At 58.5% G+C, this 112,819-nt stretch carries 108 protein-coding genes, 1 tRNA gene, 1 pseudogene and 1 riboswitch (2 of these 111 running past the window's edge); of the genes and pseudogenes, 58 read left to right on the plus strand and 52 right to left on the minus strand.

The features are described 5' to 3' along the window. Nucleotides 1–1,024 carry the 5' portion of an MFS transporter gene (locus AB6V08_RS00840; RefSeq protein ID WP_368540776.1) on the minus strand. The gene continues 275 nt to the left of window position 1, outside the view, so 1,024 of the gene's 1,299 nt are visible here — the first part of the coding sequence; the start codon lies at nt 1,022–1,024; its stop codon lies off the left edge, out of view. Between the two features lie 474 nt (nt 1,025–1,498). Here AB6V08_RS00840 and uxaC point away from each other — a divergent pair, with 474 nt between their 5' ends. From uxaC to AB6V08_RS00855, 3 genes are all read left to right on the plus strand, one after another. Beyond that, nucleotides 1,499–2,911, plus strand: a complete 1,413-nt coding sequence (uxaC, locus tag AB6V08_RS00845; RefSeq protein ID WP_368540777.1) for a glucuronate isomerase — start codon at nt 1,499–1,501, stop codon at nt 2,909–2,911. Between the two features lie 17 nt (nt 2,912–2,928). Continuing rightward, complete coding sequence (locus tag AB6V08_RS00850) at nt 2,929–4,416, plus strand: UxaA family hydrolase (RefSeq protein ID WP_368540778.1); 1,488 nt, start codon at nt 2,929–2,931, stop codon at nt 4,414–4,416. 78 nt (nt 4,417–4,494) lie between these two features. Continuing rightward, nucleotides 4,495–5,049 carry a YgjV family protein gene (locus AB6V08_RS00855; RefSeq protein WP_368540779.1) on the plus strand — a complete coding sequence of 185 codons (555 nt, stop codon included), beginning with the start codon at nt 4,495–4,497 and terminating at the stop codon, nt 5,047–5,049. Between the two features lie 17 nt (nt 5,050–5,066). Here AB6V08_RS00855 and sstT read toward each other — a convergent pair whose 3' ends face one another. The 4 genes from sstT to AB6V08_RS00875 form a co-directional block, all read right to left on the minus strand. Continuing rightward, a complete protein-coding gene (gene sstT / locus AB6V08_RS00860; protein ID WP_368540780.1) occupies nt 5,067–6,308 on the minus strand; it encodes a serine/threonine transporter SstT in 1,242 nt (413 codons plus the stop codon). A 227-nt stretch (nt 6,309–6,535) separates the two neighbouring features. After that, entirely contained in the window at nt 6,536–7,501 is a 966-nt protein-coding gene (locus tag AB6V08_RS00865; protein ID WP_368540781.1) for a TerC family protein, read from the minus strand. A gap of 257 nt (nt 7,502–7,758) precedes the next feature. Continuing rightward, the gene (locus tag AB6V08_RS00870) at nt 7,759–8,757 is read right to left on the minus strand and encodes a Gfo/Idh/MocA family protein (RefSeq protein WP_368540782.1); all 999 of its coding nucleotides are present in this window, start codon (nt 8,755–8,757) and stop codon (nt 7,759–7,761) included. A gap of 195 nt (nt 8,758–8,952) precedes the next feature. Continuing rightward, on the minus strand, nt 8,953–9,453 hold the full coding sequence (locus tag AB6V08_RS00875) for a YgjP-like metallopeptidase domain-containing protein (protein ID WP_368540783.1): 501 nt from the start codon (nt 9,451–9,453) through the stop codon (nt 8,953–8,955). A 106-nt stretch (nt 9,454–9,559) separates the two neighbouring features. Here AB6V08_RS00875 and rlmG point away from each other — a divergent pair, with 106 nt between their 5' ends. Beyond that, on the plus strand, nt 9,560–10,696 hold the full coding sequence (gene rlmG, locus AB6V08_RS00880; protein WP_368540784.1) for a 23S rRNA (guanine(1835)-N(2))-methyltransferase RlmG: 1,137 nt from the start codon (nt 9,560–9,562) through the stop codon (nt 10,694–10,696). Nucleotides 10,697–10,806: 110 nt separating this feature from the next. Here rlmG and AB6V08_RS00885 read toward each other — a convergent pair whose 3' ends face one another. The 3 genes from AB6V08_RS00885 to lsrR all read right to left on the minus strand — a co-directional run bounded on the left by AB6V08_RS00885 (nt 10,807) and on the right by lsrR (nt 15,604). After that, on the minus strand, nt 10,807–12,828 hold the full coding sequence (locus AB6V08_RS00885) for an oxidoreductase (RefSeq protein ID WP_368540785.1): 2,022 nt from the start codon (nt 12,826–12,828) through the stop codon (nt 10,807–10,809). Between the two features lie 178 nt (nt 12,829–13,006). Continuing rightward, nucleotides 13,007–14,599 carry an autoinducer-2 kinase gene (gene lsrK / locus AB6V08_RS00890; RefSeq protein ID WP_368540786.1) on the minus strand — a complete coding sequence of 531 codons (1,593 nt, stop codon included), beginning with the start codon at nt 14,597–14,599 and terminating at the stop codon, nt 13,007–13,009. Nucleotides 14,600–14,632: 33 nt separating this feature from the next. Continuing rightward, nucleotides 14,633–15,604, minus strand: a complete 972-nt coding sequence (gene lsrR / locus AB6V08_RS00895; protein WP_368540787.1) for a transcriptional regulator LsrR — start codon at nt 15,602–15,604, stop codon at nt 14,633–14,635. 216 nt (nt 15,605–15,820) lie between these two features. Here lsrR and lsrA point away from each other — a divergent pair, with 216 nt between their 5' ends. The 6 genes from lsrA to lsrG are packed head-to-tail and all read left to right on the plus strand — an operon-like array spanning nt 15,821 to nt 21,507. Then, the gene (lsrA, locus tag AB6V08_RS00900) at nt 15,821–17,308 is read left to right on the plus strand and encodes an autoinducer 2 ABC transporter ATP-binding protein LsrA (protein ID WP_368540789.1); all 1,488 of its coding nucleotides are present in this window, start codon (nt 15,821–15,823) and stop codon (nt 17,306–17,308) included. Then, a complete protein-coding gene (gene lsrC / locus AB6V08_RS00905) occupies nt 17,305–18,336 on the plus strand; it encodes an autoinducer 2 ABC transporter permease LsrC (protein WP_368540790.1) in 1,032 nt (343 codons plus the stop codon). The genes lsrA and lsrC overlap by 4 nt, the downstream gene beginning before the upstream one ends. Beyond that, nucleotides 18,337–19,320: an autoinducer 2 ABC transporter permease LsrD gene (gene lsrD, locus AB6V08_RS00910; protein ID WP_368540791.1), complete on the plus strand. Its 984-nt coding sequence runs from the start codon at nt 18,337–18,339 to the stop codon at nt 19,318–19,320. It abuts the gene before it with no gap. Next, nucleotides 19,317–20,318 carry an autoinducer 2 ABC transporter substrate-binding protein LsrB gene (gene lsrB / locus AB6V08_RS00915; protein WP_368540792.1) on the plus strand — a complete coding sequence of 334 codons (1,002 nt, stop codon included), beginning with the start codon at nt 19,317–19,319 and terminating at the stop codon, nt 20,316–20,318. Before lsrD ends, lsrB begins: the two co-directional genes overlap by 4 nt. 11 nt (nt 20,319–20,329) lie before the next feature. Then, entirely contained in the window at nt 20,330–21,217 is an 888-nt protein-coding gene (lsrF, locus tag AB6V08_RS00920) for a 3-hydroxy-5-phosphonooxypentane-2,4-dione thiolase (RefSeq protein WP_368540793.1), read from the plus strand. Continuing rightward, a complete protein-coding gene (gene lsrG / locus AB6V08_RS00925) occupies nt 21,214–21,507 on the plus strand; it encodes a (4S)-4-hydroxy-5-phosphonooxypentane-2,3-dione isomerase (protein WP_282494251.1) in 294 nt (97 codons plus the stop codon). The genes lsrF and lsrG overlap by 4 nt, the downstream gene beginning before the upstream one ends. Before the next feature lie 38 nt (nt 21,508–21,545). Here lsrG and AB6V08_RS00930 read toward each other — a convergent pair whose 3' ends face one another. From AB6V08_RS00930 to AB6V08_RS00940, 3 genes are all read right to left on the minus strand, one after another. Then, on the minus strand, nt 21,546–21,836 hold the full coding sequence (locus tag AB6V08_RS00930; protein WP_368540794.1) for a hypothetical protein: 291 nt from the start codon (nt 21,834–21,836) through the stop codon (nt 21,546–21,548). A gap of 151 nt (nt 21,837–21,987) precedes the next feature. Further along, nucleotides 21,988–22,836, minus strand: coding sequence for a dihydrodipicolinate synthase family protein (locus AB6V08_RS00935; RefSeq protein WP_368540795.1), 849 nt, complete (start codon nt 22,834–22,836; stop codon nt 21,988–21,990). 12 nt (nt 22,837–22,848) lie between these two features. Further along, a complete protein-coding gene (locus tag AB6V08_RS00940; RefSeq protein ID WP_368540796.1) occupies nt 22,849–23,535 on the minus strand; it encodes a B3/4 domain-containing protein in 687 nt (228 codons plus the stop codon). Nucleotides 23,536–23,577: 42 nt separating this feature from the next. On the opposite strand from AB6V08_RS00940, the gene AB6V08_RS00945 reads away from it, so the two are divergent. Then, nucleotides 23,578–24,183, plus strand: coding sequence for a helix-turn-helix domain-containing protein (locus AB6V08_RS00945; RefSeq protein ID WP_368540797.1), 606 nt, complete (start codon nt 23,578–23,580; stop codon nt 24,181–24,183). 1 nt (nt 24,184) lies between these two features. Here AB6V08_RS00945 and AB6V08_RS00950 read toward each other — a convergent pair whose 3' ends face one another. From AB6V08_RS00950 to ygjG, 11 genes are all read right to left on the minus strand, one after another. Beyond that, nucleotides 24,185–25,888, minus strand: a complete 1,704-nt coding sequence (locus tag AB6V08_RS00950) for a PglL family O-oligosaccharyltransferase (protein ID WP_368540798.1) — start codon at nt 25,886–25,888, stop codon at nt 24,185–24,187. Continuing rightward, complete coding sequence (locus AB6V08_RS00955) at nt 25,888–26,574, minus strand: molecular chaperone (protein WP_368540800.1); 687 nt, start codon at nt 26,572–26,574, stop codon at nt 25,888–25,890. Before AB6V08_RS00955 ends, AB6V08_RS00950 begins: the two co-directional genes overlap by 1 nt. 4 nt (nt 26,575–26,578) lie before the next feature. Beyond that, nucleotides 26,579–27,097 (minus strand): fimbrial protein, encoded by a 519-nt coding sequence (locus AB6V08_RS00960; protein ID WP_368540801.1) that lies wholly within the window; start codon nt 27,095–27,097, stop codon nt 26,579–26,581. Further along, nucleotides 27,097–27,627, minus strand: coding sequence for a fimbrial protein (locus tag AB6V08_RS00965; RefSeq protein WP_368540802.1), 531 nt, complete (start codon nt 27,625–27,627; stop codon nt 27,097–27,099). Before AB6V08_RS00965 ends, AB6V08_RS00960 begins: the two co-directional genes overlap by 1 nt. Nucleotides 27,628–27,641: 14 nt before the next feature. After that, entirely contained in the window at nt 27,642–28,646 is a 1,005-nt protein-coding gene (locus AB6V08_RS00970) for a fimbrial protein (RefSeq protein ID WP_368540803.1), read from the minus strand. Next, nucleotides 28,646–31,273: a fimbrial biogenesis usher protein gene (locus tag AB6V08_RS00975; protein ID WP_439649853.1), complete on the minus strand. Its 2,628-nt coding sequence runs from the start codon at nt 31,271–31,273 to the stop codon at nt 28,646–28,648. Before AB6V08_RS00975 ends, AB6V08_RS00970 begins: the two co-directional genes overlap by 1 nt. A 34-nt stretch (nt 31,274–31,307) precedes the next feature. Then, complete coding sequence (locus AB6V08_RS00980; RefSeq protein ID WP_368540806.1) at nt 31,308–32,006, minus strand: fimbria/pilus periplasmic chaperone; 699 nt, start codon at nt 32,004–32,006, stop codon at nt 31,308–31,310. A 42-nt stretch (nt 32,007–32,048) separates the two neighbouring features. Then, on the minus strand, nt 32,049–32,597 hold the full coding sequence (locus AB6V08_RS00985; protein ID WP_368540807.1) for a fimbrial protein: 549 nt from the start codon (nt 32,595–32,597) through the stop codon (nt 32,049–32,051). Between the two features lie 60 nt (nt 32,598–32,657). Then, complete coding sequence (locus AB6V08_RS00990) at nt 32,658–33,221, minus strand: fimbrial protein (protein WP_368540808.1); 564 nt, start codon at nt 33,219–33,221, stop codon at nt 32,658–32,660. A gap of 337 nt (nt 33,222–33,558) precedes the next feature. Then, nucleotides 33,559–34,257 carry a helix-turn-helix domain-containing protein gene (locus AB6V08_RS00995; protein WP_368540809.1) on the minus strand — a complete coding sequence of 233 codons (699 nt, stop codon included), beginning with the start codon at nt 34,255–34,257 and terminating at the stop codon, nt 33,559–33,561. A 257-nt stretch (nt 34,258–34,514) separates the two neighbouring features. Then, nucleotides 34,515–35,894 (minus strand): putrescine aminotransferase, encoded by a 1,380-nt coding sequence (gene ygjG / locus AB6V08_RS01000; RefSeq protein ID WP_368540810.1) that lies wholly within the window; start codon nt 35,892–35,894, stop codon nt 34,515–34,517. A gap of 435 nt (nt 35,895–36,329) precedes the next feature. Between ygjG and AB6V08_RS01005 the strand changes: the two genes are divergently transcribed. Continuing rightward, complete coding sequence (locus AB6V08_RS01005; protein ID WP_368540811.1) at nt 36,330–37,850, plus strand: methyl-accepting chemotaxis protein; 1,521 nt, start codon at nt 36,330–36,332, stop codon at nt 37,848–37,850. Nucleotides 37,851–38,188: 338 nt separating this feature from the next. Continuing rightward, nucleotides 38,189–39,748, plus strand: a complete 1,560-nt coding sequence (locus tag AB6V08_RS01010) for a methyl-accepting chemotaxis protein (RefSeq protein WP_368540812.1) — start codon at nt 38,189–38,191, stop codon at nt 39,746–39,748. Here the strand turns inward: AB6V08_RS01010 and AB6V08_RS01015 are convergent. Next, a complete protein-coding gene (locus AB6V08_RS01015; RefSeq protein WP_368540813.1) occupies nt 39,745–40,239 on the minus strand; it encodes a PadR family transcriptional regulator in 495 nt (164 codons plus the stop codon). The genes AB6V08_RS01010 and AB6V08_RS01015 overlap by 4 nt on opposite strands. A 147-nt stretch (nt 40,240–40,386) precedes the next feature. On the opposite strand from AB6V08_RS01015, the gene AB6V08_RS01020 reads away from it, so the two are divergent. Continuing rightward, nucleotides 40,387–41,151: a siderophore-interacting protein gene (locus AB6V08_RS01020; protein ID WP_368540814.1), complete on the plus strand. Its 765-nt coding sequence runs from the start codon at nt 40,387–40,389 to the stop codon at nt 41,149–41,151. Here AB6V08_RS01020 and AB6V08_RS01025 read toward each other — a convergent pair whose 3' ends face one another. Then, nucleotides 41,152–42,321: a DNA repair protein gene (locus AB6V08_RS01025; RefSeq protein WP_368540816.1), complete on the minus strand. Its 1,170-nt coding sequence runs from the start codon at nt 42,319–42,321 to the stop codon at nt 41,152–41,154. A 288-nt stretch (nt 42,322–42,609) separates the two neighbouring features. Here AB6V08_RS01025 and AB6V08_RS01030 point away from each other — a divergent pair, with 288 nt between their 5' ends. Genes AB6V08_RS01030 through AB6V08_RS01040 form a run of 3 tightly spaced genes read left to right on the plus strand, consistent with a single transcriptional unit; the run spans nt 42,610 to nt 54,383 of the window. Continuing rightward, nucleotides 42,610–44,259 carry a ShlB/FhaC/HecB family hemolysin secretion/activation protein gene (locus tag AB6V08_RS01030; RefSeq protein WP_439649854.1) on the plus strand — a complete coding sequence of 550 codons (1,650 nt, stop codon included), beginning with the start codon at nt 42,610–42,612 and terminating at the stop codon, nt 44,257–44,259. 12 nt (nt 44,260–44,271) lie between these two features. Beyond that, complete coding sequence (locus AB6V08_RS01035; RefSeq protein WP_368540970.1) at nt 44,272–54,114, plus strand: hemagglutinin repeat-containing protein; 9,843 nt, start codon at nt 44,272–44,274, stop codon at nt 54,112–54,114. Next, the gene (locus AB6V08_RS01040) at nt 54,111–54,383 is read left to right on the plus strand and encodes a colicin immunity domain-containing protein (RefSeq protein ID WP_368540818.1); all 273 of its coding nucleotides are present in this window, start codon (nt 54,111–54,113) and stop codon (nt 54,381–54,383) included. The genes AB6V08_RS01035 and AB6V08_RS01040 overlap by 4 nt, the downstream gene beginning before the upstream one ends. 41 nt (nt 54,384–54,424) lie before the next feature. Here the strand turns inward: AB6V08_RS01040 and AB6V08_RS01045 are convergent, their stop codons facing one another. Beyond that, nucleotides 54,425–54,562 (minus strand): SymE family type I addiction module toxin, encoded by a 138-nt coding sequence (locus AB6V08_RS01045; protein WP_368540819.1) that lies wholly within the window; start codon nt 54,560–54,562, stop codon nt 54,425–54,427. 297 nt (nt 54,563–54,859) lie between these two features. Between AB6V08_RS01045 and AB6V08_RS01050 the strand changes: the two genes are divergently transcribed. From AB6V08_RS01050 to AB6V08_RS01070, 5 genes and pseudogenes are all read left to right on the plus strand, one after another. Beyond that, a complete protein-coding gene (locus tag AB6V08_RS01050; protein ID WP_368540972.1) occupies nt 54,860–55,060 on the plus strand; it encodes a polymorphic toxin type 50 domain-containing protein in 201 nt (66 codons plus the stop codon). A 12-nt stretch (nt 55,061–55,072) separates the two neighbouring features. Then, entirely contained in the window at nt 55,073–55,372 is a 300-nt protein-coding gene (locus AB6V08_RS01055; protein ID WP_368540820.1) for a hypothetical protein, read from the plus strand. Between the two features lie 214 nt (nt 55,373–55,586). Further along, a pseudogene (locus AB6V08_RS01060) lies at nt 55,587–57,392 on the plus strand (VENN motif pre-toxin domain-containing protein); the annotation flags it as partial. Continuing rightward, nucleotides 57,389–57,775 (plus strand): contact-dependent growth inhibition system immunity protein, encoded by a 387-nt coding sequence (locus AB6V08_RS01065; protein WP_368540821.1) that lies wholly within the window; start codon nt 57,389–57,391, stop codon nt 57,773–57,775. The pseudogene AB6V08_RS01060 and the gene AB6V08_RS01065, both read left to right, overlap by 4 nt. 216 nt (nt 57,776–57,991) lie before the next feature. Beyond that, complete coding sequence (locus AB6V08_RS01070) at nt 57,992–58,669, plus strand: hypothetical protein (RefSeq protein ID WP_368540822.1); 678 nt, start codon at nt 57,992–57,994, stop codon at nt 58,667–58,669. 225 nt (nt 58,670–58,894) lie between these two features. Here AB6V08_RS01070 and AB6V08_RS01075 read toward each other — a convergent pair whose 3' ends face one another. Then, complete coding sequence (locus AB6V08_RS01075) at nt 58,895–59,467, minus strand: phage repressor protein CI (protein WP_368540823.1); 573 nt, start codon at nt 59,465–59,467, stop codon at nt 58,895–58,897. A gap of 242 nt (nt 59,468–59,709) precedes the next feature. On the opposite strand from AB6V08_RS01075, the gene AB6V08_RS01080 reads away from it, so the two are divergent. From AB6V08_RS01080 to AB6V08_RS01160, 17 genes are all read left to right on the plus strand, one after another. Then, nucleotides 59,710–60,048, plus strand: coding sequence for a DUF5347 domain-containing protein (locus tag AB6V08_RS01080; RefSeq protein ID WP_368540824.1), 339 nt, complete (start codon nt 59,710–59,712; stop codon nt 60,046–60,048). A gap of 68 nt (nt 60,049–60,116) precedes the next feature. Then, on the plus strand, nt 60,117–60,344 hold the full coding sequence (locus tag AB6V08_RS01085) for a DUF2732 family protein (RefSeq protein WP_368540826.1): 228 nt from the start codon (nt 60,117–60,119) through the stop codon (nt 60,342–60,344). Then, complete coding sequence (locus AB6V08_RS01090; RefSeq protein ID WP_368540827.1) at nt 60,344–60,565, plus strand: TraR/DksA family transcriptional regulator; 222 nt, start codon at nt 60,344–60,346, stop codon at nt 60,563–60,565. The genes AB6V08_RS01085 and AB6V08_RS01090 overlap by 1 nt, the downstream gene beginning before the upstream one ends. Nucleotide 60,566: 1 nt before the next feature. Beyond that, nucleotides 60,567–62,756, plus strand: a complete 2,190-nt coding sequence (locus tag AB6V08_RS01095) for a replication endonuclease (RefSeq protein ID WP_368540828.1) — start codon at nt 60,567–60,569, stop codon at nt 62,754–62,756. A 109-nt stretch (nt 62,757–62,865) separates the two neighbouring features. Continuing rightward, entirely contained in the window at nt 62,866–63,306 is a 441-nt protein-coding gene (locus AB6V08_RS01100) for a DinI-like family protein (protein WP_368540829.1), read from the plus strand. A gap of 163 nt (nt 63,307–63,469) precedes the next feature. Next, entirely contained in the window at nt 63,470–63,673 is a 204-nt protein-coding gene (locus AB6V08_RS01105) for a tail protein X (protein WP_368540830.1), read from the plus strand. Then, nucleotides 63,664–63,885: a primosomal protein gene (locus AB6V08_RS01110; RefSeq protein WP_368540831.1), complete on the plus strand. Its 222-nt coding sequence runs from the start codon at nt 63,664–63,666 to the stop codon at nt 63,883–63,885. The genes AB6V08_RS01105 and AB6V08_RS01110 overlap by 10 nt, the downstream gene beginning before the upstream one ends. Then, a complete protein-coding gene (locus tag AB6V08_RS01115) occupies nt 63,869–64,378 on the plus strand; it encodes a lysozyme (RefSeq protein ID WP_368540832.1) in 510 nt (169 codons plus the stop codon). Before AB6V08_RS01110 ends, AB6V08_RS01115 begins: the two co-directional genes overlap by 17 nt. Beyond that, nucleotides 64,375–64,800 carry an Rz-like lysis system protein LysB gene (gene lysB / locus AB6V08_RS01120; RefSeq protein ID WP_368540833.1) on the plus strand — a complete coding sequence of 142 codons (426 nt, stop codon included), beginning with the start codon at nt 64,375–64,377 and terminating at the stop codon, nt 64,798–64,800. The genes AB6V08_RS01115 and lysB overlap by 4 nt, the downstream gene beginning before the upstream one ends. Next, nucleotides 64,688–64,933, plus strand: coding sequence for an Rz1-like lysis system protein LysC (gene lysC / locus AB6V08_RS01125; protein WP_368540834.1), 246 nt, complete (start codon nt 64,688–64,690; stop codon nt 64,931–64,933). The genes lysB and lysC overlap by 113 nt, the downstream gene beginning before the upstream one ends. Further along, a complete protein-coding gene (locus AB6V08_RS01130) occupies nt 64,896–65,363 on the plus strand; it encodes a phage tail protein (RefSeq protein WP_368540835.1) in 468 nt (155 codons plus the stop codon). The genes lysC and AB6V08_RS01130 overlap by 38 nt, the downstream gene beginning before the upstream one ends. Nucleotides 65,364–65,475: 112 nt before the next feature. Then, nucleotides 65,476–66,117: a phage baseplate assembly protein V gene (locus AB6V08_RS01135; RefSeq protein ID WP_368540836.1), complete on the plus strand. Its 642-nt coding sequence runs from the start codon at nt 65,476–65,478 to the stop codon at nt 66,115–66,117. After that, nucleotides 66,114–66,464: a GPW/gp25 family protein gene (locus AB6V08_RS01140; protein WP_368540838.1), complete on the plus strand. Its 351-nt coding sequence runs from the start codon at nt 66,114–66,116 to the stop codon at nt 66,462–66,464. Before AB6V08_RS01135 ends, AB6V08_RS01140 begins: the two co-directional genes overlap by 4 nt. Nucleotides 66,465–66,469: 5 nt before the next feature. Then, nucleotides 66,470–67,378 carry a baseplate assembly protein gene (locus tag AB6V08_RS01145; RefSeq protein ID WP_368540839.1) on the plus strand — a complete coding sequence of 303 codons (909 nt, stop codon included), beginning with the start codon at nt 66,470–66,472 and terminating at the stop codon, nt 67,376–67,378. Next, nucleotides 67,371–67,979: a phage tail protein I gene (locus tag AB6V08_RS01150; protein WP_368540840.1), complete on the plus strand. Its 609-nt coding sequence runs from the start codon at nt 67,371–67,373 to the stop codon at nt 67,977–67,979. Before AB6V08_RS01145 ends, AB6V08_RS01150 begins: the two co-directional genes overlap by 8 nt. Next, nucleotides 67,976–68,926 (plus strand): phage tail protein, encoded by a 951-nt coding sequence (locus tag AB6V08_RS01155; protein ID WP_368540841.1) that lies wholly within the window; start codon nt 67,976–67,978, stop codon nt 68,924–68,926. The genes AB6V08_RS01150 and AB6V08_RS01155 overlap by 4 nt, the downstream gene beginning before the upstream one ends. Then, nucleotides 68,913–69,098 (plus strand): hypothetical protein, encoded by a 186-nt coding sequence (locus AB6V08_RS01160; protein ID WP_368540842.1) that lies wholly within the window; start codon nt 68,913–68,915, stop codon nt 69,096–69,098. The genes AB6V08_RS01155 and AB6V08_RS01160 overlap by 14 nt, the downstream gene beginning before the upstream one ends. On the opposite strand, the gene AB6V08_RS01165 is transcribed toward AB6V08_RS01160, so the two are convergent. Together AB6V08_RS01165 and AB6V08_RS01170 are read right to left on the minus strand one after the other, a co-directional pair. Beyond that, nucleotides 69,079–69,474 carry a tail fiber assembly protein gene (locus tag AB6V08_RS01165; protein WP_368540843.1) on the minus strand — a complete coding sequence of 132 codons (396 nt, stop codon included), beginning with the start codon at nt 69,472–69,474 and terminating at the stop codon, nt 69,079–69,081. The genes AB6V08_RS01160 and AB6V08_RS01165 overlap by 20 nt on opposite strands. 8 nt (nt 69,475–69,482) lie before the next feature. Beyond that, a complete protein-coding gene (locus tag AB6V08_RS01170; protein ID WP_368540844.1) occupies nt 69,483–69,887 on the minus strand; it encodes a gp53-like domain-containing protein in 405 nt (134 codons plus the stop codon). A gap of 29 nt (nt 69,888–69,916) precedes the next feature. Between AB6V08_RS01170 and AB6V08_RS01175 the strand changes: the two genes are divergently transcribed. The 9 genes from AB6V08_RS01175 to AB6V08_RS01215 all read left to right on the plus strand — a co-directional run bounded on the left by AB6V08_RS01175 (nt 69,917) and on the right by AB6V08_RS01215 (nt 77,142). Beyond that, nucleotides 69,917–70,489 carry a recombinase family protein gene (locus tag AB6V08_RS01175; RefSeq protein WP_368540846.1) on the plus strand — a complete coding sequence of 191 codons (573 nt, stop codon included), beginning with the start codon at nt 69,917–69,919 and terminating at the stop codon, nt 70,487–70,489. Between the two features lie 79 nt (nt 70,490–70,568). Beyond that, nucleotides 70,569–71,762, plus strand: a complete 1,194-nt coding sequence (locus AB6V08_RS01180; protein ID WP_368540847.1) for a phage tail sheath protein — start codon at nt 70,569–70,571, stop codon at nt 71,760–71,762. An 11-nt stretch (nt 71,763–71,773) separates the two neighbouring features. Further along, the gene (locus tag AB6V08_RS01185) at nt 71,774–72,292 is read left to right on the plus strand and encodes a phage major tail tube protein (RefSeq protein ID WP_047347797.1); all 519 of its coding nucleotides are present in this window, start codon (nt 71,774–71,776) and stop codon (nt 72,290–72,292) included. Between the two features lie 53 nt (nt 72,293–72,345). After that, a complete protein-coding gene (locus AB6V08_RS01190) occupies nt 72,346–72,654 on the plus strand; it encodes a phage tail assembly protein (RefSeq protein ID WP_368540848.1) in 309 nt (102 codons plus the stop codon). A 32-nt stretch (nt 72,655–72,686) separates the two neighbouring features. Beyond that, nucleotides 72,687–72,806 (plus strand): GpE family phage tail protein, encoded by a 120-nt coding sequence (locus AB6V08_RS01195; RefSeq protein ID WP_368540849.1) that lies wholly within the window; start codon nt 72,687–72,689, stop codon nt 72,804–72,806. Then, nucleotides 72,799–75,246, plus strand: coding sequence for a phage tail tape measure protein (locus AB6V08_RS01200; RefSeq protein WP_368540850.1), 2,448 nt, complete (start codon nt 72,799–72,801; stop codon nt 75,244–75,246). Before AB6V08_RS01195 ends, AB6V08_RS01200 begins: the two co-directional genes overlap by 8 nt. A gap of 11 nt (nt 75,247–75,257) precedes the next feature. After that, complete coding sequence (locus AB6V08_RS01205; protein ID WP_368540851.1) at nt 75,258–75,722, plus strand: phage tail protein; 465 nt, start codon at nt 75,258–75,260, stop codon at nt 75,720–75,722. Next, nucleotides 75,719–76,873, plus strand: coding sequence for a phage late control D family protein (locus tag AB6V08_RS01210; RefSeq protein WP_368540852.1), 1,155 nt, complete (start codon nt 75,719–75,721; stop codon nt 76,871–76,873). The genes AB6V08_RS01205 and AB6V08_RS01210 overlap by 4 nt, the downstream gene beginning before the upstream one ends. Nucleotides 76,874–76,941: 68 nt before the next feature. Beyond that, nucleotides 76,942–77,142: an ogr/Delta-like zinc finger family protein gene (locus tag AB6V08_RS01215; RefSeq protein WP_368540853.1), complete on the plus strand. Its 201-nt coding sequence runs from the start codon at nt 76,942–76,944 to the stop codon at nt 77,140–77,142. Between the two features lie 74 nt (nt 77,143–77,216). Here the strand turns inward: AB6V08_RS01215 and AB6V08_RS01220 are convergent. Further along, nucleotides 77,217–77,292: transfer RNA gene (locus tag AB6V08_RS01220), tRNA-Ile, on the minus strand. A gap of 124 nt (nt 77,293–77,416) precedes the next feature. Here AB6V08_RS01220 and mug point away from each other — a divergent pair. Next, complete coding sequence (gene mug / locus AB6V08_RS01225) at nt 77,417–77,923, plus strand: G/U mismatch-specific DNA glycosylase (protein WP_368540854.1); 507 nt, start codon at nt 77,417–77,419, stop codon at nt 77,921–77,923. Nucleotides 77,924–78,027: 104 nt separating this feature from the next. Here the strand turns inward: mug and rpoD are convergent, their stop codons facing one another. The 3 genes from rpoD to rpsU form a co-directional block, all read right to left on the minus strand. Further along, complete coding sequence (gene rpoD, locus AB6V08_RS01230; RefSeq protein ID WP_368540973.1) at nt 78,028–79,914, minus strand: RNA polymerase sigma factor RpoD; 1,887 nt, start codon at nt 79,912–79,914, stop codon at nt 78,028–78,030. A gap of 239 nt (nt 79,915–80,153) precedes the next feature. Continuing rightward, nucleotides 80,154–81,899 carry a DNA primase gene (dnaG, locus tag AB6V08_RS01235; protein ID WP_368540856.1) on the minus strand — a complete coding sequence of 582 codons (1,746 nt, stop codon included), beginning with the start codon at nt 81,897–81,899 and terminating at the stop codon, nt 80,154–80,156. Nucleotides 81,900–82,014: 115 nt separating this feature from the next. Further along, on the minus strand, nt 82,015–82,230 hold the full coding sequence (rpsU, locus tag AB6V08_RS01240) for a 30S ribosomal protein S21 (protein ID WP_001144069.1): 216 nt from the start codon (nt 82,228–82,230) through the stop codon (nt 82,015–82,017). A gap of 236 nt (nt 82,231–82,466) precedes the next feature. Here rpsU and tsaD point away from each other — a divergent pair, with 236 nt between their 5' ends. Then, nucleotides 82,467–83,480 (plus strand): tRNA (adenosine(37)-N6)-threonylcarbamoyltransferase complex transferase subunit TsaD, encoded by a 1,014-nt coding sequence (tsaD, locus tag AB6V08_RS01245; protein WP_368540858.1) that lies wholly within the window; start codon nt 82,467–82,469, stop codon nt 83,478–83,480. A 21-nt stretch (nt 83,481–83,501) separates the two neighbouring features. Here the strand turns inward: tsaD and AB6V08_RS01250 are convergent, their stop codons facing one another. After that, nucleotides 83,502–84,179, minus strand: coding sequence for a LuxR C-terminal-related transcriptional regulator (locus AB6V08_RS01250; RefSeq protein ID WP_368540859.1), 678 nt, complete (start codon nt 84,177–84,179; stop codon nt 83,502–83,504). A gap of 385 nt (nt 84,180–84,564) precedes the next feature. Between AB6V08_RS01250 and AB6V08_RS01255 the strand changes: the two genes are divergently transcribed. Next, a complete protein-coding gene (locus AB6V08_RS01255; protein WP_368540860.1) occupies nt 84,565–86,577 on the plus strand; it encodes a S8 family serine peptidase in 2,013 nt (670 codons plus the stop codon). A gap of 34 nt (nt 86,578–86,611) precedes the next feature. Here the strand turns inward: AB6V08_RS01255 and ureG are convergent, their stop codons facing one another. The 10 genes from ureG to plsY all read right to left on the minus strand — a co-directional run bounded on the left by ureG (nt 86,612) and on the right by plsY (nt 94,520). Beyond that, on the minus strand, nt 86,612–87,229 hold the full coding sequence (gene ureG / locus AB6V08_RS01260) for an urease accessory protein UreG (RefSeq protein ID WP_368540861.1): 618 nt from the start codon (nt 87,227–87,229) through the stop codon (nt 86,612–86,614). A gap of 9 nt (nt 87,230–87,238) precedes the next feature. Further along, nucleotides 87,239–87,913 (minus strand): urease accessory protein UreF, encoded by a 675-nt coding sequence (locus AB6V08_RS01265; RefSeq protein WP_368540863.1) that lies wholly within the window; start codon nt 87,911–87,913, stop codon nt 87,239–87,241. Further along, complete coding sequence (locus tag AB6V08_RS01270; RefSeq protein ID WP_368540864.1) at nt 87,913–88,452, minus strand: HupE/UreJ family protein; 540 nt, start codon at nt 88,450–88,452, stop codon at nt 87,913–87,915. The genes AB6V08_RS01265 and AB6V08_RS01270 overlap by 1 nt, the downstream gene beginning before the upstream one ends. Nucleotides 88,453–88,461: 9 nt before the next feature. Beyond that, on the minus strand, nt 88,462–88,944 hold the full coding sequence (gene ureE, locus AB6V08_RS01275) for an urease accessory protein UreE (RefSeq protein WP_368540865.1): 483 nt from the start codon (nt 88,942–88,944) through the stop codon (nt 88,462–88,464). A gap of 9 nt (nt 88,945–88,953) precedes the next feature. Beyond that, entirely contained in the window at nt 88,954–90,657 is a 1,704-nt protein-coding gene (gene ureC / locus AB6V08_RS01280) for an urease subunit alpha (protein ID WP_368540866.1), read from the minus strand. Further along, complete coding sequence (locus tag AB6V08_RS01285) at nt 90,650–90,964, minus strand: urease subunit beta (protein WP_368540867.1); 315 nt, start codon at nt 90,962–90,964, stop codon at nt 90,650–90,652. The genes ureC and AB6V08_RS01285 overlap by 8 nt, the downstream gene beginning before the upstream one ends. A gap of 10 nt (nt 90,965–90,974) precedes the next feature. Further along, a complete protein-coding gene (locus AB6V08_RS01290) occupies nt 90,975–91,277 on the minus strand; it encodes an urease subunit gamma (protein WP_181620843.1) in 303 nt (100 codons plus the stop codon). A 10-nt stretch (nt 91,278–91,287) separates the two neighbouring features. Then, nucleotides 91,288–92,115, minus strand: coding sequence for an urease accessory protein UreD (locus AB6V08_RS01295; RefSeq protein ID WP_368540868.1), 828 nt, complete (start codon nt 92,113–92,115; stop codon nt 91,288–91,290). Nucleotides 92,116–92,348: 233 nt separating this feature from the next. Further along, a complete protein-coding gene (locus AB6V08_RS01300) occupies nt 92,349–93,815 on the minus strand; it encodes an MFS transporter (RefSeq protein WP_368540869.1) in 1,467 nt (488 codons plus the stop codon). A gap of 90 nt (nt 93,816–93,905) precedes the next feature. Further along, the gene (gene plsY, locus AB6V08_RS01305; protein ID WP_368540871.1) at nt 93,906–94,520 is read right to left on the minus strand and encodes a glycerol-3-phosphate 1-O-acyltransferase PlsY; all 615 of its coding nucleotides are present in this window, start codon (nt 94,518–94,520) and stop codon (nt 93,906–93,908) included. A gap of 107 nt (nt 94,521–94,627) precedes the next feature. Between plsY and folB the strand changes: the two genes are divergently transcribed. Together folB and bacA are read left to right on the plus strand one after the other, a co-directional pair. Further along, complete coding sequence (gene folB / locus AB6V08_RS01310; protein WP_368540872.1) at nt 94,628–94,996, plus strand: bifunctional dihydroneopterin aldolase/7,8-dihydroneopterin epimerase; 369 nt, start codon at nt 94,628–94,630, stop codon at nt 94,994–94,996. A gap of 106 nt (nt 94,997–95,102) precedes the next feature. After that, nucleotides 95,103–95,924 carry an undecaprenyl-diphosphate phosphatase gene (bacA, locus tag AB6V08_RS01315; RefSeq protein ID WP_368540873.1) on the plus strand — a complete coding sequence of 274 codons (822 nt, stop codon included), beginning with the start codon at nt 95,103–95,105 and terminating at the stop codon, nt 95,922–95,924. 13 nt (nt 95,925–95,937) lie between these two features. Here bacA and AB6V08_RS01320 read toward each other — a convergent pair whose 3' ends face one another. Both AB6V08_RS01320 and AB6V08_RS01325 read right to left on the minus strand, forming a co-directional pair. Beyond that, nucleotides 95,938–97,179 carry a multifunctional CCA addition/repair protein gene (locus AB6V08_RS01320; protein WP_368540874.1) on the minus strand — a complete coding sequence of 414 codons (1,242 nt, stop codon included), beginning with the start codon at nt 97,177–97,179 and terminating at the stop codon, nt 95,938–95,940. A 61-nt stretch (nt 97,180–97,240) separates the two neighbouring features. Further along, nucleotides 97,241–97,861: a TIGR04211 family SH3 domain-containing protein gene (locus AB6V08_RS01325; RefSeq protein ID WP_368540875.1), complete on the minus strand. Its 621-nt coding sequence runs from the start codon at nt 97,859–97,861 to the stop codon at nt 97,241–97,243. A 237-nt stretch (nt 97,862–98,098) separates the two neighbouring features. Here AB6V08_RS01325 and AB6V08_RS01330 point away from each other — a divergent pair, with 237 nt between their 5' ends. Genes AB6V08_RS01330 through hldE form a run of 3 tightly spaced genes read left to right on the plus strand, consistent with a single transcriptional unit; the run spans nt 98,099 to nt 103,747 of the window. Further along, the gene (locus AB6V08_RS01330) at nt 98,099–99,400 is read left to right on the plus strand and encodes an inorganic triphosphatase (protein ID WP_368540876.1); all 1,302 of its coding nucleotides are present in this window, start codon (nt 98,099–98,101) and stop codon (nt 99,398–99,400) included. 20 nt (nt 99,401–99,420) lie between these two features. Beyond that, a complete protein-coding gene (glnE, locus tag AB6V08_RS01335) occupies nt 99,421–102,276 on the plus strand; it encodes a bifunctional [glutamate--ammonia ligase]-adenylyl-L-tyrosine phosphorylase/[glutamate--ammonia-ligase] adenylyltransferase (RefSeq protein ID WP_368540877.1) in 2,856 nt (951 codons plus the stop codon). 40 nt (nt 102,277–102,316) lie between these two features. Continuing rightward, the gene (gene hldE / locus AB6V08_RS01340) at nt 102,317–103,747 is read left to right on the plus strand and encodes a bifunctional D-glycero-beta-D-manno-heptose-7-phosphate kinase/D-glycero-beta-D-manno-heptose 1-phosphate adenylyltransferase HldE (protein WP_368540878.1); all 1,431 of its coding nucleotides are present in this window, start codon (nt 102,317–102,319) and stop codon (nt 103,745–103,747) included. A gap of 96 nt (nt 103,748–103,843) precedes the next feature. On the opposite strand, the gene ubiK is transcribed toward hldE, so the two are convergent. Continuing rightward, entirely contained in the window at nt 103,844–104,140 is a 297-nt protein-coding gene (gene ubiK / locus AB6V08_RS01345; RefSeq protein WP_368540879.1) for a ubiquinone biosynthesis accessory factor UbiK, read from the minus strand. 121 nt (nt 104,141–104,261) lie between these two features. Continuing rightward, nucleotides 104,262–104,412, plus strand: a riboswitch (FMN riboswitch). Between the two features lie 105 nt (nt 104,413–104,517). Here ubiK and ribB point away from each other — a divergent pair. After that, complete coding sequence (gene ribB, locus AB6V08_RS01350) at nt 104,518–105,171, plus strand: 3,4-dihydroxy-2-butanone-4-phosphate synthase (protein WP_368540881.1); 654 nt, start codon at nt 104,518–104,520, stop codon at nt 105,169–105,171. 56 nt (nt 105,172–105,227) lie between these two features. On the opposite strand, the gene AB6V08_RS01355 is transcribed toward ribB, so the two are convergent. From AB6V08_RS01355 to zupT, 5 genes are all read right to left on the minus strand, one after another. After that, complete coding sequence (locus AB6V08_RS01355; protein ID WP_368540882.1) at nt 105,228–106,280, minus strand: pilus assembly protein; 1,053 nt, start codon at nt 106,278–106,280, stop codon at nt 105,228–105,230. A gap of 2 nt (nt 106,281–106,282) precedes the next feature. Further along, nucleotides 106,283–107,017 carry a molecular chaperone gene (locus tag AB6V08_RS01360; protein ID WP_368540883.1) on the minus strand — a complete coding sequence of 245 codons (735 nt, stop codon included), beginning with the start codon at nt 107,015–107,017 and terminating at the stop codon, nt 106,283–106,285. 15 nt (nt 107,018–107,032) lie between these two features. Beyond that, nucleotides 107,033–109,561 (minus strand): fimbria/pilus outer membrane usher protein, encoded by a 2,529-nt coding sequence (locus tag AB6V08_RS01365; RefSeq protein ID WP_368540885.1) that lies wholly within the window; start codon nt 109,559–109,561, stop codon nt 107,033–107,035. 79 nt (nt 109,562–109,640) lie between these two features. Beyond that, nucleotides 109,641–110,216 carry a fimbrial-like protein gene (locus tag AB6V08_RS01370; RefSeq protein ID WP_368540886.1) on the minus strand — a complete coding sequence of 192 codons (576 nt, stop codon included), beginning with the start codon at nt 110,214–110,216 and terminating at the stop codon, nt 109,641–109,643. A 386-nt stretch (nt 110,217–110,602) separates the two neighbouring features. Continuing rightward, nucleotides 110,603–111,376, minus strand: coding sequence for a zinc transporter ZupT (zupT, locus tag AB6V08_RS01375; protein WP_368540887.1), 774 nt, complete (start codon nt 111,374–111,376; stop codon nt 110,603–110,605). 196 nt (nt 111,377–111,572) lie between these two features. Here zupT and ygiD point away from each other — a divergent pair, with 196 nt between their 5' ends. Next, complete coding sequence (ygiD, locus tag AB6V08_RS01380; RefSeq protein WP_368540888.1) at nt 111,573–112,361, plus strand: 4,5-DOPA dioxygenase extradiol; 789 nt, start codon at nt 111,573–111,575, stop codon at nt 112,359–112,361. Nucleotides 112,362–112,443: 82 nt separating this feature from the next. On the opposite strand, the gene AB6V08_RS01385 is transcribed toward ygiD, so the two are convergent. Continuing rightward, nucleotides 112,444–112,819, minus strand: partial view of a glutathionylspermidine synthase family protein gene (locus AB6V08_RS01385; RefSeq protein WP_368540889.1) — the final stretch only. Its footprint extends 785 nt past the window's final position; only the last 376 of its 1,161 coding nucleotides appear in the window; its start codon lies beyond the right edge, outside the window; it ends in the stop codon at nt 112,444–112,446.

Raw genomic sequence — 112,819 nt, forward strand, 5'->3', positions numbered from 1 at the left:
GGGACTGGTGAGCAAAACCACCGATGCACAGCAGGGCGATTGCCACGTAAGGGCTGGTGAACAGGCCGATCATGCCCGGGCCAATCATCAGCAGCGCGCCCATGGTTACTACCATTTTACGGGAAACAATCAGGTTCACGCCGAACCAGCGCTGGAACAGCGGTGGCAGGTAGCCGCCGACGATACAGCCGAGGTCAGCGAACAGCATTGGCATCCAGGCGAACATGGCGATCTCTTTCAGGTTAAAGCCGTAGACTTTAAACATGAACAGCGGGATCCAGGCGTTGAACGTCCCCCAGGCCGGTTCTGCCAGGAAGCGCGGCAGGGCGATACCCCAGAACTGACGGGTGCCCAGGATCTGCCAGACGCTCATTTTCTTGCCGTTGTCGGTCTGGTGCTGAGATTCCTGACCACCAATGATGTAGTCACGCTCTTCGTCAGACAGTTTTTTCTGATCGCGCGGGTGTTTGTAGAAAATCAGCCACGCCATTGCCCACGCAAAGCTCAGCACGCCGGAGATGATGAACGCCATCTGCCAGCTGTGCATCACGATAGCCCACACCACCAGCGGCGGCGCAATCATCGCACCAATAGAGGAACCCACGTTGAAGTAACCGACGGCGATTGAACGCTCTTTCGCCGGGAACCACTCGGAGCTGGCTTTCAGACCCGCAGGGATCATCGCCGCTTCTGCTGCACCAACGGCACCGCGCGCCAGCGCCAGGCCGCCCCAGCTGCCTGCCAGCGCGGTGGCGCCGCAGAAGACTGCCCAGGCGACGGCGAAGAAGGCATAACCGATTTTGGTGCCAAGGATATCAAGGACATAACCAGCAACAGGCTGCATTATGGTGTAAGCCGCGGAATAGGCAGCAATGATGTAGGAGTATTGCTGTGTGGAGATGTGTAATTCTTCCATCAGCGTTGGAGCCGCTGCTGCCACGGTGTTACGTGTCAGGTAGCCCAGCACGGTGCCCAGCGTCACCAGTGCAATCATGTACCAACGTAACCCTTTAATTTTACGCATGTAAAACCTCATCGTTATGTTATTTCCGCACCGGGGTGCGGCAACATCTCAACCGTTTCCGGGAGCTGTTCTGTAACGGGAGGGGCGTAACCGGGAGAATGTCCCGGAACGGCCCGAACCTTGCCATAAGTAATCGTGCATAAGTCGGTATCCGTACCGTTAAATCCGATGTTTTCCACCGGGAATGCATTCCGTCGGCTTAGTGTTTGCGACGGCGAAAAGATAACTTGTCATACAACTTTAAAAGGTGAGTGACATCACAAATGTGTGATTCTTTGTAGGGACATTATCAACGGCAGGGGAAGCCAGTACTGGCGCGGCCTGGACGAGGGTTTACTCCTTTGAGGATAATTTATTTGTCGGTGTTTATTGATCTAACTCACGAAAAAAACTTCGGCCTCTGGAAATTGGTGTGATAACTTTGCAGCATCTGAACATAAGCTTTCCGACGCTCTCGTTAAGAGGAAGACGATAATGACGCCGTTTATGACCGAAGATTTTCTGTTAGATACCGAATTTGCCCGCCGCCTGTACCACGACTACGCAAAAGACCAGCCAATTTTCGACTACCACTGCCACTTACCGCCGCAGCAGGTTGCCGAAAATTACCGTTTCAAAAACCTGTATGACATCTGGCTGAAGGGTGACCACTATAAATGGCGCGCGATGCGCACCAACGGCGTGGCCGAGCGCCTGTGCACCGGCGATGCGTCTGACCGCGAGAAGTTTGACGCCTGGGCGGCAACCGTGCCGCACACCATCGGCAACCCGTTATACCACTGGACGCACCTCGAACTGCGCCGTCCGTTCGGGATCACCGGTAAGCTGCTTTCTCCTTCTACCGCGGATGAAATCTGGAACCAGTGCAACGAGCTGCTGGCCCAGGAGCAGTTCTCTGCGCGCGGCATCATGAAGCAGATGAACGTGAAGATGGTTGGCACCACCGACGACCCAATTGATTCGCTCGAGCACCACGCGGTAGTCGCTAAAGACACCTCGTTTGACATCAAAGTGCTGCCAAGCTGGCGCCCGGATAAAGCGTTCAACATTGAGCAGGCCACCTTCAACGACTATATGACCAAGCTGGCGGAAGTGTCTGATACCGACATTCGTCGTTTCGCCGATCTGCAAACCGCGCTGACCAAACGTCTGGATCACTTCGCGGCGCACGGCTGTAAAGTCTCTGACCACGCGCTGGACGTGGTGCTGTTCGCGGAATCTAACGAAGCCGAGCTGGACAGCATTCTGGCGCGTCGCCTCTCCGGCGAATCTCTCAGTGAACACGAAGTCGCCCAGTTCAAAACGGCGGTGCTGGTGTTCCTGGGGGCGGAATACGCCCGTCGCGGATGGGTACAGCAGTACCACATCGGTGCGCTGCGCAATAACAACCAGCGTCAGTTCAAGCTGCTGGGCGCGGACGTCGGCTTCGACTCCATCAACGATCGCCCGCTGGCGGAAGAGCTGTCCAAACTGCTGAGCAAGCAGAACGAACAAAACCTGCTGCCTAAAACCATCCTGTACTGCCTGAACCCGCGCGATAACGAAGTGCTCGGCACCATGATCGGCAACTTCCAGGGCGAAGGGATGCCGGGCAAGATGCAGTTCGGCTCCGGCTGGTGGTTCAACGATCAGAAAGACGGCATGGAGCGTCAGATGACGCAGCTGGCGCAGCTGGGCCTGTTAAGCCGCTTTGTAGGGATGCTGACCGACAGCCGCAGCTTCTTGTCCTATACCCGCCACGAATACTTCCGCCGCATTCTGTGCCAGATGATCGGCCGCTGGGTGCAGGCAGGTGAAGCGCCGGCAGATATTCAGCTGCTGGGCGAAATGGTGAGAAACATCTGCTTTAACAATGCGCGCGATTACTTCGCCATTGAACTGAACTAAGCCCGTTAGAGGTTGATATGCAATACATCAAAATCCATTCGCTGGATAACGTTGCCGTCGCGCTGGCCGATCTGACCGAAGGCGCAGCGGTGACCGTGGAGAACCAGACCGTCACGCTGCGTCAGGCGATTGCACGCGGGCATAAGTTTGCCGTGTCCCCTATCGCCAAAGGGGAAAACGTTGTTAAGTACGGTTTGCCTATCGGTCATGCGCTGGTGGATATTGCGCCGGGTGAACACATTCATTCCCACAATACCCGCACCAATCTGAGCGATCTGGACGAGTATAGCTATCAACCTGATTTCCAGGCCGAAGCAGGGCAGGCGGCGGATCGTGAGGTTCAGATCTACCGCCGCGCCAACGGCGACGTGGGGATCCGCAACGAGCTTTGGATCCTCCCGACCGTCGGCTGCGTAAACGGCATCGCGCGTCAGATCCAGACGCGTTTCCTGAAGGAAACCAACGACGCCGAAGGCACCGACGGCGTGCATCTGTTCAGCCACACCTACGGCTGTTCTCAGCTGGGTGATGACCACATCAATACCCGCACCATGCTGCAAAACATGGTGCGCCACCCGAACGCGGGCGCGGTGCTGGTGATTGGCCTGGGCTGCGAAAACAACCAGGTGGACGCCTTCCGCGAAACGCTGGGCGAGTTCGATCCTGACCGCGTGCATTTTATGGTGTGTCAGCATCAGGACGACGAGGTGGAAGCCGGTCTTAAGCAGCTTCACCAGCTGTATGAGGTGATGCGCCACGACAAACGCGAGCCGGGCAAGCTGAGCGAGCTGAAGTTTGGTCTGGAGTGCGGCGGGTCGGACGGCCTTTCCGGTATTACCGCGAACCCGATGCTGGGGCGCTTCTCGGACTACATGATTGCTAACGGCGGCACCACCGTGCTGACCGAAGTGCCGGAAATGTTCGGCGCTGAACGTATTCTGATGAGCCACTGCCGCGACGAAGCGACGTTCGAGAAGACCGTCACCATGGTGAACGACTTCAAGCAGTACTTCATCGCCCATAACCAGCCGATCTACGAGAACCCCTCGCCGGGCAACAAGGCGGGCGGGATCACCACGCTGGAAGAAAAATCCCTCGGATGCACCCAGAAAGCAGGAGCCAGCCAGGTGGTGGACGTTCTGCGCTACGGCGAACGCCTGAAAACCCACGGCCTGAACCTGCTGAGCGCCCCGGGTAACGACGCGGTGGCCACCAGCGCGCTGGCCGGCGCGGGCTGCCACATGGTGCTGTTCAGCACCGGACGCGGTACGCCTTACGGCGGCTTTGTGCCGACGGTGAAAATTGCCACCAACAGCGAGCTGGCGGCGAAGAAAAAGCACTGGATCGACTTCGACGCGGGCCAGCTTATCCACGGTAAAGCGATGCCGCAGCTGCTGACCGAATTTGTCGATACCATTGTGGAATTCGCCAACGGCAAGCCGACCTGTAACGAGAAAAACGACTTCCGCGAGCTGGCGATTTTCAAAAGCGGCGTCACGCTGTAGGTCTTAATGCTTTAAATCCGAAACGGCGTTTCATACAATGAAGCGCCGTTTCTTTTTGCCTGAACACAGGACACCTTCATGACCGCGTATTGGCTGGCCCAGGGCGTTGGCGTCATCGCCTTTCTGATTGGCATTACCACCTTCATCAACCGCGACGAGCGGAAGTTCAAAATCCAGCTCTCCGTCTACAGCGCCGTCATCGGCGTGCATTTTTTTCTGATGGGCGCGTTTCCCGCGGGCGCCAGCGCGATGCTCAATACCGTGCGCACGCTGATCACCCTCAAAACCCGCAGCCTGTGGGTGATGGCGATCTTTATCGTGTTGACCGGGGGGATTGGGCTGGCGAAGTTTCACCATCCGATTGAGCTGCTGCCGGTGATCGGCACCATCGTCAGTACCTGGGCGCTGTTTCGCAGCAAAGGCCTGACCATGCGCTGCATTATCTGGTGCTCAACCTGCTGCTGGGTGATCCATAACTTCTGGCTGGGGTCGATTGGCGGGACGCTGATTGAAGGCAGTTTTCTGATAATGAACGGGCTGAACATCATTCGCTTCTGGCGCATGCAGCGGCGCGGTATCGATCCGTTCAAAGTGGAAAAACAGGTGCAGGAAGAGAGCCCCACCGTCCGCTGACGGAAGGGCTTGCGGCATTAGCTGCGCAGGGCGTTCTTCGCTAAGCGCGCGTCTTCGGCCTGGCACACCGCGGCGGTAAACATCACGTCGGTGGAGGAGTTGATCGCGGTTTCGCAGGAGTCCTGCAGCACGCCGATGATGAAGCCGACGGCCACCACCTGCATGGCGATTTCGTTCGGGATGCCGAACATGTTACAGGCCAGCGGGATCAGCAGCAGAGAGCCGCCCGCCACGCCGGACGCGCCGCAGGCGCAGAGCGCCGCAACTACGCTTAACAGCAGCGCGGTGGGCAGATCCACCGGAATGCCCAGCGTATGCACCGCCGCCAGGGTCAGCACCGTAATGGTGATCGCCGCGCCGGCCATGTTGACGGTCGCGCCCAGCGGAATCGATACGGAATAGGTATCGCGATCCAGATTCAGCTTTTCACACAGCGACATATTCACCGGAATATTCGCCGCCGAGCTGCGGGTAAAGAACGCGGTCACGCCGCTTTCACGCAGGCACAGCATCACCAGCGGATACGGGTTACGGCGGGTTTGCAGGAACACCAGCAGCGGGTTAATCACCAGCGCGACCACCGCCATACAGCCAATCAGCACCAGCAGCAGCTGGGCGTAGCCCCACAGCGCGCCGAACCCGGTGGTTGCCAGCGTGGAGGCCACCAGGCCGAAGATACCCAACGGTGCAAAACGGATCACCAGCGTCACGATAAAGGTCACGGCGTTGGAGAAATCAGTGATCAGGTTTTTGGTGGTGTCGTTGCTGTGGCGCAGGGCAAAGCCCAGGCCCACCGCCCACACCAGAATGCCGATGTAGTTGGCGTTAATCAGCGCGTGGATCGGGTTAGCGACAATGCTCATCAGCAGGCCGTGCATCACTTCAACGATGCCCGCCGGCGGGGTGATATCGGTCGCGCCCGTGGTCAGCTGCAGCGTTGACGGGAAAATGAAGCTCACCACCACCGCGGTCAGCGCGGCGGAGAAGGTGCCGAGCAGGTACATCCACAGGATAGGGCGAATATTGGTTTTTTGCCCCTGCTGATGGTTGGCGATGGAGGCCATGACCAGCGTCAGCACCAGAACCGGCGCAACCGCTTTAAGCGCGCCGACAAACAGCGTGCCGAGCAGCCCGGTGGCCTCTGCAGCAGGTTTTGAGATAAGCGCGAGCGCAACGCCCAGCACCAGGCCTACCAGTATTTGCTTAACGAGGCTGCCGCGCGTAAGACGCGCCAGCAGACCAGAAGATTGCATGGTCATGAGTGTTCCTTAAGTGAAATTGCGTTCCATCCCGGATGTGCTCTTAGTCACATTTATTTCCGGATGTAAGTAAATGTTTGCCTGGATGAGTATAGGGAAAGTGCGGGCGGAAGAAAGCGTAAAATGCTGGATTTTACGTGTTGCATCATATTTTTTAACTGTAAATTCACAAAATCACTTTTCGCCCTCTCCCGGCGGGAGAGGGCATCAGGTCACTCAGAACGGCACTAAACCTGCTGCTTCTTATCGTGCTGGCGGTTAACCCAGGTGTTGATAATCAGCGTCACGATCAGAATGCCAAACACCACGCCGAGCGAAATGGCGATCGGGATATGGTAGAAATCGACAATCAGCATCTTGATACCGATAAACACCAGAATCACCGACAGGCCGTACTTCAGCATCGAGAAGCGCTCTGCCGCGCCCGCCAGCAGGAAGTACATCGCACGCAGGCCCAGGATGGCGAACAGGTTGGAGGTCAACACGATGAACGGATCGGTTGTCACCGCGAAAATCGCCGGGATGCTGTCCACCGCGAAGATGACGTCGCTCAGCTCAACCAGAATCAGCACCAGCAGCAGCGGCGTGGCGAACAGCAGGCCATTCTTACGCACGAAGAAGTGCTCGGTTTCGATTTTGTCGGTCATGCGCAGGTGGCCGCGGATCCACTTCACCAAAGGGCGATCGCCAATCGCGGAGCCGTCTTCTTTTGCAAGCGCCATCTTGATCCCGGTGAACAGCAGGAACGCGCCGAAGACGTACAGCAGCCATTCGAACTGGGTAATCAGCCAGCTGCCGGCGAAGATCATGATGGTACGCAGGATAATCGCCCCCAGCACGCCGTACACCAGCACCCTGCGCTGCAGCGAAGCAGGCACGGCGAAGTAGCTGAACAGCATCAGCCAGACGAAGACGTTATCGACCGCAAGGGCTTTTTCAATCAGATAGCCGGTAAGGAAGGCGAGCGCCTGAGGATCGGCCACCGCACGGCCTTCGGTTGAGGCCAGATACCACCAGAAGGCGGCGCAGAAGAGTAAAGAGAGGGTAACCCACACCAGCGACCAGGCGGCGGCCTGCTTCATGGACATGCCATGCGCGCCGCGGCGCCCCTGCAAAAAGAGGTCGATCGCCAGCATGATGAGCACGACAACCGCGAATCCGCCCCACAACATTGGAGTGCCGACAGAATGCATACTATTTTCCTTACGCGTAAAAAACAAAAACGGCTATGGTCAGAAGACGATAGCCGTTACGCTTTTTATGCATAGACCTCGCCTTCCGGCAAGGTCTCACTTACAACCAAACGCTGCTGGTTGCCCGGCGACCGGATGCGGGATTAAACGCATCGTAATGACGATCCACCGGCAAGGAAGTTACTCCCCTTTGCGGGTAACAAAATATGTCAGGCCATTGGATTCGTCAATGGTTCGCACAAATTCATTACACAGCTTTACGCGATAGCTTCCGCGTTCACGCCGTCTGCCGGGAACACCACGCCGGTCTGACGGCGGATCTCCGTTTGCAGCTTCGCCGTGGTGCGGCTTACCGCCAGCCCAGGGTGATTCACCTCATTGTCTTCAACCAGACGCGCAAAAACCTCTGCCTCATAGAGCATAGTGTTTATATGCTGAGGCTGCGTCAGCTCCTGCGCCTTACCGCCGCGCGGCACAAAGCTCAGCTTCTGGCACTCCGAAATCTTCTCGATTACCAGCGAGCCGGCTTCACCCTGAATCTCGCTCGGCAGCACCGAATCGCTGACTTTGGAGTGTTGCAGCGTGACGCTGAAATCGCCGTAGTCCAGCACCACCAGGCCGTGCGCGTCCACGCCGCTGTCCAGCAGGCTGGCGGTCGCCGTCACGCCGTGCGGCTCGCCCCACAGCGCCACCGCTGAGGCCAGACAGTAAAAGCCGATGTCCATAATCGAGCCGTTAGAGAACTCAGGATTGAAGGTGTTCGGGTTTTCGCCGTCCAGATAGCGCTGATAGCGCGACGAGTACTGGCAATAGTTAATGAACGCCTTACGCACCTTGCCGATCTTCGGCAGGGACTGCTGCAACAGCAGGAAGTTGGGCAGGCTGGCGGTTTTGAAGGCTTCGAACAGCACCACCTGGTTTTCACGCGCCAGCGCAATGGCGGCTTCCACTTCCTGAACGTTCGAGGCCAGCGGCTTCTCGCAAATCACGTGCTTTTTGTGGCTGAGGAACAGTTTGGTTTGCGGGAAGTGCAGGGAGTTCGGGCTGGCAATATAAACCGCGTCAATGTCTTCGCTTTGCGCCATCGCGTCGAGCGAGGTAAAGAGATGCTCAACCAGATAGTCATTCGCAAAGGTCTGCGCCTGTTCAAGGCTGCGGGAATAGACCGCGGTGAGCTTAAATTTGCCGGTTTCGTGGGCGGCGTCGACGAACTGGCGGGTGATCCAGTTCGTTCCAATGACTGCGAAACGTATCATAAACGTTTACGTACTCCGTAGCTGGGAACCTTTAGCCACTGTAGCACGTGATTGTTGCAAAACCAGTGCGCTATTCCGCATCCCCGTCATTATTCAGACTGCCGCTGCGTTGGCTTTCCTCGCTCACCCCAGTCACTTACTGATGTAAGCTCCTGGGGATTCACTGCGTCGCCGCCTTGCGGCAACCTGAATACTTTAGGGGAGACTATTTAACGATAAATGCGTAAGCCACAGGCGGGTATCAAACTCCAGCTGGTGGTACTGCGGCTCCATGTGGCAGCACAGGGAGTAGAACGCCTTGTCGTGCTCTTTCTCTTTCAGGTGCGCGAGTTCGTGTACCACGATCATCCGTAGAAACGCTTCTGGCGCATTTCGGAACACGGTCGCCACGCGGATTTCCGCTTTGGCTTTCAGCTTGCCGCCCTGCACGCGGGAAATCGCGGTATGCAGGCCAAGGGCGTTCTTCAGTACGTGGATCTTATTGTCGTACATGACCTTATTGATCGGCGGGGCGCTCTTCAGATACCGGCTTTTCAGATCCTGCGTATACTGCCAGAGGGCTTTGTCTGTCGCGAAATCGTGGGTGCCGGGATAGCGTTTTTCCAGCACCGCGCCGAGCTTCTGCTCGGCAATCAGGCTGCGAACCTGAGAAAGTAAATGCTCCGGGTAGCCCTGGAGATAAGTAAGTTGGTTCATCAAAAGCCCATAAGTTGGTGCATCAAAAGCCCAAAGCAATGTGAAAACGGGTATACTCACGCACCCTTTTCAGGGATACGCCAAATTTTACCATTCAGGAGGGCCGATGAGCCACTTAGACAACGGTTTCCGTTCACTCAACCTTAAACGTTTCCCGGAAACGGACGACGTAAACCCGCTTCAGGCGTGGGAAGCGGCGGATGAATATCTGCTGCAACAGTTGGATGACGCTGAAATCCGCGGCCCGGTGCTGATCCTGAATGACGCCTTCGGCGCGCTTGGCTGCGCCCTGGCGGAACACACCCCGTACAGCATCGGCGACTCCTACCTGAGCGAGCTGGCGACGCGTGAAAACCTGCGCCATAACGATCTCGAAGAGTCGAGCGTGAAGTTCCTCGACAGCACCGCGGACTACCCGCAGGCGCCGGGCGTGGTGCTGATCAAAGTGCCAAAAACCATGGCGCTGCTGGAACAGCAGCTGCGCGCGCTGCGCAAGGTGGTGACGCCAGAAACCCGCATTATCGCGGGAGCGAAGGCGCGCGATATTCACACTTCGACGCTGGAACTGTTCGAGAAAGTGCTCGGCCCAACCACCACCACGCTGGCGTGGAAAAAGGCGCGCCTGATTAACTGCACCTTCAGCGCACCTGAGCTGGCCGACGCGCCGGAAACCCTGAGCTGGAAGCTGGAAGGCACCGACTGGACTATCCACAACCACGCGAACGTGTTCTCCCGCACCGGGCTGGACATTGGCGCACGCTTCTTCATTGAGCATCTGCCGGAAAATCTGGAAGGCGAGATCGTTGACCTGGGCTGCGGTAACGGCGTGATTGGCCTGACGCTGCTGGCGAAGAACCCGGAAGCCAATGTGGTGTTTAGCGATGAGTCGCCGATGGCGGTGGCATCAAGCCGCATGAACGTTGAGCTGAACATGCCGGACGCGCTGGACCGCTGCGAGTTTATGATCAACAACGCGCTGTCGGGCGTCGAGCCGTTCCGCTTCAACGCCGTGTTCTGCAACCCGCCGTTCCACCAGAAGCACGCCCTGACGGATAACGTCGCCTGGGAGATGTTCCACCACGCGCGCCGCTGCCTGAAAATCAACGGCGAGCTGTACATCGTGGCGAACCGCCACCTGGACTATTTCCACAAGCTGAAGAAGATCTTCGGTAACTGCGTCACCGTTGCGACCAACAACAAGTTCGTGGTGCTGAAAGCGGTGAAGCTGGGGCGTCGTCGTTAACTGCGGCCTGATGCCCTCACCCCGGCCCTCTCCCACGGGGAGAGGGAGCAAACACTAAAAACGGCAACTGGGTTGCCGTTTTGCTTTTACCCTGGCCACCGGGTAAGAAATCAAATCTCTAATGCCAGTGCCGTTCCCTGCGCAATTGCCCGCCGGGCATCAAGCTCCATCGCCACGTCGCACCCGCCAATCAAATGCACCGTTTTACCCGCTTCGCGCAGCGGCTCCGCAAGATCGCGCTTCGGCTCCTGCCCGGCACATAAAATAACGTGATCCACCGCCAGCAGCTGCGGCTCGCCGCCGATCGTGACGTGTAACCCTTCGTCGTCGATCTTGTCGTAGCTCACCGCCGGGATCATCTTCACCCCGCGGGAGAGCAGGGTGGCGCGGTGGATCCAGCCGGTGGTTTTGCCCAGGCCTTCGCCCGGCTTGCTGGCCTTGCGCTGGAGCATCACGATCTGGCGCGGGCTTTTCGGTAGCTGCGGGCCCTCCGGGCGCAGGCCGCCGGACTGGCTAAGGCTGGTGTCGATTCCCCATTCCACGCAAAACTCGGCGATGTTCTGGCTGGTGGCCTCGCCCGGCTGGCTTAAGTACATCGCCGTATCAAAGCCGATCCCGCCGCAGCCGACGATCGCTACCTTCTCGCCGACCGAGACTTTGTCGCGCAGCACGTCGAGATAGCTCAATACCTTCGGATGATCGATACCCGCGATCGCCGGGACGCGCGGAGCGATCCCGCTGGCCAGGATCACCTCGTCGAAACCGATTAGATCCGCCGCGCTAACAAACTGGTTAAGCCGCAGATCGACCCCGGTTAGCTCGATCGTTCGGCGGTAGTAGCGCAGGGTTTCGTAGAACTCTTCTTTGCCGGGGATCTGTTTGGCGATATTAAACTGCCCACCGATCTCCGCCGCGGCGTCGAACAGCGTCACGCTGTGCCCGCGCGCGGCGGCGTTGACGGCGAACGCCAGCCCGGCCGGGCCCGCGCCGACCACCGCCAGCCGCTTTTTGTGCGTCGCCGGAACGATCGGCATTTTGGTTTCGTGGCAGGCGCGCGGGTTGACCAGGCACGAGGTCACTTTGCCCACGAAGATCTGGTCCAGACACGCCTGGTTGCAGCCGATGCAGGTGTTGATCTCATCCGCGCGGCCGCTCTGCGCTTTAGACAGCAGCTCGGCGTCGGCGAGGAACGGACGCGCCATCGACACCATATCCGCATCGCCGCGGCTCAGCAGATCGTCCGCCACCTGCGGATCGTTAATGCGGTTGGTGGTGACCAGCGGAATGGCGACTTTGCCCTTCAGCTTGCGCGTCACCCAGCTAAACGCCCCGCGCGGCACCGGGGTGGCGATGGTCGGAATGCGCGCCTCGTGCCAGCCGATGCCGGTATTGATGATGGTCGCGCCCGCCGCTTCGATGGCCTGCGCCAGCTGCACGGTTTCGTCGAAGGTGCCACCGCCCTCCACCAGATCGAGCATCGACAGGCGGAAGACGATAATAAAGTCAGCGCCCGCCCGCTCGCGCACGGCGCGGACGACCTCCACGGCAAAGCGCATGCGCCGCGCGTAATCCCCGCCCCATTCGTCGTCGCGCTGGTTGGTGCGGGCGGCGAGAAATTCGTTGATCAGATAGCCTTCGGAGCCCATCACCTCCACGCCGTCGTATCCCGCTTCCCGCGCCAGCGCCGCACAGCGGGCGAAGTCGTCGATCAGGGTGAGGATCTCGTCGTGGCTCAGGGCGTGGGGTTTGAAGCGGTTGATCGGCGCCTGGATGGCGGAGGGGGCAACCAGATTCGGCTGGTAGCTATAGCGCCCGGTATGCAGAATTTGCAGGGCGATTTTGCCGCCCTCTTTGTGCACCGCGTCGGTCACCACGCGATGGTGCGCCAGCTGCGCCGCATCGTTCAGCACCGCGCCGCCTTCCATGCCCACGCCGGAGGGGGAAGGGGCCACACCGCCGGTGACGATCAGCGCCACGCCGTGACGCGCGCGTTCGGCATAAAAGGCCGCCAGACGCTCGGCACCGTCCGGATGCTCTTCCAGCCCGGTGTGCATCGAGCCCATCAACACGCGGTTTTTGAGCGTTGTGAACCCCAGATCGAGGGGGGCGAATAACGACGGGTAGCGGCTCATAGTCTCTTCCAATGTAAAATTATTGTTATGTGGTCGGATGAGTTACTAATTTAGCCAGCGCGAGATAAAAGGGAAAAGGGGAATGCGGTGATTGTGATGGGATTCAAATATTGGTGCGGCCTGATGCCCTCACCCTAACCCTCTCCCACGGGGAGAGGGGATTAAACCTCCCTCTCCCTTAGGGAGAGGGGCGGGGTGAGGGGGAACGCACCAGCCCCGGCGCCTGCCACATCGACGTTGTCAGCCCGCTGTCCACCAGCCCAAGCTGGTCGGCGTACACCGCCTGCCATTTGTGCATCATGCCGTCGTACAGCTCCCGGTGCGCCGGATTCGGCGTGAACTCCCGGCTCCACTTCACCAGCTTCTCGCCCGTCGAGGCCATATCCGTATACAGCCCGGCACCCGTTCCGGCGGCGATGGCGCAGCCGAGCGCGGTGGCCTCTTTCACTTCCGGGACGCGCACCGGCAGCCCGGTGACGTCGCTTAAAATCTGGCTCCACAGCGCGCCTTTCGCGCCGCCGCCCGCGAAGACCAGGCTATCGAAGGTCACGCCGGAAAAGCGCGAGATCTGCGCCAGATTGCAGGCCGAGACAATCGCGGCGTTCTCCTCCAGCGCGCGGAACAGCGTGGCTTTGTTGCACTTTTCCGGGTCGATGGAGAGGTTAATGAACGACGGCGCGGCGTGATACCACTGGCTGAAGTGCATCGCGTCGGAAAAAATCGGCATCACCCCGTGAGAGCCTGGCGGCACGCGGCCTGCCATCTCTTCGAGCAGCGAGTAGGTGTCCATCCCCATCCGCCCGGCAATCAGCTTTTCCTCCGCGCAGAAGGCGTCGCGGAACCAGCGCATCGTCAGCCCGGTAAAGAAGCTGATGGACTCCGCCTGGGCCATGCCGGGGATAACGTGAGGGTTCACGCGGATGTTCATGTCAGGGTCGGTACGCACCTGCGGCAGGTTCACCACCTGCTGCCAGAAGGTGCCGCCGAGTACCGCCGTCTGCGCCGGGCGTACCACGCCCAGCCCCAGGCAGCCAAGCTGCACGTCGCCGCCACCCATCACCACGGGCGTGCCTTCCCGCAGGCCGCTCTGCGCCGCCGCCGCAGGGGTCACGGCGCCCAGTACGGTGCCGGTCTCTTTCACCGGGGAGAGAATATCGGCGCGCAGTCCGGCCATATCCAGCAGGGCCGGACGCCAGTCGCGGCTGAAGAGATCGAGCATTCCGGTGGTGCCCGCGTTGGACGGGTCAACCGCCAGCTCGCCGGAGAGCTTTGCCGCCAGCCAGTCGCTGATCATGGTGATGGTGGCGGCCTTGCGGTAAATGTCCGGGCGATGGTGCGCTAGCCACAGCAGGCGCGGCATGGCGCTCAGCGCCAGCGTCTGCCCGGAAACGTCGTAAACTTCGGATTCAAAACGGTAGTCGTGGATCTCTTTGAGCTCCGCCACCTCGCGGCTGGCGCGGGCGTCGACGTTGGCGCAGGCCCAGATGGCCTCGCCGTTGCGGTCGTACAGCACAATGCCCTCGCGCATGGAGCAGCAGGCGACGGACTGAATATCCGCCGCGCCCAGGTGCGCCCGCTCTAACGCCTCATGAATGCACTGGCAGGCCAGCCGCCAGTTGGTGTCGAGGTCGAACTCCATCGATCCCGGCACGTTCTCCACGCTCAGGTGCCGCCACTCGGCCTGGCCGACGGCAATCTGGTTGCCCTGCAAATCGAAAATCACGGCGCGAACGCTGCCTGTCCCTGCATCTAACGCTAAAAGGTAACTCATGAGCCTGCCTCACTGTTAGCGCAGGGTGGCCCCTCAACTCGCCAGAGCCAGCACCGCGCGGGCTGTATTCTCTTCCGTCACCAGGCCATTGATACGGCGACCTTTGAGTGCGGCGTAAATCGCATCGGCTTTCTCTTCTCCTCCGGCGACGCCAACGATGGTGGGCAGCTGCGCCAGCTCATCGAGGGTGACGCCCAGTAATTCTTTGTGGATCTCAAGTTCGTCCACGCACTCCCCGTCGGCGTTGAGGAAGTAGCCAAGAATGTCGCCGACCGCGCCTTTGCGGGCGTACATAAGCTGTTCACCCTCGCTGATGTAGCCGGAGCGCAGAATGGTGGCGTCCCGGCGCTGGTTCACCGCGCCAATCCCCACCACGGCAACGTCGGCGGCGGTGGCGGCGAGGATCACGTCCCGCACGCTGGTTTCCCGCTTTAAGATCCCGGCCACTTCGGCTGACGACACGCGAAGCGGGGCGGGGATCATGCTGACGCTGCAGGCGGCATCCAGCTGGCCAATGCCGGTCATATAGGGCCCCACGCCGCCGGACAGCGTCACCAGGCGGATCTGCTGGGAGCTGATAAATCCGCTTAAGTGCTGCAGGCTGCTCATGGTGGTTTCACCAAATCCCACCGCCAGCAGCTGTCCCGGCTCCAGGACGCCCATCAGCGACTGCGCCGCGCCAATTCCTAACCTGACGTTCATCGGCGGGGTATTCAGCGCGGGCAAAACCCGCACCAGCTTCAGCCCGAAGCGCTGCTGGAGCGCGGTTTCCAGCGCCAGACACCCTTCGTAGCGGGAGTTGATCTGTACGCGGATCACCCCGGACTGACGCCCCTTTTCCAGCAGGCGCGAAATCTTCAGGCGGGGCAGGCCCAGCCGCTCGCCGATGTCGTTCTGGGTCAGCCCGTCGTGGTAGTAACACCAGGCGACGCGCGCCACCAGTTCCTCTTCTGCCAGTGCAAGCCCTGCAAACCGGCCCTCTTCAGCAATGCGTTTCTCGCCCATTTTTTGAACTCTTATAAAAATTTAGATCATATGTTCGTGCTGGCGCGAAGGGAAAATGTGAGCCACGCGACAAAACGGATCTTTTAGATTGTTTCAGGTTTATTCGGATCTTAATCCATAAAACTGTGATCCCTGCACGGTTGTAAATATAGTTCACCGTCTACGCTTTTGAACATTATTAATTTCAAAAATCATTTGTTCAACCGCGGAGCGATGATGTCCCCACTTCTTGAAGCACGTGATATACGCATGCAGTTCTCTGGCGTGCCGGTGTTAAAAGGCATTGATTTCACGCTGCTTGCGGGCCAGGTCCATGCGCTGATGGGCGGTAACGGCGCGGGGAAATCGACGCTGATGAAAATCATCGCGGGCGTCGAAACGCCGGACGGCGGTGAACTTTCCGTCTGCGGGCAGCCTTTTGCGCGGCTGAGTCCCGCTCAGGCGCACGGGCTCGGCATCTATCTGGTGCCCCAGGAGCCAATGCTGTTTCCGAACCTGACGGTGCGGGAAAACATCCTCTTCCGCCTGCCGCGTGAAAAAGAGCTTGAGAAACGGCTGGGGGAAAAGCTTCAGCAGCTCCAGTGCCAGCTCAGTCTGGATGCCGCCGCCAGCACCCTGGAAGTGGCGGATCAGCAGATGGTGGAGATCCTGCGCGGCCTCATGCGCAACGCGACGATCCTCATTCTTGATGAACCCACGGCGTCGCTCACGCCGGGGGAAACCGAGCGGCTGTTTCGCCAGATCCGCGCCCTGCAGGCGCTCGGCGTGGGGATCGTGTTTATCTCCCATAAATTGCCGGAGATCCGCCAGCTTGCCAGCCACGTGTCGGTGATGCGCGACGGGGCGGTAGTGCTCAGCGGCGAAACGGCGCGGTACGACGACGGCGCGCTGATTGCCGCCATGACGCCGGTCGGGCGCGATGCCGATCTTAGCGATACGCAAAAGCTGTGGCTGGCGCTGCCGGGCAACCGCCGGACGCAGGCGCAGGACTTCCCGGTGCTGCGCGTGGAGTCGCTCACCGGGGAAGGGTTTATCGATCTCAGTCTTGAGATCTACGCCGGGGAGATCGTCGGCCTGGCCGGGCTGGTGGGATCCGGGCGTACCGAGTTCGCCGAAACTCTCTACGGCCTGCGCCCGTCGCGGGCGGGGCGCGTCTGGCTGGAGAATCAGGACATCAGCGACGAGGCGACGGCTTCCCGGCTGAACAAAGGGCTGGTTTACCTCCCGGAAGATCGGCAGGTTTCCGGCCTGTTCCTCGATGCGCCCGTGCGCTGGAACACGGTGGCGCTGAACGAGCCGTCAATCTGGCAGCAACCCGGGCGGGAGTCGGCGGTGGTGGAGCGCTATCACCGGGCGCTGGGGATCAAGCTTAACGGCGCGGATCAACCCGTGCGCACGCTCTCCGGCGGGAACCAGCAAAAGGTGCTGCTGGCACGCTGCCTGGAGGCCAACCCGCTGCTGCTGATCGTCGATGAACCCACGCGCGGGGTGGACGTTTCGGCGCGGGCGGACATCTATCAGCTGATCAAAAGCGTGGCGGCGCAAAACGTGGCGGTGCTGATGATCTCAAGCGATCTCGACGAATTCCCCGGCCTCGCCGACCGCGTGCTGGTGATGCATCAGGGGATGCTCAGCGGCGAGCTGCCGCGCCACGCCGTCAGCCTCGACAAAATGATGTCGCTGGCCTTCGGAGGACAATCATGAAGACGTTACTGAAAAACCGCGAGCTGAGCGCGCTGCTGGCGATCCTGGCGTTGTTTGCTGTGCTGGTGGCGCTGAACCCGGCCTATTTCAGCCTGCAGACCCTGGGGATGATCTTCGCCAGCTCGCAGATCCTGATCCTGCTGGCGCTGGGGGCGGCGATGGTGATGCTGACCCGCAACATTGATGTTTCCGTGGGCTCCACGGTGGGGCTGTGCGCGATTGCCGTTGGCGTGGCGCTTAACGGCGGCTACAGCCTGCCGGTGTCGATGCTCTTTGCGCTGCTTATCGGCGCGCTGGCGGGGGCGTTCAACGGTTTTCTGGTGGTGGGGCTGCGCATTCCGGCGATTGTCGCCACTCTCGGCACGCTGGGGCTATACCGCGGCGGAATGCTGCTCTGGACGGGCGGCAAATGGATCGAGGGGCTGCCGCCGAGCCTTAAATCCCTTTCCGAGCCCGTCGCGCTCGGCGTTTCACCCGTCGGATTCGGCGTGCTGGCGTTAGCCGCCGCGGGGGCGTGGATCTTCTCGCGCACCGTCTTTGGCCGCGATTTCTACGCCGTGGGGGATAACCTCGCCGCCGCGCGGCAGCTCGGCGTGGCGGTCAACCGCACCCGAATCGTCGCCTTCACCCTCAACGGGATGCTGGCGGCCTGCGCCGGGATCGTATTTGCCTCGCAGATTGGCTTTGTGCCGAACCAGACCGGCAGCGGGCTGGAGATGAAAGCCATCGCCGCCTGCGTGCTCGGCGGCATCTCCCTGCTGGGCGGCACCGGGACGCTGGTCGGCGCGTTTCTCGGGGCCTTCTTCCTGACGCAAATCGACACCGTGCTGGTGCTGTTCAAGCTCCCGGCGTGGTGGAACGACTTTATCGCCGGGCTGGTGCTGCTGGGCGTGCTGGTGCTCGACGGACGCCTGCGCCAGGCGCTGGCGCGCCACCAGCGGGCGCTGAAGTACAGCCGCTTCCAGCCGGGCAACAGAGGGGGAAAGCACGTCACCCCGTTTCCGAAACGCAAAAAAGAGGTGGCGTAAATGAAGCTTAACTGGGAAAGCGCGTTGCTGATTTTACTGGTGCTCGAGATCCTGCTCTTTGGCGCCATTAATCCGCGAATGCTCGACATCAACATGCTGCTGTTCAGCACCAGCGATTTTATCTGCATCGGCATTGTGGCGCTGCCGCTGACGCTGGTGATTATCAGCGGCGGGATCGACATTTCCCTCGGCTCAACCATCGGCCTGTGCGCCATCGCGCTGGGGGTGATGATGCAGGCCGGGTGGCCGATGGCCGTCGCCATTCCGCTGACGCTGCTGCTCGGCCTGCTCTGCGGGCTGGTGAACGCCGCGCTGATTCACTACACCGGCATCAGCCCGCTGGTGATCACGCTCGGCACGCTCTACCTCTACGGCGGCGGGGCGCTGCTGCTCTCCGGCATGGCCGGGGCGACGGGCTACGAGGGCATCGGCGGCTTCCCGGACAGCTTTACCGCCTTCGCCAACCTCACCCTGCTGGGGCTGCCCGTGCCGCTGGTGCTGTTCGCCGTCATTACGCTGTTCTTCTGGCTGATTACCCACCGCGGGCGGTTCGGGCGGCACCTGTTTTTGATTGGGCAAAACCCGCGCGCGGCGCGCTATGCGGCGCTGTCGGTCAACGGAATGCCCTATGTCCTGTACGGCCTGGTGGGCGTGGCCTCGGCGATTGCCGCGCTGGTGATGGTTTCGTATTTCGGCTCGGCGCGGTCGGATTTGGGGCGCGATTTGCTGATGCCCGCGCTCACCGCCGCCGTGCTCGGCGGGGCGAATATCTATGGCGGTTCAGGTTCGGTTGTGGGTACGGCACTGGCAGCGCTGCTGGTGGGGTATCTGCAGCAGGGTTTACAGATGGTCGGCATCCCCAACCAGGTGTCGAGCGCGCTGTCAGGGGCGCTGTTGGTTGCGGTGGTGATGGGACGTTCGCTGAGTCTGCACCGTGAATGGGTGCGTAATTTCCTCCTCAAAACTACCCGGAGCGTAAGATGAAAACAAAACTGATAGTCCTGGCGATGGCGCTCAGCGTTGCCTCCGCGCAGGCGGCAGACCGCATTGCCTTTATCCCGAAGCTGGTGGGCGTGGGCTTCTTCACCAGCGGCGGCAACGGGGCAAAAGAGGCGGGCAAAGCCCTCGGCGCGGACGTGACCTACGACGGCCCGACCGAGCCGAGCGTCTCCGGCCAGGTGCAGCTCGTCAACAACTTCGTCAACCAGGGCTATAACGCCATTATTGTCTCCGCCGTGTCGCCGGACGGCCTCTGCCCGGCGCTGAAGCGCGCGATGCAGCGCGGCGTGAAGGTGCTGACCTGGGATTCCGACACTAAGCCGGAGTGCCGCAGCATTTACATCAATCAGGGCACGCCGCAGCAGCTCGGCGGCCTGCTGGTGGACATGGCCTCGCAGCAGGTGACCAAACCCAACGCCAAAGTGGCATTCTTCTACTCCAGCCCGACCGTGACCGACCAGAACCAGTGGGTGAAAGAGGCGAAGGCCAAAATCGAGAAAGATCATCCCCAGTGGCAAATCGTCACCACCCAGTTTGGCTATAACGACGCCACCAAATCCCTGCAAACCGCCGAGGGGATCTTAAAAGCCTACCCGGATCTGGATGCGATTATTGCCCCGGACGCCAACGCCCTGCCTGCGGCGGCGCAGGCGGCGGAAAACCTCAAGCGTGAAGGGGTGGCGATTGTCGGGTTCAGTACGCCGAACGTGATGCGCCCCTACGTGGAGCGCGGCACGGTGAAAGCCTTCGGCCTGTGGGACGTGGTGCAACAGGGCAAAATTGCGGTCAATGTCGCCGATCGTTTGTTGAAAAAGGGCGATCTTAACCCCGGCGACAGCGTCGAAGTGAAAGACATCGGCACGCTGAAGATCGAGCCCAACAGTGTGCAGGGATACCAGTATGAGGCGAAGGGCAACGGCATCGTATTGCTGCCGGAGCGCGTGGTATTCACTAAAGAGAACATCAACAAATACGATTTCTGACGGGGGAGCACATGGCTGATTTAGACGACATCAAAGACGGCAAGGATTTTGGCATTGGCACACCGCAGCAGAACGTGCCTTTCACCCTGAAGGGCTGCGGCGCGCTGGACTGGGGGATGCAGTCGCGGCTGGCGCGCATCTTTAACCCGCAGAGCAACCGCACGGTGATGCTGGCCTTTGACCACGGCTATTTTCAGGGGCCGACCACCGGGCTTGAGCGTATCGATCTCTCCATTGCGCCGCTGTTTGCCGAAACCGACGTGCTGATGTGCACGCGCGGGATTTTGCGCAGCCAGGTGCCGCCCGCCACCAACAGGCCGGTGGTGCTGCGCGCCTCCGGGGGGAATTCGATTCTGGGGGAGCTGTCCAACGAGTGCGTGGCGGTGGCGATGGAAGACGCCCTGCGCCTGAACGTCTGCGCGGTGGCGGCGCAGGTCTATATCGGCAGCGAGTTTGAGCATCAGTCGATCAACAACATCATTAAGCTGGTGGACGCGGGGACGCGCTACGGCATTCCAACGCTGGCGGTGACCGGCGTGGGGAAAGAGATGGCCCGCGACGCGCGCTATTTCTCCCTCGCCAGCCGCATCGCTGCCGAGATGGGGGCGCAGTTCGTCAAAACCTATTACGTCGACGAAGGCTTTGAAAAAGTGACCGCCAGCTGCCCGGTGCCGATTGTGATTGCGGGCGGGAAAAAGCTGCCGGAGCACGAGGCGCTGGAGATGTGCTGGCGGGCCATCGATCAGGGGGCGTCCGGCGTGGATATGGGGCGAAACATCTTCCAGTCCAGCGCGCCGCTCGCCATGCTGAAGGCGGTGAAAAAAGTGGTTCACGAGAACATGAGCGCGCGCGATGCGTTCCAGTTCTGGCAGGAAGAGAAACAGGGAGAGGCAAAATGAACGTGACGCTGGTTGAGATCAACATCAAGCCCGAGCGGGTGGACGAGTTTCTGGAGGTGTTTCGCGCCAACCACGAAGGGGCGATCCAGGAGCCGGGGAACCTGCGCTTTGACGTATTGCAGGACCCGCGGGTGAAAACCCGCTTCTTTATCTACGAGGCGTACAAAGATGAGGAGGCGGTGCTGGCGCATAAGCAAACCCCGCACTATCTGGCGTGCGTGGATAAGCTTGAGGCGCTGATGTCGGAGCCGCGCAAGAAGCGCAGCTTTGTCGGGCTGCTGCCGGAGTAAAAAACGGCCCGGTGGCATCGCGCCGCCGGGCCAGCGGGTTAGTTGTAGGTGATTTGCATCAGCTCAAGGGATTTATCGCCGTTGAGCCAGCGGGTAACAACGTTAGCATTGCTGACCGGTAGCGCCGCGCGGCTGGCGCTCGCCAACTTATAGTGCGCGGTGGCGTTATTGTGCTGACAGGTGACGCTATAGGTGCCAGCCACGTTCCAGCAGCCCGCCTCAACCACCTGACCGACAAAGCGAACCTTGCCGCTATGACCGGCGGCCTGACAAAGGGAAGTAGAAAGGGCAAGAACCGCGAGCGCGGCGAAGATTTTTTTTGCATCCATGATGAAACACTCCTGTGTTGATCCATTATGAGGAAAATCCTATCCCCGCCATAATAATTAACAGGCTAATTATTGATGGTCAATATAATCGTGGAGCAAAGCGGATAAAAATGGTCGCGTCCGCGCTTGACCGGCGGACGCGCGTGGATCCTCAGGCCAGGGCCAGGCTTTCAATGAGGGCGGCGAGCCTTTCGCGCGGTTCTCCGCTAATCGCCCGGAGCGGGAAGGGGAGCGCAGGAGCCTCGACCCTGCCCGCCATCTCCGCCGCTGCCGCCATCACCCGCAGGCTGCCGTACTGGCGGAACAGCGCCCACAGCGGCGCCAGCCTGTCGGACGGCGCGGTATCCGCCGCGCGGGCAATCGCCAGCGCCGTGCGCGGAAACAGCCCGGCCACAACCGAATACCAGACGTCAAACCCTGCCCGCAGCGCCGACGCCGCCTGCCAGTCGCCGCTGATCCCCAGCGTCACCGACGGCGGCAGGCTGGCCCGCAGCTGCGCCACGTCCTCCGGCACGCGGCCACACTTCACCGAGCCGACGTTGGGCAGCGCCGCCACGGCACGCATCAGCGCGTGGCTAAACTCGAACCCGGTGGTGGCGGGGTTATCGTACACGCACAGCGGCACGGAAAGCTGGCGGGTGACCCTTTCATACAGGGCATAGACCTCGTCCGCCGTCAGCCGCTGGTACGACACCGGCGCCATCAGCACGCTGCTCGCCCCCGCTGCCTGCGCGTCGTCCGCCAGACGCAAAATATCCTCCAGGCGCAGCGCGCCGATGCTGACCATCACCGGAATATCGCCCGCCTGCTCCACGGCGCAGCGGGTAATGTACGCGCGCTCGTCCGGGGTGAGATAGGCATAGCTCCCGGTCGAGCCGAGAATGCCCAGCGAATCCACGCCCGCGTCGACCAGCGGCGCAAGCAGCCCGGCAAACGCGCGTTCGTCAAACTTACCCGCTTTGAGCGGCGTTAGCGGAAACGCGCTTAAACCGTGAAACATGGTGTTGTCCTCTTACAGTTCGAGTAATTGCACCTGCGCGGTAGCGCCGGGCATCAGCTGCTGCAGCGTGCTGACCAGCTCCTGACCCGCCTCTTCCAGCGCGGTCTGCGGCAGCGACGGCAGGCTTTCGAGTATAAACCACATGCGCTGCGCCCGGCTGTCGAGCCGGGTGCGGATCCCCTGTCGCCAGTTCCAGCGGCGGCAGGTGACCCCAACGTCATCCCGCCAGATAACCTCCCCGGCGTCGGGATACTCCACCGCGGGCTGCCCCTCTTTGACGGTATCGAACGGCTCATTGCCTTCGGCCAGGGTCAGGCGCGGCGCGCCGTGATACGCGGCAAGATTTTCCCCGCCGACCGGAATGGCGTAGCGGATGCTAATCGCGTTGTAGATATCCACCACCGGATCGAGCGGCGGCAGCGTTCCCTCCTTCAGCACCCGCTTGCGCAGGGCCGACGCCGAACAGGGCGTGCGCCTGGGCTTTGCGCCAAAGGCTTTGAACACCTCGTCCCAGGCGTCGAGATGCGCCTGCGCCCAGGGCACATCGTCGTTCAACACCTGCTGACAGGCGTGGGCCAGCGCGGCGGGAGCCACGTCTGGACGGGTAATCGGCGCGGCTTCAACCAGAATGCTCAGCGCCCGAAAGCCGGGGGCAATCCCGGCAAGACGCGGATCTATTGACGGCGTAACGAGAGACATAAATAATCCTGTATTGACTGTTTTATACCATGGTAGTGACCAATGACTGATAAAGTCAATATAATGACCGAGCAGGGGGCCGACATCGCCCAGGTAAGCCTGGCGGTGGCTAACCGGATACGCAACTGGCGCAAGGAGAAAAAGCTCTCGCTCGACGAGCTGTCGCGCCGGGCTTCCGTCAGCAAAGGGATGCTGGTGGAGATCGAAAAAGGGGCGGCGAACCCGAGCATCGCCATTCTGTGCAAGCTGGCCGCCGCGCTGGGAGTCTCGGTGGCGGATATCGTCAACGTGTCCAGCACCCCTGCGGTGCATCTCATTGAAGAAGCGGACATTCCCGTGCTGTGGCAGGGGGAGAAGGGCGGGCGCGCCAGGCTGCTGGCCGGGACGGCCGGGCCGGACATGATTGAGCTCTGGAAATGGGAAATGCAGCCCGGCGAGCGTTTTTCATCCCCCGGGCATCCGAGCGGCACCTTCGAGCTGCTGCACGTCGAGGCGGGCGCGCTCACCCTGACGCTGGATGAAAGCGTTACGCCGATCCCGGCGGGAGCGTCGGCGGTAGCGAAAACCGACGCCGCCCACAGCTACGCCAACGAGGGCGATACGCTGCTTGTCTTCACGATGACCGTGGCGGAATTAAGCCGCCGCTGATTCACGGGGCGAAACGCGCATCCTCCGGGTAGAGCCGGTGCGCCTCTTCGGCCAGCTGGATCGCGTGTTTTTCGTTGCCGAGATAGCGCTCGACGTTGATCAGATTGTTGTAGATATCCGCATCGCTCCAGGTGGCGAGCCAGCGGTCGGCGAGGAGGCTGAACCGCTGGAGATCCTCTACGTTGCCGCTTTTCTGATACCGTACGATGTAGCTCAGCGCCCGGTCTTTGCGCAGGCGCTCGGTGCCAATCCCGGTTTCTCTCAGGCGTAACACCCGGCTGGCGTAGCGCTGGGGCGAGCCCTGAAAGTCCGTCAGCGTGAGTCCCTGCCAGAAGGTCACGCCGACCAGCAGCGCGCCGCAGCAGGCCGTTGTTGCCATCAGGCACGGCAGCAGCCGCGGGCCGTTTTTCTTAAACACGCTGCGCGACAGGGACGGATCCGCCGCGGGCGCGTCGGCAAAGCTGAGCAGCAGCATCACCAGCAGCCAGTGAACGGGAGACTGGTAGAGCGGGTATTCCAACTGGGTATGCAGCAGCACGGGCAGCAGGCAGCCCAGCACCGCCAGACTATAGCGCTGCGGGCGGTAGAGCAGGCGTATTCCCCCGGCGACAAGCGCCAGCAGCGCGCCCGCGAGGGCGACGGCGCCGCCTTCAACCCACCAGAACAGCAGCTCGTTGTGCGGGTGGGTGAGAAGATTCATCCCGCGCGACAGGGGGACAGGCCGGTCCGCCAGAAAATGGGCGAACGACCACGGGAACCCGCCGTAGCCCCAGCCTTTGAGCGGGTGCTGCACGATCATCTTCCAGGTCTGCTGGAGGATCAGAATACGATCCACGTTGGAGCCGTCGTGCTCCTGCAGCGCGCCGAACAGCCCGTTCGACAGCAGCGCGGTGCCGATCGCGATCCCCAGCGGCGGCGCAAGCGCAATAGCCCGGCGCGATGCGACCAGGGCGTTCTCGTCGCGCCAGAATACCGCCGTAAACCACAGCCAGATAGCGAGCCCGCCGAGCCAGCCGGTGCGCGACGCGATCGTCGTCAGGGCCATATACATCACCGCAATGGCGGCAGAGACGGCCCAGCGGCGCGCCCGCTCCCTGCTTTCACACTCCAGCCTGAAGCGCGCGTCGGCCAGCAGCCAGAGCAGCGCCGCCGCGCCGGTGGCAATGAACGAGGCGGTGACGTTGCGCTGCTGGAACACGCCGATGCCCGTTTCCGGCTCCAGGCGCAGCGCCTCCTGCGCCACCTCCGGCAGAAGTTCGGGCCACCACAAGCCCGCCAGATACCAGATGGTCTGGATCAGCGCGGCGGCGGCGATAAGCCACAGCAGCACCTGCTTTTGCCGGGGGGTAAAGCGGCAGTTGATAAAGAGGACGTACAGGCACAGCCCCGCCCACAGCCCGCCGAGGCGCGGCAGGGCGTCGAGCCGCCAGTCCGGCGACGGGCTCCAGCACAGCGGCAGCGTGAGCAGCACGGCGGCGAGCGTCAGCAGGCGGGCGCAAAGGGTGAACTGGAGCCGCTGGTGGCACAGAATCCACGCGCACCCGGCAATGAGCACCAGCAGGGCGCACCACACCAGCAGCGCCTGGGGGAGATCCGCGCCGCTGCCGCCGACGTTCGGCAGGGCCAGATGCATTAGCCCCAGAAATATCCCCGCCAGCAGCAAAATCACCCAGCAGGCGGCGTCCTGCGTTGTCCGGCTGCGCATCAGCGTGCCCCCTCGCGCGGCACCGCAGAAACCGCAGGGAGCAGCGAGCCATAGTCGTTAAGGGTCTGCCACTTCATCACGCACGGCCCCTGCACGGGGCACCAGCGCTCGGTGCGGGAGGAGAAGGGCGCGACCATGCCCGCGTCGGGGATCGCCTGCCCGTTGCTCGTCAGGCGGATGAGCGTCACAAACCACGGCGTCGGGTTGGTGACCACCACCTGCTCGCCGGTCCGTGTCCAGGTGAGGTGCCTGTAGGCTTCCCCGGCCTTGCCCTTGAGCGCGGCCGGACGCCAGAACAGCTTCATCCGCTGGCGCAGGGCAACCTCGACGTTGTTGTTATTTCCGGTCGAGGGCGTAGAGGGGATGCCCGCGACCGTCAGCCAGAACAGGCTCTCCCGGTCGGCGGGCAGAGGTTCCCCGGTGTAGAGAATGCGCAGTGTGTTTTCCCGGCCGCCCTTGAGCATAAAGAGCGGCGGCGTGACCACGAACGGCGCGGGCCGATCCTCGCCGGTGATTTTCGATTGCACCAGGTAGCGGTCCGCTGAGGTATTGCGCACGTTAACGCTCAGGCCGTCGGCGCTGCTGTAAAAGACAAAGCGCGTGCCGCCGGTGATGATGGCGGCGTGGGCAACGAGGGCCAGGCAGGCGGCGAGTGCGCACAGCGCCCGGAGAAAAATCGTCCGCATCGTCTTACTGCCAGGTCAGGGTAAAGGTGGCGGTGGCATTGGCTGCCCCCGCGGTGACCGTGGACGACGTGGCGCTGTACTGGGCGTAAAACGTCAGGCGGTTGTCGGTCTGGGACGGATCGAGGGCGTAGACCCGGCTCGGGCTGTTGAGCGCAATCAGCGTGGACTTATCGTCTTTAATGGCGACGCCCAGCCCGGACGCGGCGCCCGCATCCTGAGAAAGCGCCAGCAGCGCCGGGTTGGTGGCGTCAGCGCTGCCGGTAAAGGTCAGCTCGACCCCGGTGGTGGCCGCGCCGCAGTTTTGCAGATCGATGCTGAACGCGACGGGCTGAGAGGTATCCCCGGCCTGACGCAGATCCTTCGAGCCGATTTCACCCAGCGTCACCGACTGGTCGGCGGACGCCTGCGCCACGGTACAGGTGTTATCTTCAATCTTGCCGTCCATGTTGACGGTGCCGTCATGGGCGGCGAATGCCGACAGCGCCCAGCCGCAGCCCAGCAGGGTAACGATCAGTTTTTTCATTATTGATAGCTCACGTCGAAATACATCACCGCAGTGCCGTTCCCGCCGCTGACCGGAATGCGGGTCGCCTTGTAGTGCAGCAGGAAGTTCAGCGTATTGTTTCCCGCCCCCAGCGGGTACTGCGCGGTGGTGCTGTTGATGGGGATGACCGCCCGGCTCTTGTCCATCAGCTCCACGGCAACGCCCGAGGCCAGCGCGCTGCCGCTGCCGGTATCCGTCAGGGCCAGCAGCTGCGGGTTGTCGGCATCCTGGGTGCCGCTGAAGGTGATTTTCGCCCCGACGATGTTCTCCCCGCAGTTGGTCAGGGTGATGTCCAGCGGGGCGTCGGTGGTGGTGTCGCCCACGTTCTTAAAGGCCGTCGAGGCGAAGCTGCCCAGATGAACGGTCTGTTGCGCGCTGCTGCTGTCCAGATCGCACGACGAGGCCAGCACTTTGCCCTTCAGGGTGATGTCCCAGTAGCCCAGCCGGGTTTCGGCGTGGGAGGCCGCGCTGACCATCGTCAGCAGCATCAGGAGTCCGTAACGTTTCATCTCTGCTCCTCGCCTTACGGCAGCGTGACCGTGATGGTTTCGATGGCGGAATAGTCCCCCGGCGTCGGGTTTTTTCCGGTGATCGCCACGGGGGTATAGGTAAAGGGAACATCAACCTCGCCGCCGTTGAGGGTGGCGGTCAGAATGCTGGTGTTAACCGAAACGGCCTTGCCGTTGCCATCGTCCACCCGCACGCCGACGTCGGGATTGCTGGTGACGATATCGTCCCCGGAGGTTTTGGTGGTGCTCACGTACAGGTTGAGCGTCGCCGATTCGCTGCCGCCCAGACACTTAATGCTCATGGGCTGCGTGGTGCCCGTTCCTACCTTGCCGCCGGTTCCGGCTTTGCTGTACTCGCCCGAGAAGGTGTCTGGCAGCTCGATGGTTGAGCCGGAGGCGAGGGTGCAGGAGGCCGGAATGGTCACGGTGCCGCTGACGTACACCTTGGTTAACGGCGAGCCGCCGATGGTTTTGCCGTCATAGTTACTTGAGGCCAGGTAAATATAGCCAACCAGCTTGTTATTTAAGGTGATGTTCCGGGCCTGCGTGGAGTCTGAGATCTTCAACGTCACGCCCGCATATTTCCACCCGGTCAGCTCTGTCGGCATATTGCCGCTGCCCGGATGCGGGCCAGCCCAGCCGACGGCAAAACAACCGCCGTAAGCTCCGGTAGTACCCGAGCCATACGCGGCATAGGCGCCCCCCGTGATGCCAGGCCCTAAGCTGGTATTTTTGCCGCCCACCAGATACTGCGCATCGGTGCCGCAAAACCCTAAAAATTCCAGCGTGTCCACGGGGCAGCTGTATTTTTCGCTGGTGGTGCCGTTCCAGAACGTATCTTTCTGCGGGGTCTCGTTACTTCCCGTGCCGTTGCTGTTTTTAGCAAACGTGTAGTTCTGGTTCACGGTCACGCTGGCCACGGAGGAGGTGAGCCCGCAGGTCGCCATGGCCTTATCCGTTTTGCCCCAGAAGAACGCCGCGCAGAGCAAAAATAAGCTGTATTTAAAAAACGTTTTCATTACTGACACCTTTCACTGACTTTATTCACGGGCTGTTTTGTTGCGTTTTCCGGGAGCCGGTATTGCACCTTGCAGCGCTGGCTCGCCCCATCTCCCCACTGCACGTCCAGCGTGCCGCCGAGCGGCAGGCCGGCCAGATAGGCCAGGCCGTCGTCGCCGACGATGGTGCTGCTGCCCCCTTTCTGGCTCACCATCGCGCCGAACGGCACCGGCTTGCCGCCGTACATCAGGGTCATCAGCGCCCGCACGCCAACGTGGGCGGTAAACTCCGCGCGCACCATGGCGCCCTGCGTCGGCACCACGTTGGTGACCGCATCGTCGATATCCACGTTTTGCCCCATGGTGTTGGTGTTCAGCGCCACGCGGTTCTGGCGGTAGGTGGTGGCGTAAGGGATCACCGCATAGCCGCGCCAGTCGGTTTTCACCCCGGTGGCGTTTTCCAGCTCGACGCCCGCCGCGCCCGGGGCTTTCACCAGAATGTTGGTATCGCCGAGAGGCTGGCTCAGGGTCACGCCGTCACGGTGAACCACCACGCCGCCGCTGACGCCGTAGTTGGTCTGGTGATAGCCGTCGCTGTAGTTGTACCCGGCCTTCAGGTTGCCGTAGGTTCCGCGGTAGTCGAGACTGGCGTTGCCGCTGTCGCCCGTCCCGTGGTTGCCGTAGCTCTCCTGCACGTTGTAGCTCAGGTTGTTATCCGTCAGCAGGGTGCCGTTGATCCCGGTACTCTGGATGGTGTTGCCATGCCTGTCGGTGTTCATGCTGTAGCTGGCGTTAGTGGTGTTCGGCGTGCGGGTAATGTCGTTGCTGCCGTTACCGGACAGCCATTTGCCAATCGGCAGGGAAATGTTAAAGGCGTAGATCTGGTCGGACTCGTCTTCGCCGGGTGAAATGTTGTAGTTGTAGGTCAGGCTGTAGGAGATATCCTGCCAGCTGCCGTTATAGCCCACCTGGAACAGCCGATCCTTCTCATCGGTGTTCCAGTAACTCTGCTCCTGGCCGGTGACAAACACCGAGCCCATATCGCCGATCTGCTGGGATACGTTGAGCTGGATCTTGCCCTTTTTGGTGTACGCCAGGTTGTAGAAATCGGTCCAGACGGGGTCGTCCTGCTTGCCGTCGTGGTCGTCATCCTTCCAGCTATCGTCGCCGGTATAGCCGTTCATGTGCTTATAGGTGGTTTCATCCAGGGTGTAGAACCCTTCGGTGGAGTAGCGATAGCCGAGCAGCTGGAAGTTCGTTCCGGTGCTGTTGAGCGCCTTCGCGTACAGGAAGCGCATCGACTGCCCGTCGTGCTGGCTGCCGTCCACCAGGGTGCTGTTGGCCTGAGTCACGTCCACCGAAATCGCGCCGATATCGCCCATGTTCATCCCGAGTCCGACGGCGAAGGCGCGGTAATCATTCGTCACCTGCGAACCGCCGTAGAGGGTAAAGCCGTGCGCCAGGCCGTACAGCGCCGTGGCCTGCGCAAAGCTGTCGTCGTTCTGCTCATCGTTGTTGCTGCGGTACTTCCCGGCGGTCACGGCGTATTTCAGTCGCCCTTCGCGCTGGAGCAGCGGCACCGCCGAGTACGGCACGGCAAAGGTGTTTTCACTGCCGTCGCTCTCGCGCACCGTCACCTGCAAATCACCGCTCGACGAGGTCGGGTAGAGGTCGTTAATGGCAAACGCCCCCGGCGACACGTAGGTTTGATAGATGACGTAGCCGTTCTGGCGGATGGTGACCTTGGCGTTGCTTTTGGCGATGCCGCGCACCGTCGGCGCGAAGCCTTTCAGGCTGTCCGGCAGCATGTTGTCGTCGGAGGCAATCTGCACCCCGCGAAAGCTCAGGCTGTCGAACACGTCCGACGGGGTATAGCTCTCGCCCACGGTCAGCTCGGCTTTGAGCGGGGCGATCGTGCGCTCCGCGTAGGTGCTGATATGCTCCCACTCGTTCTGGGTATCCCCTTCGCCGTGGGAGTAGTTCCACGTCGAGTAATCGCGCAGGCGCCACGCCCCCAGATTCAGGCCGCTTTGCAGGTTGAGGAAGTAGGTGTCTTCGCTGCTGTCTCCGCCGCTGTTGCTGCCGGAAAAGTCATAGTTCAGCAGCAGGGCATTAATGCCCTGATCCCACTGCTCCGGCGGAATATACCCGCGCGCGCTCTGCATCATCGCCGCCTGCGGCACGCTGATGTTCAGGCGCTGGTGTTCAAAGTCGAACTCCGTTGCGCCGTCCGGGATGGCGCTGACCGGAACGCACTGCTCCGGCGCGAGCGCCGCCAGTTCCGGAAAGGCTTTGATATTGATGCCCATCTCTTCCATGCGCCCCCGGGTGAAGCAGGGCTGCAGGCCGGTATCGTCTTTGGCCTCTTTTTTGTTTTTCGCCTCGGTGAAGTTCACGTCTTCCGAATCAACAAACCCATCGTTGAGATAAATATCAACGTGGTATTTCCCCGGCGCCTGGCTGTCGCTTTTTTCGAAATGGGAAAGGTCGGCAACGGCATGCGGGTCATCCGATAAAAATGCCGGGTTAAAGTAGTTATCTGCCCAGGATTGCAGCGGCAGAACGGTCATCGCTGCCGGCAAAAAAATGCGGTAAAGCGTGCATCGGGTGGATAACGCCTGCGCCATCGCGCGGGCTATCTTGTTCATTCGTAGAGTCATTATTTCGCCGACCTGTCCGGGGTTAATCCATAATGGCTTTGAGGGTTGGGCTGTTGGCTCCGTAGTCGTTCACGGTTTGATAGCTGATTGCGCCCTGGGCGTTGGCCGGGAGCGTCACGTCCGCCTGCGACATCGGCGCCACCATGGTGGTCGGCAGCGTGGCAAGCCCGGCTTTGAGCTGCACCAGCGTCAGGTAATAGGGGGTCGGGTTCTTGATCGTCAGGGTGCTGCCGCTCAGGTGAAAGCGCAGTTTGGCCGGCGCGTCCAGAGAGGCCATCGGCAGATTTTTCGGGCGAACAAAGAGCTTGATGCGGCTCAGGACGGCAATCTGCAGCGTGTTTTTCCCCTGCGTGTTTTTACTGGCAGAGGGGATCGCTTTCACGTTCACCCAGTAGAGGCTTTCGCGGTCGGCAGGCAGGCTGTTATCGCCCACGTACATAATGCGCAGTGTGTTCTCTTTCTTCGGTTTCATCACGAACAGGGGCGGCGTAATCACGAAATCGCTGCTTTTGCTTTCCTGCGCGTTTTCCACCCAGGACTGAATCAGGAAGACCGCGTTTGGATCGGTGTTGTTTACCGCCAGCGAAACCTGGCTGCTTCCCTGCGGATAAATCACGCGGGTCGCGCCAAGCGAAACGCCGCCGTTAGGGGCCGCACCGGCGGCAGCAGTGAACAGGAGCGTGGTTGCCAGCAGGCGACGAAGAGTTGATGTAACAGACATAGTGAGCCTTTAACGAGTGCCAGAGCCAGACGGCGGCAGTAATTACAGATAGGTCAGGGTGAACCAGGCCTGGGTATTCGCATCTCCGGCGATCACCGTTCTCGACGTTGCGCGATAGCGCGCGACGAATGTGATTTCGGTGGTGTTGTCCTGTAAGGGGGTAAAGCTCAGCGGCTGCTGGTTGGGAATGATCTGGTGTCCCTGGCTGTCGAACAGCCCGAGCCCCACGCCCTGCGCGCTTTGCCTGCCGCCGATCACGGCCAGCACGCCCGGATCTTTTTTGTCCGTTTGCCCGCGAAACGTCACGCCCGCCCGCTGGCTGACGCTGGTGTCGCAATCTTTCAGCGTGAGCGTAAACGCCTGCGGATCGGTCCAACTGCCCAGCCCGTGAAAATCGCTGGAGCGCACCTGGCCCATCTGCACGATCAGGTGCTGGCTGCCGGCCTCAACCGTGCACGCGGCGTTGACCACGGCACCCTGAAACTCAACGTTTCCTCCCTTAAGCGTCACCTCGTGGCGCCCGCCGGCAAAGGCCAGCGCAGGAAGAAGAAGGGTGCTCAGCCCTGCGATAACGATGGAGTGTGTTTTCATACCCGCCTCTTTCCGCCCTTAAAATGCCTTCCGTGGCAGATGAAACTCCCTGGTGATGGATTACTGGTAGGTCACGTTGAAGGTCGCAGTGGTGTCTACGCTACCCGCCGTTGCGGTGTCCGCCGTCTGGTAGTAATCCGCAGAGAAGTTCAGGGTGTTGTCGCCGTCGATCAGGGTAACGGCCTGGGATGCCGTACCCAGATCCAGCGCGGAGCCGTCTTTGTCATAGATCTGGATGCCTACGCCAGACGCAGAGCCAGCGCCCGCGGTGTTGTCCAGCACGCCTGCTTCACCCGATGCGGCATTGCCGTCGAAGGTGATAGAAGCCTGGGTTGAAACGGTGGTGTCGCAATCCGCCAGCTTGATGGAGAATGGCGTTTTCTGGTTGGCAACAGAGTCTTTACCGGTGAAGGTCGCCAGACGAACCTGGTCAAGGGTGACAACCTGGTTTGCGGTGTCCGCGGTTACGGCACAGGCGGCATCAACCACCGCGCCTTTGAATTCAACGGTACCGCCCTGTACGGTATTGGAGGTTGCGCCGCTGGTTGCCGCCATCGCAGATGAAATACCCGCCGCCATAATTACCGCAGCTGCCAGACTTTTAACCATAAATGCGTTTTTCATAAATAAACCCGTTATCTTGTTTTGGATTGTTCCTTGAATTCAATTTCTTCGCGCAATACATGGCCAGGCCATAATAATTAGCATTGAAATTAAATCCTCTGATGAGGATGTTCCGTATCAGCTCGGGGAATAGTTTTGCAAAGATATTTCGAGAATAAAATTACTATATCAGTCCAACATGGGACGGGTGATAAAGCCTTGACATTGCCGGGAGGGTTTTATATGGCGGCTATTATTATCCTGTATAGACAACCGGAAATAAAGAAATCAAAGAATATATATTGTTTGTGCGAAAAAGGAGGAGAGTAGATACGCCGCGGCTCGCGGCGTAAAGAACTTAAAATGCGGCGGGGAGTTTCTGATGAATGGCTACAAGCTTGCCGTTATCGATAGTGATATATTCGCCTTTGCGCAGCTCGGATAATATCGCCAGGACCCGGCTGCGGGAAATATTGGTTCGGCGCTGAACAAAACTCAGCACCTGAATTTGCTGGCGATATTCGTCCGGATAGGCGTTAAGCTCAATCAGCATGGTGCGCACCTTGAGGTACGAATCCACGCCCACCAGCTCCTCCTCCCGGGCGCTCATCACCATCAGCCGGTGCGCCAGAATGCGGGCGACGTCGTGCCACAGGTTTTGCTCATCGCAGATGCGGACAAAATCATTCAGCGGCACAAATTTCCCGTAGCACAATGTCTCGGCGTACAGATAATGCCGAGGCCGGGCAGGGACGTCATAAAATATACTGTAGCCGTCAACCAGCCCTAATATTGAAGGTGAAAACATGCTGCTAATAAACAGATCGTTACCCGCATGGCAGACCGAACATATTCCGTGTTCAAGTAATATAATACCCGCACTCTCCCGGTCAGGATTGAGGAGGTACGTCTTTCCCTGTGGCAGGTCAAAGGGTTTTCCGGCAGGCGATAACGCGTTAAATAACGACTCGATCGCGAATGTCGGTTTGGTATTGTGGGCAAAGGAAAAGGCATGTAGCGCGTCGCCAATTGAATCATCGACGTGTAATGTAAACATGTTCAAGTATTCCTGGAATAATGTTCGGATATCGCATTAATATATTCATGTGGCAAATATATATTAAGCCAGTGCGGGAATTATGACATGGCCGGAATAATGTTTTAATTTTTTGCAGCGAACAGTTAAATACAGGCGTGAATGATTATTGTAAAAAATCGGTCATTTCGTAAGAAAAACCTTACACCCGGTGGGGTGAATGTAAGGATTTCCGCTAAAAAGCCGGACGGAACGCGCGTCCGCCCGGCAATTTTATTTTACGCTTCTTCCACGCTTACCCGCAGCGCGGCGAGCGCTTTACGGGCCGCTTTCAGCACCGTTTCGCACTGCTCAACGGTCAGCGTGAGCGGCGGCTCGATGCGGATAGTCTTCGAGTTGTTGAGCGTTCCGGCGACCAGCACCCGCTGGCGGAACATCTCGCTCGCGAAGCTATAGCCGATTTCGTTATCCACAAACTCAATCGCCATCAGCATCCCTTTGCCGCGCGCTTCCTGCACCAGATCCGGGTATTCACGCCCGAGCTGGCGGAATCCGTCCAGCAGCATATCGCCCTTTTGCTCGGCCTGCGCGGGCAGGTTTTGCTCCAGCAATACGTTGATGGTAGCCAGCGCCGCCGCGCAGGAGAGCGGGTTGCCGCCGAAGGTGGTGGTGTGCAGGAACGGGTTGTCGAACAGCACCGAGAACACCTCTTCGGTGGCAACGGTGGCGCCAATCGGCATCACGCCGCCGCCGAGGGCTTTCGCCAGGCAGAGAATGTCCGGCTGAACGTTCTCATGCTCGCAGGCAAACATCTTGCCGGTGCGCCCCATGCCGGTTTGCACCTCGTCGAGGATCAGCAGCGCGCCAAACTCATCGCACAGCTGACGCACGGCGGGCAGATAGCCCGGCGGAGGCAGGATCACGCCGCCTTCGCCCTGGATAGGCTCCAGGATCACCGCGGCCACGTCGTCGCCGGTTTTACGGCACTCGCTCAGCAGGGTGCGCATCGCGTTAATGTCGCCAAACGGCACGTGGCGGAAGCCCGGCAGCAGCGGCATAAACGGCTTGCGGAAGGTGGATTTCGCGGTCGCCGACAGCGAGCCTAGCGACTTGCCGTGGAACGCGCCGCTGGTGGCGACAAAGGTGAATTTCCCGCGCGGCGACTGGTAGGCTTTGGCGAGCTTAAGCGCCGCTTCCACCGACTCCGTGCCGCTGTTGCTAAAGAAGCTGTATTTCAGTTTGCCGGGCGTAAGGGCCGCCAGCGTTTTCGCGAGCATGGCGCGAAGCGGGTCGAGCAGTTCCTGGCTATGAAGAGGTTGTTTCGCAAGTTGGTTCTGTACGGCGGAAACCACAGCTGGATTACGGTGCCCCACGTTGAAAATACCAAAACCACCCAGGCAATCTATAAACTCCTGTCCCTGGGTGTCGACAAGCGTATTCAGGCTCCCCGCTTGCCACTCTACGGCTCCGTAATCCCCGCCGGCGGTAACAGATTTGCGATACTCCAAAAATCCAGGATTCACATGCTCTTTAAAGTAGTCGATGACCTCTCGGTTAAGTTGTTTCATCTCCTCATGGTCAAGCGTTCGCTTTTCGATGAGATTCAGTGCGTGCGCGGTACAGGCAAGAGCCGAGGCGCTGGAAGGTAACCTGTTCAAAATGTGCTCCCGGGGATCGCGTATCACATGATACTGAGTTAAGTATTGCAGGGATTACGCCACTTCCGGTGACTTAACAAAAATCGGGATAAACGCCAGGTTAACATTATGTTGCACAATATTTAATCATGCCGATGCAGGCGAAACGGGATTAAGCGGCCACCCCTGGGGCATAGAATCTGCTCCCCGCGCCGTCAACTGCACCGAGGTGGTGCAGGGCGTGCCGCATTTGCGGGCATGCCCGGATCATACTTTGTGGTTAATTTCTCTGTGAAAGTATTTGAAATCAATTAATTAGGAAGGCGCATAAAAAGTGCGGTTTAGGTGAGATTTGCGATCTCCATCAAATTTAACAACTAAAGATAAATTGTTTACCGCCGAAAAAACATAAACCCACAAAATTAACATTCAAATAACCTGCAAGGGATGCCCATCATGTCCTCTTCTTCTTATGTCACCCAGAATGAATATTCTCTGGACGCTGACACCACCCTAATGTCGACGACCGACCTGCAAAGCTATATCACCCACGCCAACGACACCTTTGTGCAGGTGAGCGGCTACTCGCTGAAAGAGCTGCTTGGGCAGCCGCACAATCTGGTGCGCCATCCGGATATGCCCAAAGCGGCCTTTGCCGACATGTGGTACACGCTGCAAAAGGGCGAGCCGTGGAGCGGGATCGTCAAAAACCGGCGTAAGAACGGCGATCATTACTGGGTGCGGGCGAACGCCGTGCCGATGGTGCGCAACGGGCAGACCACGGGGTACATGTCGATTCGCGTGCGGGCCACGGAGGACGAAATTGCCGCCGTCGAGCCGCTCTATCAGGCGCTGAACGACGGGCGCTGTAAAAAGCGGGTGCATAAGGGGCTGGTGGTGCGCAAAGGCTGGCTCGGCAGGCTTCCGGCGATGCCGCTGCGCTGGCGCGTGCGCGGGGTAATGACCATGCTGTTTGCCGCCCTGGCCGCCACCCTGCTGGCGACCTCGGCGGGCTGGATGCCGCTTGCGGCGAGCGCGCTGGTGACGCTGCTGGTTACCCTGCTGTTTGAACAGCAGATTGTTCGCCCGGTGGAAAACGTGGCGCGTCAGGCCCTGAGGGTCGCCACCGGCGAGCGCAACAGCGTGGAGCACCTTAACCGCAGCGACGAGCTAGGGCTTACCCTGCGCGCCGTCGGGCAGCTCGGCCTGATGTGCCGCTGGCTGATCAACGACGTGTCGAGCCAGGTCGTCAGCGTGCGCGACGGCAGCGACAGGCTGGCGCAGGGGAATGACGATCTTAACGACCGCACCCGCCAGACCGTGACCAACGTGCAGCAGACCGTGGCGACCATGAACCAGATGGCGGCGTCGGTGCAGAGCAACTCGGAAACCGCCGCCGAAGTGGACAAACTTTCGATGGCCGCCAGCAGCGCGGCCACCGAAGGCGGAAACGCGATGCAGACCGTGGTGAAAACCATGGACGATATCGCCGACAGCACCCAGCGGATTGGCTCCATCACCTCGCTGATCAACGATATCGCCTTCCAGACCAACATTCTGGCGCTGAACGCGGCGGTTGAGGCGGCAAGAGCCGGGGAGCAGGGCAAAGGGTTCGCGGTGGTGGCGGGAGAAGTGCGCCATCTCGCCAGCCGCAGCGCCAGCGCCGCCAACGATATCCGCAAGCTGATCGACGCCAGCGCCAGCAAGGTGCAGTCCGGCTCCGACCAGGTTCACGCCGCGGGGCGCACGATGGACGACATCGTCGAGCAGGTGAAAAACGTCACCCGGCTGATCGCCCAGATCAGCCACTCCACCTCCGAGCAGGCGACCGGATTATCGGAATTGACCCGCGCGGTGGCGGAGCTGGACAGCATCACCCAGAAAAACGCCGATCTGGTGGAGGAGAGCGCGCAGATCTCGGCGATGGTGAAGCACCGCGCCGGACGCCTGGAGGATGCGGTCACCGTGCTGCATTAAGTCAGCCATGTTCCAAAAAAGCCGTTTATCCCTTACCGGATAAGCGGCTTTATTCCCGACGCCGGGCGGCGTTATTATTTCGCGTATTGTCAGATTCACATTAAATAACTAAAAAAAGTCCCTCAGTTATTTATCTCTGCCTAAGTCAGTTTTCCCCGATGGTATTTCACAAATCCGCGCTCCGCGGGTTGTATAACGATCAATGCGCCGTAATTAATAGCCTTAGCCTATCCATCTTAGTGGTTATGAAATAAAAAAACGATCAAAGTCATAAAGTTACGTGCGCGGTTACCGATAACAGCGATCGTCTGAGAAATAATCACATTGATGGAGTATATATGTTCTTACATGACGTAAAGATCGGCACGAAATTATTTCTGGCGTTTGGGTTCTTTATTGTCCTGATGGTGGTAAGCGCGAGTTTGTCTCTGCTGAGCCTTAACCGGGCGAACAACGGGATGCAGTCCATCATTAGCCACGATTATCCCACCACGGTAAAAGCAAACCAGCTCATCGATAACTTCCAGGAATTTATCAGCACGCAGCAGCTTATGCTGCTGGACGAACAGGGCAAATACACCGCGCAGTCCCAGCAGCACCTTAAGGCCATCAGCGAGCGCATCACCGTCATTCTTGGCGATCTGAATAACGCCCTGAGCGACGACAAATCGCAGCGGGTGCTGGCGGATATTCGCGGGGTACGCCAGCAGTATCTGGATTCGCGCTACCGCATCCTGCAGGCGGTGCAGAACAACGATCGCCAGGGCGCGATCCAGGAGATGATGACCAACACGCTCAGCCTGCAGCAGGCCTACAAAGCCAAGGTGCAGGAGCTGATTGCCATCCAGAACGCCGAGATGAACAGCGCGGGCGCGCAGGTGGACGGCGACTTCAGAACCAACCGCCTGCTGCTGATTGTGATTACGCTTCTCAGCGTGGCGGCGGGCAGCGTTATCGGCTGGTACATCGTGCGCTCCATTACCCGTCCGCTCGGAAAGGCGGTGAGCTTCGCGGAAGCTATCGCCCAGGGCGACCTGACGCGCTCGATTACCTCTCACGGCAAGGATGAAACCGGCCTGCTGCTGCACGCGCTGATGGAGATGAAAACTCGCCTGCTGGAGATTGTGCAGCAGGTGCAGTCCGGCTCGGAGAACATCTCCACCGCTGCCGCGCAGATCGTCGCGGGGAACCAGGATCTGGCGGCGCGCACCGAGGAGCAGGCCAGCTCCGTTGAACAGACGGCGGCTTCGATGGAGCAGATCACCGCCACGGTGAAAAACACCGCGTCGCATACCGGCGAAGCCACCAACCTTTCGGCGGATGCCGCCTCGGTGGTGAAAAGCAACGGCGAGATGATGAAGCAGGTGACCAGCAAAATGCGCCTGATTAACGAAACCTCGAACCGGATGTCGGACATTATCGATCTGATTGACGCTATTGCCTTCCAGACCAACATTCTGGCGCTGAACGCGGCGGTAGAAGCGGCGCGCGCGGGGGAGCACGGGCGCGGGTTTGCGGTGGTGGCGGGGGAAGTGCGCCAGCTTGCGCAGAAAAGCGCGTCGTCAGCCAGTGAGATTCGCCAGCTGATTGAAAGCTCCACCAGCCAGACCCAGGACGGGATGAACCTGGTGGAAAAAGCGAGCGCGCTGATTAACGGCATGGTGGGCAACGTCGAGGAAATGGACGTGATCCTGCGCGAAATTCGCCAGGCGAGCCACGAACAGACGGAAGGGATTTCGCAGATCAACAGCGCCATTGGCCTGATTGACGCCACCACCCAGCAGAACTCCGCGCTGGTGGAGGAGTCCGTGGCGGCAGCGGCATCGCTTAACGAGCAGGCGATGCACCTGAAAGCGCTGGTACGCGTCTTCCGCGTGAGCGAACACGCTCCAGCTTAATCCAGCTGGGAGATCTCCAGCGCCGCGCGGTCGATAACGCCGATTATCTGCTTAAGCTGCGCGTCGCTGATGTCTCCCTGATTTACCTTCAGATCCAGCACCGCCTTAAAGTTATCCAGCGCCCGCTTCATCTGCGGGTTTTTGCGCAGCTGAAAGCCCACGCAGCGGGCCTTAATGCGTACCTGAATGTTCTCGAACTGCTCCTGGTTTTCATCCAGCCACGTCTGGCCGGCAACGGTGATAGCAATCTTCTTGCGCCCGGTTTCTTCTTCCGTGATGGTGATAAACGCCTGATCCTGCAAAAAATCCAGCGTCGGATAAATCACGCCCGGGCTGGGGGTGTAGTTCCCCTGGGTCATGCTCTCAATCTCTTTGATCAGCTCATAGCCGTGGCTGGCGCCGCGCGTCAGGATGTCCAGAATTACCAGGCGCAGATCGCCGTGGCCAAAAAATCGTGGTCGGCGACCGCCGCCCTCGTGATCGAATCGCATCGTATTTCCTCATAACAGATATATCTAAACTATATCTAAGATATATTCAGATGCAATCTAAAACTGCTTGCATTCTGGCTTATTAGCAATCATTATCATTTAAAAATAATTTAGATATATCGTATTCACGTAGAAAGGGCTTAAAAAATGACATCACCACGCTATCCGCAGCGGGTTCGTAACGACCTGCGCTTTCGCGAACTGACCGTGCTGCGCGTTGAGCGCGTCACCGCTGGCTTTCAGCGTATCGTATTAGGCGGCGAGGCGCTGGAGGGCTTTAGCTCCCGCGGTTTCGACGACCACACGAAGGTCTTCTTCCCCGAGCCGGGTTCCACCTTTGTGCCGCCGGTGGTCACGGAAGAGGGCATCGACTGGGGCGAGGGCGTGCGCCCGCAGACGCGCGACTACACCCCGATTTTCGACGCGGCCCGCAGCGAGCTGGTGCTCGACTTCTTCGTTCACGACGGCGGTCTCGCCAGCGGCTGGGCGGTGCAGGCCAGGGCGGGAGATAAGCTCACCATCGGCGGCCCGCGCGGCTCGCTGGTGGTGCCGGAAGATTACGCCTGGCAGCTTTACGTCTGCGACGAGTCGGGAATGCCCGCGCTGCGCCGCCGTTTAGAGGGGATCGCCAAACTGCCGGTTCGCCCGGAGGTTCACGCGGTGGTTACCGTGGGCGACGAGGCGTACAAGGATTATCTGGCGCACCTCGGCGAGTTCAACATCACCTGGGTGGTGGGCCACAGCGAGCAGGCGGTCGCAGACCACCTGGCGGCGCTGACCGTTCCGGCGCAGGATTACTTCATCTGGCTGACCGGGGAAGGGAAGGTGGTGAAAAGCCTGAGCCGCCGGTTTGAAACCGACGCTATCGACCCGCAGCTTGTGCGTGCCAGCGCGTACTGGCACGCCAAATAATCAGGCCGCGGAGTCCAGCTGCGCTTCGTTCACCTGATGTTCGAGCGAAGCGCGCACCTCGTGCAGGGCTTTCTCCTGCTGGGCAAAGTAGGCTTCCATGTTGTTCAGCGACGAGACCAGCAGCCAGGACTCTTCTTTCTCCAGCTCCGCCAGCTCGTTCACTAAGGTGTCGATTTGCTCGCGCACCTGCGCCATCTTTTTGCGGATACGCTCCAGATCGTTCAGGCGGTCGCTCGCCATCATCGGCTCAAAGCCCTGCTGCAGGCGCGCCACCAGCGAGCGAATGGCCTTCACATCGCCGCGCTGCTTCGCCTGGTTAAGCTGCACCATCATGCTGTTGGCTTCTTCCTTCAGATCGTCCGCCACCAGATCCGGATGGCATAGCTTGCTCGCCTGACGCCAGAGCCGCTTCAGCTCGTTCCGGTCTTCTTCTGAAAGCTGTTTCCCTTTGCGCAGACGCACTTCCGCGTCGTGGTGCTGCTCCCGGTATTTTTCGTATTCCTGGCTGGCGTCGTCCCGCGCCTGTCGCGCCGGCTCCTCTTCCCGCGTTAGCCCGCTTTCCAGCTCCAGCGCTTCGGCCAGCAGGTTGGTAATCAGGTTGCTTTGCTGCTGAAGATGCTTGCGCGCGTCGGCGGCCTGCACCGAGTCGGCGGGCAGCTCGCGCCAGCGCTGGGTGAGGGTCGCCAGCACTTCCACCGCCTGCGCCATATACTGCTGGCAGCGGCGATAGTCCTCTTCCCGGCGGCGCGCCTCGGCCTGCTGGCGGCGCAGGTTCAGCTCGGCAAGGGTTTTGCGCAGCGAGAGGATCTGCTGCATCAGCGGCCCGAGGCGGGAGAAATAGAGATCGTTGAACTCGTCAAGCTGCTGCACCCGCGCGTTGCGACGGTCGATAAGATCCCGCAGACGCTCTTCCAGCGCCTTCAGCTCCAGCTTGCTTGCCGCCACCTGCGGATCGCGCCAGGTGGTGACGGCGCGCTGGCTCTGCAGCCAGCTGACGATCGCGGCCAGCGCGGCGGTGTAATTTTTCTGCTCAAGCGCCGCGACGATCGCCCGTAGCTCATCGTCAAACGCTTCACTTTTCAGTCGTGCCAGCTGGCTCTGGACGATGTCGTCATCCTCCAGCTCGATGGCATTTTTAATGATTTCTAGCCGCTTGATCGGTGTGCTCATGATGCCTTTCGCTTTGACGCTTAAGTATTTGAGTTAAGGTTAGTTGTTGGGAAAGCTACAGGAAATAATACACACGGATGATGATCGGCGCGACGGGGGATTTCTTTAATATTGCTTCAGATTTATACCTGCAAAAATCTGAAAGTGTACGAGAAATATCCTGATTTTCTTTATTGATATTTACACTATTTACTTTTTGAAATAAGTTGCTCGTTTTTTGACAGTCAAGTTTGACGGCGGACTTTTAGTGGAGAGTAAATAGTGTTAGGGAGAACATCTGCACGCAAGGTGCTGGCAGCCATCCTGCTACTGGTACCAGGCATCGTACTCGCCGCCCCGTTGTCACCGGCCGACCGCAATACCATTCAGCAGCAACAGCAGCAGCTGCTGGATGATAACCAGCGTCAGCGCGAATCGCTTGAGCGCAGCGTGGTATTACCGCGTCCTGTCGGGCCAGAAGATACGTCAGCGTCACAAGGCCCGTGTTTCTTCATCAGCCGCATTGAGTTGTCGGGAGCAACCCAGATTTCGCCTTCTGCTAAAAAGCAGTTGATTGCGCCGTGGCTGAATCAATGCCTTGATATTGCCCGTTTAAATACCCTGACTAACGCCGTTTCTGACTGGTATATCAGCCGGGGCTATATCACGAGCCGTGCGTTTTTGACCGAACAGGATCTCTCTGGCGGCGTGCTGAATCTCGCGGTGCTGGAAGGTAAGATCCAGCAAATACGTCTTGAAGACATTCCGGCGCGCACCCTGAACATGACCTTCCCCGGGCTCGAAGGAAAAATTCTCAACCTGCGCGATATCGAACAGGGAATGGAGCAGCTCAATCGCGTGCGCCAGACGCCGGTTGAAATAGAAATTTTGCCCGGGGACAGGCAGGGCTATTCGATCGTTAATCTGACGGCTACGCCAGAATTCCCGCTCAGCGGAACAGTGAGTTTCGATAATAGTGGACAAAAGAGCACCGGGACCGGACAGCTCAATGGCGCGGTGTATGGCAATAATCTGCTGGGTCTGGCGGATAAGTGGTTTGTCAGCGGCGGGCGCAGCAGCGATTTTTCGAATAGCCATGATGCGCAAAATTTTGCCGCCGGCGTCAGCGTACCTTACGGCTACGGCTTACTGGACTACAGCTACAGCTGGAGCAACTACCTCAGCACCATCGATAATAACGGGTATCTCTGGCGTTCAACCGGGGATACCGAGACGCACCGCCTGACGGGCTCCTGGGTGCTGTTCCGCAATGGCGATATCAAAACCGGCGTGTCGGCGGGCATCACGCACCGCATCAACCATAACTATCTCGACGATGTTCTGCTGGCCACCAGCAGCCGCAAGCTCTCCAGTTTCTCGCTAGGCCTTAACCACACGCAAAAAATCGCCTCCGGCGTGGCGACCCTGAACCCGACCTTTACTCAGGGGGTACCGTGGTTTGGCGCAGAAGATGATAACGACAAGCATGGCGATGTGCCGAAAGCAGAGTTTCGCAAATGGAGCGTAAACGGCAGCTTCCAGCGCCCTGTTGCAGACAGGCTGTGGTGGCTGACCAGCGTCTACTTTCAATGGTCGCCGGACCGACTGTACGGTAGCGAGCGGCTGACGCTGGGCGGCGAAGCCTCCGTGCGCGGCTTTAAAGAGCAGTACGTCTCCGGCGATAACGGCGGCTACTGGCGAAATGAACTCAATTATTCGCTCTTTACCCTGCCGTGGGTAGGGGACGTCGGCCTGCTGGCGGCAATTGATGGTGGCTGGCTGAAGAAGGACGGTTTTGACCGTTACGCCTCCGGCACGCTGTGGGGGGCTGCACTGGGTCTTACGACGGCTCATCGTAACTACTCAAGTCAGTTTACCGTTGGCACACCGATGGCGTATCCGGACTGGCTGGGGCCGGATCGCCTCACGATTTATTACCGCGTATCAGTGGCTTTCTAAGGGACAGGGATGATGAAACAGGATCAGGTTCGTTTTTCGCAGCGCGCGCTGAGCGCGTTACTGAGCGTGCTGCTGGCGACGCAGCCGCTGCTGCCCGCGATGGCCGCAACCCTCACCCCGTCCGGCAATACGCAGATGGATAAGGCGGCCAACGGCGTGCCGGTGGTGAACATCGCCACGCCGAATCAATCCGGTATTTCCCATAACAAGTACAACGATTACAACGTCGGGAAAGAGGGGCTGATCCTCAACAATGCGACCGGACAGCTCAACCAGACCCAGTTGGGCGGGATTATTCAGAACAACCCCAACCTGAAAGCCGGGCAGGAAGCCAAAGGCATCATTAACGAAGTTACTGGGACTAACCGCTCGAATTTACAGGGCTATACCGAAGTGGCGGGGAAGGCGGCCAACGTCATTGTGGCGAATCCCTACGGCATCACCTGTAACGGCTGCGGGTTTATCAATACGCCGAATGTGACGCTCACGACGGGTAAACCGGTGCTCGATGCCAGCGGTAAGCTGCAATCGCTTGATGTGACTAAAGGCGCTGTCACCATCGAGGGCGCGGGGCTGAATGGTAGCCAGAGCGATGCGGTGTCGATCATTTCCCGCGCGACCGAGATCAATGCGCAACTGCATGCGAAAGATTTACGTCTGGTTACCGGGGCGAACCGCGTCGCGGCGGATGGTAGCGTCAGTGCGTTAAAAGGTGAAGGTGAAGCCCCGAAGGTGGCGGTAGACACCGGTGCACTGGGTGGCATGTACGCCAACCGCATTCGTCTGGTCTCCAGTGAAGCGGGGGTGGGCGTAAACCTGGGCAACCTTAACGCGCGTCAGGGCGATATTGCGCTCAACAGCGCGGGCAAAGTGGTGCTGAAAGACTCCCTTGCCAGCGGTAGCACCACGGTCAGCGCGGCGGACGTGACGTTACGCGGCGGACATAAAGCGGGTGGCAGTTTAACCGTCTCCGGTCAGAGCGCCCTGACGCTTGACCAGGCCCACATCGCCGCCGATAAAAACCTGCATTTAACAACCGGCGGCACGCTGACGCAGAACGGCGGTGCGTTAATGGCGGCAAACGACGCGGCGCTTGCGGCAAAAAGCGTTATTCAGAGTGCCGATGCCCAGGCGGGCGCCGATCGTCGCCTTGCCGTGAAAAGTGCCGAAAACGTGGTGCTTAACGGCTCAGTCGTCGCGGGGCAGCAGCTTTCGATTCAGGGCGGCGAGCTGGTGCAGCGCGGAAAACTCAGTGCCTCAGACATTGCGCTCAGCGGTCAGACGCTGACTCAGGAGAGCAGCAGCACCACCAATGCCAGCGGAAATATCACGCTCGCTACGTCCGGCCACAGCCAGCTGAACGGCAGCAACGCCGCCGGACGATCCCTCGCCGTTAGCGCGGGCAGCCTCAATAACCATGGCACGCTCGCAGCCGTTGCGGATACCCGTATTAACTCCGGGATAGTCAGCAATACCGGCACCGTCCAGGGGAACAGTCTGACCCTCTCGGGAACCGATATCGCCAGCTCCGGCACGCTGAACAGTGCCTCCACGCTGGATATCCGCGCACGCAACGTCGCCCTCTCCGGTGACTCCGGCGCGAAAGGCAAAACCACCGTTATCGCGAGCGGTAACCTGAACAACAGCGGCAGTCTTATCAGCGATGACGCGCTGACGCTGAACGCAGCGCAGATCGTTAACAACGGTACGCTTTCCGGTGCCCGGGGGCTCGCGACCTCCGCGGAGACGTTCACCGCCAGCGAAAAGTCAGTCATCCACAGCGGCGGGGATCTGGCGCTGAACAATATCGGGACTACGCTTGCCGGTGAAACCAGCGCGGATGGCACAATTACCCTACGGGGGAACAGCCTCAACACCACGGCAACGGCACAGACGCAGGGCGACAGCATCAGCGTAGATGTGCTCAATGCAAAGCTTGAAGGAACGCAGGCTGCCAAAGGCAACCTGATTCTGAAAGCGGATAACGGCCTCAACCACGCGGGAAAATCATCGGCTTCAGGGCTTAAGGTTGAAACCGGTCATCTCAGCAACAGCGGGACGCTGACGGCTGCCTCGCTCGCGATCGACAGCCCTGACGTCATTAACAGTGGCCTGATCCACGCCGAAACGACGCTTTCACTGGTCACTCGTCTGCTGGATAACCGCAGCAGCGGGGTACTGTACAGTCCGGCCGCGCTGTCGCTTTCACTCGCTGAACTGAAAAACGCCGGCATTATCACCAGCGATGCCGCGCTATCCCTGTCTGGTTCAACCCTGACCAACAGCGGCGAGCTGAGCGGCGCGTCACTTCTTGTTGATTACGACACGCTGAATAACAGCTCGGCTGGCCTGCTGCTGGCTCACGGGGCAAACCGCATCACGGCACAGTCGGTGTCCAGCGCGGGCAGCATCGTGGGCAACACGCTGACGCTGAATGCCAATCGCCTCGGCAGTGCCGGTCTGTTACAGGGCGATAGCGCACTGTCTCTGACCGCCGGAGTATTGGATTTACTGGCTGGCTCCCGAACGCTCACGAGTGGGGCACTCAGCCTTTCAGGAACCACGCTGACCACCGCAGGCCAGCTACAGGGAGAGAACATCAGCATTCGCGGGCGTGACTGGACTAACCGCGGAAGTTCACTCGCGACCGGCTCACTGGACGCTTCGACCAGTGGAACGCTCAGCAATACCGGCAAACTGATGAGTCAGGGCGACATCACGCTGAATGCCATCAATACCGTGAATAACGGCAGCCTGCTGTCGGCGGGGGATCTGGTGCTCACGGGAAATACGCTGCGCAACAACGGTTCGGTTCAGGGGAACCGCGTCACCGCGCGTCAGGACAGCATCACGAACAGCGGAACGCTGACCGGAATTGCCGCCCTGACGCTCGCTGCCCGCCTTGAGATGGCGGCACCGTTACTGTCGCTTGTGAATGACACGTCGGGATCGTTGCTGACCGCAGGCGACTTGTCCGTAACGGGCGGCGATCTGCGAAATACAGGGCAATGGCAGGGGAAACGGGTACTTATTGATGCGCAGGCGCTTACGAACGGCGGTGCGATCCAGGCAGAAAATCAACTGGATGCGCAAATCGTCAGCACCCTTACCGGCACTTCGGGAAGTAAAATCACCTCAAATGGTGAGCTGGCGCTCTCAGCACTGACGCTGGCGAACAGCGGGCAGTGGATTGCGAAGCACCTCACGCTGAAGGGGAAGACGCTGACTAACAGCGGTGAAATCACCGGCGTTGATGCGCTTTCGGTTGCCATGAATCAGGAGCTGTACAATCTGCCCGGTGGAAAACTGCTGAGTGCAGGTACTCTGAAGCTTGATGCTGGCAATGCGGCTAACGCCGGGCAAATCCAGGGGAAAACGACCGCCGTTACGACCGGGCAACTAACTAACAGCGGACGGCTTCAGGGGGAAGGGCTGACGCTGAATGCCGCCGGGGCACTGAGCAATACCGCCAGCGGCGTGCTGCTGAGTGAGAACGCGCTGACGGTGTCGGCTGCCACGCTGAATAATCAGGGAACGATACAGGGCGGCGGGGAATCTACGGTGAGAGCCGCCACCCGCGTGCAGAACGATGGCAAAGTGCTCTCCGGTGGCAGCCTCACGCTGACCGCACCGGAGCTGGCGAACAGCAGCAGCGGGCTGGTTCAGGCGGTGAGGTTGCTGCTGGATGCGGTGAACGCCGTGAATAATGGGCGGATACTTGCCACCAACAACGCCGAGCTAAGGGGAACAACTCTTACCAACGACGGCTCGCTACAGGGTGCAGACCTGCTGGTTAATTATCAAAAACTGAATAACAGCGGAACGGCACTCGGTACCACTTCGCTTACGATGAAGGGCGATGCGTTGACCAATGCCGCCAGCGGTAGGTTGTTCAGCGCGGGTAACCTCACGCTCAACAGCGGCACGCTGAAAAACGCGGGTCAGATTGTGGCGCTGGGGGATGTCACGCTTCATCTGTTAAGTGCGCTGGAGTTCAGTGGAACGCTGGCCGCCAGCAAAACGCTTTCTTTCATCTCTCAGGGGGACATCACCAATAATGGCACCCTACAGGGAAACAGCCTCGTTCTGAGCGCCGGTGGCGTGCTCACCAACAACGGCCAGTTCACCGCAGGTAAGGGTGACACCGTGTTCAGCGCGCAACGTATTTTGCTTAATGCAGCCGGTAGCCTCTCTGCAGGTGGCGACGTGGCGTTTAACAGCCTGAGCGACATTACCGTGAATGGGTTTACCGGTACGGCAGGCAGCCTGACGATGAATGCGGCGGGCACCTTGCTCAATACCGCACTGATTTATGCCGCGAATAATATGCAGCTTTTCGCTGACCGTATCCATAACGTCTACGGCGATATTCTGGCAGGGAATAGCCTGTGGATGCAGAAAAATGCGGCGGGTGCGGCGAACAGTGAAGTGGTGAATAAATCCGGGGATATTGAGACGCAGAAGGGTGATATTGCGATTCAAACCCGACATTTTGAAAATAACAGGGATGAATTAACTTCAAAAGTCGTTGAAGAAACCTTCTACGATCAACTGTCCGATGCGAATGGAAGCACAATTACAATTTGGGGCAATGAAGATGGTCATCCGGATTACGAAATTTTTGTTGGTGGAGGTAACGCCGGACCGGCGCCTATGCTCGTTGTTAAACCCGATGAAACAACGAGTACAAAAAAATACCTGGTTGAAAGAAAAACCGAATCGGTAGATCTTTCCGGGACGGCGGGACGTATTTCTTCTGGCAGAGATTTGACTATTGGGGCTGACTATTTCCTCAACAATGCATCCCAGATTCTGGCAGGCAGAGATATTCTCTTATCGGGAAGTCGTTTCGATAATTTAAGCTACCAGGATAAAGTGATTGAAACCTGGCGCACCTATACTTTTTCAAAAGCAGGTTTTTACTCTAACTGGATCCCCAAGCCAGAAGAAATCTACTTCATCTATGAACTTTCAGATAATGAGGTTACTGAAAGAACCGGAGAGGTTGTCCGCGCAGTTATTCAGGCGGGCGGTAATGTTCAGGCGAACTTCACAGAAGGTGTGAATAATGGCGATTTCTCACCATTAACTGGAGAGATTGCCAATAACATCTCGACCCCAACGCTAACCCCACTCAGCAACCCGTCCATCGCCAACGGCGAGCAGGCGCAGTCTCTTGTCGAAGCGGATGCGCAGGACATCTCCACGCCGCAATGGCGTGATGCGTTAAGCGACGCACTGAAAGATATCTCCGGTGGTTCATCACTTTCCGACCAAAACGGCAGCAGCGGAAACTATCCACTGCCGTCCGGCAACAATGGCTATTTTGTCCCGTCAACCGATCCCGATAGCCCGTATCTGATTACGGTGAACCCGAAGCTTGATGACCTCGGCAATATGGACGACAGCCTGTTTGACGGACTGTATGACCTGCTCGGCATAAAACCCGGCGATGCGCCGCGTGAAACCAACAGCGCGTATACCGATCGGAACCAGTTCCTCGGCTCGTCCTATTTCCTCGACAGGCTCGGCCTGAATCCAGACCGCGACTACCGGTTCCTCGGCGACGCGGCGTTTGATACCCGTTACGTCAGCAACGCCATTCTGAACCAGACCGGCAGCCGCTATATCAACGGCATCGGTTCCGACCTCGAACAGATGCGTTACCTGATGGACAGCGCCGCAGAGCAACAGAAAACGCTGGGGTTGAAATTCGGCGTGGCGCTCACTGCGGCTCAGGTTGCCGCGCTTGACCACAGCCTGCTGTGGTGGGAAGCGGCGACCCTCAACGGCCAGACGGTGATGATCCCGAAAGTCTACCTTTCACCGAAGGATGTCACCGTTCACAGCGGCAGTGTGATTAGCGGTAATAACGTCCAGCTGGCGGGCGGTAACGTCATCAACAGCGGCAGTACGATCGCGGCGCAGAATGGCCTGACAATCGACAGCAGCAACAGCCTGAGTAACCTCAACGCCGGGCTGCTGAGCGCAGGCGGCGGGCTGAACCTGAGCGCGCTGGGGGACATCAACAACATCGGCTCCACCATCAGCGGTAAAACGGTAGGGCTGGAGAGCGTCACGGGCAGCATTAACAACGTGACTCGCGCGCAGCAGTGGAATGTCGATGCGGGCAATGTGCATTTCAGTGGCACGGATGTGGGCGGTACAGCTTCCATCGCCGCCACCGACGGGCTGACGATGCGCGCCGGACAGGATATTAACGTGACGGGCGCAAGCGTGTCGGCGGGCGGCAGTCTGGGTATGGCGGCAGGAAAAGATATCAACATCACCGCCAACGAGATTGCGACCATCGAGGGACGTGCCGGGCGCAACCGCGCGACCACGGAGACGGCGTCCGTCACGCATCAGGGCAGCACCCTGAGCGCAGGTGAAGACCTCACCCTGCGAGCGGGTAACGACGTGAATGCCCGTGCGGCGGCGATAGCGGCGGAAGGGGATGTGGGCATTCATGCCGGGCGGGATGTGAACCTGCTGGCGGAAGCGTCAACGGAACGCTCCAGCAGCCAGGCGAAGAAAAAAACCGCCATCGATGAATCTGTTCGTCAGCAGGGAACGGAGATTGTCAGCGGCGGTAATACGGCGATTATCGCCGGGCGCGACGTGACCGCGCAGGCGGCTGACGTGACGGCGCAGGGCGATATCGGCGTGGCGGCAGGCCGCGACGTGAACCTGACGACGGCAACGGAGAGCGATTACCGCTACCGGGAGAAAACCAAAACCAGCAGCGGTTTCCTCAGCAAAAAGACCACCCACACTATTGAGGAAGACAGCGCGACGCGGGAGAAAGGCTCGCTGCTGAGCGGCGACAATGTGTCGGTATCGGCGGGTAACAACCTGCTGGTCAAAGGCTCGGCGGTGGCGGGTGACGGCGACGTGTCCCTGTCCGCAGGCAACAACGTGGACATCGTGGCGGCCACCAACACCGACACCTCCTGGCGCTTTAAGGAGACGAAAAAATCCGGCCTGATGGGTACGGGAGGCATCGGCTTCACCATCGGCAGCAGCAAAACCACCCACGACCTGCGCGAGAAGGGCACCACCCAGAGCCAGAGCTTCAGCACGATCGGCTCGACGGGCGGCGACGTCAGCATTGCGGCGGGCAACCGGGCGCATATCGGCGGGGCGGATGTTATCGCGCAGCAGGATCTTGCCGTCACGGGCAGCAGCGTGGTGATTGAACCGGGGCATGACAAACGCACCCGCGACGAGACGTTTGAGCAGAAGAGCAGCGGGCTGACGGTGGCGCTGTCGGGGGCAGCGGGGAGCGCGGTGAACAATGCGGTGCAGACGGCACGCGACGCGAAAGGGGAGAGCGATAACCGCCTTGCGGCGCTGAAGGCCACCAAAGCGGCACTGTCAGGCGTACAGGCGTCGCAGGGTGCGGAAATGGCGCAGATTAAAGGCGATCCCAACAGCGGTATTGGCGTAAGCGTTTCGCTCTCCTCGCAGAAATCGAAATCCGAGCAGCACATGCAGAGCGACACGGTTGCGGGCAGTACGCTGAATGCGGGGAATAATCTGTCCATCACCGCGACCGGAAAAGGGAAAGGCGATAACAGCGGCGACATTCTTATCGGTGGCAGCCAGCTGAAGGCGGGCGGCAACACCGCGCTTGCCGCAGCGAACGACATTGTGCTGGGCGGCGCGGCCAGCACACAGCAGACGACAGGAAAGAACAGCAGCAGCGGTGGCGTCGCAGGCGTCAGCATTGGCGGCGGCAAGAGCGGTTATGGCATCGGCGTGTTTGCGAATGTGAATGCTTCGAAAGGTAGTGAAAAGGGCGACGGTACCGCGTGGACGGAAACGACGCTCGACAGCGGCGGGACGGTCTCCATGACCAGCGGTCGGGACGCCATTCTGACCGGCGCGCAGGTGAGCGGCGATAAAATCGTGGCAGATATCGGACGCGACCTGTGGATGAGCAGCCAGCAGGACAGCAACGATTATAAATCGACGCAGAACAGCGCGGCGGCGGGCGGCAGCTTCTCGTTCGGCAGCATGACGGGATCCGGTTACCTCAGCGCCAGCCAGGACAAGATGAAGAGCACGTATGACTCGGTGCAGGAGCAGACAGGGCTCTTCGCGGGTGACGGCGGCTTTGATGTGACGGTGGGACGGCACACGCAGCTTGACGGTGCGGTGATTGCCTCGACGGCGACGGCGGACAAAAACAGTCTCGATACGGGGACGCTGGGCTTCCGGGATATCCACAACGAGGCGGATTATAAGGTCAGCCACAGCGGTATCAGCCTCAGCGGCGGCGGTGATTTTGGCGGCGACGCATTCAAGGGCAACCTGCCGGGCGGCGTGGTATCGGCTGCGGGCAGCAGCGGTCATGCGGAAGGCACGACGCAGGCGGCTGTGGGGGAGGGTAACATCACCGTCCGTGATACCGCGAACCAGCAGCAGGATGTGGCTAACCTGAGCCGGGACACAGAACACGCGAACGACACCATCAGCCCGATATTTGACAAGGAGAAGGAGCAGCGGCGGCTTGCGCAGGTGAGCGCCATCAGCGATATCGGCGGGCAGGTGGCAGACATCGCCAGAACGCAGGGTGAGCTGAATGCGCTGAAGGAAGCGCGTAAGGTGCACCCTGACCTGACGGTTGAGCAACTGAAAGAGACGCCAGAGTACCTGGACGAGCAGGCGAAGTTTGGTACGGGCAGCACCATTCAGCGCGGTATTCAGGCGGCAACGGCGGCGCTTCAGGGGCTGGCGGGCGGAGATATTGCCGGCGCGCTGGCGGGGGCTTCGGCCCCTGAGCTGGCGCATCTGCTGAAATCGACGGAGGATAATCCCGCGGTCAACACCATTGCGCACGCCATACTGGGCGGTGCTGTTGCAGCGCTTCAGGGGAACAGTGCGGCAGCGGGTGCGGCCGGAGCGGCGATGGGGGAGCTGGCCGCCCGCGCAATCATGGCGGCAATGTATCCGGGTAAAGCAGTCAGCGATCTGAGTGAGGAGCAGAAGCAGACGGTCAGCACGCTGGCGACGATATCGGCGGGGATGGCCGGAGGGATAGCGGGAGACAGCACGGCGTCGGCTGCTGCGGGGGCGCAGGGCGGGAAAAATGCGGTTGAGAATAACTCGCTGTCGGGAGACCGGGCTCGTGAAGCGGCGAAACAGGCTGCTGAATCCCTGAAAAAACAGGTCAGGGAAAAACTGGGTGAAGGTATAGCCTCCTCCATCGCAAACGGCATTATTAATGCTCTCGCTGATACCGGCGATGCGGCCTTGGGTTCCGCGGACTATGCTGCTGATGCGGCAATGGTGCTGGCGTCGTGTGCTGCAGGTGACAGCTATTGCAGCAAGGCGATGAGCGACTTGGCCGGGAAGAATCAGGCGGTGGCGGATAGTGTTAGCGCCCTGATGCAGAGTGAAACCTGGTCTGCGGTTGCGGATACGGTTAAACAGGCCGCTGGCGGGAATCAGGCGGCACTGGAAGCCACGGGCGGGTTGCTGGCTGGTATTTTATTACCGGGTAAGAAATTACCAACTGCTGGAACTGCAATCATCTCTGATAGTGTCGCGTTCAGCACTAAACAGTTAGATAAGAAATTTAAGCATGCAATTGACTTCGATGTTGTTACCACAAAGAAAAATCCGGATACACTTAAGCAATATGAGACTGCCATTAAGAATCATTTGAATGATAAATCTACTAGTGAGAATGGCACTTATGGCTTTGTGAAAGACTCACGAGTATTCTTTAATCCCAATACAAATAATGCAGTTGTTATTGATAAGTCAGGTGAGTTTATTACAGGCTTCAAAGTTATCCCTGGAACGCCACAGTATGATAACTATATGAAAAATGGGGTGTTAAGATGAGTTATTTACTTATTGAGTTTGCCAGATCTTTCGGGAGTGGAAGACTTTCTGCAGTAGCATTTGCAGACGCATATATGGAGCTTTGGCGCATAGAACGAGATAGCAAAAATATACTTAACTATGATGTGAATGTAAGTGAGTGTCTCTCAAGTATATTTTGTGTAGCAGATATGTATAATCCTGATGATGATCGTGATCAATATGAATTTGACGAAGAGCAGTTACGAAATGAAATAAATAAGCTCATAGATATTTATATTAATAAATAAAAAGGATACCGGCGTAGTTGCCGGGTTCTTCTTATTAATCGTCAGCCGTTAACCGGCTCGATCACCAGTCGACCCCGCTCCACGCTGACCGTGATTGGCGTGTCAGTGCTTAATCCCGCCTCTTCCAGCCAGTTGCCGTTCAGGCGCAGGCTGGGGTTGCGGAAATAGTGGGCGGCCATGTAAGACAGGCTCTTTAATAGTATTGAGTAAGATTGGATAACGGAGAGCAAAACCGCGTATCATGCGGTTGAGAATAACTCGCTGAGTAAGGACAAGGCACCGGTCAATATTTATGACATCAATCCACTGAAACCAAATGTGCTCGACGCTGACGGGGATCCTCTTAAAGGTGGTGGTATTGGTAAGTTTACGATTAATAAAGGGCAACAGAACAAGCCCTTACCGGGGACGAACGAGTATAAAATAGCTTCCAAAGCGGGTCTGAATAAAAGCGTTCATACCGTAGCGCCTGATTCATTGCTACCCAAACTAGGAAGGGTCAGCAGGTAGGTAATAATCCTGTCGGTGTTCCTGGTTTTAAGGAACGAATAAATTATGGTCAAAATATTGGAAACTATATTGGCCCTCAGACAGGAGTATCCACACCTACTACAAATGGCATAGTCCACTATGGTAAAAACGGTGTGCATATTGTTCCTACAAGACCTTCAGAATAATAAGGGGGAGTAATGGTTTTATCTGATTTAAGTGTATACCTGAGACTTTCATTGCAGAGGGCTTTGTTGGGAAACGTTACCCCTAACATTAGAGCCGTTATTGCTGAATTAACTGGTAAGAGCATTAGCATACTTTTTTATTTTGAAGGTGAAGTTGATGACGACGACGAAGAGCTTGCATCGGTAATAGAAACGGAAATTATTGCCGATTTTGATGATGATTTTACTGTATATACAGCAGTTCAGCGTCTTGATTATCCACAGAGGATAAAGAATACAAATGGTTTGCTGGCATATCTAAGAAAAGAGTAGCAAAAAAAGATCTCGGCCCCTGCGCAGGTATCGTTTTATCAGTGATTCCTAAAATGCCCATTACCCCGTTTGAATACGCTGGTGCCGTTCAGCGCCTCCGGAAATTGTCGCAGCGAAAGACATAGTACTGGGCGATGCGGCCAGAGCGCAGCAGACGACAGGAAAGAACAGCGCGGCGGCGGGCGGCAGTTTCTCGTTCGGCAGCATGACGGGATCCGGCTACATCAGCGCCAGCCAGGACAAAATGAAGAGCACGTATGACTCGGTGCAGGAGCAGGCAGGGCTCTTAGCGGGTGGCGGCGGCTTCGATGTGACGGTGGGACGGCACACGCAGCTTGACGGCGCGGTGATTGCCTCCACGGCGACGGCGGATAAAAACCGCCTCGACACGGGGACGCTGGGCTTCAGCGATATCCATAACCAGGCGGACTTTAAGACGGAGCACCAGGGCGCTGGCATCAGTTCGGGCGGCAGCATCGGCAAGCAGTTTGCCGGGAACATGGCGAACGCTCTGCTGGCCGGGGGCGGCAACAGTGGTCACGCGGAAGGCACGACCCAGGCGGCAGTGAGCGAGGGGACGCTCATCATCCGCGATAAGGAGAACCAGAAGCAGGATGTGGCTGACCTGAGCCGCGATGCGGAGCATGCCAACGGCAGCATCAGCCCGATATTTGACAAGGAGAAGGAGCAGCGGCGCCTGCAGGAAGTGCAGCTGATTGGTGAGATTGGCTCGCAGGCGGTGGATATTGCGAACACTTATGGAGAGACAGAAGGGCTGAAGGCGGCGCGGGATGCGCTGGCGAAAGAGGGGGTGAATGAGCCGGATGCGAATGCCAGCGACGCACTGAAAAAGGCCTATCAGGATGCCCTGCGCGAGACCGATGCGTATAAAACCACGACGGCGAAATACGGCACGGGCAGCGACCTGCAGCGGGGTATCCAGGCGGCGACGGCCGCGCTTCAGGGGCTGGCAGGCAGCGACCTGAAGGCCGCGCTGGCGGGGGCAGCAGCGCCGGAGCTGGCGTATCGTATTGGTCACGGCATGGGAATCGATGACAATACGGCAGCGAAAACCATTGCTCATGCCATCCTGGGCGGTGCGGTTGCAACGCTGCAGGGGAACAGTGCGGCGGCGGGAGCTGCTGGAGCGGCGACCGGTGAGCTTGCGGCGAAGGCGATAGCGGGTATGCTGTACCCTGACGTTAAAGATTTGTCGAAGCTGAGTGAAGAGCAGAAGCAGACGGTCAGTGCGCTGGCGACGATATCGGCCGGGATGGCTGGCGGGCTTGCTGGAGACAGTACGGGGTCAGCGGTTGCTGGCGGGCAGGCAGGGAAGAATGCGGCGGAGAATAACTCATTGGCACTGGTTGCCAGAGGTTGCGCGGTTGCTGCGCCCTGCCGGACGAAGGTCGCAGAGCAGTTGCTGGAAATCGGGGTCAAAGCCGGTATTACTGGCGCCGTGGCAAAAACACTTGCCGACAAGCTGACTGCTGATGAACTGGATCATCTTGTTACCCTTGAAATGATGGGTAATGATGAGATCACCAGTAAGTATCTCAGTTCGTTGCAGGATAAGTACGGTTCAGGGAGTGCTTCGAACCCGAATATTGGCAAGGATCTGACGGATGGTGAGAAAGCAGAACTGGGCGGTGCGGGTTCAGGCACCGGTACACCACCACCACCGCCGGAAAATGATCCTAAGCAGCAAAATGAAAAGCCCGTAGAAAAGCTTAATCAGAAACAAGAAAGTGCGATTAAGAAGATTGATAACACTATAAAAAATGCTCTGAAAGACCATGATATTACTGGAACTATCAAAGACATGGATGGTAATCCAGTGCCTAAAGAGAATGGAGGGTATTGGGATCATATGCAGGAAATGCAAAATACGCTCAGAGGATTAAGAAATCATGCGGATACGTTGAAAAACGTCAACAACCCCGAAGCTCAGGCTGCGTATAGTAGAGCAACAGATGCTATTAATAAAATAGAATCGGCTTTGAAAGGACATGGAATATGATTACCTTCCGTAAATTGATTGGAAACATCAATGTGACGAAAGAACCAGATCAACAATCACCACTTGAACTCTGGTTCGAACGTATTATTGATGTACCTATTGAAGAGCTAACAGTGGAAGACCTCTGCCGAGCTATCCGACAGAAATTATGTATTGATCAATTGATGCCAAGGGTATTGGAAGTTCTGACTGAAGAGCCGTTGGCAGGTGAGTATTACGATGGTGAACTAATTACTGCCTTATCAACAGTAAAAGCAGAAGATCTAAGAGGTCAGAAAAATACTTTTACCCAAATAAGGCAACTGATTAACCAGTTGTCTCCTTCAGATATTAACGATGATCTAAGAAAAGATATATTAAAAATCAATCAAATAATCGTATAAACGATCCCGGCCACCGCGCCGGGATCGTTCTATCAGGCTTTACCCGAAATTCCCGTTTCTGTGCCGGATCGCTGGCAGATTATCCGCATTTAACGGCAGTGGATATTGCAGAATGCAGGGGAACGCCGAATCAGGCCTGAACTAAGTACGAAAGAGCGGTAAGCGTAAGCAAGTAGAAGGATATTCTCCTTCATTATTTTATCTCAAGGAAAGAAAATGAAAGTAACAAAATTAATAGCAACTACTTTATTATTCGTTGTAGCGCTAACGGGGTGTGCCAGCAAAATAAAACCTGAAAAAGTAACCTCTTCAAATGGTAGTTCGATTGAGATTATGGCTGTGTCAGCTCTGGCAGAACTTAATAATAATCGTATCGCTGATAATTCGCTGCGCGTAGTTACTCCGAATCATAACGCTGTTGGAAAAGGGTTGGCCGTTTTGTCTGTGTTAACCGGAAATATAAATCCTAGCAGTTTTGATAAAGAAAATTATAAAGGGGAAATCATTGAGTCGATCAAAAACCCTACTAAGACCTATCTTGCTGAAGCTGCAAAGAAAACTATCAGTAAATGGATGGACTCTCAATCCAGCGGGTATGTTTATAAAGAGCAACTCTATATTGGCCATGCTACCTGGGCATTGATATTTAAAGATGCTACGGCAACCACTCCTGTTTACCAGCTGAAATATAAGGTGCTTTTCTATAAGAAACCTGAGGGTGGGAATATGTTTTCCGCTTATACTGTAGCTGAATGTTCCCCAGATCCTGTGGAAGCGAATCTGTCAGAATGGGAAAGTGAGAATTATAAGAAGGTGACTGTTGAAACGCAGAAGTATATGGATGCCTGTATCCTTGAGTTAAATAATCAACTCCCGCGGCTGCTTAAAAAGTAGCATATTTATTAAGTTACCCAATCCCGGCCACCGCGCCGGGATTGCCTTTTTACCCCTCAGCCCTTAATCGGCTCGATCCCCAGTCGTTCCCACTCTAACCCTAACCCCGGAAGCTCGGCTTGAACTCCCCTGTGAGTCACTGCCATGCCAAAGCTCACTGACAGCCCCTCAATCATTCGAGCACTCACGCGTAAGCGTCCGCCACACCTGCACGGAACGCGCCCGTCAAACCTCGCTATAAATCCCCACCACGCGACCCGCCGTTTTTATCTCGTCGATACCGCATTCAAAGGGCACTTTGCCGCCCGCCACGTGGAGTTTTTTACCCGGCAGAAGCGTCAAGTCGCGGATGCTGGTGGTGCCTTCAATCTCAACCAGCCACAGGCCGTCGGTTAACGACGCTTCCTTTTCGATAAAGTGCAGCTTGCCCTCCGCCCGGACGGCGATGCCGCGTGTCAGCGGTTTGCTGAAGAAAGCAGAGTCGATACTCAAAATGGTATTTTCTTCCAGTCTTCCATCACTCAGCGTGAACGTGGAAACGGAAATGGGATCGCCCGGGGCCGGGTTACCTTCAAACTGGGCCCCTTGCCCGGTCATCAGCCAGCGAAGGCTGGCGCCGGTGTCCAGCGCGCACTGTACCGCAAAGTCGTAAGAGACGGTGCCGCGCGCGTAGCGGTTCTGGAGCGAGCTGGCGGCGATATTAAAGTGGCGGGCCAGCTGGATTTTCTGCGTGAAACCATATACCTGACAGATTCTATCGAGTAACTCTTCATTATTCACTTGAGAATCTAAAATCAAAATATGTTCCTTTGGGTGTTTACTAATACTCATTTGGGTATTAGTATCATTACAAATTCGGGCAATCAGCGGCGGACGTTGGCAAACAGAGGCTAATGATTGCAGACATTATCAAAATGGGAATTTTGCAGCATGGCTTATGAAATCGCAATCATCAAAGGGCGTAAAAAGCTGCATCCTCCCCGTTTTCGGCCCATTAGCGCCGCGTCATCCGCACGGCGCGAAACTACGCGAGGGGAGTTATGGCGATAGAGGCTGCCCGCGCACGGGTTCCGCTCAGCGTGGGGGCGCGGCTAAGCGGGCTTAACCACGTCGCGGAACTGCGCGCCCGCTACGGGAGCGACAGCGGGAAAGAGCTGGCCCGGTTTATGGCGGACATGCGCGACAAGCGCGATCCCCGTTTTGAAGAGAACGGCAGGGCGCTGGCCGCCCTCTTTTTCCTGGCGAGACTCCCTGTCGCCCGTCACGAGTGCGATATCAGTGAACTGACGACAGAGGAGAAACGGGCGCTGATTACCGCCATGAACCATTTTCGTGCTGTCGTGAGTTTATTTCCTGAACGGCTGACCATGCCGAAGTAATCCATCCAAAAACCTAATGGCGTAAACCCGCCGGGCATTCTATTGCCTGAAATTAAGGAGAACGCGTGATGCGAAACAGTGAAAACCGCCCTTATCCGATCGGAAGTGACGACCTGAAGCGTCTGGTGAGGGAAGCAAAAACGGAGGAGCGATGCGCGCGAGCGCGGGCGGTCTCCCTGCGCCTGGAGGCGCTGGCGAGCCACATCTACAAAACCGGCATGAGCGGCGAGGACGTTGCCGAACTGCTGTGCCACGAGGCGGCCCGCTACGAGCGCGAGTCCCAGGAGCTGCACTGATGGCCGATTTTATCGATCTCGCCCAGGCGCGCGAGCAGGAAGACCGGGAGCGGCACATCAGCCGCGCCCGCAGACGGCCCGCCGCGCCTTCGCGGTTCCTCTGCGAGGAGTGCGAGGCCCCGATACCGGAGGCGCGCCGAATCGCGGTGCCTGGCGTGGCGCTGTGCGTCACCTGCCAGGAAATAGCGGAGATGAGAAACAAGCACCTCCGGGGAGGATGAGTTGGCTACGTCATTCGCTTATCCGTGGAACGCCCCGCGGTCGGCCATCGCCAGCCCTTATCTCACCCATGCCCAGCAGCAGGGTCGCGATCGTTTTGTCGCGGCGCTGCAGCAGGCAAGAATGGCCCTTTCCCTGCAGCCCGACTGCGTGCGGTTTGACGTCTGGCGAACGCTTGACGCCCTCGAACAGCAGCGGAGTAGCCCGCGCGCTAACGCCTTTTTGATCCGCTTCTGCAGCCGGATGTTGCCCCGCCTGCGTCTCGTCTCTGAGCGCTATGCCAGCCCGGGCCTGCAGGATTCGGTTTCCAGGGCCGTGTTTGACGGCCACTTCGACACCCGGCTTCTGCAATACCTTGCCTCGCGGTTGGTCGAGCTGGTCGCCCGCTATAACCGTCTTCCGGATATGTCCCGCGCGGATATCGACCTGCTGGCCGCCGATATCGCCAGCTTTATTCGCGGCGAGCTGGCGAATATGAACGATGCCGGGATGGGCGAATACCAGACGCTTTACGCCTGGTATCAGCGCGCCGGGATTATCACCCGTCAGTTCAACGTGGCGCCTCCGCACTGGGAGCGGATGTCGAAGACATTCTTCAATAAAGACGATGCTGCCGCGGCGGTGATTCGCATGTTTTCCGAGGCGTGGTGGCGCGGTCGCCTGCGTCGGACCGCGGCTGCCTGGCGCGAGCATTTGCAGATTGCCCTCGGCAGCGTCAGCAAAACGAGAACCGCGTATGCGAGCAGGCGCTGCGTGACCGAGTGGCGCGAGCAGAAGCGCCGCACCCGCGAATTTCTCAAGGGCATGGAGCTGGAAGATGAAGAGGGCAACCGCATCAGCCTGGTTGAACGCGTCGATGGCTCGGTGGCTAACCCGGCCATCCGCCGCTGCGAGCTGATGACCCGCATTCGCGGGTTTGAAAATATCTGCCAGGCGCTGGGCTACGTGGGTGAGTTCTATACCCTGACCGCCCCCGCGCAGTATCACGCGACCCTGAGAACGGGTTACCCCAACGCGAGGTGGAACGGGGCGAGCCCGGCGGAGACGCAGCGCTACCTGACCCAGCTATGGGCGCGCATCCGCGCAAAGCTGCACCGGGAGGGGCGGCGTATTTTTGGCATCCGCGTCGCGGAGCCCCATCACGACGGAACGCCCCACTGGCACATGCTGATGTTTATGCTGCCGGAAGATGTCGAATGCGTGCGCCGGATCGTTGGCGACTACGCGCGGCAGGAGGAGGCCGCTGAGCTGCAGAGCGAAAGCGCCAGAAAGGCTCGCTTCCACGCCGAAGCGATCGATCCGCAGAAAGGCAGCGCCACCGGCTATATCGCCAAATACATCTCAAAGAACATCGACGGCTACGCGCTCGACGGCGAGACCGATCGCGAAAGCGGCGGGCTGCTGAAGGAGACGGCCGCCGCTGTCTCGGCCTGGGCGGGGCGCTGGCACATCCGCCAGTTTCAGTTTGTCGGCGGCGCGCCGGTTACGGTCTACCGCGAGCTGCGCCGCCTGGCGGACGCGGAGGCCGCGCGCGGCCTGAGCGTGGAGTTTGCTGCCGTTCATGACGCTGCCGACGCCGGCGACTGGGCGGGGTACGTGACGGCGCAGGGCGGGCCGTTTGTGCGTCGCGATAATTTACAGGTGCGCGCGCTGTACGAGCCGCGCGCCGGGTTTAACCAGTACGGCGAGGAAACCGTCCGCATTCGCGGGGTGTACGACGCCACCGTCGGCGCGGGCACCCCGATTTTAACCCGGGTCACGCAGTGGAAAATCGTGCCGAAGCGGGCAGAGGATCGCAGCGATGCGCCCGCCGCTTCTTGGAGTTCTGTCAGTAACTGTACGGTGGACGATCTTTCTCAGCCCCTCAGCCGACGCGCAAGACGGGCGTTAGCCGAACGCATCAAGCGCATCCGGCCCCGCGCAGAGGCGCCGTTTGTCTACGCGCGGGATCCGCAGAACGGGATCCCGGAGAAGGTGATCGACGAGGTTCGGCTTGTCACCGGAGCCGCCATCAGCCGGGGAGAGGCCCTGCATCTTATGGCGGGCGGCGTGAGCCGAATTAACGATAAATGGTGCAGAGGGGCGGCCGACGGATCGCTATTTCCGGCGGCGTGTTCCTGGCAGGAAAAGGCGCGAAAAATCCTTAAACGCATTGGGTATTTAGCGGATTTACGCACCCGGCGGGCACGCTAATCTTCATCGATATCATGCACATACCGTGAAGGGTTCTGATTTTTCGCTTCACTCTTTTTATGAATTCGTGCTACTGTATGTTTATACAGTATCTCGTGGTGGAGGTTGTGTGGACAGAGAGTTGAACGAGCAGGTCATGATTGAACGCGTCGAGATGATTGCTCGACTGACGACAGAGGGAACGTGTCAGGAAAGAGATCGTGAAATTGCCCTGAATTTGATCGCTGAGATTGCCCGGGGAAATTTAATCAGGAACAACGCATTTACCGTTGTTTTCTCGGCATCGCCTGTTCCGGAACGCATAAAAAGAGAGGGCAATGTTCGGGTGAACATTACCCTCGATAAAGATCAGCAGATTGGCCATGCCGTCGTCGAGGCCTTCCAGAGCGAGCTGAGCCGCAGAATACGATCCCTGTTTCCGTCGTCGCGGGTGACCGTGAAAACAGGATCGGTGACGGGAGTGGAGCTCCAGGGCCTTGAAAGAGAGGCCGACCGCGAGGCGCTGGACGCTATTCTTCGGGAAGTCTGGGAAGACGAGAGCTGGCGCTAGCCCTGCGCCATCATCCGAACGCCCCCTCCTCATTCAGACATCACGCTTCCCCACTCGCGGACGGGCTGTTGTGTCCGCGATTGTCCATCTCTCAGCGATAGCGTAAAGGCGGCTGCCCCGGGAAAATCAGGAGTACCTGGAAACCGGATGTTGGGAGTGTCTGATGAAGATTTATGCAATGCAGGGAGACACGCTTGATGCCGTTTGCGCCCGCTATTATGGGCGCACGGCAGGCGTCGTTGAAACCGTTCTGAAGGCCAACTCTGGCCTCGCGGAGTTAGGGGTTATCTTGCCGCACGGCACCCCGGTAGAGATGCCGGAAGTGGATAGCGCCCCCACAAAAGAATCCATAAACCTATGGGACTGAGCCTGGAAAAAGTCACCACGTTTATCGCCTACTGGCTGGCCGTGGCGCTGGCCTGGTTCGGGGCGATGTCTCCTGAGAAAGTCGCGCTGTACGTGGGGAGCCTGTGCGCCATTTTCACCGCGCTGACGAACTACTGGTTTAAGCGAAAAACCTGGCGCTATCTCCAGTCTCTTGGCCTCGATAAGAAGAGCATTCGTGAACTCAATCATTAAGCGTTGCGGCGTCGCCAGCGTGCTGGCCCTGGCGGTGCTGATGCCTGACTTTCGGCTACTGAAAACCTCCCCGCAGGGGCTGGCGCTGATTGCCGATCTCGAGGGGTGCCGCCTGACGCCTTACCGGTGCAGTGCCGGGGTATGGACGTCCGGCATTGGCCACACGGCAAACGTGGTGCCGACGCGGGACATCACCGAGCGTGAGGCGGCGTCAAATCTGGTGGCTGATGTGCTCAACGTGGAGCAGCGGCTGGCGGCGTGTGCGCCGGTAGAAATGCCGCCCCGGGTCTACGACGCGCTGGTGAGTTTTACCTTTAACGTCGGCACGGGCGCCGCCTGCCGCTCGACGCTGGTGTCGTTCATCAACCGCAAGCAGTGGCCCCAGGCGTGCGAACAGCTTACCCGCTGGGTGTACGTCAACGGCGTCAAAAATACGGGGCTGGAAAACCGCCGCGTCCGCGAAAAGGCCTGGTGCATGAAGGGGCTGCCGTGAGAGTCCTCCTGCTGATGCTGGCAGGGCTGCTGGCGCTCGCGCTGTGGCTGCGCCATGACAATCTGGCCCTGTCCCGCTCCTTAGCCACCGCAAACCAGGTTGCCAGCGAGCAAAAAAAGGCCCTCGCCGCGCTCAGCCAACAGCTTTCCCTGTCGCAACAGATGGCGAGAGCAAACGAAAACGCCCAGGTCAGGCTCCGGGAGTCGCTTGCCGCCGCGGGCGAGGAGAGGGCAAACCGGGAGGCGGCTATCGGGAGATTACTCAATGAAAATGAAGCGTTACGCCGCTGGTATACCGCTCAGCTGCCTGATGCTGTCCGCAGGCTGCACGTCCGCACCGCCTGCGCCTCCGCAGCACATTGTCTACAACGCCTGCCCGAGGGTGAGTTCCTGCCCGATGCCGGCAAGCAATCCAACCACTAACGGCGATCTCAGCGCAGACATTCGCAGGCTGGAGTATGCCCTTACCGCCTGCGCGCTGCAGATCGAAACCCTAAAAGACTGTCAGGAAAAAATCGATGCACAAACTCAAGAGCCTGCGTCAGGCCTTAATTGACGCGATCCCCCAGCTGAACGCCCAGCCGGAGCGCCTTAAGATGTCGGTCGGCAGCGGCAATATTGACGCCCGCCAGGCCGCCTCGCTCTCCTTTGAAAAACGGTACGAGCTGAACGCGAAGGTCAGCGGCTTTATCGGCGAAAGCGAGGGATTTTTCGTTCCGGTACTGGCCTGGCTTCGGGAAAACCAGCCGGACATTTTTACCCTTGATGAGGGGAGAAAAAATGGATTCTCCTTCACGATCGTCTTAAACGACGACGCGACGATGGATATCAGCATCACAGTGCAATTAACCGAGCGCATCCTGGTTTCCGAGGAGCAGGGCGCTCTGCACGCGACGTATTCCCCCGAACCGCCGCTGCCGGAACCCGTCACGCGTCCGAAGGCGTTGTACATCAACGGCGAGCTGGTCAGCGAGTGGGAGGCGTAATGTCCCGGCGCTGACGGCGGCCTTCAGCCGGTTGTCCGGGGAGCTTGTTGTTTCATCCCGCAGAAAACCCCGTTTCGTTGCTGCCGTTCCTTCTGAACGGCATTCTTTTCTCATGAATACACTAACTTCCCTGAACGGTATCGCTCGTGCGATCCGCAATCTTATTCGTATCGGTGTCGTCACCGATGTTGACCTTAACAAGGGGCTTTGCCGTGTCCAGTCAGGGGGCATGAAAACCACCTGGCTTAACTGGCTAACCTGCCGCGCGGGGCGCTCGCGCGTCTGGTGGGCCCCCTCAACAGGAGAACAGGTGCTGCTGCTGGCTATTGGCGGTGAGCTGGATACCGCCTTCGTGCTGCCGGGGATTTTTTCTGACGACCATCCGGCGCCGTCTGATTCACCGGACGCCCTCCACATGTCGTTTCCGGACGGCGCGGCGATCGAGTACGAACCCGCAAGCGGGGCGCTGAGCGCGGTGGGAATCAAAACGGCAACGATTTCGGCATCGGAATCGCTCACCGCCACCGTTCCGGTGGTGCGCGTGACCTCATCAACCCGGATAACCCTCGACACGCCAGAGGTGGTGTGTACCAACAAGCTTATTACCGCCTCTCTTGAGGTGCAGAAGGGCGGCGTCATGGCCGGAAACGTTGAGCACTCCGGCGGCAAATTCACCTCCAACGGGGTGCAGGTAGACAACCATGCGCACGGCGGTGTGCAAAGCGGCGGAAGCTGGACTAAGGGGACACAATGACGGTGCGCTACACGGGAATGAACAGGCAGACTGGGCTTAGCATTTTAGAGGCGGAACACATCCGGCAAAGCGTGCGCGACATTCTGGTGACGCCGATTGGCTCGCGGGTTATGCGCCGGGATTACGGATCGCTGCTTTCCGCAATGATCGACCAGCCGCAGAACCCGGCGCTTCGGCTGCAAATCATGTCCGCGTGCTACTCCGCGATCCAAAAGTGGGAACCGCGCATCACGCTGACTTCCCTTACGTTTGAGCGTTCGGAGCATGACGGGACGCTGTATGTCGACCTCACGGGGACGCGTGCGATAACCGGACAATCCTTTTCTATCACCATTTCACTGAGTTAAATGCTATGGCTATTGTTGATCTGAGCCAGCTCGCCGCGCCTGATGTCGTGGAGGAGGTGGATTATGAAACGCTGCTGGCAGAACGAAAGGCAACCTTCGTTTCGCTTTTTCCTGAAGACCAGCAGGAGGCGGTTGCCCGCACGCTGACGCTGGAGTCAGAGCCGATTGTGAAGCTGCTGGAGGAGAATGCCTACCGGGAGATTCTTTTGCGCCAGCGGGTTAATGAGGCGGCGCTGGCGGTAACGCTTGCCTATTCTTCCGGTCACGATCTGGATGTTATGGCGGTGAACAATAATACCGAACGCCTGACCATCACCCCGGGCGATGAAACGACCATTCCACCCACGGCAGCCGTGATGGAGTCAGACGCTGACCTGCGCCTGCGCGCGCAGCAGGCGTTTGAAGGATTGAGTGTCGCAGGGCCGGTCGGAGCCTATGAATACCATGGCCGAAGCGCCGACGGGCGGGTGGCGGATGTTTCGGTAGAAAGCCCACAGCCTGCCTGCGTGACGATTTCGGTGCTATCCCGCGAGGGTGATGGCACCGCGCGTCCTGAACTGCTGGCGATTGTGGAAAAAGCGCTCAACGCAGAAACCGTCCGCCCGGTCGGCGATCGCGTGACCGTTCAGTCTGCAGAAATTGTGAGTTACCAGATAAAGGCCACGCTCTACGTTTATCCCGGTCCTGAATCAGAGCCCATCAGGCAGGCGGCAGAGAAGAACCTGCAAAGTTATATCAGCGCACAGCATCGCCTGGGACGCGATATCCGGCTGTCGGCCATCTATGCCGCCCTCCACGTTGAAGGCGTGCAGCGCGTTGAGCTGGCATCTCCCCAGTCTGACATTGTTCTGAGCAAGTCGCAGGCCTCGAACTGTACCTCGTATCAGATCGCTATCGGGGGTTCAGATGAGTGACAGGCTATTGCCCGTTGGATCTTCACCGCTGGAAATCGCCGCTGCCGCTGCGCTCTCGAATATTGAACGTGTGCCGGTACCGCTGCGCACGTTATGGGATCCCAAAGCGTGTCCGGTCAATCTGCTGCCCTATCTGGCATGGGCGCTGTCCGTAGACCGTTGGGACGAGGCGTGGCCGGAGGCGACGAAGCGCAGCGTTATTGCATCCTCGTTTTTCGTCCATCAGCACAAAGGGACCATCAGCGCGCTACGTCGCGTGGTGGAGCCGCTTGGTTTTTTGATTGATGTGCGCGAGTGGTGGCAGCTCGGCGAGGAGCCCGGGACATTCCGGCTGGTCGTCGGGGTACTTGATAACGGCATCACTGAGGAAATGTACCAGGAGCTGGAACGGCTGATTGAGGATGCCAAACCGGCAAGTCGCCACCTGACCGGGCTGGCTATCAGCCTGAGCACAACGGGAGAGTTTTATGTCGGCGCTGGATGCTATCACGGCGATGCGCTGGCTGTTTATCCCTATACCACTGAGGAACTTGTTGTCGGTGGTCATTATTACCCGGCTTCGGCCATCCATTTGATTGATAACCTGAGAGTGAACGCATGACCGCAAAATATTTTGCCATACTGACGAATCAGGGCGCGGCGCGGCTAGCTAACGCGACGGCACTGGGAACAAAACTCAACCTGACGCAAATGGCGGTTGGTGATGCCAACGGAGCGTTGCCTGTCCCCGATCCGGCGCAGACGAAGCTGGTCAACCAAAAGCGCATTGCGCCGCTAAACCTGCTCGCCGTTGACCCGAACAATAGCAGCCAGATCATCGCTGAACAGATTATTCCCGAGAATGAGGGCGGCTTCTGGATCCGCGAGATCGGCCTCTATGATGACGAAGGCGTTCTGATTGCCATAGCGAACTGCCCGGAGACATATAAGCCTCAGCTGCAGGAGGGGAGCGGCCGCACCCAGACCATTCGCATGATTCTGATTGTGTCGAGCACGTCGTCCATTTCCCTGAAAATCGATCCGTCGGTTGTGCTGGCAACGCGTCAGTACGTTGACGATAAAGTGATTGAGGTAAAGGGCTACGCTGACGATCAGATGAAAAAGCATATTGCTGCTGATAATCCGCATAAACAGTACCCTTTAATCAAAAATGCGCTGAAAGAAATTGCCGATGCAGGGCTGAGCGCTGAAGTTCTTAAAAACCTTGGTTTGGGAAATGCGGTCTATGTTATTAGCCGGGGATCAAATGCTGCTGGTTCATGGACGATCTGGTCGGATGGAACAACCGAGATTATGGGGGCATGGCAATCAATAACGAACGGCCTGGCTACGGTAACTTACCCTATAGCGTTGCCTTCTGTAAGCAGGATGATATCAATCGCAGAAAGGACCTCAACCGATCCTGGTATGAACACACCCAAAAATATTCATACATCTACGATTCTGGATGACACTGTGACTAAAACAGGGTTTAAGGCCAGGTGCCAGCTTATCGATGGGCAGGCTTCATCAAGTGCTTTTTCATGGAGGGTTTATGCGCCTGTTTAATCCAATAACAAAGACTGAAGTTATTCCCGGTATTCATGACACTAGCGGGGCAATTGAACTACCGGATGACAATTGGTATTTCAAAACATATGAAATACCCGCAGGAAAAATACTCGCCGTAAATGAAAACGGCGAGCCTGTTCTGGAAGATATTATTCAGACGGAGGAGTAGGCCAGTTAACGTTGGGAGCCGTCGTCACATCGACGGCTTTTAATTCCTTCTTGTATTCCATCCACGCCGATAACATTGTTTTATTCTCATCGCTGATCTCACCTAGCATTAACTCTATTCGCCAGTCAGCAGTGATACTATCAGCCGCTGCCAGCAGTTCTGAGCGTTGGTTTTCGGCCCGTGAAATATTGTCTATTTCCGGTAATACAAGCACTGGATATCCATTTTCATCCGATGTTATTACCTTCCCATCAATTTGCTGGCCAGACATAAGCGAGACATAGATATCTTCGCTAACTTTAACAATATCTTCTGGCATATCTTCATTGATACCATCTACAAAAAATCCATTTATTGATTTTGAAAAATAAATCATATTTCCACCTATACGCCAATCGCTACCCAATAACAGGCGCGCTCATACTCAATCATTGCGCCCTGGCTCATTTTTCCAATCACGATGTAACATTGCGATTTACTCAGTTCAGAACAGTTAGCGACCCCAACTGCGGTAACGCCTGCCGCCTGAACGGTATGAGGAATTGCCATCAATGCCAGTACTCTTCCTGGAAAACTCACAGGGAATGTAATCGTGTAGCTTGATGCACCACTCACCAGCCCCCACTGCATAATCACCCCGGAAGGAAACTTTTGATAACCCGGCGAACCCAGCGAACTAGAGAATGCTCCCATATCAGGTACCTGGTTCACGCCTGTCCCTACGTTGCGCTTAGCGGCTTCCCCCAAACCAAGGTTTAAGAAAATGCGTATTACCCCATTAAATGGCATGATTTCCGGTTTTGGCGGAGAGAAATACAATGCTTATTGGATACGTACGCGTGTCAACAAATGAACAAAACACCGCATTACAGCGTGACGCGCTGCAGCGCTCAGGATGTGAGCTCATTTTCGAAGATAAAATCAGCGGTAAATCGACAAACAGACCGGGGCTTAATCGTGCGCTCAGACGGCTTAATGCGGGAGATACGCTCGTCGTATGGAAGCTGGATCGGCTCGGGCGCAGTATGCGCCATCTTGTCTCAATGACTGAGGAATTACGCCAGCGCAGCGTGAATTTCCGCAGTTTGACCGATAGCATTGACACCTCTACGCCGATGGGGCGGTTCTTCTTCCATATCATGGGAGCGCTTGCTGAAATGGAGCGTGAACTCATTGTCGAGAGGACCTGCGCCGGGCTGGCTGCCGCCCGGGAACAGGGGCGGATTGGCGGCCGTCGCCCTAAGTTGACGCAGGAAGAGTGGGCTCAGGCTGGCAGACTGATTGCTGCCGGAGAGTCCAGACAGCGCGTTGCGTTAATTTTTGATGTCGGTATTTCCACGCTTTATAAAAAATTTCCCGCCGCAATGAGCATTCCATCGTTGTGCCAGTGACCGCTGGACCGTGATGGTTAGCTCATAACAACGTCAGCCGCGACAATATCACTCACCAACTAACCAAGGAGTTAAACGGATGAGTGATTTTCACCACGGCGTGGAAGTTATCGAAATCAACGATGGCACACGCACTATTTCCACCGTCTCGACGGCAATCATCGGTATGGTCTGTACGGCCTCTGATGCTGACGAACAGACCTTCCCACTGAACGAGCCGGTGCTCATTACCAACGTGCAAAACGCCATTGGTAAGGCCGGGAAAACCGGTACGCTGTCAGCCTCTTTGCAGGCGATTGCGGACCAATGCAAACCTGTCGTTGTTGTTGTACGCGTTGCGGAGGGGACGGAAGATCCTGAAGATCCGGAAGCAGCGAAGAAACAAACGATCTCCAACATCATCGGCACCACGGATGAAAACGGTAAATACACCGGCCTGAAGGCGCTTCTCACGGCGAAAACGGTCACCGGCGTTAAGCCACGCATTCTCGGCGTACCGGGGCTGGATTCTCAGGAAGTGGCCGTCGCGCTGGCGTCTATGTGCCAAAGCCTGCGCGCGTTCGGCTACGTCAGCGCATGGGGTTGTAAAACCATCTCTGAGGCGATTGCCTACCGCAAAAACTTCAGCCAGCGCGAGCTGATGGTTATTCACCCGGATTTCCTGGCATGGGATACCACCACGAACGCCACGACCAACGCATGGGCGACCGCCCGCGCGCTGGGCCTGCGCGCCAAAATCGACCAGACCATTGGCTGGCATAAAACCCTGTCAAACGTGGGCGTGAACGGTGTGACCGGCGTAAGCGCTTCTGTCTCCTGGGATCTGCAGGAACAGGCGACCGATGCCAACCTGCTTAACCAGGCCGGTGTCACCACCCTGATCCGCAATGACGGCTTCAAGTTCTGGGGTAACCGTACCTGCTCTGACGACCCGTTATTCCTGTTTGAAAACTATACCCGCACCGCGCAGGTGCTGGCCGACACCATGGCGGAAGCGCACGCGTGGGCGATGGACAAACCTATCACCCCGACGCTGATCCGCGACATCGTTGCCGGAATCAATGCCAAGTTCCGCGAGCTGAAAAGCAACGGCTACATCGTTGACGGCTCCTGCTGGTATGACCCGGAGTCAAACGATGTATCGACACTGAAAGCAGGGAAACTGTATATCGATTACGACTACACCCCTGTCCCGCCGCTGGAAAATCTGACCCTGCGCCAGCGCATCACCGATACCTATCTGGCAGATCTGTCCGATTCGGTTAACAGCTAAGGAGCTGAAGCATGGCGTTACCACGCAAACTTAAATATCTGAACATGTTCAACGATGGCCTGAGCTACATGGGCGTTGTTGAGTCGGTCACGTTGCCCAAGCTCACCCGCAAGCTGGAGAAATATCGCGGCGGCGGTATGCCGGGTTCGGTCTCTATCGATCTGGGGCTTGATGATGATGCCCTGGCCCTGGAGTGGACCATCGGCGGTCTGCCGGACGTGGCGCTGTGGGCGCAGTACGCCTCCCCGGGCGCGGACAGCGTGCCGCTGCGCTTTACCGGCTCTTTCCAGCGCGACGACACGGGCGAAATCTCCGCCGTCGAAATCGTGATGCGCGGCCGCCACAAAGAGTTTGATGGCGGTGAAAACAAGCAGGGCGAGAGCGGCACCACCAAAATGTCCACCGAGTGCGCGTACTACCAGCTCACCATCGATGGCAAAGAGATCGTCGAAATCGACATCATCAACATGGTGCTGAAGGTCGACGGCGTCGATCGCCTGGCGGAACACCGCAAGGCCATTGGTCTGTAATCCCTCAACCGGCCAGTTCTCTGGCCGGTAACTTCTTATCCTGAGAGTAAAAAATGGAAAATATCAACGAAACCGGCATTAACGAAAACGACAATCCAAACGCGGTAAAACTTGATACCCCCGTCATGCGCGGCGAGCAAAAAATCGACACGGTGACGGTATCAAAACCTAACGCGGGCACGCTGCGCGGGGTTTCACTGGCGTCGCTGGCGCAGTCGGATGTGGATGCGCTGATTAAGGTGCTTCCACGCATGACCAGCCCGGCGCTGACCGAGCACGAGGTTGCGCGCCTGGATGCGTCCGATCTGCTGTCATTCGCGGGCAAGGTGGTAGGTTTTTTGTCACCTGCTTCGGCTCGCTGAAATTCCCGGAAAAACTGTCGGTCGACGATCTGATGGCGGACATTGCGGTGATTTTTCACTGGCCGCCGTCAGAGCTGTACGCCCTTAGCGTGACCGAACTCCTCTTATGGCGCGAAAAAGCGCTACAGCGAAGCGGAAACCACCATGAGTAATAACGTCAGACTTAAGGTGCTGCTTGAGGCTGTCGACCGCGCAAGCCGACCTTTTAAAGCGATCCAGAACGCCAGTCTCTCTTTGACCAGCGATATCGGCGATACGCAGGCGGCATTGCGCGTGCTCGACGGGCAGGCGGCGCGAATTAATGGATTCAGGGCCGCCAGCGCCCAGCTTGCGACTACCGGTCAGTCCCTGGCCCGCGCAAAACAGGAAGCCGCCGCGCTGGCGATAAGCCTTAACAGCACCCGAAACCCAACCCAGGAGCAGGTCAATGCCCTGGCGGCCGCGCGGAAATCCGCAGCGGATCTGAAGCGTGAATACAACGGCTTACGCCAGTCCATTCAGCGCCAGCGAAGCGAGCTTGCCCTGGCGGGGATCAACACGCGCACGCTCGCCGCGGACGAGCGTCGTCTTAAAAATAACATCAGCGAAAAAACGCAGCAGCTCAACCGGCAGAGGGAGGCGCTGGCCCGGGTTCAGCAACAGCAGGACAAAATCACCGCGGTTAAGAGCCGCTACGAGTCCGGAAAGCAGCTCGCGTCACGCGCCTATCAGGCGGGGAGCCGGGGAACGGCGCTGGCCAAAGCCGGCTTTGAAAAAACCGCCGCGTTTATCGCGCCGGGCGTCAGTCTGGAAAAGCAGATTTCAGGCATTCAGGCCAGCCTGGGCCTGGAGAAAGGCGACGTCAGGCTTGATGCTATTCGTCAGCAGGCGCGCGCGGTGAGCGGGGAAACCGGCGTTTCGTCGGGGGATGTTGCCCGCGTGCAGAGCGAACTGGCCCGCTCGGGCTATGACGCCGATGCGCTGCTGGCGGCGACGGCGCCGGCGGTTAACCTCAGCCTGGCGGGCGGGATCGATCCGGTCAATGCCGCCGACCTTCTCGGCAATACGCAGCTCGCCTTTAACCTGGCAAGCAGCGATGCCGGACGGGTTGCAGACGTTCTGACCCGGGGCTCTGTCACCTCGCAAACCCACGTCTCAGAGCTGGGTGACGCGGTGACCACGGTCGCTCCGGCAGCAGGCGCCGCTGGCGTCAGCCTTGAGGAGGCGACGGCGCTGCTGGGCATCCTGACGCAAAAAGGGGTGAAGGGCGCCGCCGCGGGAGCCGAGCTGAGCCAGGTGTTAAACCGCCTGCAAAACCCGGACGGGCTGCGTGCGCTGAACGCGCTTAAGGTGCCGACGCGCGACGGCCGGGGAAACCCGCTGCCGGTCGAAAATATCCTTAACGCGATTTCCGTCTCCTTCGAGAAAAACCGGCTCGATGCCGGACAGCAGGCGAAATACCTCGCTGACATTTTCGGCCAGGAGTCAGCGCGAAGCGCCGGCATGCTGGTGTCCGCTGCGGGTAACGGAAGCCTCAGCGAAAAGCATCAGCAGCTGATGGGAGCGAAGGGAAGCGCGGGCCAGGTTGCCCAGGTTCAGACGGATAACCTCGATGGCGATCTCAACAAGCTGCAGTCGGTCTGGAACGGCCTGAAGATGGATGTGTTCATTCAGGCGGATGGCATCCTGCGTAGCCTGACGGTCACGGCAACCGAGTGGCTCACTAAGATCTCTGCCTGGGTGAACAATAATCCCGCCCTGACGCAGGGCTTTATCGGTTTAGCCGTGGGCGCACAGGCCTTTGTCACCGTACTGGGTGGTCTGGGGCTGGCCATCGGGCCAATCCTGACGGGGGTGAATCTCATTGTCGCGGGTGCCGGGATGCTGGGCACCGTATTCAGCGTGGTGGGGGGCAGCATTATGGCGATACTGGGGGGGCTGACCCTGCCGATTGTTGCCATCGGCGCCGCGATTGCCGCAGGCGCACTGTTGATTGTGAAGTACTGGGAGCCGATTAGCGCCTTCTTTTCAGGCGTCATTCAGGGGCTTTCCGCGGCCTTTGGGCCGATTGGCGAGATGTTCTCCCCGGTTCTGAAGGTGTTCGACTATGTCGCGGAGAAGCTTGGCGGTATCTGGCAGTGGTTCACTGACCTGGTAACGCCCATCAAAACCACGCAGGACACGCTCAACAGCTGCAAAGATGCCGGGGTTATTTTCGGGCAGGTATTGGGCGATGCCCTGAAGGCGCCGCTGACGCTCTTTAACAGCCTGAGCGGCAAGGCCAGCTGGCTGCTGGAAAAACTCGGCGTCATTAAAAAAGAGTCGGGCAATCTCGACTCCGCGACGGACAAGGCGGCGTCGGACAATACCGCGCCGGGTCAGAGCAGCCCGTATATTCCCCCCACCTCAATCTACGGCGGCTACCAGGGGTATCAGCCGACGCTGGTGGGAGGGGGGCGCTCTTACGTCAATCAGAGCAAAAATGAATTTAACTTAACGTGGCAGGGGGGAGCAGCCTCCGGCCCGGATCTGGCGCGTCAAATCCAGGAGGCTATCGAGAATAGTGAACGTGATAAAGAGAGACAGAGGCAATCCAGCTATTTATACGGTTGAGGAGAGAAAAAATGTTAATGGTGCTGGGCCTGTTCGTCTTTGAACGACGAACCCTGCCGTATCAGTCAATGCAGTTTTCAAAGGACTACCGCTGGGCGTCCAACTCACGCATCGGAAAACCCAAAGCCTGGCAGTATCTTGGCGAAGGCGAGACGTCTCATTTGCTCTCCGGGACGCTCTATCCGGAAATCACCGGCGGGCGGCTCTCCCTGAAGGCGATCGAGCTGATGGCGAACGAAGGGCGGGCGTGGCCGCTGATCGACGGTACCGGCATTATTCACGGTATGTTCGTCATTGAGAAAGTCACGCATACGCACACGGATTTTTACAGCGATGGCGCCGCCCGAAAAATTGAATTTACCCTGTCGCTCAAGCGCGTGGACGAATCGCTGATGAAAATGTTTGGCGATTTAAGAACGCAGGCGGGAGAGCTGGCAACGAGCGCGCGCAACAGCATTGGAGGGCTGATGGGATGATCGTCGAAACGAATATCCGCGCGGGGGGCAAAATCGCGCCTGATTTTATGCTGAAGCTTGACGATCGGGACATTACGCAAAACGTCAGCCATCGGCTTCTCAGCCTGTCCATGACCGACAAGCGTGGACTGGCCGCCGATGAGCTGGTCATTACGCTGGATGATTCGGACGGCCTGCTAGACTTGCCTGCCCGGGGGGCCACGCTCTGGCTATGGCTGGGATGGCAGGGAACCCCGCTCCACGAGAAAGGGAAATTCACCGTCGATACCATTGATTTTGCAGGGGCGCCGGACACGCTCTCCATTCGGGGATGCAGCGCGGATTTTCGTGGAAAGCTTAACGTGCAGCGCGAGCAGTCGTGGCATGACACGACACTCGGCGCCATCGTCAACACCATCGCTCAGCGTAACCAGCTGACCGCGAGCGTCGGGGCGGGGCTTTCATCCATTGCCATTTCTCATATCGATCAGGCCCAGGAGACTGACGCGGCGTTCCTCGCTCGCCTGGCCGAACGCAACGGGGCTTTTGTGTCCATCAAAGCCGGAAAGGTGATTTTTATGAAAGCGGGCCAGGCGGTAACGGCCGGCGGCACGTCGATCCCCTTAATGATGATTGAACGTGGGGATGGCGATCGGCACCTTTTTTCCGTCGCCGACCGTAATAATTATTCCGGCGTGAGGGCTAAATGGCTGCAAACGCGCGATCCGAAACAGCAAAATCCTCAATTGAGCATCAGCCGTGAGCCCACGGCGCCGTCGGCAACAGGGTTACAGCACCCGAATGCCGCCGCGCCGACAGCGGCGGCCGGCGGCAAGGAGCAAAAGCCGCAGGAGAGGCTGGTGGGATCGGCGGAGAACGTGTTTGAGCTCCCGACGGTGTACGCCTCTGAAGAGCAGGCGCTCAGGGCGGCGGAGGCGAAATGGCGGGCGATTCAGCGGGGAACCGTTAAGTTTTCTATCCAGCTGGCGCTGGGGCGGGCCGATCTGTTTCCCGAAACGCCGGTGCTGGTCAGCGGGTTTAAGCGCGTGATCGACGAGCAGGCGTGGATTATCAGCGAGGTGGTTCATACCCTCGACGGGAGCGGGTTTACGACGAAACTGAATCTGGAGCTGAACGTCATCGACGAAAAATTTACTCTCGAGAGTGAGTAATCGGTTTGCTATCGCGCTTATTTTGAGTATTATGAATTCACAAAATGTGAATTCATATGGAGGGGTACATGTTTCATTGTCCTAAGTGCAAGCATTCGGCGCATGCGCGTACCAGTCGCTATTTAAGTGAAAATACCAAAGAGCGCTACCACCAGTGCACCAACGTAGACTGCAGCTGTACGTTCGTGACCATGGAGTCGGTGGAGCGCCTGATCGCTATCCCGGGCAAGCAGAACGGTGTTGGTTCTTCTTCGATGGCCAGAGGCTAGCGCGCCACGCTTTTCAGCCAACAAAAAAGCCACTCAATCGAGTGGCTTAATTATATGATTTTGAAGCTAAAATTTGGTGGCCCCTGCTGGACTTGAACCAGCGACCAAGCGATTATGAGTCGCCTGCTCTAACCACTGAGCTAAGGGGCCGTGGCGGTGAATTATAAAGTAACTCCTGGCAGCAATCCAGCCATTCGCTCCTGCCTGCTGTTTTTATAAACAACGCATTATCAATCCTTTATACTTCCATAACGATGTATCGACAGGAGTTACGATGATCAACGATATTCTGGCCCCCGGCCTGCGGGTGGTGTTTTGCGGTATCAATCCCGGCAAGTCCTCGGCGCACACGGGGTTTCATTTTGCCCATCCGGGAAACCGCTTCTGGAAGGTCATTCATCAGGCCGGATTCACTGAAAAATTGCTCAAGCCCGAAGAGGAGCAGCAGCTGCTGGATACGCGCTGCGGGATCACCATGCTGGTGGAACGTCCCACGGTGCAGGCGAGCGAGGTTAATCTTCACGAGCTGCGCAGCGGCGGGCGGGAGCTGGTGAAGAAGATTGAGGATTATCAACCGGCGGCGCTGGCGATCCTCGGCAAGCAGGCCTACGAGCAGGCGTTCAGCCAGCGCGGCGCGCAGTGGGGCAAGCAGAGCATCTCCATCGGCGTGACGCAGGTGTGGGTGTTGCCGAACCCGAGCGGGCTGAACCGCGCGACGCTGGATAAGCTGGTGGAAGCGTACCGTGAGCTGGATGAGGCGCTGGTGGTGAGGGGGCTGTAGGATCCTCTGCGGCCTGATGCCCTCACCCTGGCCCTCTCCCACGGGGAGAGGGAACACACAAAAAAAAAGCTCCCCGAGGGGAGCTTTTTCACTGTCCGGACTGATTAGTCGTCCAGGAAGCTACGCAGCACTTCAGAGCGGCTCGGGTGACGCAGCTTACGCAGCGCCTTCGCTTCAATCTGACGGATACGTTCGCGGGTAACGTCAAACTGTTTACCCACTTCTTCCAGCGTGTGGTCGGTGTTCATGTCGATACCGAAACGCATACGCAGAACTTTTGCTTCACGGGCGGTCAGGCCAGCCAGAACGTCGTGCGTGGCGGCACGCAGGCTCTCGGTGGTCGCAGAGTCCAGCGGCAGCTCGAGGGTGGTATCCTCGATGAAATCACCCAGATGCGAATCTTCATCGTCGCCGATCGGCGTTTCCATGGAGATAGGCTCTTTGGCAATTTTCAGCACTTTACGGATCTTGTCTTCCGGCATCAGCATACGCTCAGCCAGCTCTTCCGGCGTCGGCTCACGGCCCATCTCTTGCAGCATCTGGCGGGAGATACGGTTGAGCTTGTTGATCGTCTCAATCATATGCACCGGAATACGGATGGTGCGCGCCTGGTCTGCGATAGAGCGGGTGATGGCCTGACGGATCCACCATGTTGCGTAGGTGGAGAACTTGTAACCACGACGGTATTCAAACTTATCAACCGCTTTCATCAGACCGATGTTGCCTTCCTGGATCAGATCCAAGAACTGCAGACCGCGGTTGGTGTACTTCTTGGCGATAGAAATAACCAGACGTAAGTTCGCTTCAACCATCTCTTTCTTCGCACGGCGGGCTTTCGCTTCACCGATGGACATACGACGGTTGATGTCTTTCACCTGCTCGATGGTCAGGCCGGTTTCTTCTTCAATCTGCTGCAGCTTCTGCAGGCCGCGATGCACGTCTTCTTTCACGTCATGCAGTTTTTCAGACCACGGCTTGTTCATCGCGATAGCCGCGTTGAACCAGGTTTCGCTGGTTTCGTTGCCGGTGAACAGGGTGATGAAGTTCTTCTTCGGCATTTTGCACTGTTCAACGCACAGCTTCATGATGATGCGTTCCTGGGTACGCACGCGATCCATCATCACGCGCATGCTGTTAACCAGGTAGTCGAACTGTTTTGGCACCAGACGGAACTGTTTGAAGACTTCAGACAGTTTCAGGATCTCTTCCTGAGCGGCAGCGTGGCTGCGGCCTTTAGCCTTGATGGTGTCGCGGGTCAGTTCGTACTGCGTGCGCAGCTCACCGAATTTCTCGCGCGCCAGCTCAGGGTCGATGCTGTTGTCATCGTCGCTGCTGTCGTCGTCTTCTTCTTCATCTTCGTCTTCGTCGTCGTCCATCTCTTCCTGAGACAGCTCAGAACCCACGTGAGTGGCGGTTGGCGCCATATCTTCTTCAGCGTTCGGGTCGACAAAGCCGGTGATCAGGTCGGACAGACGCGCTTCTTCAGCTTCAACGCGGTCGTACTGTTCCAGCAGATAGGTAATGGCTTCAGGGTATTCGGCAACAGAGCACTGAACCTGGTTGATCCCGTCTTCGATGCGTTTCGCGATGTCGATTTCGCCTTCGCGGGTCAGCAGTTCAACGGTACCCATTTCGCGCATGTACATGCGGACCGGGTCAGTGGTACGCCCGATTTCAGATTCCACGCTGGACAGTACCTGTGCAGCAGCTTCTTCCGCATCTTCGTCAGTGTTGTTGGAGGTTTCAGCCAGCAACAGATCATCGGCATCCGGTGCTTCTTCCATCACCTGAATACCCATGTCATTGATCATTTGGATGATGTCTTCGATCTGATCTGAATCGACGATATCTTCCGGCAGATGGTCATTGACCTCGGCATAGGTCAGATAGCCTTGCTCCTTACCGCGTTGGACAAGAAGTTTCAGCTGTGACTGCGGGTTTTGCTCCATAAGACGGTATCCACACTTATTCGTTTGATTGGTGTCGGCGATGGGGCTGCCAACCTTTAAAGCGAGGGCGTACTTATATTTTTGCCGCTGCCTCTCAGTGCGGCTGCCGGGGGCTTCCCGATCGATATTCGGCACTTAAGCCGTTAAATACTTCATCCTTCACGTTGTCTCTGCGTTAGCTGCGTTCTCTCATCCTGGTCATGTACTTATGTACACTCCCAGGCGTTCGCTCACTTGCTGCCTTGATACAACGCGAATGATTTTGTCTTTCGCTTTCTTTTCTATTTCTTCGCCAGTTCCTGGTTAATCATCCAGAGTTCCCGGCGTTCTTCGCTGCTTAGGCCATGGGTGCGCTCGCGAGCTATCAACTCTTCCTGGCGCAGCTCAAGCATCGAATCAAACATATGGTTGAGTGAGTCGGTGAACGTTTTTTCTGCAATATCCTTATCTGCTATATCGTCCCACATCGACAGTTTTTCAAGGGTAGCGGCCTCTTTTGTGCCGCGATAATGCTCTAAAAGTTGTCCGGTGGTCAGACCTGGCTGCGACAAACAAGTGTTGACCAATTCTGAAAATAAGCCAAGTCCGGGCAATCTTTCGTGGTTCAAACCCGCCAGCGACGGCACTTGCGGAGCAAGTTCGGGGTTTTGCACCAGTAACCCTATCAGTATACGCATGGTTGTGCGTTTTAGCTGAGGCGCGGGGCGTACCGCGCCGCTTTCAGCCAGTTTAGGCATTAAACGTTCAAGCTGGCTGTCATCCAGAATGCCGAGCTTGTTGCCTAACTCCTGACGCAGATAGATGCGCAGCGTTTCGCCGGGCACCTGGCTGATTAACGGCAGCGCCAGGGTACTGAGCTGCGCGCGCCCGTCAGGGGTACTCAAATCGACCTGCGGCATCAGGCTGTTAAACAAAAACGTGGAGAGCGGCTGAGCCTGCTCCATCCGCGCTTCAAACGCCGCTTTGCCCTCTTTACGCACCAGCGTATCCGGGTCTTCGCCGTCGGGCAGGAACATAAAGCGCAGCTGGCGTCCGTCGGTCATATAAGGAAGCGCCGTTTCCAGCGCTCGCCAGGCGGCGTCGCGCCCCGCGCGGTCACCGTCGTAACAGCAGATGACGTTATTCGTCACTCTGAACAGCAGCTGGATATGGTCGGCAGTTGTTGAGGTGCCTAGCGACGCGACGGCATAGTTAATGTCGTACTGCGCCAGCGCAACAACGTCCATATACCCTTCGACGACCAGAAGACGCGGAGGTTCCGCGTTATCCTGTTGCGCCTCGTAAAGGCCGTAAAGCTGGCGGCCCTTATGGAAAATATCGGTCTCCGGGGAGTTAAGGTATTTCGGCAGGGCATCGCCCAGAACACGACCACCAAAACCAATCACCCGGCCACGCTTGTCGCGGATGGGGAACATAACCCGTTCGCGGAAGCGGTCGTAGCTTCGTCCCTGGTCATTGGTGACCAGCATTCCCGCATCGATGAGGGATTTACGATCTTCGCTATTGCCGCCAAAACGCTTTAACACGTTGTCCCAGCCGGGCGGGGCGTAACCAATAGCGAAACGCGCAATAACATCGTCGCTCAGTCCGCGCTTGGTCAGATACTGACGCGCAGGCTCAGCAGCAGAGTGCTTAAGAGACTGTTGGTAAAACGAATTCAGACCGTCCATCAGTTGATACAGCGTTTGCCGTTGATGGCGCTCTATCTGAGTTGGCCCGCTACCTGCTTCATAAGGCACTTCAAGGTTGTGCATCGCCGCCAGCTCTTCGACGGTTTCAACGAACTCGAGCTTGTCGTAGTTCATTAAAAAATCGACGGCATTACCGTGGGCGCCACAGCCGAAGCAGTGGTAAAACTGTTTTTCACCGTTTACGGTGAAAGAGGGGGTTTTTTCGTTATGGAACGGACAGCACGCATGGTAGTTCTTGCCCTGCTTTTTCAGCTTTACCCGCGCGTCGATGAGATCGACGATATCGGTTCTTGCCAGCAGGTCATTGATAAATACACGCGGAATTCGTCCAGCCATATGCCCCAGAGATTTAAGTGACTTATAAACGAAAACAAGCCGCGCATTCCTTCCGGAAGCACGGCCTTGCGACTACTACTCTGTCTGTCAATTGAGGGCTGTGGCCCTCAACGGATTAGTACAGACGAGTACGGCGTGCGTTTTCGCGAGCCAGTTTCTTCGCGTGACGTTTCACAGCAGAAGCTTTAGCGCGTTTACGTTCAGTCGTTGGTTTTTCATAGAACTCACGACGGCGAACTTCCGCCAGAACACCTGCTTTCTCGCAGGAACGCTTGAAGCGACGCAGTGCTACGTCGAACGGCTCGTTTTCACGTACTTTAATTACCGGCATGTAACTCTCACCTTTAATAAATTCGGTTTGCCGCTGGCATCAACGCCAGCTTATTTCAAAATGGTGCGGAATTTTACTGCAAATGCTGCTGCTTTGTAAAGCACCGATGCGATTTTGAAAGGGACTTTTATAAGGGTGAGAAGTATACACTAGCCTTCTTCCTGGGGCGAACAAAGTTTTACATCAACCCGCATTGGCCCTACACTGCGCGGTATTGAAACGAGGTAAAACAAGTCATGCGTGTACTGGGTATAGAAACATCCTGCGATGAAACCGGCATCGCGATTTACGACGACGAAAAAGGGCTTCTGGCCAACCAACTGTATAGTCAGGTGAAATTGCACGCGGATTACGGCGGCGTTGTGCCTGAACTGGCTTCTCGTGACCACGTGCGTAAAACCGTTCCTCTGATTCAGGCGGCGCTAAAAGAAGCCGGACTGAGCGCAAAAGAGATCGACGCGGTGGCCTATACCGCCGGCCCTGGCCTGGTGGGTGCGCTGCTGGTCGGCGCAACGGTAGGGCGTTCTCTGGCGTTCGCGTGGGATGTTCCGGCTATTCCGGTTCACCATATGGAAGGGCATCTGCTGGCGCCAATGCTGGAAGATAACCCGCCAGAATTCCCGTTCGTGGCGCTGCTGGTGTCGGGCGGTCATACCCAGCTGATCAGCGTGACGGGCATTGGCGAGTACGAACTGCTGGGCGAGTCCATTGACGACGCCGCCGGTGAAGCCTTCGACAAAACCGCCAAGCTGCTGGGCCTGGATTATCCCGGCGGCCCGATGCTCTCGAAAATGGCCTCTCAGGGCACGGAAGGGCGCTTCGTCTTCCCGCGTCCGATGACCGATCGTCCGGGGCTCGATTTCAGCTTCTCCGGCCTGAAGACGTTCGCGGCCAATACTATCCGCAATAACGGCAACGACGACCAGACGCGTGCGGACATCGCCCGCGCGTTTGAAGATGCGGTGGTGGATACGCTGATGATCAAATGCAAGCGCGCGCTGGATCAGACCGGCTTTAAGCGTCTGGTGATGGCGGGCGGCGTAAGCGCGAACCGCACGCTGCGCGCGAAGCTCGCCGAGATGATGCAAAAACGCCGCGGAGAAGTGTTCTACGCTCGCCCGGAATTTTGTACCGACAACGGCGCGATGATCGCCTATGCCGGCATGGTGCGCCTGAACGCGGGCGCAACGGCTGACCTGAGCGTGTCCGTGCGTCCGCGCTGGCCGCTGGCGGAGCTGCCCGCCGCGTAAGCGCTTCGCGAGACCCGGATGTCAGAGTGCGATATCAAACATCCGGGTTCTGGCGAGCAGGCAGTAGAGCTGGCAGTCGTTGGTGACCCCCAGTTTCTCCATCGCCCGGATTTTATGGGCGCTCACCGTCTTAATGCTCAGATGCATTCGCTGCGACACCTCCGTCAGGCTTAACCCTTTGCACAGCAGGCGCAGCACCTCCGTTTCCCGCACCGAGAGCAAATCTTTCTCCCCCTGAAAAAGGGTGCTCATCAGCGTGCGTTCGACGTAGACCTCGCCGTCATAAACGGCCTTTAGCGTCTGGTAAAGGGTCTTCTCGCAGATGCTGCGGCTAAGATAGCCCTTCGCGCCGGCCTCCAGCGCCAGGCGAATCAGCAGCGGATTTTTAAAGGTCGACAGCACAATCACTTTTAGCGCGGGGTAGTGCTGCTTTAGCCATTTGAGCAGCGCCAGCCCGTCGAGGCCGAGCTGCGGCGTCTGGTGACGCTGCGCGGTAAGCGTGTAGCCCAGCAGCAAAATGTCGATGGTCTGTCGTTCAAGGAGCGCAAGCAGATCGGAGGTGGTTGCCGCTTCGCCGCTCAGGGTCAGGGCAAGGCGCTTTTCGGCTCCGTGATCCGTTGATTGCCGCTCCATCATCATGGCGTAGACGCCACGGCGAATCAGCGTGTGCTCATCTGCAATCGCAATGTTTACTGCCATCGATCTTTCTTTTTGCCTCTTGGGTTGGGAACGGCCGCTATTTTATCTCAGGTCTTCATGTCATGGCTGACTGCGAAATATTACTTTTATTATAAATTGCGCTTGCTTTTTAATGCTCATGGCAAAAGTTTTTTTAAATTGACTATTTTTATCCTCGCCAAAGATTGCTTTATTGAATATTTCAGAATGTTTAATTACATAGAAAATTCTTAATTAAGAAAAGAGCGCTCTTATTGGCGGCTGTTTTTTATTTGGTCATGATGAAAAAAGGAACTGAGTTTATTATTTACCTAAAGGAATGTTGGCTAAAATGAAAAAAAGTATTTTATCACTGTTAATTTGTGCTGCCGTATCCTGTGCGGCACATGCTGAAACTACACCGGATGTGCAACTCGCTCAGCAAGGCGTGACCTATACCGCCATTGTGGTGAAGCTGAAACCCAGCAAGCCGCTGCTCAAATCAACCGGTACGGCAACCACCACTACGACTACCGCAACGGCAAAACTGACCCTCAGCGATCCGTCTCTGGTGCCAGAGGCGATGTTCAAGCCTAAGCTGCAAAGTACTCGCACCTCGCAAACCAGCGAGTTTACTGAACTGAATGCGCGCTATGGTTTCGACCGCTACCTGCGCATTGAAATACCGGAAAATAAAAGCACCGACAAAGAGTATATTAATAACGTTATAGCCGAGCTGGAAAGAAATCAAAATGTCGAGGTGGTTTATCCAGAAAGCCTTCCCGTTTCCATGGATGAAATGAGTGAGAGCGATAAACAAGCGCCCGCGCTGTTAAAATCCAGCGTTCAATCTACTGTCGGCGCTTCCGCTATTCCGGATTACCGTTATAAGCAGGACTATTTAAGGTCGCCAACGGAAAAACGTGCGTCCTATTATATGGGGGGCGTCAACCGTGACAGCGTAAACCAGTATCCTGGTAGCGCCGGTGAAGGGGTGACCATTATTTCCATGGAAAACTACATCTGGAATACCAATCACGTTAACCTGCCAAAACCTGCTCTGGTCCAGGGTAACGGTACGTATAACGGTGATCACCATGATACGGCTTCCGTAGGCATTATGGCGGCAACGGACATTGGCACCGGCATGCGCGGTCTGGCCTGGAAAAGCCGGGTAGGTTTCGCCTCGTGGCAGAGTAACAACCTCTACAACATGATCCCGTTGCTGAAAGCGGGCGATGTCGTACAAATGGGGATGCAGACCGGCGGCGGCGAAGTCGCGGGCTGTACAACCAATACCTGCTACGTGCCGCAGGAAAACGTGCAGAGCTACTACGACATCATTAAAGCCCTGACGGATAAAGGCGTTTACGTTATTGAGGCGGCGGGTAACGGTAACGTTAACCTCGACCATCCAGGCTTCAACGGCAAATTCAATGTGCAGACCCGTGATTCCGGGGCCATCATTGCCGGGGCGTTCTGCGCGAAAGAGGGAACCAGGGCATCATTCAGTACCTACGGTTCACGCGTAACCAGCTCCTCATGGGGATGCTTCGACGTGGCCACCACCGGCTACGGCTCGCTTAATAAGGTTGCTAACGCAGAATATACCCACGCCTTCTCCGGCACCTCCGCCTCGAACCCGATTATCGCCGGGGTAGTCGCAAGCCTGTCGGGCATCGCGAAGGCCAACGGCATCACCGTTACGCCGGTACAAATGCGCCAAATCCTGCAGGAGACCGGTACGCCGCTGGCAGAAGGTGATTCGGCAAAAGTGGGTACGCAGCCGGATATGGAGCGTGCGGTGGCGAAAATTCTGGCGCTGAAGAACGGCGGGGAAACCCTGCCAGCGCCAACGGCGGTAGCGGGTGCGGACTACACCATGGTGTCTCCAGCGACCGGCGTCAGCGTTTATCCGCTGGACGGCAGCAAGAGCCTGAACGCTAAATCCTATACCTGGAGCGTCACCAAAGGTTCTGGCACCTTCTTCGTGGAAGAGAAGCTGAACGGCAACCTCGTGAACAGCGTTGACGGCGCGCACGCCTACGCGGTGATCCCGGCGAACACCGAAGGCGAGTCCGTCTACACGCTGACTACCACGGGCGCAGACGGACGTACCGCGCAGGACAGCATGACCATTAAGGTCAGTAAGCCAGCGGTTCCGGCGAAGGACGACACGCCGTCCAAAGATGAAACCCCGGCGAAGGACGACACCCCGTCCAAAGACGAAACGCCAGCGAAGGATGACACGCCGGCGAAAGACACTACGCCTGCGTACAACGCGAAAATCGCCTACCCGACGAAATGCACGAAGGTCGCGCATAACGGCAAAATCTGGTTCAACCAGTGGTATGTGAACCCGGGTCAGGAAGAGCCAGGCAAAGGCGGCACCTGGGGCGCGTGGCGCGAGCAGGGCGCCTCGGGCAACAGCTGCAAATAACCCTCAGGCCTGGCGTAACGCCAGGCCTTTTTCGTTACGCCTTCAGCATCCCTTTATCTTCGAGAAACGCGATGATGTTCGCCAGCCCGTCGCCCGCCTTCAGGTTGGTGAAGGTCCACGGACGCTCGCCGCGCATCCGGTTGGTGTCGCGCTCCATCACCTCAAGGGAGGCACCCACGTAAGGCGCGAGATCGGTTTTATTGATCACCAGGAAATCGGATTTGGTGATCCCCGGCCCGCCCTTGCGCGGGATCTTCTCCCCTTCGGCCACGTCGATCACGTAGATCGTAAGATCCGCGAGCTCAGGGCTAAAGGTCGCGCTCAGGTTATCGCCGCCGCTCTCGACGAAGATCAGATCCAGATTGCCGAACTTCTCGCTCAGCGCTTCCACCGCCGCCAGGTTCATCGACGCATCTTCGCGGATCGCGGTATGCGGACATCCCCCGGTTTCCACGCCGACAATACGCTCCGGCGCCAGCGCGCCCGCTTCGGTCAGGATCCGCTGATCCTCTTTGGTGTAGATATCGTTAGTCACCACCGCCAGATGGTAGGTGTCGCGCATCGCTTTGCAGAGCGCTTCCAGCAGGGCGGTTTTGCCCGATCCGACCGGGCCGCCCACGCCAACGCGCAGGGGATGTTTGTAATCAGCCATGTTGCATCCTCAGGAACGGAATAATCGTGAATATTGTGTTTCGTGTCGGGCAGAGGCGATGGCGGAGAGCGGCGTGGCCGCGCCCAGGTCGTCGTCCTCGCGTAAAAATGCCTGCTCATACCCGGCGGCGAAGCGGTCGCTCAGGGAGATAATCAGCTGCTGCGCCGCCTGCTGCCCGAAGGGGACAAGCTTGACGCCCGCCATTACCGCGCTTTCGATCCAGCTGTAGCCCAGGCTCAGCGCCAGCTCGCGGGCGTCGATGCGCCAGCGCACGCCGAGCCACGCCATGCCGCAGAGCTGGCTTTGTGCCAGCACCGCCAGCCACTCAGCGGGGCAGTCCGGCTGCCAGCTTTTGATCAGCCGCGTGAACGCCGCGGCGCGGTTGCGCTCTTCTTCACGCAGCTCGCGGGTTTCCCGGCAGGCGAGCAGGTAGGCCGTCCAGCGTTTCGCCGCCGCCAGATCCTGCGCCTCGCAGGCCTGATACAGCCGGGCGAACAGCGGCAGATCGACGCAGAAAAAGCTCTGCTCCATCTGCTGGATCTGCCAGCGTTCAAAGGCATCAGCGGTCGGCACCCAGCCCGCCTCGACGGCCCACTCCAGCCCCTGGGACCAGGTAAACGAGCCAATCGGCAGGCTGCTGCTGGAGAGCTGCATCAGGCGCAGCCGCTGGCGGGCGTGCTCCATCAGCTCATCAGCGCCAGCAGGGCGGACGCAATCAGCCCGCCGCCGAAGGTTTTACGCAGGCCGTCGTGACGGCGCAGCAGCAGCCCGGCGGCAAAACTCGCGCACAGCACCGTGGCGCTGGCGAGCATAAAGCCGCTGGTGAACAGCCAGAAGCTGTGGCCGGCCATCTCCACGCCGTGCGCCCAGCCGTGGAACATCGCCAGCGCGGGCACGGCCAGCAGCAGGCGGTTTTCGGTTTTGAACATCATCACGCCGCACACCGCCAGCGAGGCGATAATCAGCATCTCCATGCCGCTAAAGCCGCCGAGCAGGCTGCCCGCGACTGCGCCTGCCAGCATCATGCCGAGGGTGGCAAACGGCAGCAGCAGCCTGCGGCCGCTCAGGGCCGAAAGCACGCCCGCGCCGGTCAGCATCAGCAGATGATCGAGGCCGGTCAGCGGGTGGAAAAAGCCCTCCTGAAAGCTGTCCGCGCCGTGTCCCGGATGGGCCAGCGCAGGAACGGAAAAGGCCAGCAGTAACAGAGGTAAGTACTTACGCATGATTAATCCTTAATGTGAATGAGCGTGAGAATGACTATGGCTATGGCTATGGCTATGACCGTGGGCGTCGCTGGCGTACGCGCCCGCTTCCGGTTCAAACGGCTGGCTGGCGAAGGTCACCTCCAGCCCGAACTGGCGCAGCATGTCATCGAGGACGTGATCGTGGTGATAGCGCAGCTCGCCGGGCATGATTTGCAGCGGCACGTGGCGATTGCCCAGGTGATAGCAGGCGCGGGCGAGCAGGAACGGGTCGGCGCAGCGCACCACCGACACCGACTCCGGCGCGGCGATCACTTCAATCACCTCGCTGCCGTCCTCGGTTGCCAGAAAATCCCCGCCGCGCAGCAGCAGGCCGCGCGGCAGCATCAGCCCCGCTTCCCGGCCGTCGTTAAGCGTGACTCTGGCGCGGCTTTTCACCCGCACGTCGATGGGCAGCGTGACGCTGGTGGTGACGCGGTGCGCATGGTCAAGGCGTTGGGTCAGGGTAATCATCGTCGCTCCTCAAAACAGAAAATAGCGTTGGGCCATCGGCAAAACCTCTGCCGGTTCGCTGGTAATCAGCTTGCCGTCAACGCGCACCTCGTAGGTTTGGGCGTCAACGGTGATGTTCGGCTGCAGGCCGTTGTGGATCATGTCGGCCTTCTTCACGCTGCGGCAGCCCTTCACCACGGCGGTGGCGCTTTGCAGGTTAAGCTGCGCGGCCAGTCCAGCTGATGCGGCAGCCTGAGAAAGAAAGGTCAGCCGCGTGGCGTGACGCGCCGCTCCCAGGGTGCCAAACATCGGGCGGTAGTGGACTGGCTGCGGCGTGGGAATGGAGGCGTTGATGTCGCCCATCGGCGCGCAGGCGATCATCCCGCCCTTCACGATGGTGGCAGGCTTCACGCCGAAGAACGCCGGGGACCAGACCACCAGATCCGCCAGTTTTCCCGCCTCAACGGAGCCCACCTCGTGGGCGATGCCGTGGGTCAGCGCCGGGTTGATGGTGTACTTAGCGACGTAGCGCTTAACGCGGAAGTTGTCGTTATCCCCGGACTCTTCCGCAAGCTGGCCGCGCTGCACCTTCATGCGGTGCGCCACCTGCCAGGTGCGGACAATCACTTCCCCCACGCGGCCCATCGCCTGGGAATCTGACGACGTGAGCGAGAACGCGCCGATATCGTGCAGCACGTCTTCGGCGGCGATGGTTTCCCGGCGGATGCGCGATTCGGCAAAGGCCACGTCCTCGGCGATGTCTGGGTCGAGGTGATGGCAGACCATCAGCATGTCGAGATGCTCGTCGATGGTGTTGACCGTGTAGGGCAGCGTCGGGTTAGTGGAAGAGGGGAGAATATTGGGGTGCGCGCAGGCGGTGATGATATCCGGCGCGTGCCCGCCGCCCGCCCCTTCGGTGTGGAAGGTGTGGATGGTGCGCCCGCCGATGGCGGCCAGGGTGTCTTCCACAAAGCCGGATTCGTTCAGGGTATCGCTGTGCAGCGCCACCTGAATGTCCATCTCTTCAGCGACCGTCAGGGAGCAGTCGATGGCCGCAGGCGTTGCGCCCCAGTCTTCGTGGATTTTCAGCCCGATGGCCCCCGCGGCGATTTGCTCGCGCAGGGCGTCCGGGTTCGACGCGTTTCCCTTGCCCAGCAGGCCGATGTTGACCGGCAGGGCGTCGGCGGCCTGCAGCATCCGGGCGATATACCACGGCCCCGGCGTGCAGGTGGTGGCGTTGGTGCCCGCCGCTGGCCCCGTTCCGCCGCCGATCATGGTCGTCACGCCGGAAACCAGCGCCTCTTCCGCCTGCTGCGGGCAGATCCAGTGAATGTGGGTGTCGATCCCCCCGGCGGTGACGATCTTGCCTTCGGCGGCGATCACCTCGGTGGCGGCACCGATCGGAATGGTTACGCCGGGCTGAATGTCCGGGTTCCCGGCTTTTCCCACCGCGAAGATCCGGCCATCTTTCACCCCGATATCCGCCTTCACGATCCCCCAGTGATCGACAATCAGCGCGTTGGTAAGCACCAGATCCACGCACTCCAGGGACGTCATCTGCCCCTGGCCCATGCCGTCGCGGATCACCTTCCCGCCGCCGAATTTGACCTCTTCACCGTAAATAGTCAGGTCGTCTTCCACCTCGATCCACAGGTCGGTATCGGCCAGCCGCACCCGGTCGCCGGTGGTCGGGCCGAACATGTCGGCGTACGCCTGGCGTGAAATGTCAGCCATTTTTCACCTCTCCCATCACGTCCCCGCGAAAACCGACAATGCGCTGCGCGCCCGCAACCTGAACCAGCACGACCTCGCGCTTCTGGCCGGGTTCAAAGCGCACGGCGGTGCCTGCCGGAATGTTCAGCCGGTAGCCTTTGGTGGTTTCCCGGTCGAACTTCAGCGCCGGGTTCACCTCGTAAAAGTGGTAATGGGATCCCACCTGAATTGGCCTGTCGCCGTGGTTTTCGACGACAACGCGCCGGGTTTCGCGCCCGACGTTAAGGGCGATGCTTCCGGGTTGGATCTGGTATTCGCCTGGGATCATCCGCGGCTCCTTACACGATCGGGTTGTGAACGGTGACGAGCTTGGAGCCGTCCGGGAAGGTGGCTTCCACCTGGATATCCGGGATCATCTCCGGCACGCCCTCCATCACCTGCGCGCGCGTCAGGACGTGGCGGCCCGCCTCCATCAGGGCGGCAACGGTTTCGCCGTCGCGCGCGCCTTCCATAATGAAGGCGCTGATCAGGGCGACCGATTCCGGGTAGTTGAGCTTCACGCCGCGCGCCAGGCGGCGTTCCGCAACCAGCGCGGCGGTGAATAACAGCAGCTTGTCTTTTTCTCTGGGGGTCAGTTCCATAACGTTTCTCTTATGTCTGCCAGATGCGGGGCGAACAGGCGGTTTTAGGGGTTAAAAGCGGACGAAGCGACTGCCAGATATCGCGCATCGCCCGCTGGCAAATCAGGTTGTCGTGCGAGAGAAAGCGCACCGACAGCAGGCCGTCGGTGAGCGTGGCGCCCGCAAAATGTTCAAAAGCGGAGAGCCGCTCGCGCACGTCTTCCAGCAGCGCGTCGCTGGCGGGGTGGAACAGCAGCGTGCCTTCCCACGGATGGCCCGCCACGGACGACAGATCCCCGCCGGACAGGTGCTGGCGTTCGATCAGCAGCGGCTCGCCCTCGCGCCAGACCTCAAGGCGGCTTTCCAGCGCGCCGTGGCTGAAGGTTTCGTTAATCACCGGGCGCCCGAGGCAATAGAGCTCCCAGGCCAGCAGCGTGCTGGTGGCCTGTAAATGAAAAACGGATCGCAGACGGGCGTTCGCGCCGGGAAAGAAGATCGTGTCCTGCGGGAGCCACTCCAGCGTGGCGTTCCCGGCAAGGTAAAAATGCTGGTTCAGGCAGGCCCGCGGGCCGCTGCTGCGGTAGAACTTGCTGGCGCCGGGCATGGTGATCAGCGCGTGGCTTCCGGCGTCCAGACGCACGGTGATATCCAGCGTATCGCCGCCAACAATGCCGCCGGGAGGATGCAGCAGGTAGAGATGGCAGGTTTCGCCCTCAGGGTAAAACGGACGCTGAACGGTGAGCGGCCCGACGTGACGGGCGGAGTGCAGGAGGGTTTTCTCAGGGGTGTGACAAAACTGCAGGGCAAGCGACGCCTGCCAGCCTTTATACGGTTTATCAGTGACCTGAGCTGCTAACATGCTGCATCCATCTGCGCATCATCGGGGTCGTTTCAGTATGCCCTGGCAGAATTGAAGGCTGTCATATGAGTCGCTTATGGATAAAAAAACCGGCTCATGCGAGCCGGTTTCAGACTGTTGATCATCGCCCGATGGCGCGACGCTTGCGCGGGCCTGCAAGAGAATGCGAAATGTAGGCCGGGTAAGCGCAGCGCCACCCGGCAAGAAAGGCGATGAAGCCAGTAATGACGGGACTAGCGGTAATCCTCCGCATCCACGTCATACCCGGACGGCTCCCAGCGGATCGCCAGCAGCGAGGCCAGGCCGATAAACGGCGCCAGGGCAATCACCCAGAATACGGCGGTGTCGAGGGACGCGACCAGCAGCGGGAACAGGAACAGCGACAGCGTGGAGCTGCTGCGCATCAGCGTCTGGTTGAGGCCGACGCCGACGCCGCGCAGCGAGGTCGGGTAGCTTAGCGAGGCAAACGTCATGGTATGCGCCCCCGGGCCAAAGCCCTGGCCGAACAGGAACAGCGCCAGCATGCCGACGGCAACCACCCCTTCCGCTGCGCCTTCAGGCCGTCCTACCATCGCCAGCCCGAGCAGCGCGACCAGCTGGCAGGCATAGCCCGCAAGCGACATTCTCCAGGCGCCGAAGCGCGGCACGAAGCGTACCGCCAGCAGTCCGCCGACGAAGGCAAACAGCAGGTTAAGCGCCAGGGAGATCAGAATGGTGGTGAGCATCGACTGAACGAAGAAGCTGGAGATGATCACCGGCAGACCAAACGCCACGGCGTTATAGGCGAAAGAGGAGACAATGGACAGCAGCGTGGCGAGCGTCGTGCGGCGTAAGTAGATGCCGCGAAACAGGTTCAGGTAGTTTGACCATTTCGCTTTATTGACGACGGGCGCGGGCTGGTCGAGCGCGTCCTGCGGCACGTGGGCGTTGATGTTATACGACTGGCGCAGGATCGAAGCCGCCTCTTTCAGGTTACCCTGATTCGCCGCCCAGACCGGCGATTCGCTCATATAGCGGCTGCGGATGGCGATAATCACCAGCGCCGGCACCGCGCCAAAGCCGAGGATCAGGCGCCACAGCCAGTCGCTGTGGCTTTCGGGCAGTACGGCGTAGAAGAAGAGCACCAGCAGGTACGAGATGCTAATAGCGGCATACCAGGTGGGGCACCACATCGCGACGCTGGAGGCCTTGTTCCCCGGTCCCTTGAGTCTGGCAAACTCGCTCAAAAACGCCATCGCCACCGGAAGGTCGATCCCCACGCCAAGCCCCATCACGAAGCGGGCACCCGCCAGCACGTATTCGTTAGGCGCCAGCGCGCAGGCGATGGCGGCCACCACGAAGAAAAGCATGTCGGCCATAAAGACGCGGTAGCGGCCAATTTTGTCCGTGAGATATCCGCCGAGCAGCGCCCCGACGATGGCCCCGAAGGTAATGGCCGAGGCCACCATGCCGGTGCCTGCCGGACTCAGGTTAAATTCGCGGGTAATGTCTTTAATGCCGAACGCCAGCGCGCCCAGATCGTAGGCATCAAGGAAAATACCGCCCAGCGCGATACCGATAACGATGCGGGCATTCGCCCGACCCTGTGAACCGTGATTGACCAGCCGCGAAACGTCAGCGGCGCTGCGCACCCACTGGACGTCGCCATCCGCTGAACGCGGTGATGTTGAAAGGGGAGTGGTGTCTGCGATTTCTGCCATTTTCTTCTGATGTGGTTGTGTTGTGTCTCTAACAGTTACCACAGGCTGAAGGTGACCTAAATCACATTTGGCTATAAGGCATAACCAACCTTACGGCGCGTCTTTTTTCTTCCTCTTGAGCTTCGTCCAGATTTTCGTTTCCTGACGACGCCACAGCCGCTGAATATTATCGTGATGGCGCAGCAGGATCAGGCAGGAGAGCATCGATACCGGGAAGGTGAACTGCGGTTTGAACCACCAGACGTAGAACGGCGCAATCAGCGCGCTGACGATAGCGCCCAGCGACGAGTAGCCGCTCAGAAGAATAGTCAGTAGCCAGGTGCCGGCCATCACGCCGGTGAGATCCCAGCCGATAGGCGCGATGGCACCAAAGGCGGTGGCGACGCCTTTTCCGCCTTTAAAGCCAAAAAATACGGGCCAGATGTGGCCGACGCAGGCGGCGATGGCGATAAGCCCGAGCCAGAACGGCGTAACGCCCAGCGCGTAGGCGCCCCAGACGGGTAACATCCCTTTCAGAACGTCAAAAATCAAAACCGCTACGGCTGCTCCCTTGCCGCCAATTCGTAGTACATTGGTCGCCCCGGGATTCCCGGAGCCGCTGACGCGTGGGTCAGGCAACCCGGCGATGCGGCAGACCAGAATGGCGCTGGAGATTGAGCCGCAAAGGTAGGCGAGGAGGATCATTCCAGGCGCGATTGCACTCATAACGCTGTTCCGTTGTGAAAATGTATCTGTATTCTCAGCATCTGTGGATAATACGCATAATTCGCCGGAAGTGGTATCCGGTTTAGCCAAAAAGCAGGCAGGTCGTGATGGATATTGTATTTATAGAGCAACTTTCGGTAATCACCACTATTGGTGTTTACGACTGGGAACAGACCATCGAGCAGAAGCTGGTGTTCGATATCGAAATGGGCTGGGATAACCGCAAGTCAGCGAAAAGCGATGACGTGAAAGACTGTCTGAGCTATGCCGATATCAGCGACGCGGTGGTCGGTCACGTTGAAGGGCAGCGTTTCGCGCTGGTGGAGCGCGTGGCGGAAGAGGTGGCAGACCTGCTGCTGACAAAATTCAATTCGCCGTGGGTGCGCATCAAACTGAGCAAACCGGGTGCGGTGGCGCGGGCGGCAAACGTCGGCGTGATTATCGAGCGTAGCCATAATCTGAAAGGAAACATTTAACGTCATAATAGCTAAACCAATTTCGGATATACCGGTCTTAAAGCTGTATCTTTCACGGGTGCCTTAGCGGCACGCCGTTTTTTTATATCTTTTTAGGGGTTTATAGATGAGCGATATGCACTCGCTGCTGGTGGCGGCAATACTGGGTGTGGTCGAAGGATTGACGGAGTTTCTGCCGGTTTCCAGTACTGGCCATATGATTATCGTGGGCCATCTTCTGGGTTTTGAAGGGGATACGGCAAAGACGTTTGAAGTCGTTATTCAGCTGGGTTCCATTCTGGCCGTGGTGGTGATGTTCTGGCGTCGTCTGTTTGGCCTGATTGGCATCCACTTTGGTCGTCCGCCGCAGCACGAAGGCTTAGGCAAAGGCCGCCTGTCGCTGATCCATATCCTGCTGGGGATGATCCCGGCGGTGGTGCTGGGGCTGGTGTTCCACGACACCATCAAATCGCTCTTTAACCCGATTAACGTCATGTACGCGCTGGTGGTCGGCGGTTTCCTGCTGATTGCCGCAGAAGTGCTGAAGCCAAAAACGCCCCGTGCCGAGGGCCTGGACGATATGACCTACCGCCAGGCGTTTATCATTGGCTGCTTCCAGTGTCTGGCGCTGTGGCCGGGCTTCTCCCGCTCCGGGGCGACCATTTCAGGTGGGATGCTGATGGGCGTGAGCCGCTATGCGGCGTCCGAGTTTTCGTTCCTGCTGGCGGTGCCGATGATGATGGGCGCAACGGCGCTCGACGTGTATAAAAGCATTGGTTTCCTGACCGCGGGCGACATTCCGATGTTCGCCGTGGGCTTTGTTACCGCCTTTATCGTGGCGCTGATTGCGATCAAAACCTTCCTGCAGCTGATTAAGCGTATCTCGTTTATTCCGTTCGCCATCTACCGCTTTATCGTGGCGGCCGCGGTTTACGTGGTCTTCTTCTGATGACCGATGGCCCTCAGTCTTTCGGCTGAGGGCAACGCGTTTCCTTCCACGCCGCAACGGCATCCACCCGTCGTTTCGTCATCTCTTCTCTGATTGCCGGCCCTTTAAATCCCGCCTCGACGACGTCCTTCGTGGGCACCGCTTTCGCCACTTCCCAGGCCTCGCGCAGCAAACGCCCCTGCGGGTAATCGCTGGCTTCAAACCCGGTGCGCCCGCGCACGTCGGCTTCGCTGGTGAGCGCGATTTGCTCCACGCGCTGCGGTTTGCGCCAGGCGTCGATATTGTCGAATAGCTTCACGACGGTGGTCGGTTTGAGGATCGGGAAGGTGTGGATAAGGTCGTGGAATTCCGCCACCAGTTTCGCCAGGTCGCGGATCTCATTGGGCACGCGCAGGCGCTGGCACAGCCCTTCAACCAGCTTCACGCCCGCCGGGCCGTGGCCGTGGTGGCGAGGCCATAGCGCTTTTGGCGTTAAGCCTTTGCCGAGATCGTGGCACAGCGTTGCGAAACGCACGTCCACCTCAGGGCTCAGCATCGCCGCCATGCTCAGCGTCATTAAGGTATGCACGCCGGTGTCAATTTCCGGGTGCCACTTCGCCGGAGCGGGCACGCCGAACAGGGCGTCCACTTCAGGGAACAGCACTTTCAGGGCGCCGCAGTCGCGCAGCACCTGGAAAAAGACCTGCGGATTGCAGGTGGTGAGGGCGTTTTCGGTCTCTTTCCACACGCGCTCGGGCGTCAGGTGCTCCAGCTCGCCTGCGTCCGTCATGGCGGTCATGAGCGCCATGGTTTCGTCGGCAATGCGGAAGCTCAGATGGGCGTAGCGCGCGGCAAATCGCGCCACGCGCAGGACGCGCAGCGGATCTTCAGAAAACGCGGGGGAAACGTGGCGCAAAATGCGGTTACGCAGATCGTCTTGGCCGCCGTATGCGTCGATGATAGTGCCCTGGTCGTCCTGCGCCAGGGCGTTAATCGTCAGATCGCGGCGGAGAAGATCCTGCTCGAGCGTCACGTCCGGCGCGGCGTAGCAGGTAAAGCCGGTATAGCCGGAGCCGGATTTCCGCTCGGTGCGCGCCAGGGCGTACTCTTCGCGGCTTTGCGGATGAAGAAATACGGGAAAATCGCGGCCTACCTGCTGGTAGCCCGCGTCGAGCATCTCTTCTGGCGTGGCGCCGACCACAACCCAGTCTTTATCTTTGACCGGCAGACCTAACAACGCATCACGAACCGCACCACCGACCAGATAACTCTTCACGCACCACACTCCCGTTTTCTCTTTTCGCAAGATAGTACGTAAGTCTGGCACCGATGACGAATTAATTCATCCAGCGGTCTTTGCGCTTGCGGCTTGGGATGATGAACGGCAGAACCAGACCCATGATCAGACCCGCGCCCAGCACGCCGCCGCCGTACACCAGCCACTGCATAATGATGGTGCGCTGTTTGTCATCGAGCTGCAGATTGGCGGCATTCACCTTCTTCTGCGCGACAATCAGTTCGTTTTTCAGCTTCTGATTTTCTTCTTTCAGGCCGCTGATCACGCTGTCGCTCTGCGCCACTTTCTGCTGCATTTCTGCGGTGCGCTGGTTCCAGGTGCCGTCGATGTTGTTCAGCTTGTCGGTCAGGGTTTTAACCTGGTTTTCCAGATCCGGCACGCGGGTGCGCAGGCTTGGCACGTTGCTCAGCTCTTTCAGCGGGATCCAGGAAGTACGGCCGGTGCTGTCGCGCACCTGGCCGTAGTTGGTGTCAGAGTTGGTCTGTAACAAGACCACTTCCTCGCCGGCATTTACCGTACCCACGAGGCGATAATTGTCTCCGGGGCCGCTGCGTACCCAGGTATTCAGTTCGTCAGAAACGTAGCGTTTCTCTTCAGCGTGGACCGCTGTCGCGGCGCTAAAAGCAAGGAAAGTGAGTCCAATCAGGCGTAATTTAAGCATATCAGTCGTTATTTTCATAAAAAGTGGAACGATAGTAGTGGTATCAGTGTCTCTACGCAAAGGATTCATCATCAATCGGAATCATCTGTGTCCTGATAATCACTGCTTCAAACTTTTACGCCCGTCAAATTGCTCATTGCGTGGCAATTTGGCGCAAAATACTATGTACTGACAAGAAAGTGGCGAGTTAGTTCGCCTTAATTGTTTCCGCTGTGACGCAACCGTAAGTACAAGGCTATGGCTCAAGAGATCGAATTAAAATTTATCGTCGAAAAAGACAGCGTTGACGCCCTGCGTCAGCACCTGCATCAGCTATCCGGTGAGCATGCTGCGCCGGAACAACTGCTCAACATCTATTACGAAACGCCGGACAGCTGGCTGCGTCGTCACGACATGGGGCTGCGTATTCGCGGGGCGAGCGGTCGTTACGAAATGACGATGAAAATCGCAGGCCGCGTGGTGGGCGGGCTGCACCAGCGCCCGGAATACAATATCGACATCGCCAAACCTGAGCTTGAGCTGGAACGTTTTCCCGCAGAAGTCTGGCCCGAAGGCAAGCTGCCAGAGTCACTGAGCGAGCAGGTTCAGCCGCTGTTCAGCACCGATTTCCTGCGCGAGAAATGGCTGGTCAACGAAGGCAAAAGCCGCATTGAGATCGCCCTGGATTTGGGCGAAGTGAAGGCGGGTGAGCACCAGGAGCCGATTTGCGAGCTGGAGCTTGAGCTGCTCGACGGCGAGGCTGAGGATGTGCTGAAGCTGGCGCGTAAGCTGGTGAACCAGTCCGGTTTGCGTCAGGGCAGCCTGAGCAAGGCCGCGCGCGGGTATCATCTTGCCGCCGGGAATGCGCCGCGCGTGCTGAAGGAGACCGCCATTCTGCGCGTTGCGCCGAAGGCCAGCGTTGAGCAGGGTCTGGAGGCCTCTCTGGAGCTTGCGCTTTCCCAGTGGCAGTACCACGAGGAGCTGTGGGCGCGCGGCGTGAAAAACGCCAAAGCCAGCGTGCTGGCGGCGATTGGCCTGGTGCGCCATACCTTAGCGCTGTTCGGCGGCATTGTTCCGCGTAAAGCGAGCACTCACTTACGTGATCTGCTGGTGCAGACCGAAACGCTGATGACCTCCGACGTTTCTGCCCAGACCGCGATCTACAGCCCGCAGTCCGCGACGGCAAAGCTGGCGCTGACCGAGTTTCTGCTGACCCGCGCCTGGCGTTCATTCCTCGATGCGAAAGCCCAGACCAAAATCGGCGAGTCGTTCAAACGCTTCTCCGATATCCACCTTTCCCGCCACGCCGCCGAGCTGAAGACCACCTTCGCGTATCCGCTGGGCGACCAGTATGGCGACCAGCTCCCTCGTCTGGCGCGCAATATCGACAGCATGTTGCTGCTGTCCGGCGCCTACGACGGCGTGAAGGCCCAGGCCTGGCTGGAGAACTGGCAGGGGCTGAAACATGCCATCGAAACCCGCCAGCACATTGAAATCGAGCATTTCCGTAACGAGGCCATTTCGCAGGAGCCGTTCTGGCTGCACAGCGGAAAACGTTAATTCTGGCAAGGAACCCTACAATGCCGCTCTCTTTGCAGTTACAGCAGCAGTGGCAGACCGTTTGCGAACGTCTGCCTGAGTCATTACCGGCGTCATCCTTAAGCGAGCAGGCGAAAAGCGTGCTCACTTTCAGCGATTTTGTGCAGGAAAGCGTAACGGCGAACCCTGACTGGCTGGCGGAGCTGGAAAGTTCCCCACCGCAGGCTGATGAGTGGCGGCATTACGCCAGCTGGCTGCAGGCCGCGCTTGCCGGGGTGACCGACGAAGCCGCGCTGATGCGCGAGCTGCGCCAGTTCCGCCGCCGGGTCATGGTGCGCATTGCCTGGGCGCAGGCGCTGGAGCTGGTCAGCGAAGAGAGCACCCTGCAACAGCTGAGCGAGCTGGCGCAGACGCTGATTGTCGCCGCGCGGGACTGGCTCTACGACGCCTGCTGTAAAGAGTGGGGCACGCCGTGCAGCGAGGAGGGGGTTCCGCAGCCGCTGCTGATCCTCGGCATGGGCAAGCTGGGCGGCGGGGAGCTCAATTTCTCCTCGGATATCGATCTGATTTTTGCCTGGCCGGAAAAAGGCTCAACCCGCGGCGGCCGTCGCGAGCTGGATAACGCCCAGTTCTTTACCCGTCTGGGCCAGCGGCTGATTAAAGCGCTGGATCAGCCGACGCAGGACGGCTTTGTCTATCGCGTGGATATGCGCCTGCGTCCGTTTGGCGACAGCGGCCCGCTGGTGCTGAGCTTTGCCGCGCTGGAAGATTATTACCAGGAGCAGGGGCGCGACTGGGAGCGCTACGCGATGGTCAAGGCGAGGATCATGGGTGACGGCGATGACGCCTACGCCAACGAGCTGCGCGCCATGCTGCGTCCGTTTGTTTTCCGTCGCTATATCGACTTCAGCGTGATCCAGTCCCTGCGCAACATGAAAGGGATGATTGCCCGCGAGGTGCGCCGCCGTGGCCTGAAGGACAACATCAAGCTCGGCGCGGGCGGCATTCGCGAAATTGAATTTATCGTTCAGGTTTTCCAGCTGATCCGCGGCGGGCGCGAGCCGTCGTTGCAGTCCCGGTCGCTGCTGCCGACGCTGGGCGCCATCGAGCAGCTTAATCTGCTGCCCGGGCAGGATGCGCAGACGCTGCGCAGCGCCTATCTGTTCCTGCGTCGCCTGGAAAACCTGCTGCAAAGCATTAATGACGAACAAACCCAGACCCTGCCGGGGGACGACCTCAACCGCGCCCGCCTGGCGTGGGGAATGCGAGTCGATGACTGGGCGGCGCTGACCGACCGGCTTGACGCCCACATGGCGGGCGTGCGGCGCATCTTTAACGACCTGATTGGCGACGACGAGAGCGAATCCCAGGACGATAACCTGTCTGAACACTGGCGCGAGCTGTGGCAGGACGCGCTGCAGGAAGACGACACCACGCCGGTGCTGGCGCATCTGAGCGACGACGATCGCCATCGCGTGGTGGCGCTGATTGCCGATTTCCGCCTGGAGCTGAACAAGCGCGCCATCGGCCCGCGCGGTCGTCAGGTGCTGGATCACCTGATGCCGCATCTGCTGAGCGACGTCTGCTCCCGCGCGGATGCCCCGGTGCCCCTGTCGCGCATGATGCCGCTGCTGAGCGGCATTATTACGCGCACCACCTACCTTGAGCTGCTGAGCGAGTTCCCCGGCGCGCTCAAGCACCTGATTACGCTCTGCGCCGCCTCGCCGATGGTGGCCAACAAGCTGGCGCGCTACCCGCTGCTGCTGGACGAACTCCTCGACCCGAACACACTCTACCAGCCCACGGCGACGGACGCCTACCGCGACGAGCTGCGCCAGTACCTGCTGCGCGTGCCGGAAGAGGACGAAGAGCAGCAGCTGGAGGCGTTGCGCCAGTTTAAGCAGGCGCAGATGCTGCGCGTGGCGGCGGCAGATATCGCCGGAACGCTGCCGGTGATGAAAGTGAGCGATCACTTAACCTGGCTGGCGGAAGCGATTATCGACGCGGTAGTGCAGCAGGCGTGGATGCAGATGGTGGCGCGCTACGGGCAGCCAAAGCATCTGGCCGACCGCGAAGGCCGCGGTTTTGCGGTGGTGGGCTACGGCAAGCTTGGCGGCTGGGAGCTGGGCTACAGCTCGGATCTCGATTTGATTTTCCTCCACGACTGCCCGGTAGACGTGATGACCGACGGCGAGCGTGAAATCGACGGGCGCCAGTTCTACCTGCGCCTGGCGCAGCGCATTATGCACCTGTTCAGCACCCGCACCTCGTCGGGCATTTTGTACGAGGTGGATGCGCGTCTGCGTCCGTCCGGCGCCGCGGGCATGCTGGTGACCTCCACGGAATCCTTCGCGGATTACCAGAAGAACGAGGCCTGGACGTGGGAGCATCAGGCGCTGGTGCGCGCTCGCGTGGTCTACGGCGATCCGCAGCTCAACGTGCAGTTCGACGCGATCCGGCGCGACGTGATGACCACCCTGCGCGACGGCGTTACGCTGCAAACGGAAGTGCGTGAAATGCGCGAGAAAATGCGCGCGCACCTGGGCAACAAGCATCGCGATCGCTTTGATATCAAAGCCGACGAGGGCGGGATTACCGATATCGAGTTTATTACCCAGTATCTGGTGCTGCGCCACGCCCACGACAAGCCGAAGCTGACCCGCTGGTCTGATAACGTGCGCATTCTGGAACTGCTGGCGCAAAACGACATCATGGACGAGCAGGAAGCGATGGCGCTGACCCGGGCCTATACCACGCTGCGCGACGAGCTGCATCATCTGGCGTTGCAGGAACAGCCGGGCCACGTGGCGCTGGACTGTTTCACCCAGGAACGCGCTCAGGTCACCGCCAGCTGGCAGAAGTGGCTGGTGGAACCGTGCGTAACAAAACAAGTGTGATATTATCGCGCGCAAATTGTGAATCTTTCTGGAGTCAGGAATGAAAGTAACACTGCCAGAGTTTGAACGTGCTGGAGTTATGGTTGTCGGTGATGTGATGCTGGATCGCTACTGGTATGGGCCGACCAGCCGCATCTCCCCGGAAGCACCTGTCCCGGTGGTTAAGGTCGACACCATTGAAGAGCGTCCTGGCGGCGCGGCAAACGTGGCGATGAACATTGCCTCCCTGGGCGCGCATTCGCGTCTGGTGGGCCTGACCGGTATCGACGATGCGGCGCGCGCGCTGAGCAAGTCATTAGCGGACGTGAACGTGAAGTGCGACTTCGTTTCTGTTCCGACACACCCGACCATCACCAAACTGCGCGTGCTCTCCCGCAACCAGCAGCTGATTCGCCTCGACTTTGAAGAAGGTTTTGAGGGCGTCGATCCCGAGCCGCTGCACGAGCGCATCAATCAGGCGCTGGGCAACATCGGCGCGCTGGTGCTTTCCGACTACGCCAAAGGCGCGCTGGCAAGCGTTCAGCAGATGATCCAGCTGGCGCGTAAAGCCAACGTGCCGGTCCTGATTGACCCGAAAGGCACCGACTTTGAGCGCTACCGCGGCGCAACGCTGCTGACGCCAAACCTCTCTGAGTTTGAAGCGGTGGCGGGCAAGTGCAAAACCGAAGCGGAAATCGTTGAGCGCGGCATGAAAATCATCGCTGATTTTGAGCTGTCCGCACTGCTGGTGACCCGTTCCGAGCAGGGCATGACCCTGATCCAGCCGGGTAAAGCCCCGCTGCATATGCCGACCCAGGCGCAGGAAGTGTATGACGTGACCGGTGCGGGTGACACGGTTATCGGCGTGCTGGCGGCAACGCTGGCGGCGGGAAATTCCCTCGAAGAAGCGTGCTACTTCGCGAACGCGGCGGCGGGCGTGGTGGTTGGTAAGCTGGGGACGTCCACCGTTTCGCCAATCGAGCTGGAAAACGCGGTGCGCGGTCGTGCCGACACCGGTTTTGGCGTCATGACCGAAGACGAGCTTAAAGCGGCCGTCGCTGCCGCGCGCAAGCGTGGTGAGAAAGTGGTGATGACCAACGGCGTGTTCGACATTCTGCACGCCGGGCATGTCTCTTATCTGGCGAACGCGCGCAAGCTGGGCGACCGCCTGATTGTGGCGGTGAACAGCGATGCGTCCACTAAGCGCCTGAAAGGCGAAACGCGCCCGGTGAACCCGCTTGAGCAGCGCATGATCGTGCTCGGCGCGCTGGAGGCGGTGGATTGGGTTGTGTCGTTTGAAGAAGACACGCCGCAGCGTTTAATCGCGGGTATCCTGCCGGATCTGCTGGTAAAAGGCGGCGATTACAAGCCGGAGCAAATCGCGGGCAGCGAAGAGGTTTGGGCCAACGGCGGCGAAGTGATGGTGCTCAATTTTGAGGACGGGTGTTCAACCACCAACATCATTAAGAAGATCCAGAAAGACAGTCAGTAATCCGTGCGGGCTGATGCCCTCACCCCAACCCTCTCCCACAGGGAGAGGGAGCAAACCAAAAAAAACGGCAACCGAGGTTGCCGTTTTGCATTGATTTTAGGCCTGGTCATCCACCGGTGGAATAGCCGGAGCAGGTTTCACCTCTTCCGGCGCACTGCGGTTTTCCAGCTCGTTCAGACGCTGTTCCAGCAGCGCCAGCTTTTCGCGGGTGCGCAGCAGTACCTGCGTCTGCACGTCAAACTCTTCACGGCTCACCAGATCAAGACGAACCAGCTGTGCCTGCAGCGTCTGGCGGATTTTCTTTTCAACGTCATCACCAAACTCACGAATGCCTTTCGGCATGGACTCATGAACCTGACGCGCGATTTGCTCAATTTTCTTCGGGTCAATCATTGTGGTTTCCCTTGATCAAACGGTGTTAAAGACCATTGTAGCGCGTCATGCCGCAGGATAAACCAATATTGTTTGAAGCTTATGCATTGCCCAGGTTAATCAATAGCGTTATAGTTATCCCGCTTATTCTCAGGGCGGGGCGAAATTCCCCACCGGCGGTAAATCAGCGTCATGCTGAAAGCCCGCGAGCGCTTTGGGTAACCACTCAAAGGTCAGCAGATCCGGTGTAATTCCGGGGCCGACGGTTAGAGTCCGGATGGGAGAGAGTAACGATCCAGTCGGGCACGGCCCGCTCACGTTATCTTTTTGCCGCTTATACGGCGCTCCTAAGACTGCCCTGATTCTGGTAACCATAATTTTAATGAGGTTTTTTTACCATGAATCAGACGCTACTTTCCTCTTTTGGCACTTCAACTCAACGTGTTGAACATGCACTGGATGCACTGCGCGAAGGCCGCGGTGTGATGGTGCTTGACGATGAAAACCGTGAAAACGAAGGCGACATGATTTTCGCCGCCGAGAACATGACCGTTGAACAGATGGCGCTGACCATCCGTCACGGCAGCGGCATCGTATGCTTGTGTATCAACGAAGACCGTCGCAAGCAGCTCGATCTGCCGATGATGGTTGAGAACAACACCAGCGCCTTCGGTACGGGCTTTACCGTCACCATCGAAGCCGCGCACGGCGTGACTACCGGTGTGTCTGCGGCTGACCGCCTGACCACCGTTCGCGCGGCGATTGCCGATGATGCGAAACCTGCCGATCTGCACCGTCCTGGCCACGTCTTCCCACTGCGCGCGCAGGCGGGCGGCGTGTTGACGCGCGGCGGCCACACCGAAGCGACCATCGATCTGGTCACTCTGGCTGGCTTCAAGCCCGCTGGCGTTCTGTGCGAACTGACCAACGATGACGGAACAATGGCGCGTGCGCCGGAGTGCGTCACCTTTGCGCGTCTGCACAACATGCCGGTGGTGACTATCGAAGATCTGATTGAATACCGCCAGGCGCACGAGCGCAAAGCCAGCTGAAAGGGCTGACGTATAAAAAAAGCCGGGGATATCCTGGCTTTTTTGTTTCTGCACGCTTACTGATAGTTAACCTTGATGATGATGTCCCTGCTGAAAGGCCCGGCGATCGGCTCGCTGCCCGGTTTCGGCGTTAGCTCAGCCGTGTAGTCGTGCGTCACGACGGCAGTGGGGTCGCCGCTCTGGTAGGCGGCAAAAGGCAGATAGTTGTTATAGGTAATATCCCCTGCGGCGTTGTCCGTAATGCGCATCAGCAAACCATTCCCCATGTCCAGATGGGTTTCATCGTACAGCAGATCGGTGGTGTAAAAGCTCGTGGTGACGTCGAACTGCTCAGAACAGGCCGCGTTTGAATCGCGGATGGTGGAGATGCTAAAGGGCATCCTGATCCGCTGGCCCTTTGAGAAGGCGTTGTCGAGGATCTGCCCGAAATCCACAATCTGGCTCTCCGGCGAAATCTTCAGGTCCACGCCGCAGTCGAGAAAGTGGATGTTATCCAGCCCGTTGATGTAGTAGCGAAGGTTGTTGGCGGTAGTCGACAGGTTTGCGCCGCCGCCGCCGTCAAACTGCAGGACGTTCACCGAGCCAAAGTCCCAGGTATATCCGGCGGTCGGAGGCACGGCTTTCAGCTTGACGTACAGGCGAAAGCGCGCCGTGAAGGTGACATCCTTCTGCAGCGTGCTGCCGTTACAGTCCGGCTCGTGCCACACCCCGTCATACACCTGCTCGTATTTATCCAGACAGGCGCCGGTATCTACGCCCTGTCCCGCCATGTCGTAATCCACGCCGGCATAGGTTACGCCGAAGGTGAGGTAGGGGTTGTTGAGCACGTAATCGCTGTTAAACGCCGACAGCATCAGCCAGGCGTGAATATTTTCCGTGGTGACGGACTCCGTCCAGCCCGCGGCGTTATCGCAGTAAACGGTGACCACAATGTCCGCCGACTCCCAGATTTTTTGTCCTAATTTGGCGTTGGACGGCACGGTAAAGGGCATCAGGGTGGCGGAAACGCTGGTCTGCCCGCCTTTGCCGTTCTGGTAGCAATCCACCGCGAATGCCGAAGCGTGAAAAAAAGCGCTCAGCATCACCAGGGCGCGAAGAAGGTTAATCATTTTTATCCTCGCTGAGCGGGGGCGCTTTGACAGGCCGTTTCAACCGAGTTGCAGCTGATCTTGAACATATCCAGCCCGCCGTAATCGCTCACAAAGCCAATCTGAAACTGCGCCGGGAGATTTTTCAGAGGCTGCTCAACGCGGCTAAACGGCGCAACCATCACGCTCTCGGCCCCCGGCATGAGCGTTTTCCCGTTGAGGCCGATATACCCGATCGTCATGTGGTAAGGGGTCGGGTTATGGATGCGCATTCCCGCGCCCGTGCGGGAAACCACCACGTTCTGCACGGGCAGCGAGTCCTCCGTTTTTAGCTCGATATTTTTAGGGCGAAAAAAGAGCTTGAGCCGACTTTGCATCGCGATTTGCACCACGTTTTTTCCCTGGGCCTTCGGCGGGATCTCCCGCACGTTGTAGAAAAACAGCGTTTCTCTGTCCTGCGGCAGCTGGTTGAGATCCGCCAGTCCCATGAGCCGCACCTGCGCCTGTTCGCCCGGCTCGATTCGCTGCATCGGCGGAAGCGCGGAGATAAAGCTGCGCGTTTTCCTGCCGCTGCTGTCTTCAATCCATGACTGGGCGAGGTAAGGATCGCTTTTGCTTTGGTTGTTCAGGCGCATCGACACGCTTTTTTCCGAGGCATTGAAGATAAGGCGCGTTCTGTCCGGGGAAACAACCGCTGACGCCGCGCCGCTCAGGAGCAGCAGGCAAAGTAATCCGGTTAGGCTTTTGCTGTATTTCATGGTCTTCATCCTGAATTAGCTGGTGGTATTGCAGGGTAAAATAATGGCGCTCTCGCTGATGTTGCTTTGGTTCGGCGGCGAGATTTCGCAGGCCTTGCCTGCCCAGGAGAGCCGCAGCGTGCTGTTTTCCTGAATGCCGCTGAGATAGACAAAGCCGTCCTCGGCGATGATCCCCACCTCTCTGCCCGAAGAGGCGTCCGTCACGCTGATGCCCAGCGGCGGGAAGTGGCCCTCTGGCGTGCGCACGACGCCGACAATCTGGTAGCCCGTGGTGGCGTTTAGCCGCGCGTAGCCTATCGCGCCCTGCGTCAGCGTGGTGCGGATCGCCGAGGTATTGATGTCCACCCCCTCAGGCAGCTTGCTGCTGTCGACGCGCACCGTAGCCGGGGTGTAGCAGGAGAGCGACGGGACTACGGCGATCCCCATGCTGTTGGTGACCGTGCGGGCGTTGCTCACCTGAATGCCCGGCACGCCCTCGGCATCCACCATCATGCGGGCGTTATCGGACGGGCTATGGTCATGCAGCGCCATGCCGTAGCGCGTGGCGGTGAACGAGCCGTTCCATCCCACGTTGGCCGCGTTGTAATGACGAGGCTGAACGCTGCCGCTGAGGCTCATGCGGCCGTAAGGGGAATAGTGCTGGAAACCCGCGCGCAGGGAAGGTTCGCCGTTGCCCACGTCGTTTTCCGTGGCCGACGCCGACAGGTTCCAGGCGTTGTTTCTGTCTGAGGAATCGTACCAGGACGCCATGTGGGAAGGGGTATGGCTACCCGTCCGCTGATAGCCGTACATCAGGCTGCGGCCCTGCTCCAGCGGCAGGGTGAACGAGAAATAGAGCTGGTTTTCTTCTTCGCTGCCCCAGTGAACGCGGCTCAGGGACAGCGAGGTGGATAGCCCCTTCAGGCTGCCCATCGCGAAATTCCGGCTAAGGGAGAGGGCGTAGTGGGTGCTGCTGTTTGCGTTCCAGTAGGTGTTGCGGGTGACGTTGAGATACGCATTCAGCGCCAGCGCGTCGACGTACTGGTTGAAGGAGACAACGTAGCTCTCCTTTTCGTTATTCGGCGTGGCGCTGCCGTTGCGGGAGGCCAGATACTCGCTCATTGAGACATACTCCTGGTCGGAGAAGCGATACCCGGAAAAGGTGACCTGGCTGCCCGTGGACTCAAAGCGCCGCGCGTAGTTCGCGCGGTAGCTCAAGCCGCGCTGTTTCTCGCTGCTCTGGCGCAGGCTGGCCTGGGCGCCCGTGATATCAATCGAGAAGGAGCCAAAGGCGTTCAGGTTAAAGCCCACGCCGGTGGTCAGCGCCTGATAATCGTCGGCGGTGAGCAGGGCGCCTCCGTAAAGCGACACGTTCCCCGTCCAGCCCCAGGAGGCTTCCCCCGTCCAGAACGGCGGATCAACAATGTCGTTGCGCCCGGTAGTGGTGGGCTTGCCCACCGACGTTTTGTAGCGAACCTGGCCCTGCCGCGTGAGGAAGGGAATCGACGCTGAACCTACCTGGAAGGTACTCTTGCGCCCGTCCTCCTCTTCGACTTCAACATCGAGCTGGCCCTGATAGGTTTCCCCGAGGTCGGAAAGCGTGAAAGGCCCGGGGGGAACGGTGGCCTGATAGATCACGCGGCCCGACTGGGAAACGGTGACTTTGGCGTTGGTTTGCGCGATGCCGGTAATTTGCGGGGCGTAGCCCTGCAGGTCCGGCGGCAGCATGCTTTCGTCGCTCTCCAGGGAGGCGCCGGTAAAGTGGAACGTATCGAAAATGTCGGAGCTCAGGTCATATTGACCCATGGAGAATTTGGCGGCTAATGAGGGGATCGGGCGATAGAGCCAGGTTCTCGCCAGGCTGCCGTCCGCGTTGACTGACTGACCGCTAATGAAGTTCTGGTTGTACTGGAAATCCGAGCGCAGGCGCCATGCGCCAAGGTTGAAACCCCACGTCCCGTAGGCGCTCATGTTCTGGCTGGTCTTTCCGTCGCTGGGGTGGTACTGGCTGGCATAGAGGTTGTAGTCCAGCAGCATCCCCGCCACGCCTTCATCCCAGTATTCCGGCGGCGTCCAGTTTTTAGCCTGATATTTCAACCACGCCTGCGGCACCACAAGCGTCAGCACCATTGTGGCTCTATTCAGCGAATAGGTCAGCTCAGGTTTACCGCTGAGATCCAGGCAACGGCTCTCGTTTAGCGCATTAAGCGTGGCGATAAACGCCTCGCTCAGGCCAAAATCTGCAAGCTGCTCCCGCGTGAGGCACAGCTGTGAGCCATTTTCACCTTCGGTGGCGAACCAGGTCATCGTGGCCGGAAGGGGAAGCCTGTTTTTATTAATCTGAATCCGGACCAGGTAACTGCCGGGAGGAATATGTCCCTTCTTTTCAAACTGGGAAATATCAATATTTTCTCTGTCTTCAGCGTCAATCATATCGGTGTTGAATTCAACAGCCGTAACGGAAAACGGAAATATCGCCGCATAGAGAAATACGGGCAGTGAACGTTTTATTAGAACGGATAATTCGCCGATAAAATATTCAGGTAAAATACGCACAGAATACATCCCTTTTAACTAAGCATTCTCATACGGCCGGTAGCGGGCTACCGGCTGAAACTAATAAGAAAGCGAGCGCTTAAAGGGATTATTTGTAATCTAGGACGTAGTTTGCCTGCGCTTGTACTGAGCCTGGCGTAACGGTGCTGCCTGCGACAGGTTCCATACGCGCCTTAAAGGCTAATTCCTGGGTCGCATTCGCGTTGGCGAAATTCACCACGACAGGGGTGCCCAGAACCACTTTATTGCTGTTGCTGTCCAGCAGGCGCACGCCCACGCCGGTGGCGCCGCCGAGCGAGCCGTCAAGGGAGTTTTTCATCAGGCTGGTGTCGGTGCCGTCCGTCGCGGAAGAGGTAAAGGTCACTTTGACCTTATCGACGGTGGTGGTGGTTTCACCGGTGGTGGTCGTTAAAATACAGTCTTGAAGATGAATACTGACATCGACCGGAGTGGAGCTATTACCGCTGTTCAGAACGCTGTCAGAAACATTGCCTAATTCCACGGTCTGATTCAAATCACTGGAAGCAATAGAGCACGGTGCGCTAATAACACTGCCGGTAAAAGTAATTGTCCCTGACCCCTGGTTATCGGCAGCGGAGGCATTATATGCTATTCCGGATAACAGCGTTGTTGTCAGAAGCGTTAAGAGAGTTTTATTACGCATAATATAATCCTTTATAATCGACCTTGAATATCCATTGCTCGGGCAATGAACTGTGAGTAGGATATTTTCGAATTACCTGCTGGATAATAATACTACGAAGGGGAATCTATCACTGTAGATAGGGGAATGCATTTTAGTTTTAGTTAAAGTGTCATTAAATCGATTTGAATAAATACAGATAAGCTATTGAAGTGGAGGATTTTTGTTTAATTCCTTCGCTTTCATTGATTTCAGGGATAAGAATAGATTTTTGGACGTAATATTTTTGGAATATAATATTATATTTCAAGTGAATGCTATGGGGGTAAATAATGGGTTGTTGTATACAAAAAATAGATAAGCGACGGAATAAAAGGGCGCTAAATATATATAGCGCCCGTTAAGAATTAACCAATACCCGCCGTCTGTAATAATACGAGGCTCAATCCCATCACCGACATACCGCACAGCACGCCGTAGCTCGGGTTGTTATTTGGGTCAATTTCCTTGGCCAGGGGCATCAGCTCATCGACGGAAAGCGCGACCATAATTCCGGCGACGGCGGCCATTATTGCCGCCATCACCACCGGCGAAACCAGGCTTCCGAGGATCAGCCAGGCCAGCACGCCGCCCAGAATTTCGGCCATCCCGGAGATCCCCGCCCAGAATACCGCCGTGCGTTTTGAGCCGGTGGCCGCATAGACCGGCCCGGCGACGGCAAGTCCTTCAGGAATATTGTGCAAGGCCACCGCGAGGGCAATCCCGAGCCCCATCTCCAGATTGGCGCTGGCCGTCACGTAGGTGGCGATGCCCTCGGGAAAGTTGTGCAGGCTGATGCCAAGCGTAAGCAGGATGGCGGTGCGTTTGATGTTGCGCGGCAGCGGCGTCACGCTTTTTTGCATCAGATCCTGCGGGTGCGCGTGCGGGAGCATACGATCGAGCGCAAAGTAGCCCAGAAGACCAAACACGAACATGCCGTAACCCAGCACGGGCAACATGCCTTCCGCCGCCAGCGCCGCGGGGAGCATCTCCATCAGAGAGATCAGCAGCATGATCCCGGCGGCAAAGCCGAGCGAAAATGCCAGAACGCGGTTCGACGGTTTCTGACCAATCACGCCCAGGATCGCGCCGATAAAGGTGGCTGCGCCCGCGAGGATGGTCAGGAGAAGTGGGACGGACATGTATCGCTCCTTTTGATAATGATTATCATTTATACTAATGAATCATCTTCTGCAAAGCGAGAGGCGGCCCCGCCTTTTACAGATTCCTTACATTCAAAATTCCTGATGATGATCTTCATGCTTATCAGCGTTCATCCTGGCCGGATTGCGCGTAATGTAGACCTATCAAAATGACACCTTATGTAAGGATATCACCATGACTTCTTCTCGTATGCCAGCACTGTTTTTAGGCCACGGCAGCCCAATGAACGTTCTGGAAGATAATGTCTACACCCGCACCTGGCAGCATCTGGGTGAGACATTGCCGCGCCCGAAAGCGATTGTGGTGGTTTCCGCACACTGGTTCACCCGGGGTACGGGCGTCACCGCGATGGAAGCGCCGAAAACTATCCATGACTTTGGCGGCTTCCCGCAGGCGCTGTACGACACGCACTATCCGGCTCCGGGCTCACCCGCGCTGGCGCAAAAGCTGGTAGAGCTGCTCGCGCCTGTCCCGGTGACGCTCGATAAAGAAGCCTGGGGCTTTGACCACGGCTCATGGGGCGTGCTGATCAAGATGTACCCGAAGGCGGATATTCCGATGGTGCAGCTGAGTATCGACAGCACTAAACCCGCCGCGTGGCACATGGAGATGGGGCGCAAGCTGGCCTCCCTGCGCGATGAAGGCATCATGCTGGTGGCGAGCGGAAACGTGGTGCACAACCTGCGCACGGCGCGCTGGCACGGTGAAAATACGCCGTATCCGTGGGCGACGTCCTTTAACGAGTTTGTGAAGCAGAACCTGACCTGGCAAGGCCCGGTAGAGGATCATCCGCTGGTGAACTATATGGATCACGAGGGCGGTTCGCTCTCGAACCCGACGCCGGATCACTATCTGCCGCTGCTCTACGTGCTGGGCGCGTGGGACGGTCAGGAGCCGGTCACTATTCCGGTGGACGGCATTGAGATGGGCAGCCTGAGTATGCTGTCGGTGCAGATAGGGTGAAAATAGGCCGGGTGGCGGCTTCGCCTTACCCGGCCTACAGGTCGTGCGTAGGCCCGGTAAGCTTAGCGCCACCGGGCAAGTCTTACTCCACGAAAATATGCGGGTAGAACCGTGACAAATCCTGCGTGATCAGCGCGCGGTCTTCGCGGATGCCAATCCCGGCAGGCTGGTCGTTGATGAGCCAGCTGCCAATCAGGGTATAGCTGTCGCCAAACTTCGGCAGCGGATAAAACTCCTGAACAATCATCCCCTCTTCGCCGTATGGCCCTTCAACCGCTTCCAGCGTTTTGCCGTTTTCGATGATCGACACGTTAGCCCCTTCGCGAGAGAAGATAGGCTTCACAACGTATTTGTCCATCGGCGGGAAGTCGTCTTCCGCGAAGTAGGCTGGCAGCAGGTTAGGATGGTTCGGGAACATCTCCCACAGCATCGGCAGCAGCGCCTTGTTAGAGATAATG

The organism is Enterobacter soli, assembly GCF_964208575.1.
Taxonomy (GTDB): Bacteria; Pseudomonadota; Gammaproteobacteria; order Enterobacterales; family Enterobacteriaceae; genus Enterobacter; species Enterobacter soli_A.

Coding starts and splice junctions, on each gene's coding strand:
- uxaC (WP_368540777.1), top strand. CDS start 1,499: ATGACGCCGTTTATGACCGAAGATTTTCTGTTAGATACCGAATTTGCC.
- AB6V08_RS00850 (WP_368540778.1), top strand. CDS start 2,929: ATGCAATACATCAAAATCCATTCGCTGGATAACGTTGCCGTCGCGCTG.
- AB6V08_RS00855 (WP_368540779.1), top strand. CDS start 4,495: ATGACCGCGTATTGGCTGGCCCAGGGCGTTGGCGTCATCGCCTTTCTG.
- sstT (WP_368540780.1), bottom strand. CDS start 6,308: ATGACCATGCAATCTTCTGGTCTGCTGGCGCGTCTTACGCGCGGCAGC.
- AB6V08_RS00865 (WP_368540781.1), bottom strand. CDS start 7,501: ATGCATTCTGTCGGCACTCCAATGTTGTGGGGCGGATTCGCGGTTGTC.
- AB6V08_RS00870 (WP_368540782.1), bottom strand. CDS start 8,757: ATGATACGTTTCGCAGTCATTGGAACGAACTGGATCACCCGCCAGTTC.
- AB6V08_RS00875 (WP_368540783.1), bottom strand. CDS start 9,453: ATGAACCAACTTACTTATCTCCAGGGCTACCCGGAGCATTTACTTTCT.
- rlmG (WP_368540784.1), top strand. CDS start 9,560: ATGAGCCACTTAGACAACGGTTTCCGTTCACTCAACCTTAAACGTTTC.
- AB6V08_RS00885 (WP_368540785.1), bottom strand. CDS start 12,828: ATGAGCCGCTACCCGTCGTTATTCGCCCCCCTCGATCTGGGGTTCACA.
- lsrK (WP_368540786.1), bottom strand. CDS start 14,599: ATGAGTTACCTTTTAGCGTTAGATGCAGGGACAGGCAGCGTTCGCGCC.
- lsrR (WP_368540787.1), bottom strand. CDS start 15,604: ATGGGCGAGAAACGCATTGCTGAAGAGGGCCGGTTTGCAGGGCTTGCA.
- lsrA (WP_368540789.1), top strand. CDS start 15,821: ATGTCCCCACTTCTTGAAGCACGTGATATACGCATGCAGTTCTCTGGC.
- lsrC (WP_368540790.1), top strand. CDS start 17,305: ATGAAGACGTTACTGAAAAACCGCGAGCTGAGCGCGCTGCTGGCGATC.
- lsrD (WP_368540791.1), top strand. CDS start 18,337: ATGAAGCTTAACTGGGAAAGCGCGTTGCTGATTTTACTGGTGCTCGAG.
- lsrB (WP_368540792.1), top strand. CDS start 19,317: ATGAAAACAAAACTGATAGTCCTGGCGATGGCGCTCAGCGTTGCCTCC.
- lsrF (WP_368540793.1), top strand. CDS start 20,330: ATGGCTGATTTAGACGACATCAAAGACGGCAAGGATTTTGGCATTGGC.
- lsrG (WP_282494251.1), top strand. CDS start 21,214: ATGAACGTGACGCTGGTTGAGATCAACATCAAGCCCGAGCGGGTGGAC.
- AB6V08_RS00930 (WP_368540794.1), bottom strand. CDS start 21,836: ATGGATGCAAAAAAAATCTTCGCCGCGCTCGCGGTTCTTGCCCTTTCT.
- AB6V08_RS00935 (WP_368540795.1), bottom strand. CDS start 22,836: ATGTTTCACGGTTTAAGCGCGTTTCCGCTAACGCCGCTCAAAGCGGGT.
- AB6V08_RS00940 (WP_368540796.1), bottom strand. CDS start 23,535: ATGTCTCTCGTTACGCCGTCAATAGATCCGCGTCTTGCCGGGATTGCC.
- AB6V08_RS00945 (WP_368540797.1), top strand. CDS start 23,578: ATGACTGATAAAGTCAATATAATGACCGAGCAGGGGGCCGACATCGCC.
- AB6V08_RS00950 (WP_368540798.1), bottom strand. CDS start 25,888: ATGCGCAGCCGGACAACGCAGGACGCCGCCTGCTGGGTGATTTTGCTG.
- AB6V08_RS00955 (WP_368540800.1), bottom strand. CDS start 26,574: ATGCGGACGATTTTTCTCCGGGCGCTGTGCGCACTCGCCGCCTGCCTG.
- AB6V08_RS00960 (WP_368540801.1), bottom strand. CDS start 27,097: ATGAAAAAACTGATCGTTACCCTGCTGGGCTGCGGCTGGGCGCTGTCG.
- AB6V08_RS00965 (WP_368540802.1), bottom strand. CDS start 27,627: ATGAAACGTTACGGACTCCTGATGCTGCTGACGATGGTCAGCGCGGCC.
- AB6V08_RS00970 (WP_368540803.1), bottom strand. CDS start 28,646: ATGAAAACGTTTTTTAAATACAGCTTATTTTTGCTCTGCGCGGCGTTC.
- AB6V08_RS00975 (WP_439649853.1), bottom strand. CDS start 31,273: ATGAACAAGATAGCCCGCGCGATGGCGCAGGCGTTATCCACCCGATGC.
- AB6V08_RS00980 (WP_368540806.1), bottom strand. CDS start 32,006: ATGTCTGTTACATCAACTCTTCGTCGCCTGCTGGCAACCACGCTCCTG.
- AB6V08_RS00985 (WP_368540807.1), bottom strand. CDS start 32,597: ATGAAAACACACTCCATCGTTATCGCAGGGCTGAGCACCCTTCTTCTT.
- AB6V08_RS00990 (WP_368540808.1), bottom strand. CDS start 33,221: ATGAAAAACGCATTTATGGTTAAAAGTCTGGCAGCTGCGGTAATTATG.
- AB6V08_RS00995 (WP_368540809.1), bottom strand. CDS start 34,257: ATGTTTACATTACACGTCGATGATTCAATTGGCGACGCGCTACATGCC.
- AB6V08_RS01005 (WP_368540811.1), top strand. CDS start 36,330: ATGTCCTCTTCTTCTTATGTCACCCAGAATGAATATTCTCTGGACGCT.
- AB6V08_RS01010 (WP_368540812.1), top strand. CDS start 38,189: ATGTTCTTACATGACGTAAAGATCGGCACGAAATTATTTCTGGCGTTT.
- AB6V08_RS01015 (WP_368540813.1), bottom strand. CDS start 40,239: ATGCGATTCGATCACGAGGGCGGCGGTCGCCGACCACGATTTTTTGGC.
- AB6V08_RS01020 (WP_368540814.1), top strand. CDS start 40,387: ATGACATCACCACGCTATCCGCAGCGGGTTCGTAACGACCTGCGCTTT.
- AB6V08_RS01025 (WP_368540816.1), bottom strand. CDS start 42,321: ATGAGCACACCGATCAAGCGGCTAGAAATCATTAAAAATGCCATCGAG.
- AB6V08_RS01035 (WP_368540970.1), top strand. CDS start 44,272: ATGAAACAGGATCAGGTTCGTTTTTCGCAGCGCGCGCTGAGCGCGTTA.
- AB6V08_RS01040 (WP_368540818.1), top strand. CDS start 54,111: ATGAGTTATTTACTTATTGAGTTTGCCAGATCTTTCGGGAGTGGAAGA.
- AB6V08_RS01045 (WP_368540819.1), bottom strand. CDS start 54,562: ATGGCCGCCCACTATTTCCGCAACCCCAGCCTGCGCCTGAACGGCAAC.
- AB6V08_RS01055 (WP_368540820.1), top strand. CDS start 55,073: ATGGTTTTATCTGATTTAAGTGTATACCTGAGACTTTCATTGCAGAGG.
- AB6V08_RS01065 (WP_368540821.1), top strand. CDS start 57,389: ATGATTACCTTCCGTAAATTGATTGGAAACATCAATGTGACGAAAGAA.
- AB6V08_RS01070 (WP_368540822.1), top strand. CDS start 57,992: ATGAAAGTAACAAAATTAATAGCAACTACTTTATTATTCGTTGTAGCG.
- AB6V08_RS01080 (WP_368540824.1), top strand. CDS start 59,710: ATGGCGATAGAGGCTGCCCGCGCACGGGTTCCGCTCAGCGTGGGGGCG.
- AB6V08_RS01085 (WP_368540826.1), top strand. CDS start 60,117: ATGCGAAACAGTGAAAACCGCCCTTATCCGATCGGAAGTGACGACCTG.
- AB6V08_RS01090 (WP_368540827.1), top strand. CDS start 60,344: ATGGCCGATTTTATCGATCTCGCCCAGGCGCGCGAGCAGGAAGACCGG.
- AB6V08_RS01105 (WP_368540830.1), top strand. CDS start 63,470: ATGAAGATTTATGCAATGCAGGGAGACACGCTTGATGCCGTTTGCGCC.
- AB6V08_RS01110 (WP_368540831.1), top strand. CDS start 63,664: ATGGGACTGAGCCTGGAAAAAGTCACCACGTTTATCGCCTACTGGCTG.
- lysC (WP_368540834.1), top strand. CDS start 64,688: ATGCTGTCCGCAGGCTGCACGTCCGCACCGCCTGCGCCTCCGCAGCAC.
- AB6V08_RS01130 (WP_368540835.1), top strand. CDS start 64,896: ATGCACAAACTCAAGAGCCTGCGTCAGGCCTTAATTGACGCGATCCCC.
- AB6V08_RS01135 (WP_368540836.1), top strand. CDS start 65,476: ATGAATACACTAACTTCCCTGAACGGTATCGCTCGTGCGATCCGCAAT.
- AB6V08_RS01140 (WP_368540838.1), top strand. CDS start 66,114: ATGACGGTGCGCTACACGGGAATGAACAGGCAGACTGGGCTTAGCATT.
- AB6V08_RS01145 (WP_368540839.1), top strand. CDS start 66,470: ATGGCTATTGTTGATCTGAGCCAGCTCGCCGCGCCTGATGTCGTGGAG.
- AB6V08_RS01150 (WP_368540840.1), top strand. CDS start 67,371: ATGAGTGACAGGCTATTGCCCGTTGGATCTTCACCGCTGGAAATCGCC.
- AB6V08_RS01155 (WP_368540841.1), top strand. CDS start 67,976: ATGACCGCAAAATATTTTGCCATACTGACGAATCAGGGCGCGGCGCGG.
- AB6V08_RS01160 (WP_368540842.1), top strand. CDS start 68,913: ATGCGCCTGTTTAATCCAATAACAAAGACTGAAGTTATTCCCGGTATT.
- AB6V08_RS01165 (WP_368540843.1), bottom strand. CDS start 69,474: ATGATTTATTTTTCAAAATCAATAAATGGATTTTTTGTAGATGGTATC.
- AB6V08_RS01170 (WP_368540844.1), bottom strand. CDS start 69,887: ATGCCATTTAATGGGGTAATACGCATTTTCTTAAACCTTGGTTTGGGG.
- AB6V08_RS01175 (WP_368540846.1), top strand. CDS start 69,917: ATGCTTATTGGATACGTACGCGTGTCAACAAATGAACAAAACACCGCA.
- AB6V08_RS01180 (WP_368540847.1), top strand. CDS start 70,569: ATGAGTGATTTTCACCACGGCGTGGAAGTTATCGAAATCAACGATGGC.
- AB6V08_RS01185 (WP_047347797.1), top strand. CDS start 71,774: ATGGCGTTACCACGCAAACTTAAATATCTGAACATGTTCAACGATGGC.
- AB6V08_RS01190 (WP_368540848.1), top strand. CDS start 72,346: ATGGAAAATATCAACGAAACCGGCATTAACGAAAACGACAATCCAAAC.
- AB6V08_RS01195 (WP_368540849.1), top strand. CDS start 72,687: ATGGCGGACATTGCGGTGATTTTTCACTGGCCGCCGTCAGAGCTGTAC.
- AB6V08_RS01200 (WP_368540850.1), top strand. CDS start 72,799: ATGAGTAATAACGTCAGACTTAAGGTGCTGCTTGAGGCTGTCGACCGC.
- AB6V08_RS01205 (WP_368540851.1), top strand. CDS start 75,258: ATGTTAATGGTGCTGGGCCTGTTCGTCTTTGAACGACGAACCCTGCCG.
- AB6V08_RS01210 (WP_368540852.1), top strand. CDS start 75,719: ATGATCGTCGAAACGAATATCCGCGCGGGGGGCAAAATCGCGCCTGAT.
- AB6V08_RS01215 (WP_368540853.1), top strand. CDS start 76,942: ATGTTTCATTGTCCTAAGTGCAAGCATTCGGCGCATGCGCGTACCAGT.
- mug (WP_368540854.1), top strand. CDS start 77,417: ATGATCAACGATATTCTGGCCCCCGGCCTGCGGGTGGTGTTTTGCGGT.
- dnaG (WP_368540856.1), bottom strand. CDS start 81,899: ATGGCTGGACGAATTCCGCGTGTATTTATCAATGACCTGCTGGCAAGA.
- rpsU (WP_001144069.1), bottom strand. CDS start 82,230: ATGCCGGTAATTAAAGTACGTGAAAACGAGCCGTTCGACGTAGCACTG.
- tsaD (WP_368540858.1), top strand. CDS start 82,467: ATGCGTGTACTGGGTATAGAAACATCCTGCGATGAAACCGGCATCGCG.
- AB6V08_RS01250 (WP_368540859.1), bottom strand. CDS start 84,179: ATGGCAGTAAACATTGCGATTGCAGATGAGCACACGCTGATTCGCCGT.
- ureG (WP_368540861.1), bottom strand. CDS start 87,229: ATGGCTGATTACAAACATCCCCTGCGCGTTGGCGTGGGCGGCCCGGTC.
- AB6V08_RS01265 (WP_368540863.1), bottom strand. CDS start 87,913: ATGGAGCACGCCCGCCAGCGGCTGCGCCTGATGCAGCTCTCCAGCAGC.
- AB6V08_RS01270 (WP_368540864.1), bottom strand. CDS start 88,452: ATGCGTAAGTACTTACCTCTGTTACTGCTGGCCTTTTCCGTTCCTGCG.
- ureE (WP_368540865.1), bottom strand. CDS start 88,944: ATGATTACCCTGACCCAACGCCTTGACCATGCGCACCGCGTCACCACC.
- ureC (WP_368540866.1), bottom strand. CDS start 90,657: ATGGCTGACATTTCACGCCAGGCGTACGCCGACATGTTCGGCCCGACC.
- AB6V08_RS01285 (WP_368540867.1), bottom strand. CDS start 90,964: ATGATCCCAGGCGAATACCAGATCCAACCCGGAAGCATCGCCCTTAAC.
- AB6V08_RS01290 (WP_181620843.1), bottom strand. CDS start 91,277: ATGGAACTGACCCCCAGAGAAAAAGACAAGCTGCTGTTATTCACCGCC.
- AB6V08_RS01295 (WP_368540868.1), bottom strand. CDS start 92,115: ATGTTAGCAGCTCAGGTCACTGATAAACCGTATAAAGGCTGGCAGGCG.
- AB6V08_RS01300 (WP_368540869.1), bottom strand. CDS start 93,815: ATGGCAGAAATCGCAGACACCACTCCCCTTTCAACATCACCGCGTTCA.
- plsY (WP_368540871.1), bottom strand. CDS start 94,520: ATGAGTGCAATCGCGCCTGGAATGATCCTCCTCGCCTACCTTTGCGGC.
- folB (WP_368540872.1), top strand. CDS start 94,628: ATGGATATTGTATTTATAGAGCAACTTTCGGTAATCACCACTATTGGT.
- bacA (WP_368540873.1), top strand. CDS start 95,103: ATGAGCGATATGCACTCGCTGCTGGTGGCGGCAATACTGGGTGTGGTC.
- AB6V08_RS01325 (WP_368540875.1), bottom strand. CDS start 97,861: ATGCTTAAATTACGCCTGATTGGACTCACTTTCCTTGCTTTTAGCGCC.
- AB6V08_RS01330 (WP_368540876.1), top strand. CDS start 98,099: ATGGCTCAAGAGATCGAATTAAAATTTATCGTCGAAAAAGACAGCGTT.
- glnE (WP_368540877.1), top strand. CDS start 99,421: ATGCCGCTCTCTTTGCAGTTACAGCAGCAGTGGCAGACCGTTTGCGAA.
- hldE (WP_368540878.1), top strand. CDS start 102,317: ATGAAAGTAACACTGCCAGAGTTTGAACGTGCTGGAGTTATGGTTGTC.
- ubiK (WP_368540879.1), bottom strand. CDS start 104,140: ATGATTGACCCGAAGAAAATTGAGCAAATCGCGCGTCAGGTTCATGAG.
- ribB (WP_368540881.1), top strand. CDS start 104,518: ATGAATCAGACGCTACTTTCCTCTTTTGGCACTTCAACTCAACGTGTT.
- AB6V08_RS01355 (WP_368540882.1), bottom strand. CDS start 106,280: ATGATTAACCTTCTTCGCGCCCTGGTGATGCTGAGCGCTTTTTTTCAC.
- AB6V08_RS01360 (WP_368540883.1), bottom strand. CDS start 107,017: ATGAAATACAGCAAAAGCCTAACCGGATTACTTTGCCTGCTGCTCCTG.
- AB6V08_RS01365 (WP_368540885.1), bottom strand. CDS start 109,561: ATGTATTCTGTGCGTATTTTACCTGAATATTTTATCGGCGAATTATCC.
- AB6V08_RS01370 (WP_368540886.1), bottom strand. CDS start 110,216: ATGCGTAATAAAACTCTCTTAACGCTTCTGACAACAACGCTGTTATCC.
- zupT (WP_368540887.1), bottom strand. CDS start 111,376: ATGTCCGTCCCACTTCTCCTGACCATCCTCGCGGGCGCAGCCACCTTT.
- ygiD (WP_368540888.1), top strand. CDS start 111,573: ATGACTTCTTCTCGTATGCCAGCACTGTTTTTAGGCCACGGCAGCCCA.